Below are 113,428 nucleotides of genomic sequence, written 5' to 3'. Positions count from 1 at the left end.
GCGGACGGGACTGCCGGACCGGTTGGTTTTGCGGTGTTTTTCCACAATTTCTCGACGTGGACGGGGAAGCGCGGGGTGTATCTGGAGGATCTGTACGTGACGCCCGAGGCGCGCGGGCAGGGGGTCGGCGGTGCGCTGCTCGCGCATCTGGCGGGGATCGCGATCGACCGCGGGTGCGCGCGGTTCGAATGGTCGGTGCTCGACTGGAATGCGGATGCGATCGCGGTCTATCGCAAGCTGGGTGCGGTGGGGATGGAGGACTGGACGATCCAGCGGTTGACGGGGGATGCGCTGGTGAAGCTGGCGGGGCGGTAGGGGGCCCTCGGTGGGGTCGTCATCCTGACGAAAGTCAGGACCCAGAGTTACTTGGCGCTGTCCTGTTTGGCTCTGGGTCCTGACTTTCGTCAGGATGACGGGAGAAGGGGATGACGGGCTAGTTGCGGGCGACCGTCGTGCGCCAGATGACGGGCCAGGTGATCGCGCCGCGGCAGTCGCCCATCTTGCGCATCTCGGCGAGGCGGAAGCGGGTGCCGTCCCAGACATAGTCCTGGCCGACGCCGCAGTCGCCGATGCCGCGGCCCTTGGCGTAGGAGCTGAGCAGCCCGGTCTTCGGGTCGTAGCCGGCGTTGACGAGTGCGGGTTTGGCGCCGGGTTCGCCGAATTGCGGGGGCAGGTCGAACGGCGCTTCGCTGGCCTTGCCGTCGCGGACGATCAGCGCGCGGGTGATGACATTATACGCGCCCGATCCGCAGGATAGCAGGACGAGATCGGTCGTCGCGTCGAGTGCATGCGTCTCGTTGGTGACGGGGCCGAACTCGTCCGCGGCGCAGCCGGTGCGCTGGCGCATCTGCGCGACGAGCGGCGCGGCGGGGGGCTGCGCGCGGCGGTCGGTGAGCGGGGCTGCAAGGATCGTCGGGAGTGCGGGCGGAGTGGTTGCGGGCGGCGTGTCGCCGGTCGCGACGAGTGCGCCGGGGGTGCCCGCGCGGCCCTGCTGCGCGTCGGCATAGCGCAGCGCGGCGGCGGCGCCGGTGATGACGACGGGGATCGTCCGGCCGTCGAGTCGCGCGGTCATCGCGGTGCCGGTCGCGAGGCGGCGGGCGAGCGTCATCGCGACCGGGCCGGTGACGGTGAAGCGCTGGTCGTCGCCCGGATTGCCGCTGGCGAGCGGGGTGCCGTCGATCGCGACCACGACGCGTTTCACAGGCGCGCCGGGGCTGCCGATCGTCACCGTGACGGGCGCGTCGGCGGCGGGGCCGCGCTCGACCACGATCGACAGCTCGGCGATGCTCGAATCATCGGGCGCCATCGAGACCGCGGTGCAATAGCCGCCGTTGTCGCACGCGACTCCCCAGGCACCGAAGCTTCGCGTGTCGGTCGGGCGGGGGCGTGCCTTCGAATCGACGGCGGGCTCCGCGGGGCCCTGCGGGGCGGCGCCGCGCGCGATCGGGCGCGGTTTGGGGCGGGCGGGGGTTTCGAGCGGGACGGTGGCGTCGTTGGGCGCGCTGGTGTCGCCGCTGGGGCTGCAGGCCGTCGTAGCGAGCAGAAGCGAAACGAGAACTGGATAGCGCATGCGACCTCCTGACCGGTCTGGCGGCGACGGTCCCGCTTCGATAGGGGCGACGTCATAGTCGAACAACCATCAATGGTAAGGGGCGGCAATCACGATGGAGAGTGCGATGCAGACGATCGGCGTAATCGGCGCGGGACAGATGGGCGCGGGGATCGCGCAGGTCGCCGCGCAGGCGGGCTACCGCGTGCTGCTGGCCGATATGGGCCTGCCCCAGGCCGAGGCGGGCAAGGCGGGGATCGGCAAGGCGATGGCGCGGCTGGTCGAGAAGGAGAAGATCACCGCCGACTTCCGCGAGACGACTTTGGCCAATATCGAGCCGGTCGCGAGCGTCGCCGAGATGGGCGACTGTTTCATCGTCGTCGAGGCCGCGACCGAGCGCGAGGCGATCAAGCGGACGATCTTCGCCGAAGTCGGCAAGGTGCTGAAAGCCGACGCGATCCTGGCGTCGAACACCTCGTCGATCCCGATCACGCGGCTCGCGCAGGCGGCGCCCGACGCCGCGCGGTTCATGGGGGTGCATTTCTTCAATCCCGTCCCCGTGATGCGGCCGATCGAGCTGATCCGCGGGCTCGCCACGTCGGACGAGACGGTCGCCGCGGTCGAGGCGTTCGCCGAAAAGCTCGGCAAGCAGGTCGTGCACGCGAACGACGCGCCGGGCTTCATCGTCAACCGCGTGCTGATGCCGATGATCAACGAGGCGTGCTTTGCGCTGGGCGAAGGCGTGGCGGGGGTGCGCGACATCGACCTGGCGTGCCAGCTGGGGCTCAATCACCCGATGGGGCCTTTGACCCTGGCCGATTTCATCGGGCTCGACACGTGCCTGGAGATCACGCGCGTGCTGTTCGAGGGGACCGGCGATCCGAAGTTCCGGCCTGCGCCGCTGCTGGTGAAATATGTCGAGGCGGGGTGGTTCGGGCGCAAGACCAAGCGCGGCTTCTATGACTATTCGGGTGCGGAGCCGGTACCGACGCGCTAACCATATCGGTTATTCACCCTTGACATCGTCACGCTGTTCTGGCACATAACAGGAACGATGACGAATTGCGAGTCGGGCCGGACGCGGTCGGGGTGATCCCCCGGCGGCGGACCGGCCCGATCCATTTGGGGGATGGCGCATGGGAGCGGGGGCGGGCGGGAAAGCTGGGGGCCGGTTGCAGGTGCGCAAGGCCGCCAGGGGCGGCTGGACGCCCGCCAAGCGCGCGGCGTTCCTCGAGCATCTGGCAGGGACGTGCAACATCGCGGCTTCGGCGCGCGCGGTCGGGATGGCGCCGCGCGGGGCGCATGCGCTCAAGGCGCGCGATGCGGTGTTCGCGGCGGACTGGGCGGCGGCGATCGAGGCGGCGTACGAGACGCTCGAGGCGCGGTTGCTCGCCTATGCGCTGGGGGAGGCCGAGGGGGAGGCTGAGGCGGAAGCTGCCAGGGTCGCTGACAGGGTCGCTGACGGGGATGCGGCGGCGGAGTCGCGCGGGGCGCATTTCGATCCGCGGGTGGCGGTGCAGGCGCTGGGGTTCCGGCGGCGCGATGCGGCGGCGGGCGGGCGCGGGCCGTCGTGCAAGCGCGCGACGATCGCCGAGGTCGAGGCGGCGCTGGTCGCCAGGCTCGACGCGATCGCGCGGCGCGGGCAGGCGGGTGCGGCGGAGGACGGGTCGTGAGCGCGGGGGGGATGGCGCCGGTCCTGTTCGACCGGGGGCTGCTCGTGCGGCTGGCGCGGCTGTCGGCGGCGGATCGGCTGGCGGTGCTGCGCGCGCTGCCCGAGCCCGAGCTGCGCGCGTTTCACGAGAGCTGGGCGATCTGGGCGATGCCGGGGCAGCGCGAGCCCGAGGCGGACTGGCATGTCTGGCTGATCCGCGCGGGGCGCGGGTTCGGCAAGACGCGCGCAGGCGCCGAATGGGTGAGCGCGGTCGCGCGCGCGACGCCGGGCGCGCGGATCGCGATGGTCGGCGGGACCGCGGACGACGTGCGCAAGGTGATGGTCGAGGGCGAAAGCGGGCTGATCGCGGTGGCGCAGGCGGGCGAGACCTATCGCTGGCGACGCGACGCGGGCGAGTTCGTGTTCGACAGCGGCGCGCGCGCGTTCGTCTATTCGGCCGAAGCCCCCGAGAAACTGCGCGGGCCCGAGCATCATGCGGCGTGGTGCGACGAGCTGGCCAAGTGGCGGTACGGCGACGCGACCTGGGACAATCTGATGATGGGCTTGCGGATCGGCGAGCGGCCGCGCGTGCTGGTGACGACGACGCCGCGGCCGGTGCCGCTGATGCGGCGGCTGCTGGCGTTGCCGGGGCTGTATGAATCGCGCGGGGGGACGGGGGAGAATCCGTACCTGCCCGCGTCGTTCGTGGCGGCGATGACCCAGACCTATGCGGGAACGCGGCTGGGCCGGCAGGAGCTGGACGGCGAGCTGATCGACGATGTCGAGGGGGCGCTGTGGACGCGCGACTTGCTCGAGCGGCAGCGGTGCGGGGCGGATTTCGGGCTGCCCGCTTTGGTGCGTGTCGTCGTGGGGGTCGATCCGCCTGCGGGGACCAGCGGCGATGCGTGCGGGATCGTGTGCGTCGCGCTGGGGGCGGACGATCTTGCCTATGTGCTCGAGGATGCGAGCGTTTCGGGGTTGTCGCCCGAAGGCTGGGCGCGCGCGGTGGCGGACTGTGCGGCGCGGCATGGCGCGGACCGCGTGGTCGCCGAGTGCAACCAGGGCGGGGAGATGGTGCGCAGCGTGCTGATGGCGGCGGACTGCGGGCTGCCGGTGCGGCTGGTCCATGCGAGCCGCGGCAAGGTCGCGCGGGCGGAGCCGGTGGCGACCTTGTACGAGGGGCGGCGGGTCTTTCATGTCGGGGCGTTTCCGGCGCTCGAGGACGAGCTCTGCGGGCTGGTGAGCGGGGGGTATGTGGGGCCCGGGCGCTCGCCGGATCGGGCGGATGCGCTGGTGTGGGCGCTGACGGAATTGTGCTTGCGGCGGCGGGTTGAGGTGGGGGTTCGGGTGGTTTGAGGTCCCCCTTCCGTCATCCTGACGAAGGTCAGGATCCAGGGTTGCGGGGGGTGGGGCTGCTTGGCTCTGGGTCCTGACTTTCGTCAGGATGACGGGTGGGGTGGGGGTTCGAGCCTCACGTGCCCTCACCCTCCCACGCTTCGCGCGGGCCCCTCCCTCTCCCCCGAGGGGAGAGGGAGTTCGTGGTTCCCCTTCCGTCATCCTGACGAAAGTCAGGATCCAGGGTTGCGGGGGGTGGCGCTGCTTGGCTCTGGGTCCTGACTTTCGTCAGGATGACGGGTGGGGGTGGGGGTTCGAGCCTCACGTGCCCTCACCCTCCCACGCTTTGCGTGGGCCCCTCCCTCTCCCCCGGGGGGAGAGGGGTTTTGGTTATGGTTTTTCGGGAGGGTATTATGGGGTTGTTCGGGTGGAAGTCCGGGCGGGAGGGCGCGCGGCCGGCTTTGTCGGGGGCGGGGAGTCTTGGCTGGGCGGGGGCGGGCGGTGTCGCGGGGGCGCGGGGGTATGAGGCGCAGGTGCGCGAGGCGTATCTGGGGAATGCGGTGGCGCAGCGCGCGGTGAAGCTGGTCGTCGAAGGGGTCGGGTCGGCGCCGCTCGACGGGTCGGATCCGGCGCTGGTCGCGCTCGTCACCGCGCGGTCGGGGGGGCAGATGCTGATCGAGACGGTGGCGGCGCAGCTGCTGCTCCACGGCAATGCCTATGTCCAGGTGCTGCGCGATGCCGACGGGGGCGCGGCCGAGCTCTATGCGCTGCGGCCCGAGCGGGTGAGCGTCGAGGCGGATGCGGGCGGGTGGCCGGCGGCGTATCGCTATGCGGTCGGCGCGCGGGTGACGCGGCTGTCGGCGGATCCGGTGCGGCCGCAGGTGATCCACCTGAAGGCGTTTCATCCGGTCGACGATCATTACGGGCTGGGGTGCCTGGGCGCGGCGGCGGCGGCGGTCGGGATCCATAATGCGGCGGCGCGGTGGAACACGGCGTTGCTCGACAATGCGGCGCGCCCCTCGGGGGCCTTGGTCTATGATCCCGGCGACGGGTCGGCGCTGTCGGCGGACCAGTTCGCGCGGCTGAAGAGCGAGCTCGAGGCGTCGTTTGCGGGGAGCGGGAATGCGGGGCGGCCGATGCTGCTCGAGGGCGGGCTGAAATGGCAGGCGCTGAGCCTGACGCCCGCGGACATGGATTTTGCGGGGACGCGGAGCGCGGCGGCGCGCGAGATCGCGCTGGCGTTCGGGGTGCCGCCGATGCTGCTCGGGCTGCCGGGGGACAATAGCTATGCCAATTACCGCGAGGCGAACCGGGCGCTGTGGCGGCTGGCGATCCTGCCGCTGGCGACGAGCGTGCTGACGGGGATAGCGCAGGGACTGTCGGGCTGGTTCGAGGGGGCGGCGCTGCGGGTCGATCTCGACCGGGTGCCGGCGCTGGTCGAGGACCGCGAGCGGCTGTGGGGCATGGTCAGCGCGGCGACGTTCCTGAGCGATGCGGAGAAGCGCGCGATGCTCGATGTGAAGGAGGGGGTCTGATGGATGGCCAAGTCTTGGCGCAGCTGATGGCGCAGGGGGCGGAGCGGGGGGCGGACCTGGTGACGCTGCGCGCGATCGCGGAGGAGGCGGGCGAGCTGGGCGCGACGCGCGCGCTGGCGCGGCTGGGGCTGAGCGACGAGCGGGCGCGGGGTGACGTGGCGGAGCTGCGCGAGCTGCTGGCGGCGTGGCGCGATGCGAAACGGTCGGTGTGGAAGGCGGTCGCGGGGTGGATCGCGCGGCTGTTCGTGGCGCTGATGCTCGCGGGGCTGGCGGTGAAGCTGGGGTTTGCGGCGTGGCTGAAGTGATCCCTCGATACGCCACTCGGGACGAACGGGGCGGGGTGGCGTTTGCGGGGTATGCGGCGGTGTTCGACGTGGTCGACCGGGCGGGGGACGTGATGCGGCGGGGGGCGTTTGCCGGGGCCGGGGTGGTGCCGCTTCTGTGGCAGCATCGTGGGGGTGCGGTGGGGGTGCTTGCGTCGGTTGCGGAGGATGCGCGGGGGTTGCGCGTCGAGGGGGTGGTCGAGGATCCCGAGCTTGCGGGGCTGGTGCGGTCGGGGGCGGTGGCTGGGTTGTCGGTCGGGTATCGGGCGGTGCGGGTTCGGCAGGGGGCTCGGCGGGAGGTGCTGGGGGTGGCGCTGGTCGAGGTGAGTCTGGTGGCGGTGCCTATGCAGGGGTTGGCTCGGGTGGAGGTGGTGGGGCGCCGTGCTGACGCGCTTCGGTCATCCTGACTCATTCCCGTCATCCTGACCTATTCCCGTCATCCTGACGAAAGTCAGGATCCAGAGCCGTAGGGGACGGCGCTCGGGGCTCTGGGTCCTGACTTTCGTCAGGATGACGCGGGGGGTGGGGACGGCGCTTGGGGCTCTGGATCCTGACTTTCGTCAGGATGACGCGTGGGGGTGGGGGTGAGGCTTCGAGCCTCACGTGCCCTCACCCTCCCACGCTTTGCGTGGGCCCCTCCCTCTCCCCCGGGGGGAGAGGGGTTTTGAGTTTCGGGCGTCCTTCGGGGCGCCTTTTTTTGTTTCTGGCAGGGAGATGGACATGAGCGTGATGGATCGGCCGATGCTGGAGGGGGCGGCGCCTTCGGGCGCGTTTGCGGGGTTCGTGCGGAGCGGTGCGACGATCGAGATGAAGGCGTTTACCGGGGTCTCGGGCGATGCGGGCGGCTATGCGGTGCCGCGCGAGGTGGATGCGCAGATCGATGCGGTGCTGAAGGGGATCTCGCCGATCCGCTCAATCGCCAATGTCGTGAAGGTGGGCTCGGCGGGGTATCGCAAGCTGGTCACGACGGGCGGCACGCCGTCCGGCTGGGCGGCGGAGAATGCGGCGCGGCCCGAGACGGCGACGCCGGTGTTCGTCGAGATCGTGCCGCCGACCGGCGAGCTCTATGCCAATCCGGCGGCGAGCCAGGCGATGCTCGACGATGCGGCGTTCGACGTCGAGGCGTGGCTGGCGGGCGAGATCGCGATGGAATTCGCCAAGGCCGAGGGTGCGGCGTTCGTCGGCGGATCGGGCAGCGGGCGGCCCAAGGGGTTCCTGACGCAGCCGACCGCGGCGACCGCGGACGGGACGCGGGCGTTCGGGACGCTGCAATATCTGGCCTCCGGGACCGCGGGGGATTTCTCGGCGAGCCCGCAGGAGCGGCTGATCGACCTCGTCCAGGCGCTGCGCGCGCCGTATCGGCAGGGGGCGAGCTTTGTCATGAATGCGAGCACGCTGGCGCGGATCAGGAAGTTCAAGACGAGCGACGGGGCGTTCGTGTGGGCGCCTTCGCTGGCGGCGGGGCAGCCGGCGACGTTGCTCGGCTATCCGGTGATCGAGGCGGAGGACATGCCGGACATCGCGGCAAACGCGCTGGGAATCGCGTTCGGGAACTTCAAAGCGGGGTATCTGATCGCGGAGCGCGCGGAGACGGTGATCCTGCGGGATCCGTACTCGAACAAGCCGTTCGTCAATTTCTACGCGACCAAGCGCGTCGGCGGGTGCGTGACGAATTCGGAGGCGATCAAGCTGATGAAGTTTTCGGTGAGCTGATGGGGTGTGAGGGGGTGGGGGTTTCGAGCCTCGCTTGCCCTCACCCTCCCACGCGCAAGGGCGCGTGGGCCCCTCCCTCTCCCCTGCGGGGGAGAGGGGTTTTTTGGGAGATTCCTATGGGTGAGCAGGGGGTGCCGGTGGCCGTTGTCGCGGACGCGGTGGTGGCCGTGCGGGCGGTGTTGCGGCTGGAGGGGAGTGCGGAGGACGCGTTGCTCGGGCGGGTCTGTGCGACGGCGATCCTGCTTTGCGAGGCGTTCGTCGGCGGGGCGATCGTCGCGCGGGTGGCGGGGGACGGCGCGGCGGAGACCTGGGACGCGGTGCCGGCGCCGGTGGCGCAGGGCGTGGCGATGCTGGCGGCGCATCTGTTCGATCACCGCGAGAGCGATGCGTTGCCGCCGGCGGCGGTGGCGGCGTTGTGGCGGCCGTATCGGCGGATGCGGCTCAGTCCCGAGGTGACGGCGTGAGTGCGGGGGCGGTGTTGCAGGCGGGGGTGGTCGCTCAGTTGCAGGCGGCGCTCGACTGCGCGGTGTTCGATGCGCCGCCGGTGCGTGCGGCAATCCCCCATGCGGTCGTCGAGGATCCGGTGCTGGGCGACTGGAGCAGTGCGACGTGGCGCGGGCGCGAGGGGCGGCTGGTGGTGACCTTGCACGATGGCGGCGAGCGGCCGGTGCGGCTGCGCGCGGCGCTGGGCGCGGCGGAGGCGGCGGTCGAGGGGCTCGATCCGCTGCTGTCCGACGGGTGGCGGCTGGTGCGCGCGCAGCTGGTGCGGTCGCGCGTGCTGCGCGTCGGCGAGCGGTGGCGGGGGACGAGCGAATATCTGGTGCGGATGTACCGCGAGGATTGAAGAGGGAGACGGACATGGCGGTGGAGAAGGGGAGCGCGTTCCTGTTGAAGGTCGGGAACGGCGCGGCGACGCCCGTCTATGCGACGGTGGCGGGGCTGCGGACGACGCAGATGTCGGTGAACGGCGAGGCGATCGTGGTGACGACGAAGGATTCGGGCGGCTGGCGGCAGCTGCTGTCGGGGGCGGGGGTGCGCAGCGTCTCGGTGTCGGGGGCGGGGGTGTTCACGGGGTCGGCGGCGGAGCTGCGGATCAAGGCGAGCGCGCTGACCGGGGTGCTCGACGATTACCGGCTGGCGTTCGAGGGGGGCGATACGATGACCGGCCGGTTCCTCGTGTCGCGGCTGGATTATGCCGGGGATTTCAATGGGGAGCGATCCTACACGCTGAGTCTCGAGAGTTCGGGGGCGGTGGTGGCGGGGTGAGGGTTGCGGGTCGGGGGATCCGTTGATCTTCGGCCACCTCCGGTCCTGTCATCCTGACCCCCCTCCGTCATCCTGACCCATTTCCGTCATCCTGACGAAAGTCAGGATCCAGGGTCACGAGCGTTGTCCTTTGCAGCTCTGGATCCTGACTTTCGTCAGGATGACGGGGGGGGGGCGGCGCGGTGTGTGGGGCTCTGGGTCCTGACTTTCGTCAGGATGACGGGCGCGCGGGGGGGCGGTGTTCTTGGCCTCACTTGCCCTCACCCTCCCACGCTTTGCGTGGGCCCCTCCCTCTCCCCCTGGGGGAGAGGGGTTTTGGAGATATTTTATGAGCGAAGTGGCGAATTCTTTGCGGGGGGAGGGGGCGCTTCGGGTCTCCGGGGAGACGCTCGTGGTGCGGCCGAGTTTTGCGGCGCTGGTGGCGGCGGAGGACGAGCTGGGGCCGTTGTTTGCGCTCGTCGAGCGTGCGGCGGCGGGGAAGCTCGGGATTGGCGAGATGGTGGCGCTGTTCTGGCATTGCCTGCGTGATTGCCCTGAGGGGCTGACGCGCGAGCGGCTGGGGGAGGCGGTGGTCGAGGCGGGGCTGGCCGTCGCGACGCCGGTGTTGCGCGGGTTGCTGCGGCAGATCCTGGCGGGGCGGTGATGACGCGCTTTGCAGCGAGCGCCGCGCGGCTGGCGGGGTTTGCGGGCGCGGTGCTGGGTTGGGCGCCGGATGTGTTCTGGCGCGCGACGCCCGCCGAGCAGGGGGCGGTGGTCGCCGCGATGATGGGAGACACGCCGACGCCGCCCGATGCGGCGGCGATCGCGCGGTTGCAGGAGGCTTTTCCCGATGGATGACGATCTGGAGCCCGCGCTGGTGCGGGTGCGCGTCGATAATGCGGCGTTCGCGCGCGACGTCGCGGCGATGCGCGGCGAGCTGGACGGCGTGCTGGGCGCGGGGGCGGAGCGCGCGGCGGTGCGGCTCGAGGCCGCGTTGCTGCGCGCGACGCGGACCGGGGCGCTCGGGTTCGAGGAGCTGAAGGGGGTGGCGGTCTCGGCGCTCGATGCGATTGCCGGGGCGGCGGTGAAGACGGGGGTGGAGTCGGTGCTTGGCGGGGGCGTGAGCGGGGGTCTTGCGGGGGCGCTGGCGGGACTGCTCGGCGGGCTGCCGGGGCGCGCGACCGGGGGGCCGGTGTCGCCGGGGCGTGCCTATGTCGTCGGCGAGCGCGGGCCGGAGATGTTCGTGCCGGCGAGCAGCGGACGGATCGAGGCTGGTGCCGGTGGCGGTGCCGGTGCGGTGCGCGAGGTGCGGGTGGCGATTACCGTCAATGCGGCCGCGGGGGCGGCGCCGGGGGTGCTGGCGCAGTCGGGGCGGCAGGTGGCGCGGGCGGTTCGGGCGGCTTTGGCGGTGGAGTAGTTGGGGAGTCTCACTTGCCCTCACCCTCCCACGCGCGAGCGCGCGCGGGCCCCTCCCTCTCCCCCGGGGGGAGAGGGGTTTTTCGGCTGGCTTGCCCTTGTCGTTCTTCTTGGAATCTGGAGATCATCATGGGGCATTGGCTGTGTTCGGGGCGGACGGGGCAAATGGGGGGCTTGGTGTCGCGGTTCGATGCGCGGTTCTGGACGGTGGATTTTCCGCGGCCGATGATGGCGTCGGTGGTGACCACGGGGCCGGAGTCGCTGCGGGTCGATGCGGTGTTCTACAAGCAGGACGATCTCGCCGGGCTGATCTGGGAGGCGGAGGACCGGTTCGATCATCCGTTGCTGGCGTATGAGACCGCGCGCGACTTTCGCGACTGTCGGCTGTCCTTTCGGTGGCGGTCGGGGGGTGTGATCGCGCTCGACGCGATCCATGGCCCGACGCTGACGATCGAGGGGCGCGACGCCGCGGGGCGAGCGCGCGCCTGGTATGTGCGGCTGTGGAATTATCCGGTCGGGACGCCCGAGGACGCGGTGGTGACGCTCGATTTCGCGGCGCTGGTCGGCGGGTATGACCTGCCCGCGGACAGCGATCCCGTCTGGGCGGGGGATATCGACCGGATGTTCGTGTCGCTGGTGCCGCCGGGTTATGGCGCGGGGAGCGGGCTGCTGGCGGCGATGCACGAGGGCTGGGTCGAGTGGAGCGCGATCGCGTGCGACGGGCCGGGCGCGGTGCTGGCGATCGGCGAGGCGGTGGTGCCCGAACACGCGCTTCGGATCGCGGGCGGCTATGACGACAGCTACAACCTGACGCCGGCGCGGTTGCTGCGCAATGCGCTGCACTTGGGGTACCGCGGGAGCATCGTCCATTATGTCGGGATGAGCCATTATTTCCGGCTCGAGGCGCTGGGCGGCGGGTTTTACGTGTCGCTGGCGGGGGGCGTGCTCAACGCGGCGTGCGCTGCGTGGCACCGCGATTTTGCGCGGCGGGCGGGGGCGCTTGGCTATGACGTGATCTGGTCGCTGAGCTACGAGCTGTTCGACGCGCATTGCTGGAACGACTGGAAACAGCGCGCGGCGGATGGCGCGCCGGCGCTGACGGGGTGGGCGCCGCCCTCGACGCTGTTGTCGCCGGCGCATGGCGGGGCGATGGCGTATCTGCAGGCGGTGGCGCGCGCGTTCGTGGCGATCGGGGTCGCGGCGGGGCTGCGCGCGCGGTTCCAGGTCGGCGAGCCGTGGTGGTGGGTGATGCCCGACGGGCGGCCGTGCCTCTATGATGCGAGCGCGGTCGCGGCGTTCGCGCCGGTGGCGATGGCGAGCATCCGGGGGGCGAGGAGCGCGGACGAGATCGCGACGCTGGACGCGGCGGGGGCGTGTCTGGCGGCGTCGACCGCGGCTTTGGTGGCGGCGGCGCGGCAGGAGGCGGGGGCGGGCGGGTGCGTGGCGCATCTGCTCACCTATCTGCCGACGGTGCTCGACGCCGCGGCGCCCGAGGCGAAGCGGGCGAACATGCCGCTGGGCTGGGCGTGGCCGGCGTTCGATGTGCTGCAGCTCGAGGACTATGACTGGGTGACCGCGGGGGACAGCGCGTCGTCGGCGGACGCGGTGGCGCTGGTCGGCGCGCGGCTGGGCTATCCGGTCGAACGGCAGCATTATCTGTCGGGGTTCGTGCTGACGCCCGGGCGCGGGGCACAGCAGGTCGCCGAATGGGGGCGGATCGCGGCGGCGGCGCGCGTGGCGCGGGGGCGCGGCGTGGCGGAGATTTTCGTCTGGGCGCTGCCGCAGGTGATGCGCGACGGGTTCGTGCAGTTCGAGACCGATGGGGAGGATGATGTGGACGCGTTCGACGACGTGCTGTTCCCGCTCGAGCTGGGGCGCGAGGCGGAGGTGGCGCCGGGATTCTCCACCGCGATCCTGACGAGTGCGGGGGGTGCGGAGACGCGCAACGCCGCCTGGGCGGAGGCGCGGACGAGTTATGACGTCGGACCGGGGTTGCGGAGCGAGGCGGATATCGCGGTGCTGCTGGCGTTCTTTCGCGCGCGGATGGGGCCGGCGCGCGGGTTCCGGCTGCGCGATCCGTTCGATGCGGACGCGGTCGGGCAGCGGATCGGCGTCGGCGACGGCGACGGGGTGCAGCGGCGGTTCGCGCTGGTCAAATATTATGGTGCGGCGTCGCGGCGGATCACGCGGCCGGTGGCGGGCAGCGTGTCGGTCGCGGTCGGCGGGGTCGCGACTGCGGGCTTTTCGGTCGAGGCCGGGGGGTGGGTGGTGCTCGATACCGCGCCCGCGGTCGGGGTGGTGGTGACCGCCGGGTTCGCGTTCGACGTGCCGGTGCGGTTTGCCGAGGACCGGCTGAGCGTGGCGCGCGCGACGTTTCTGGCGGGGGTCGCGGGGTCTGTGCCTTTGGTCGAGGTGCGCGAGGGATAGGTCGGTTTCTTGCGGCCGGCGTGCGGGATCCGGTGCTTCCTCGTCGTCATCCTGACGAAAGTCAGGATCCAGAGCCAAGAGCGTCGTCCTGTGCGGCTCTGGGTCCTGACTTTCGTCAGGATGACGGGGGTAGGCGGGTGCGCGGGTGTGGGGGTGACGGTGGCGGGGTGGGGGGCTGCGGCTCCTTTGCCGTCGGCCCCGTACGTGTCTGGGTCCTCCTTTCGGAGAAATCACATGGTTCTCGATGGTGAGCTGGCGACGATCGCGGTGTGCTGGCGGGTGGAGCGGCGCGACGGGGTGGCGGTGGGGTTGACCGCGCACGACCGCGACCTGGTGGTGGACGGGCTCGTCCACCGCGCGGCGCCGGGGATGACGCCGTCGGCGATCCAGCGGGGGAGTGCGCTCGAGGCGGACACGATGGACGTTACGGGCGCGCTGAGTGCGGCGGCGATCGGCGCGCGCGATCTGCTCGCGGGGCGGTGGGACGGCGCGCGGGTGACGGTGTTCGCGGTCGACTGGACCGATCCGGGCGGCGCGGCACTCGCGCTGGGCGGGGGAGAGATCGGCGCGGTCGAGCTGACGGAGGGCGGCTTTACCGCCGAATTGCGCGGGGCGGGTGCCGCGCTCGACCGCGCGGTGGTCGAGGAGACGTCGCCCGAATGTCGCGCCGAGCTGGGCGATGCGCGGTGCCGCGTGGCGATGGCGGCGCGGCGGCGGTTCGCCAGGGTGGTCGCGGTCGCGGGACGCGACGTGACGCTCGACACCGCGGAGCCGATCGCGGGGGGCTGGGGTGGCGGTGTGCTGCGCTGGTTCGGCGGCGCGAACGGCGGGCTGGAGAGCGCGGTCGTCGCGTCGGCGGGTGCCAGCGTGACGCTGCAGCGCGCGCCCGCGTTCGCGGTCGCGGCGGGGACGCTCGTCGAGCTGGTCGAGGGGTGCGACAAGAGCCTTGCGACGTGCGCGACCCGGTTTGCGAACGCGGTGAATTTTCGCGGTGAGCCGTATCTGCCGGGGATCGACCTGCTGACGCGGTATCCCGGCGCATGAGCGCGGAGACGGGCGTCGCCGTCGAGCGCGCCGCGCTCGCCGCGGTCGGGAGCCGGTTCCGGTTGCACGGCCGCGCGGCGGCGACGGGGCTCGACTGTGTCGGGCTGGTCGCGCTGGCGCTGCGTGCGGGCGGGTGCGTCGTCGCGGTGCCGACGGGCTATGCGCTGCGGGGCGGCGATCCGGTCGCGGTGGCGGCGTGGCTCGATCGGGTGCTGGCGCGGCGGGCGGGTGGGGATGCGGGCGCGGCGGGCGACGTGCTGATGCTGCGGACGGGGCCGGCGCAGCTGCACTTCGCGGTGCGCAGCGCGCGCGGGATCGTCCACGCGGATGCGGTGCTGAAACGCGTGGTCGAGCGGCCGGGACCGGTCGCGGAGCCGGTGCTGGGATGCTGGCGTCCGGCCGTGCAATCGGGGGAGGCATGACATGGCGACACTGGTGTTGACCGCGGTCGGGAGCGCGGTGGGCGGGCCGATCGGCGGTGCGATCGGCGCGCTGATCGGGCGGTCGGTCGACGGGCTGGTGCTGCGACCGGGACGGCGCGAGGGGCCACGGCTGACCGAACTGGCGGTGCAGACCTCGTCCTATGGCAGCCAGATCCCCGCGCTGTTCGGGACGATGCGCGTCGCGGGGACGGTGATCTGGGCGAGCGACCTGATCGAGACGCGGTCGCGCAGCGGCGGCGGCAAGGGGCAGCCGAGCGTGTCGACGTACAGCTATGCCGCGTCGTTCGCGGTGCTGCTGTCGGCGCGGCGCGTGCTGCGCGTCGGGCGGATCTGGGCGGAGGGCAAGCTGCTGCGCGGCGCGGGCGGCGACTTCAAGACCGCGACCGGGTTCCGGCTGCATCCGGGCGGCGAGACGCAGGCGGTCGACCCGCTGATCGCGGCGGCGGAGGGCGCGGGGGTTTCGCCCGCCTATCGCGGCTGCGCCTATGTGGTGTTCGAGCAGATGGCGCTGGCGGCGTACGGCAACCGGATCCCGTCGCTGACCTTCGAGGTGATCGCCGACGCGGGCGCGGTGGGGGTGGCGACGATCGCGCGGGCGGTCGCGGCGGAGGTCACGGAAGGAACGGGGGAGCATGCGGGCGAGGCGGCGATGACGCTCGACGGGTTTGCGGTGGCGGGCGGCAGCGTCGGCGCGGTGCTTACGACGCTGGCGCAGGCGGCGGGCGGCTGGTTCGCGCCGGGATCCGACGGAACCGCGCTGACGCTGTGCGATCCCACGAGCGCGGCGGGCGACCTGCCGGTGATCGTCGATGCCGGCGTGAGGGCGGGCGTGAGCGCGGATGGGCGGGGTACGGATATGAAGGTGCGCGCGGTCGCGGCGAGCGACAGCGTGCCGCGGACGATGACGATCGGCTATTATGACGCCGCGCGCGACTATCAGACGGGGTTGCAGCGCGTGCGGCGGGCTGGCGCGGGGCCGGGCGGGCGCGACGAGCGGATCGCACTGGCCGCGGTGCTGTCGGCGGGCGCGGCCAAGACGATCGCGGCGGCGGTGCTGGCGCGCGCCGAGGCGGAGCGCGTGCGGCGGACGGTGCGGCTGGGGCCGGGTGGGCTGGCGCGGACGCCGGGGTCGGTGGTGCGGATCGCCGATGCGGCGGGCGTGCCCGAGCCGGGGATCTGGCGGATCGTCGAGTCGATGGTCGAGGCGATGGTCACGACGCTGGTGCTGACGCCGGTCGAGATCGCGCCGGTCGCGGTCGCGGGCAGCAGCGGGCGCGTCGCGGCGGCGGTCGATGCGGTGATCGGCGCGAGCCGGCTGGCGGCGTTCGAGACGCCCGGGCTCGAGGACGCACCGCTCGTGGCGCCGCGGCTGACGGTGGCGGCGGCCGGCAGCGGTGCCGGCTGGCGGCAGGCGGCTTTGCTCTATTCGATCGACGACGGCGCGAGCTGGATCGCGGCGGGTGCGACCGCGGCGCCCGCGACGATGGGGCGGATCGCGGTGGTCGCGGCGGCGCGCGGGGCGCTGCTGTGCGACGCCGCGGGGGTGTTCGAGGTGGTGCTCGCGCGGCCCGACATGCTGCTCGCGGATGCCGACGATGCGGGGCTCGACGCGGGGCGCAACCTCGCGCTGGCGGGGGACGAGCTGATCCAGTTCGGGCGTGCGGACCCGGTCGGCGCGGGGCGGTGGCGGCTGACGCGGCTGTGGCGCGGGCGCCGCGGGACCGAGGCGGCGATCGGCACGCAGGCGCCGGGCGACGCGTTCGTGCTGATCGAGGCGGATGCGATGCGGACGATCGACCTGCCCGTCGCGGCGATCGGGCAGACGGTGCGCGTGCTCGCGTCGGGGGTCGGCGATACCGAGCCGGTCGAGGCACGCTGCGTGCTGGCCGGCCGGTCGGTGCTGCCGCCGTCGCCCGTCGGGCTCCGCGTCGCGCTTGCCGGCAATGGCGACGCCGCGGTCCGCTGGATCCGGCGCAGTCGTGCGGGGTGGCGGTGGATCGATGGCGGCGACGTGCCGCTGGGCGAGGACGCCGAAGTGTATGTCGTGCGGATCGTGTCCGCGACGGGCGCGGTGCGGACGGTCGAGACGAGCGTATCCAGCGTGACCGTCACCGGCGCGGAGCGCAGCGCGGGGCCGGTCGCGGTCGAGGTGCGGCAGCGCGGGCTTTTCGGATTGTCCGCACCGGCGCGGATCATGGTGGCAGCAGCGGGAGAGGCGACATGACGATCGACACGGGATTGACGGGGGATCGCAGCGCGCGGCTGGGGCTGCCGCTGCTGCAACCCGGACAGGCGCAGAAGGAGATGGTGCACAACGAGGCGCTGACGCTGCTCGACCTCGTGCTCAACGCGAGCGTCGTCGCGGCGGGGGTGAGCGTGCCGCCCGTCGATCCGGTGCCGGGGGCGTGCTGGATCGTCGGTGCGGCGCCGGGCGGCGACTGGACCGGGCAGGCGCAGGCGATCGCGGGCTGGACCGCGGGCGGCTGGCGGTTCGCGGTGCCGCGCGCCGGGATGACCGCGTGGTGCGAGGATCGGGCGATGCTGCTGCGCTTCGACGGCACCGCCTGGGCGGGGGCGGACATCGCGGGTGCGCGAATCGTGATCGGCGGCGTTCCGGTGGTGCAGGCCCGCGGCGCGGCGATCGCGGACGTCGTCGGCGGCAGCGTCGTCGACGACTCCGCGAGGGTCACGATCGACGCCATTTTGGCCGCGTTGCGGAACCATGGGCTGATTGCCGCGTAAACACCCCGGAAACTGTGTCGTTCCAGCAACACCCCCGGTTTTTGTTCGCTTGCGTGGAAACAAGGCGGAGGATAGGGAGTTTGCGATGTCCGTGTGACACTCATGAAAGGGGATTTATATGCGGAAGCTTGCCGTCGTTCTGGCACTCGCCTCCACCGCACTCGCCACTCCTGCCCTCGCCCGCGACAAGTCGTGGTACGTTGGCATCGAAGGCGGTGCGATGATCGTTGAAGACATCGATTACGACATCGGTGCACTCAACAACGCCGCTTCGGTCGACCATGACTATGGTTATGACGTCGATGCAGTCATGGGCTACGATTTCGGTGGCTTCCGCCTCGAAACCGAAGTCGGCTACCGCAAGGCAACCGTGGACGGCTTCACGTCGACCACGACCACGCCAGCGTTCAACCGTGCAGGCGCACTCGTAAACGCTCCGACGGGTAACTACGATTACGCTGGCGGTTCGTCGTCGGCGCTCAGCTTCATGCTGAACGGCCTGCTGGACTTCGGTCCGGACGATGGCATCCAGGGTTTTGTCGGCGGTGGTGTCGGTGTTGCTCGCGTCAAGGCGAACTACGCTCTCAACAACCGTGGCGACTTCCTGAACGACTCGGACACCGTGTTCGCCTATCAGGGCCTCGCCGGTATCCGTGCACCGCTGACCGACCATGTCGACGCGACGCTGAAGTATCGCTTCTTCAACGCCGAGAACGTCAAGCTGGTCGACGTGTCGAACCGCGTGTTCGACGGTCGTTACCGTTCGCACAGCATCCTGGGCGGCCTGACCTACAACTTCGGCGCGCCTGCAGAGCCAGTCGCACCGCCGCCGCCGCCGGCACCAGAGCCCATGGCTCCGCCGCCGCCGCCAGCACCGGTCGAAGTCGTCTGCTCGCCAGGTCCGTTCATCGTGTTCTTCGAGTGGGACAAGTCGGACATCACGCCTGAGGCTGCGTCGATCCTCGACAACGCCGTCACGCAGTACCAGTCGTGCGGCAACGCACAGGTCATGCTGGCAGGCCACGCCGATAAGTCGGGTTCGGCATCGTACAACGTCGGTCTCTCGCAGCGTCGTGCAGACGGCGTCCGCGCCTATCTGTCGTCGCATGCGATCCCGGATGGCGTGATCTCGACCGAAGCGTTCGGTGAGAGCCGTCCGCGCGTCGACACCGCCGATGGCGTGCGCGAAGTGCAGAACCGTCGCGTGGAAGTCACCTACGGTCCGGGTTCGGGCCAGTAAGACTTCTGCCTTCCGATCCTTTCGGGTCGGATGCGGGAAAAGATCGGGGAGGTCGGCGCGAGCCGGCCTCCCTTTTCTTTTGTCTGGTGGTCTTGAGGGGGAAGAAGTTTGGTTCGCGCGGAGGCGCGGAGGCGCGGAGTTGTTTGGGGTGGGCGGCGTGGGCAATGCCGCAGTGTGGTGCTGCGCTACGCGCGGGGGTGTCATTCTCCGCACGTCAGGACCTTTAGCCCGGCGCTATGTCCCTCTCGTCATCCTGACGAAAGTCAGGACCCAGAGCCCAGCAGCGACGGCGTTCGTGACCCTGGATCCTGACTTTCGTCAGGATGACGGGGTTGGGGCTGGGGTCGTGTGCCTAGACTGGGAGGCGTGCCGTGGTGGATAGCGGGATTGCCCGCGCGGGGCGCACGTCAGGACTTGGAACCCGGCAGCGATAACCCCCCTCCCGTCATCCTGACGAAAGTCAGGATCCAGAGCCAAGCAGCGACGGCGTTTGTAACCCTGGATCCTGACTTTCGTCAGGATGACGGGGTTGGGGTTGAGGTCGTTTGCCTGGGCTGGGAGGCGTGCCTTGGTGGGCAGCGGCGTTGCCCGCGCGGGGCGCATGTCAGGGTCTTAAGCCTCGCAGCGATACCTCCCTTCCCGTCATCCTGACGAAAGTCAGGATCCAGAGCCCAGCAGCGGCGGCGTTTGTGACCCTGGGTCCTGACTTTCGTCAGGATGACGGGAGTGGCGCTTCAGCCGGTAGAGTCTGCCTCGAGCGCAGGCGCGAGCCAGTCCGGAACGCGCGCGTCGCCCAGCGCTTCGGTGCGGCGGTGGTCGACCATCAGCGCGAGGTCGGGATAGGTGACGCGCGTGCGGCTGCTCGGTTCGGTGAAGGGCGCGACGACGAGGCGGCGGTTGACCTTCGAACGGTGGTGCATCCGCGCGGTGTTCTCCTGGCCGACATAGCAGCCCTTGGTGAAGCTGACGCCGTTCAGCTCGCGCGCGTTGCATTCGAGCCAGAGCGTCTCGCCGCTGCCGAGCTCGGCGATGCCTTCGGTCACGCCGAGCGACAGGCGGTGCGCGTGCCAGGCGGGCGACGCATCGCCTGCCGCTGCATCCGCGGGGCCGAGCCAGCGGTGGCCGAGCGCGGGAAGCCGCGGATCGGGGCGGCCCTGCGTCCCCGTCGGCGACCAGTGGACATGGAGCGGATCGGGGGCGATCGTGATCGCGCGGCGCAGGCGGTAGAGCGTCAGGCGTTTGGCGAGCGCCTCGGCCTGCGACGCCTCGACATCGACCAGCACGTCGGCACCGTCCGCCCAGAGGAGGAAGTCGAACAGCACCTTGCCCTGCGGCGACAGCAAAGCGGCCCAGGCGGGCGCGCCGGGCGCGAGCAACGCGGTGTCGGCGGTCACCAGCCCCTGCAGGAAGCCGCGGACGTCCTCGCCCGCGATGCGCAGCACCGCGCGGTCGGCGAGGCAGGTGGCCGTCTCGGGCCGGGTTGCGCTGTCGGGCTCGGTCATCTCCTTCACCTAGTGCGCGCCCGGCGATTTCCAAGGCGCGCAACCGTCTGGCGTCGTCTGCCGCGCGTCGGTAGGAGGGCGCATGACCGACAGCATCACGATCCGCCGCCCCGACGACTGGCATCTCCACCTGCGCGACGGCGCGATGCTGGACGCGGTCGCGCCGCACAGCGCGCGGCAGTTCGCGCGCGCGATCATCATGCCCAACCTCACCCCGCCGGTGACGACGATCGCCGCCGCGCGCGCCTATCGCGAGCGGGTCCTCGCGGCGGTCGGCGGTGCCGATTTCACGCCGCTGATGACCTGCTACCTGACCGACGGCACCGATCCCGCCGAGATCGAGCGCGGCCATGCCGAGGGCGTGTTCACCGCGTGCAAGCTCTACCCCGCGCATGCGACGACCAATTCGGCGCATGGCGTCACCGATATCCGCGCGCTGACGGGCGTGCTCGAGACGCTGCAGCGGATCGGCATGCCGCTGCTGATCCACGGCGAGGTGACGGACAAGAGCATCGACATCTTCGACCGCGAGGCGGTGTTCGTCGAGCGTATCCTGACGCCGCTGACGCGCGACTATCCGGGGCTGAAGATCGTGCTCGAGCACATCACCACCGCCGAGGCCGCGGCGTTCGTCAGCGAGGCGGACCATCCGATCGCCGCGACGATCACGCCGCAGCATCTGCTGATCAACCGCAACGCGTTGTTCGACGGGGGGCTCAGGCCGCACGCCTATTGCCTGCCCGTGCTCAAGCGCGAGACTCACCGGCTCGCGGTGCGGAAGGCCGCGGTGTCGGGTAGCCCGCGCTTCTTCCTCGGCACCGACAGCGCGCCGCATGTCGTGGGGGCGAAGGAATCGGGCTGCGGCTGTGCGGGGATCTTCAACGCGCCGTTCGCGCTCGAGGCGTATCTCGGCGTGTTCGACGCGGAGGGCGCGATCGACCGGTTTGAGGGGTTCGCGTCGGAGCATGGCGCGCGGTTCTACGGGTTGCCGCTGAACGAGGGCACGGTGACGCTGGTGCGTGAGAGCGTGATCGTGCCCGAGCGGGTCGGGGAGGGGGATACGTCGGTCGTGCCGTTCCTTGCGGGGACCGATGCGGGGTGGCGGTTCGTCTCTACCCCGTCATCCTGACGAACGTCAGGATCCAGAGCCAAGCAGCGCGGCGGTCGTGACCCTGGGTCCTGACTTTCGTCAGGATGACGGTAGGGGGTCAGTCCGCCGGATCCTCCTGTGCGAGCCGCGCCAGCCACAGCCGTGCCGCCTTCTGCTCGCCGGGCGCACTTGCGCTGACCGGCCCGCGCGCGGCGAAGAAGTCGCGGTGGAGCGCGAACGGGTCGAGCATCAGCCGGTCGCGCATCGCGTCGATCTCGGTGCCCATTTCACGCAGCGCGGCGATCGTCGGCGCGATCGCGGTGCGGACGCGGCGGTCGCTGCTGCGGTCGAACAGCCCGAGCGACCCGCCCGCGGTCCTCTCCAGCGCGGCGATCAGTGTCGCGCGGTAGTCGGTTTCGAGATCCTCGCGCTGGGCGTCGAGACGGGCGAGGCGGTCGGGTTTGGCCATTCGCGTGGCGTTAGGCGATTGTGGGGGTGGGCGCTACCGGGCGCTGTTGCAGGAGGGGCCCGGAGGCCCGCCGCACGCGCTGTTCTCGCGCGAAGGCGGGAGCCCAGGGTTGTAGGGGATGAGGGGTGTTGGCGGGGGCGGCGCCGCGTCGCGGGCAAAGCCCGCGTCGTCGGACGGCGCTACGCGCCGCCGGCCGGGCTTGGTGGAGTCAGCCGGGCGTGGCCGGCTGCCCACCTGCGCCTTAAAACGGCAGCCACCTGCTTTTGTGGGTGATGTTCATGTACCCGACATTCACGCCCGCGCGCCAGCCGACGCCGAGCCGGATCGGGATCAGCACGACGTTGCCGCGCCGCAGATAGGTCGCGGCGAATCCGCCGACGAGGTAGAGCCGGCCCTCGACCGCGGGGAAGCGCTTGTAGAGTTCCTCGGTGTCGTAGAGGTTGTAGACGAGCACGAAGACCTTGTTCGCGTCGCCGCCGACGTCGAACCCGACCGACGGCCCGGTCCAGTAGACGGGCTTCTCGCCCTCGACCTTGTGGTTCATCAGCCCCGAGCCGTAACGGACGCCGAGGATGAACGCGCCCGACGCCTCGCGCCCCGCGATATAGGCGTTGGGCTGGCCCTGGTCCTTGAGGATCTTCTCGAGGATGCCGCCGAGCCCCGCCGCGCCCTTGCCGAACACGCCTTCGCCCGCCGCGAGCAGATCGTCGCGCTCATAGGTGTCGGCGGCGCTCATCGTCGCCTCCGCGCGCGTCTGGGCACCGGTCGCGGGTGCGACCTGCGACGGGGCGGGCGATTCGACGGGCTCGACCGGGGCGGGCTGCTCGGGATAGCGCGGCGACGGCTGCGTGCGCGTATCCGCCTGCGCGCGTTGCTGCGGGGCGAGATCGCCGTCGATCGCCTGATTGGGGTCGATCGTGCGAACCTGCGCGGGCGCGCTGCTCGCGATCGACGCGGCGAGGGCGCCGAGCCCGAGCCAGAAACTGCGCATGATGATCTTCCCCGATACGTGAATGCCCAGCTAACCAATCCGGGCCTGACCCCGCAATGAATGAAACGGCGGAAAGAGTCGATTTCACGCTCGAACACCGTGCAACACCAGTTGCCCCCCGCGCAGACCCCCGCTATAGCCCCGCACCTGCTGCAGCCGGAGACGTGGGTGAGTGGCTGAAACCAGCGGTTTGCTAAACCGCCGTACCGGGTTTACTGGTACCGAGGGTTCGAATCCCTCCGTCTCCGCCATTTTGCACTGAAATCTTCAGCCTTTTGAAGCCCCTCCGCGGCGTCTGCTTCGCGTGCCGGGATCGCCGGGTGGCGCGGTTCGGCTTGCGCTGGCCTGTACGCGTGCATTGTCGGCAGTCGCCGCTTGGGGAAGGCACTTAATCGTCGGTCGCCCGTTGCCTTCATCTACGCCGGGAGATGGATTTTGACGAAAGACCGTATCGTGGCTGTTGGTCTCCTGACCCAACGCGATCTCGACGTCCTGGGGTCGGGGTTTCATCGCCTGTTCTCGGTCGCCGCGGACGAAGACGCGGATGACGGGTTTGCGGATCTGATCGCGGAACTCGACAAGATCGAGGCGATCACGCCCGATCCCCGGTATCGCCGCCGCTGACGTCCGCTCGCGACGGCGCCCGGTTGCGCCGGGAGTCGTCAGAACCCGCGGGCTGGGCTATGGTCGGCGCGGGGGACCAGCTTATGTTCGACGAACTGGCCGCGGATGCCGCGCGCTTTGGCGACGATGACGAGATACGCCGCATCCTCGAGGAGGTGGCGGCGCTCACGGGGATGGGATTCGTCGCGGTCGCACGCGTGACCGAGGCGCGCTGGATCGCGTGCCAGGTGCTCGACCAGATCGACTTCGGCATGTCGCCGGGGGACGAGCTGCGCATCTCGACGACGATCTGCAACGACATCCGCGAGTCCGGCAATGCGGTCGTGATCGACGACGTCTCCGCCGATCCGCGGTGGAACAGCCACCCGGCGCCCGCGCTCTACGGCTTCAAGAGCTATGTCTCGCTGCCGATCGTCCTGTCGGACAACTCGTTCTACGGGACGCTGTGTGCGATCGATCCGCATCCGCGCAAGCTGGCGCGCGCGGACATCGTGCCGACGCTCAAGCAATTTGCCGACCGCGTCGCGCAGATCGTGTCGCAGCGGCGCCCTGCCGCCGCGCCGGCGACCGACGCGTAATTTGCCTGACGTCGCAAAACCGGCTTAGGTCGGCGCATGGAAAACACCACATCCCCGCTCGACCTGTTCACGCTTCTCGAAATCGCGCTGGAGCAGCGCAGCGAGGCGGCCGACGCGTTCGACATCTTCAAGGAGAATGCGGTGATGGCGCATGCGCCCGCGCCCGGTGATACGCCCGGTGATGCCGCCGGCGTGACCAGCGAGGACGCGGCCGACGCGGCGGCGGCCGAAGCCGACGCGTACAGCGCGCGCGTCGAGGCGCTGCTGAGCGCCGCGTCGGACACCGAGCTGGCGAGTGCGTATCAGCAGACCGGCGGCGACATCGGGCATCCCGTCGCCGAGGCGCTGCTCGGCGAGATCAAGCGCCGCAGCCCCGGCAACTGATCGATGTGCAACCGCGCGCGGTTCAGCGGCGAGCCGGATACGATCTTCGAACGGTTCGGCGGCGAATGGCTGACCGACAAGCCGATGGACAACCGGTTCGATCCGAAAGAGCTTCGCCCGTTCGGCCGCGCCTATGTCGTGCGCGACGAGGGCGCGCGGCGCGGTGTCGACGTAATGGAGTGGGACGTCCTTGCGGGGCAGGCCAAGCAGGCGGGGCGCAAGGTCGCGCAGACCAACGTCCGCACGCTCCATTTGCCGCAATGGCGTTCGCTGGTGAGCGATCCGGCCAACCGGTGCCTGATCCCGCTGACCGAATTCTGCGAATGGGCGCGCGAGCCGACCGACCTCGGCGACGGCAAGAAGCCGATCAAGGGCGAGATGTGGTTCTCGGTCACCGATCAGCCGGTGTTCGCGATCGCCGGGTTCTGGCGGCAGGTCGGCGAGCAGCGCTATTTCGCGATGGTGACGTGCGACGCGAACGAACTGGTCGCGCCGATCCATCCCAAGGCGATGATCACGATCCTGCGGCCCGACGATCACGATCGCTGGCTGACCGGCAGCTATGACGACGTGCTGGCGCTGCAGCGGCCCTATCGTGCGGATCGGATGCAGGTGCGCGGCCCGGTGTTTCCGACGCGGACGCTGGCGGCGTGACGCGCGCCGTGTCGCGGTCGGTCGGTGCGGTGACCCGCTACGCGACCTAGCGCGCGATGACCCTGAGCGCGCGTCGCGTTTCCCATCCCGCCGTTTCGAGTTCGGGTGTCACGCCGTCGGTTTCGGGATAGCCGATGCAGAGATAGCCGACGAGCTGCCACGCGGAGGGCACGTCGAGGATGTGCGTCATGCGTGCGGGGTCGAGGATCGATACCCAGCCGAGCCCGATGCCCTCGGCGCGCGCCGCCAGCCAGATCGTGTGGATCGCAATGACCGCGGAGAAGGCGACGGCTTTGGGCATCGTCGCGCGGCCGAGGCCGTGGCCCTGTTCCGGATCGGGTTCGACGAACACCGCGACATGGCAGGGCGCCTGATCGAGGCCTGCGAGCTTGAGGCGGGCATAGCGTGCGCTGCGTGCGTCGTCCTGCGCGGACAAGGCGGCGGTGTTGCACGCGACGAAATCCGCGCGCACCGCCGCGCGGCGGTCGGGGGACTCCACCGTGACGAAGCGCCAGGGCTGGCTGAGCCCGACCGACGGCGCGGTTGCGGCTGCGCCCAGAACGCGATCGAGCGCGCCGGGCGGCAGGGGCACGCGACGGAAGCGGCGCACATCCCGCCGCCACGCGAACAATGTGTCGAGCTGATGGCGGAAGCCGGCATCGAACTCGGGGGCGGCGAGAGGGGCGGTTGGCGGGGCGGGAGGCGGGGCGGGGGGCATGGCGTGCCGGTCTAGCGGCATGGCGCGACGCATCCAATCCGCCGCCGCGCCGGTCGCGCGCGGACCGGTCGCGGTCAGACCGGCGGGGTGAGCTGCCAATAGGTCGCGTAGCGTTCGTGCGCGATGCGGTGATAGGGGATCAGGCGGACCGGCTGGTTGTCGGAGGATCGCGTCGTGAATTCGAGCGGGCGTCTGCCGGGCGTGAGCGTGCCGGGGGTGTCGTTCGGCATGGCGGGAAGCGTCGGCGCGGTGAACGGGGTGTCGTTGTACGCGCCGTACTTGCGTTCGTTGACGATGATGTCTGCGCCTGGGGCCAGCCCCTCGCGACCGAGCGCGCCCGCAAGGACCAGCGGGCCATAGGTGAACGCGACGATGTCGGGGGCGACCGGGTTGCGCTGGACCGCGACGTCCATCGCCATCCGGAGCTCGACCGTGTCGCCGCTGCGCCAGGTGCGCGCGACGTCGACATAGCTGCCGGGCCGGGTCGAGCGCGCCGCCTCGGTGCCGTTGACGAGGACGATCGCGGTGCGGCTCCATTGCGGGTGGCGCAGCTTGATCGTCGCGACGGTCGGGCGGGCGGATGTCCAGCGCAAGCTCGTCGTCGGAACGTCGGGAAACAGCGTCGTCTGCGTGACGCGCGCCGCCTTGTCCTTCCACGTCACCGCGGAGGGGATGAACAGGTTGACGTAGAGCGCGTCGTCGTCGTGGAAATAGATCGAGTCGCGGTATTTGACGTGGTTTTCCATGCCCGTGCCGGTGCAGCACCAGAACGAGTCTTCGGGGCTGTGGTAGAGCTTCATATAGCCCGGCCGCGCGCCCTGGAAATAGGTGGTCATGCCGCTGTCGGGGTCCTGCGACGCGAGGATCCCGTTGTAGAGCGTGCGTTCGTAATAATCGGCATAGGCGACCTGCGGATCGTGGAGGAACAGCGCGCGCGTGAGCTTGAGCATGTTGTGCTGGCAGCAGGTCTCCGATCCCTTCGCCGAGAAGACATGCGACGCGAAGTCGGCGACCGGGAAGAAATGCTCGTTGTCGCCGTGCCCGCCCGTCGCGAACGACCGGGTGAGCGCGACCGTCCGCCAGAAGAATCGCGACGCGTCGTGGTAGTCGGATTTCCCGGTGACCTCCCACAGCCGCTGATAGCCGATGATCTTGGGCAGTTGCGTGTTGGCGTGCAGCCCGTCGAGCGTGTCGCGACCCTTGGCGAGCGGCGCCAGCACCGCCTTCTGCGCGAAGCGTTCCGCGGTCCGGCGATAGTCGGCATTGCCCGTCATGACGTAGAGGTCGGCGAAGATCTCGCTCATCCCGCCATGTTCGGTCTCGAGCATGGTCTCGAACTGCGCGTCGTCGAGCGACCGCGTCGCGACCACCGCCCAGTCGGCGAACCGCAACAGCACCGCGCGCGACGGTGCGCTGTCCGCGAGCAAGGCGCCGTCGCGCAGGCCCGCAAAGACCTTGTGCAGCGTGTACCAGGGCACGCCGGTGATCGGATCGCCGCGCAGATGCGTCGCGAGCAAGGCGGCGCCGTCGGGGAACGCGCAGACGAGCCCCGACCCCGCGGCCTGCTGACATTCGGCGAGTTCGCGCGCGATATGATCGATCCGGCGCTTGTATTCGCGCTTGCCGGTCGAGCGATAGGCGAGCGCGCACCCCGACAGATAATGCCCCAGCGTGTGGCCGTGGCAGTTGATGTCCGCCCAGAGCGGATCGGATTCCCACCCGCCATAGACGGGCGCCTTCGGCGTCAGCCCGGCGTTGACGCGAAAATTGTGCAGCAGCCGGTCGGGGTGCAGCGCGAGCAGATACGCCTCGGTTTTGTGCTGCGCATGCAGGAACGGGCTGTCTGACAAGGTAACGTCGGCGAGGTCGAAGGCGCGCAGCCTGGCCGCCGGGATGGCCGCCGTACCGCCCGCGGCAAATGCCGGCGTGGCGCGCGCGGTCGACAGCATCGTCCCCGCCATCAGCGCGTGCGCGCCTGCGCTGACGAGGAAGGCGCGACGCGATCGGCCTGCGGGTCGCCCCGCAATTCGCCCTGCTTTTCGGGTGTCGATCATCTGCATCCTCCAACGCTTTTGTCGGAGTGATAGCAGGATGCGGGCGAGAGGGAAGGCCGCCGATCCACCGAGGTCGTTCGGCGCGTCGACGCGGCCGGGTCCGGTCCGGACACGATCGGCGGATGGTAGCGACGCAGAAAACGGTAGCGCGCACATTGGCGAGTACCCTCACAGGTCGGGCCGAATTGGCCTAGCCAAAGCATATTGACTTGCTGACAACTATCGCCGAGGTAGCGCTATCAACGATCTGTGTGAAGCAGGCATGACGAGGGATGGATGACTTGGGTGCTACGCAATTCTTCTAGTCGCAACGCGGGAGCGCATCGCTCCTGCCGGTTGCCTGCGTGTCGTGACGATGCCCCCGGGGCCCCCGGGCGACCGCGTCATGACCGTCGGCGCGCGGCCTGATCGGTTCGTGCAGCCCCCCGGCCGTCCACCCCGCTTACCCTGAACTTTACGTCCAGCCGCCGACGATTTTGCCTCCTGTCCAACGCACGGCAGCGAGGTTCCAGAGAGGATCCCGATCATGACGTCCAAGTCGAAGCCCGCCCGCAAGACATTGCCGCATCTGTCCCGCGGCGCGCTGTTGTGCGCGACGACGCTGGCCGCGCTGTGCGTGTCGGCCGCGAGCGCGCAGACCGTCCCGCCGCCGCAGGAGCAGGTGCCCGAAAATGGTCAGGACAACGGCCCCGCGACGCCGCCCGCGCCGCAGACCGACACGACGCAGGGGACGCCGGCCGAGGACATCGTGGTCACGGGCTATCGCTCGAGCCTGGCCAAGTCGACCGACGCGAAGCGCGCGTCGACCGGGTTCACCGATTCGATCTTCGCCGAGGATATCGGCAAGTTCCCCGACACGAACATCGCCGAATCGTTCAACCGCATCCCTGGCATCACGATCACGCGCGACGTGACGGGCGAGGGCACCAACGTCGCGATCCGCGGGCTGGGGTCGAACTTCACCAACGTGACGCTGAACGGCGCGACGATCGCGGTCGCATCGTCGGGCGCGACGGATGCGCAAGGCACCGACCGCTCGGTCGACCTCAGCTTTTTCCCGACCGAATTGTTCACCAAGCTGACGGTCAACAAGAGCTATACCGCGGATCTTCTCGAAGGCGGCGCGGCGGGTAACATCGACCTGCGGTCGGCGCGGCCGTTCGACCGCGCGACGGGGTTCCTGAACTATAACGTCCAGGGCACGCGCCAGTCGCCCGAGGACCGGATCGGCGCGCGCGGCGCGCTGATCGGCAGCTGGCGCACCGAGCGCTTCGGCATCCTCGCGGGCGTGTCGGCCCAGCGGCTGTTCACCGACACGCGCGGGTTCGAGACGATCGGCTATACCAACCCCGCGCTGACCGCGGCGCAGTGCGGCGCCGCGAGCGGGTGCAACACGACGGGCGGCGGCAACTGGACGATCCCGGCGGTGGTGCCGGCGGGCGCCGGCGGCGGGCTGGTCGCGGGGACGCCGATCGACCGCGCGTTCCTGCTCGCGAACAATCCCGGCGCGACGATCCAGCAGATCGACAACGCGCTGCTGCCGCGTCTCGGGCGCACCACCAGCATCCGCGGCCCGCGCGACCGCATCAACGCGATCGTCAGCACCGAATGGCAGCCGACCGACACGCTGCATTTCTACATCGACGGTCTGTACGGCTACAAGAAGAACGAGTTGATCCGCGAGAACATGGCGTGGATCGTGCGCAACGGCGCGGTGATCCCGACCAACCTGACGTTCGACAAGGCCGATTGCACGGTCGGCTGCGTGGTGACCGGCGGCACGTTCGCCAACGCGCAGTTCTTCAACGAATTCCGCCCCTATACCGAGACGACCAAGCTGTTCAGCGTCAATCCGGGCGGCGAATGGGAAATCTCGCCGACGCTCAAGGCCACGCTGCAGGGCAATTATGCGCGATCGACCTTCCACCGCGAGAGCCCGACGGTCGGCATGACGACGCCGCTGGGCGTGGGCAATACGGTGACCTATTCGAACACGGGCGGGATGCCGACGATCACGAGCGGTCTCGACCTCAACGATCCGGCGAATTTCGGGTGGAATCCCGGGAGCCGCGTCAACATCTCCGACGAGCGCCGGCTCAACAAGAGCAAGGGCGCGCGCGGCGACCTGACGTGGGGCGACAAGGCGCTCAACATCAAGGTCGGCGGCGCGTTCGACGACGTGTCGCGGCGGATCCGCGGGTTCGACAACAGCCAGGCGTGGCAGAATGCGGTCTGCGGCAACAATCCGAGCGTGTTCGTCCCGTCGCCCAATACGCAGCCACCCTGCGAAGGGCTGAACGCGCCGGGCGTCGTGCCCGCAGGGTATCCGACCTATCCGGGTCTGGGGACGGGGGCGACCACGGGCGTCGCGGGTCCGCTGTCCTATGGCGGGTCGCTCGTGCCCAATGCCGCAGCGCCGGGCTATCTGACGCCGGGGCCTGCGGGGTTCGTCACGGTCGACTGGCCGGCGTTCGCAGCGGCGACCAACTATCAGTCGTTCCACGACAGCGCGCCTGACAGCGGCGGCGCCAACACGGGTGCGAGCGGCGGCCTGATCCGCGAGATCGTCAAGTCGGCGTTCGCCACGGTCAACGGCGCGCAGGAGCTGGGCGGCAACATGCTGCGCTTCAACCTCGGGCTGCGCTACGTCAACACGATCCAGCAGATCACCGGGCGCGTCTCGCTCCCCGATCCGCGCAACACGCCCGCGGCCGGCGGCAGCCTGCCCGATGGCAGCCGCTATCCGAACATCGTCAGCATGGTGTCGACGCGCAACGCCTATTCCGAATGGCTGCCCGCGGCGACCTTCGCCTATGACCTGAGCGAGCAGGCGGTCGTTCGCGTCGCCGGGTCGCGGACGCTGACGCGCCCCGATCCGTCGGCACAGCTGCCCGGCGTCAATTTCGGCGCACCCTCGGCGGATCAGGCGAGCATCGGCAACCCCGCGCTCGAACCCTATCTGTCGACCAACCTCGACCTCGGTTTCGAATATTATACCGGCCGCGAGGGCGTGATCAGCTTCAACGCGTTCCGCAAGTCGATCGAGGGCTTCACCAACACCGCGATCAACACGGTCGCGTTCGCCGAACTCGCGCAATACGGCATCACCTACGACACGCTGAACCCGACGCAGCAGATCGCGCTGAACTCGCGTGGCGGCCCGACCGTCGCGCAGGTGCAGGTGACGTCGCAGGTCAACGTCCCCAACAAGCTGACGATCAACGGGCTGGAATTCCAGTGGGTCCAGCCGCTCGATTTCCTGACGCGGATGATCGGCGTCACGGGCTTCGGCTTCAACGCCAACGCGACGATCGTCGACCAGCGCAGCGACGGCCCCGCCACCGCGTTCGGCGTGTCGCCGTTCACGTACAACATCACCGGCTTCTACGAGAAGAACGGCGTGATGCTGCGCGTCGCAACGACCTCGCGGCAGGGTGCGCAGAACAGCGGCGCGGCGCAGAACGGCATCCCGTCGGCGGCGTTGTTCGGGACGGACTATACGACCTACGACTTCTCGTCGTCGTTCGACCTCGACAAGATCTTCGGGATTGCGGGCGCGCCGCAGCTGACGATCAACGTGGCGAACTTCACCGATGCGACGCTGCGCTCGTATTTCCAGTTCGAGAACGCGACGTTCACGCAGTACAAGCCGGGACGCCAGTTCCTGATCGGCCTGCGCGGGACCTTCTAGGCGAAGGCGATTTCGTCGGGCGGCCGGTGGCGGCCCGACGACCGGTCCGACAAGCGTGCGGCGGGGATCGGCGGGGGGAAGGGGCCCGCCGACGTGAAGTCAATCAAGATAACAAATTGGCCAGTCAGAAAATTGACAAGTGTCATGCCAAATCAGCCTGCTATGCTATAAGACGCGCATGGCGACAGGCGCGCATCGACAGCAGGAAGACGATCAATGAGAATGACCCAGACCATGCGGTGGTTCGGCCCGAACGACCCGGTCGGGCTCGGCGCGATACGGCAGGCGGGTGCGACCGGCGTCGTCACCGCGCTGCACGAGGTGCCGAACGGCGCGGTCTGGAGCGAGGCGGCGATCGCCGAGCGGCGCCGGATCATCGAAGCGGCGGGGCTCGACTGGAAGGTCGTCGAAAGCCTGCCGGTCGACGAAGGGCTCAAGACGCGTGGTCGCGACTGGGATCGGCTGATCGAGGCCTATGTCGCGAGCCTGCGCAACCTGGCGGCGCACGGGATCGACGTCGTCACGTATAATTTCATGCCGCTGCTCGACTGGACGCGGACCGATCTGGCGTGGCCGCTGCCCGACGGCGCGCGTGCGTTGCGGTTCGAGCTCGAGGCGCTGGCGGCGTACGACATCCACATGCTGCGGCGTCCCGGTGCGGCGACCGACTATGACGCGGCCGTCGTCGCGAGGGCGGAGCAGCGCTTCGCCGCAATGGACGCGGCCGCGCGCGTCACGCTCGAGCGGACGATCATCGCCGGGCTGCCGGGCAGCGAGGAGAGTTTCAGCTCGCCCGAACTGCTCGACTGCATCGCGACCTATGCGGATATCGACAGCGAGCGGCTGCGCGCGAGCCATGTCGCGTTTCTCGAGGCGGTGTGCCCGGTCGCGGAGGCGGAGGGAATCCGGCTGGTCGTCCATCCCGACGATCCGCCCTTTCCGCTGTTCGGATTGCCGCGCGTCGTCAGCACCGAGGCGGACGTCGCCGCGCTGTTCGACGCGGTGCCGTCGCCCGCGAACGGGCTGTGCTTCTGCAGCGGATCGTTCGGCGTGCGCGCGGACAACGACCTGCCCGGGATGGTCCGGCGGCTTGGCGACCGGATCGGCTTCCTCCACCTCCGCTCGGTCCAGCGCGAGCCCGATGGCGCGTTCCACGAGGCGCCGCATCTCGAGGGCGATGCCGACATGCCCGCGATCATGGCCGAGATCGTCGCGTTGCAGGCGCGGACCGGGCAGTCGCTGCCGATGCGCCCCGATCACGGCCACCAGATGGTCGACGACCTGACCAAGACGACCAACCCGGGCTATTCGCTGATCGGCCGGTTGCGCGGGCTGGCCGAGCTGCGCGGGCTCGAACGCGGGATGACCTACCGCTAGGGTCGTCGCAGCCTCAGGGGCGCACGCTCACGGGCCGATATCGATCGCCTTGGCCTCGGCCCGATTGGCGGCGGCGCGCGCGAAGCCGAGACGTTCGGCGACCGGGTCGTTCCAGCCGTAAGGATCCGTGCGGAACGCGACGCGGCCGTCGTCGCCGACATAGACGTTGTGATAGAGCAGCCGCACGGGGATGCGCGTCGGCAGCGGGACGAACGTCATCTCGCCCGACATCTGCGCGGTCTGCCATGCGTCGGCGACGCCCGCATCGTCCGCGAGCATCTGCGCGAATCCCGACGCATCCTCGACGCGGACGCAGCCGTGGCTGAGGTGCCGCTGGCTGCGATCGAACAGCCCGGGCGCCGACGTGTCATGGAGATAGATCGCCTGGTCGTTCGCCATGTCGAACTTGACGAGCCCCAGCGCGTTGCTCGGCCCCGGCTGCTGGACGATCCAGCCGTCGCGGAGCACCATGTTGTGCTCGGCCAGATAGTCGGGACCGACATTGGCCATCTCGCCGTTCTGGATCGACTTGGGCACGGTCCAGGTCGGGTTGGCGACGAGGCGATAGATCGGGGACGAGAGACCGGGGGTCTCGCGGCCCGGTTCGCCGACGATGACCTTGCGCTGATCGACGAGCACGCCGTCGCGGTAGTAGCGAAGCTGCGCCGAGGCGGTGTTGACGTCGATCCGCGTCGCGGGCGCGGTGCGTGCGAGCCAGCGCCGCCGCTCGAGCCCGACCGCGAGCGAACGCGCGCGGTCGCCCGCGCCGAGGTTGAGGACCTTGAGCGTGTCGGGACCGACGACGCCGTCCGCGGCGATCCCGTAATCGGTCTGCAACCCCTTCACCGCATCGGCGAGCGCCTGCGTATAGAGCGTCGGGGCGGCGGTCTGGCCGGGCGGCGGGGGCGCGGCGATATCGGGCGCGGCGATCGTGTAGCCGCTCTCGACCAGCTGCTCGACGATCGTCGCGACGCGCGGATCGCGCATGCCGACGCGGATCACGCCCGACGGGATCGCGATGGTGGGGGAGGCGACCGCGGCCTTCGCGCTGAACGCGATATAGGCGGCGGACAGTGCGGCATAGTCGGCATCCTGCGGCGCGAGGCCGTCGAACCAGGCGGGCAGCGCGTTCGCCGCCAGTGCGCGCGCGAGGCCCGCGACGAGATCGACCTTGGGGCGCGGCAGCGTGTAGACGTCGTGAAGCGTCGCCGGATCGACGCGCCCCTGTGCGAGCGCCGCGGCATAGTCGAGCGCGGCGCGCGTCCGTGCGATATCCTCGTCCGCCGCCGCGCTGCCGCCGGAAACGCCCGACTCCTGCTCGGGCAGGAACGCGACGCGGTCGAGCCCGTGACGCGCGCGGTCGGCGAGGATCCGGTCGAGCGCCGCGGCGTTGCCCGCCGACCAGAGCGCGTGCCAGCCCGTCTTCGCATAAAGCGCGCGCGCGGGTGCGTCGGTGACCGCCTGCTTGTCGATGACCGCGGTGCCGCCCTCGATCGCGGGGAGGCCTGGCGCGCTGCTCTTGGGAGCGGCCGGTTTGGCGCGCGCGGGCGCCTTTTTCTGGGGAATGGGCGCGGCGATGGCTGCCGGGGCGGGGGCCGTCGGGACGAGCAGCAGCACCGCGGCGGCACCAAGCGCATGCCGGGCAAGCGAGGGCCGGGCGCGTAAGGGTCGTGATGTCATGCCTATTGAACGTGCGACATCGCGCATCGGGTCAGATCCACGCCCAGATTTCCCCGTCGCGCCCCGTGTCGCGCCCCGCGTTGCGGCGTGCGCATGGTACGCGCGGGCGTCCGAGCAAAGCTCTGTACGGTATCAGGGACTTGCGACGCGCGGACACTATCGGTAGCAATCGGATCGATTTGGAACAGAGTGAGAACCGTTCGCCGCTGCGGCAGGCCGATGGCGCGATGGTGCATGCGTGCGCCGTTGCCGCGTTCGAGCAGTCGCTCGACCGGACCGATCCGTTCGTCGCGGGGTTCGAGGATTCGAACCTGGCGATGGCGATCAGCGACCCTGCGCTCGACGACAATCCGATCATCTACGTCAACGCGGCGTTCGAGCGGCTGACCGGCTATCGCCGCGACGAGGTGGTCGGGCGCAATTGCCGGTTCCTGCAGGGCCCGCTCACCGATCCGCGCGATGTCGGCGCGTTGCGCGACGCGGTGGCGTGCGAGACGCGGATCGAGATCGACCTGCTCAACCATCGCAAGGACGGCAGCGCGTTCTGGAACCGGCTGCTCGTCGCGCCGGTGTTCGATGCCGCGGGCACGGCGCGGTATTTCATCGCGTCGCAGCACGACGTGACGCTCGAACGCGACCGGCTCGTCCAGCTGATCGCCGAGCACAAGGCGCTCGAGGCGGATGCCGCGGACGCACAGGCGCGGCTGGCGGACAGCGCGGCGCAACTCGCGTTCGCGCTCCGTGCGGGGCGGCTGGGCGCATGGACGTTCGAGCCGCGCGCGCAACTGCTCAACGCGTCGGCGGGATGCAAGGCGGTGTTCGGTCGCGATGCCGATGCGGTGTTCGGCTATGACGAATTCCAGGCGGCGATCCATCCCGAGGATCTGGCGCGCGTGCTGGATGCGATCGCGGCGACGCTGCGCGACGGCAGCGACTATGACATCGAATACCGGATCGTGACCCCCGGCGGCGAGGTGCGCTGGGTCGCGATCCGCGGCGAGCTGCTGCAGCGGGCGGACGGGACGCCGTTGTCGATGACGGGCTTCTCGACCGACATCACCGAGCGCAAGCGCGTCGAGGAACACCGCGCGCTGCTCGCGGGGGAGCTGACACACCGCGTCAAGAACACGCTCGCGACGGTCAGCGCGATCGTCAACCAGACGCTGCGCGATGCCGGATCGATGGACGAGGCACGCGACACGATCGGCGCACGGATCGGGTCGCTTGCGGTCGCGCACGACCTGTTGCTGCGCGACGAGGTGGCGGGCGCGACGATGGGCGACATCGTCGCGGGGGTGATGGCGCCGTTCGACGATGGCCGGGGGCGGCTGTTCACGATCGCGGGGCCGGTGGTGTCGCTCGAGCCGCGCGTGACGCTCGCGCTGTCGATGGCGCTTCACGAGCTCGCGACCAATGCGAGCAAATATGGCGCACTGTCGGTCGCGAGCGGGCATGTGACGATCGCATGGCGGATCGTCGTCGGCGACCAGGGCCGGCGGCTGGCCTTCCGGTGGGAGGAGGAGAACGGCCCCGTCGTGACGCCGCCGACGCGGACCGGGTTCGGATCGCGGATGATCGAACGCGTGCTGGCGCAGCACCTGCGCGGCGCGGCGAAGATCGACTATGCGCCTGCGGGCGTCGTCTTCACGATCGACGCGCCGCTCTGAATGGCGAAGCCCGCGCCGCTCTCGACACCCGACGGACGCTATATCGTCGTTCGTGGCCGGCTGTGGCGCACGGCGAACCCGGATCTGTCCGAGGCGGCGCGCAGCGGGTTCGTCGCGGCGCTGATGGACGCGCGCCGCGACGTGGCGCGCACGCGCAAGGCCGGCGATGCGGAGGGCGAGCGCGCCGCGCATGCCGCGGTCGATGCGGCCAAGCGCCAGCTTGGCGAGCGGGGGCCCGTCTGGTGGCACGACGGCGCGCCCGACCTGAACCGGCATCTCGCGCGCACGACGCCCTATGCCGACTGGTTCGCCTCGATCGCCCCCGACGCGGAGGGCGCGGCGCGCTGAGCCGAGGGGCGTGACGCCCGAATGAACTTATTTACAGGACCGGTCCGCTTTTATCGGGCCCGTTGCGAGCGGCGCTTCGTTGGAAGCCTCTGTAATGCCGGGAAACACCAATGTGCCATGCGCTCGTAATCGAAGATGACTGGCTGATCGCCGATCATATCATCTGCCTGATCGAGCAGGCTGGTGCGACCTCGATCGCGCAGGCGGATACGCAGGATGCGGCAATCGAGCAGGCGCGGCACCGCCGTCCGGACATCATCGTGTCCGACGTCAAGCTGCTCGAGGGCACCGGTCCTGCCGCCGTCCAGCGCATCCTGTCGCAGTATGGCGACCTGCCCGTGATCTTCGTGACGGGGACGCCCGAGGACTGCATTCCGTTTGCGCCGCCGATGGTCATCCTCAACAAGCCGGTGAACGACGCGGTGGTGGTCGACACGTTCCGGCGGCTCGCGCCGCGTTAATCCGCTCCCGCGTCACGCGCGCGGCTCGGCGTGAAATGATCGAGAAAATTGGTCAGTTCGAGACGGCGGCTGGCCTCGTGCGCGAACTCGCGGTCGACCCCGAGCGCCCATAGCAGCGACCGGCGGTCGGACGAGTCATGCAGCGCGTCGAGTTCTGCGGCACGGCGTTCGACATCGTCCTGCGTTTCGGCCAGTCCCGCTTCGATGAGATCGTCGGCCTGCCGCCGCAACGCGATCGCGATCTCGCGCGGGGCGAGCTCGGGGTGATATTGGACACCCCAGAAGACGCCGCCGTCATGGCGGATCTCCGCCGCCTGGATGCGGGTCACCGCATTGCTCGCGAGCAAGGTCGCGTCGTCGGGAAGCTGCTCGACCTCGTCGCCGTGGATCGCGGGCGCATCCCAGCTCGGCGCCCGACCCGCGAGCAGCGGATGCGCGCGGCCATCGGCGGTGGCGGTGATCCGGCGCGCAACGCCCGCCTCGATCCGCTCGGGCATCTTGCGCACGCTGCCACCCGCCGCGGCGACCGCGAGCTGCAGCCCCGCGCAGGATCCGAACGACGGCGTGCCCGAAGCGAACACCGCGCGCATGAACGCGAGCTGGCGGCGGACCGGGGGGCTGTCGTCATAGACATGGAGCGGCGATCCGGTGACGAACACCGCATCGAACGCGCGCAACGCTGCGGCGTCGAGCTGGTCGGCATCATCGTCGGCGGGCGCGACGATCGTGATCCGCGCATCGGGACGCAGCTGTTCGAGCGTCGCGGCGTAGGTTTCGCCCGAGCTCTTGCCCGCGTGACGGCGACGCGCGTCGCGTTGATCCGCGGTCTCGCTTTCGGCGACGAGGAAATGGGGCAATCGGGATCCTTTTCGCGAGCGCGGTCGACGGCGGCGTCAGCCGAACATTTCCATCTGGCGCGGCTTCGGCGCGACGATCGGGCGAAGCTCGGCGCGGTCCGACAGCGCGACCGGGCGCCAATCCTCGGCGATGATGAACGGGCGCAGCTTGGCGACCGACACCGTCAGCCGCGCGACGTCGGCGAGATGGAGCCGGCGCCAGCGGCGGCTGGTGAGGATGCCGTTGACCGCCTTCACGCCGAGCCCGGGGACGCGGAGCAGCATCTCGCGCGGCGCGCGGTTGACGTCGACGGGGAACGCGCCGCGAAACTTGAGCGCCCAGGCGAGCTTGGGGTCGATGTCGAGCGGGAGCATGCCCGTCGCATCGTCGGCGGCGGCGACCACCTCGTGCGGCTGGAACTCGTAGAAGCGCATCAGCCAGTCGGACTGGTAGAGCCTATGCTCGCGCATCAGCGGCGGGCGTTGCAGCGGGAGCACCGCGCTCGCGTCGGGGATCGGGCTGAATGCCGAATAATAGACGCGGCGCAGACCGAACCGGTCGTAGAGCGTCGAGGCCTTGCGGACGATGTCGCCATCGGTCGCGGCGTCCGCGCCGACAATCATCTGCGTCGACTGGCCCGCGGGGGCATAGCGTGGCGCGGACTTGTACTTGGCCTTGGCGTCCTTGCCGTCGACGATCGAGGCCTTGACCTCGCGCATCGCGGTCTCGATCCGCACGCCGTCCTTTTCGGGAGCGAGCCGCTTGAGGCCGCCGGCGGTCGGCAGCTCGACGTTGATCGACAGGCGATCGGCGTAGAGCCCCGCCTGGTGGACGAGCTCGGGGTCGGCGTCGGGGATCGTCTTGAGGTGGATATAGCCGCGGAAATGATGATCCTCGCGCAAGGAGCGCGCGACCTCGACCATCTGCTCCATCGTGTAGTTGGACGAGGCGATGATCCCCGAGGAGAGGAACAGCCCCTCGATATAATTGCGCTTGTAGAAGGCGATCGTCAGGTCGACGACTTCCTTGGCGGTGAAGCGCGCGCGGCGGACGTTCGAGCTCTTGCGGTTAATGCAGTAATGGCAGTCGAAGATGCAGCTGTTGGTCAGCAGGATCTTGAGCAGCGATATACAGCGGCCGTCGGGCGCGTAGGCGTGGCAGATCCCCATGCCCTCGGTCGAGCCGAGCCCCTTGCCGTCCTTCGAATTGCGCTTGGCGGTGCCCGACGAGGCGCAGGACGCATCGTATTTCGCCGCATCGGCGAGGATCTCGAGTTTCTCGCGGGTGTCGAGCTGCGCCATCCGTTCGCATTACGTTCCGGAAGGCACGCTGTCGATTGATCGGGATCAACCTATTGTGATTAGTCGAATAACCCGATCACATAGCGGATCGCATCGACGAAACTGCCAAGGCTGATCGGCAGGAGCAGCAGCGCGAGCGCATAGCCGAGCAGCAGGCGGCTGAGCGCGCGTTCATGGCGAAAGACCGGCTTGCGCGGCGGCAGGTCGTCCTTGCGCGGCCAGATCGTCGAGTCGTCGAGGAACATCGCGCGAGCATATCGCAGGTCGGCGGGGTTTGGGAAGAATCCGGGTGCGGCCGCGATCAGGCCGTCGCGATCACGCCACCGCGACGAGATCGGTCGCGGCCTGGAGGTCGACCGAGACGAGACGGCTGACGCCGGGCTCGATCATCGTGACGCCGAACAGCCGGTGCATGCGGCTCATCGTGACGGCGTTGTGCGTGACGACGAGATACCGCGTCGCGGTGTCGCGCGCCATCCGGTCGAGCAGCGCGCAGAACCGGTCGATATTGGCATCGTCGAGCGGTGCGTCGACCTCGTCGAGCACGCAGATCGGTGCGGGGTTGGTGAGGAACAGCGCGAAGATCAGCGCGACCGCGGTGAGCGCCTGTTCGCCCCCCGACAGCAATGTCAGCGATTGCAGCCGCTTGCCCGGCGGCTGCGCGAGGATCTCGAGCCCCGCCTCGAGCGGATCGTCCGAATCGACGAGGTCGAGATGCGCCGCGCCGCCGTCGAACAACGTCCCGAACAGCCGCTGGAAATGATCGTTGACCGCGGCGAAGGCGGTCAGCAGCCGCTGGCGACCTTCACGGTTGAGCGTGCCGATCGACCCGCGCAACCGCTGGACCGCCTCGCCCAGCTCGGCGCGTTCGGCGGCGTTGCCGCCCGATGCGGATTCGAGCTCTGCCAGTTCGCGATCGGCCATGAGGTTGACCGCGCCGATCCGCTCGCGATCGGTCGTGAGCCGCTCGAACCCGCGCGTCTCGTCCTCGGGCGATCGGACATCGGCGGCGGCGAAGCCGAGACGCTCGGGGAGCAGCGGGGCGGGGCATTCGAACCGTTGACCCGAGACGCGTCCCGCCTCGATCCGGCGCTGCTCGTGATTGTCCGCGCGCGTGGCCGCGGCGGCGCGGTTCTCGCGCGCGGTGGCGAGCGTCTCGGCGGCGAGACGCTGGCCGTCCTCGGCGGCGCGCAGCGCGGCGTCTGCGGCCTGCTCGGCGGCATGAAGCGTATCGGCGGTCGCGCGCGCGGCGGCAGTGTCCGCATCGAGCGCGGCGAGCTGGCGATCGAGCGCGGCGGGGCGATCCGCGATCCGGTCGGCATCGCGCGCGAGGTCGACCTCGCGCAGGTCCATCGCGCCGATCCGCTTGGCCGCCTCGCCGGCGCGCGCGCGCCAGCTGCGGATGTCGGCGTGCGCCGCGGCGAGGCGTTCGCGGTCGGTCGCGCGGCTGCGGTCGAGCGCGCCGCGTGCGCCGCGCGCCTGCGCGACCGCGGTGCGGCACGCCTCGGCGGTGCGGTGGAGCCCGGCGACCGCGTCGGCGCTGGCGCGGGCATCGGGCAGCGCGGCGACCGCGGCGTCGGCCGCGCGCTGTTCGGCGCGCGCGGCGTCCTGTTCGGTATCGATGCGGTGCGCGCGCAGGTCAAGATCGGCGCGCTGGCCGACGAGCCGTTCGAGCAAGGCGGCGGCGCGGTCCTCGGTGCGTTGCGCATCGCGGACGCGCGTCTCCGCCGCGGCCAGACGCGTCCGCGCGTCCTGCGCCGCGCGGCGGGCGGCGGCGATGTCCTGGTCGATCGCGCTGCGTTCGGCGTCGCGCGTCGCGACCGCGTCGGCCGCCGCGGGGCGCGCGGCCTGCAGGGCGTGCAGCCGGTTGAGCCGTTCGAGCCGCTCCGCCGCGGCGGCGCCGCTGCCCGTCGCGACGAACCCGTCCCAGCGCCGCAGCGTGCCGTCGCGCGTGACGAGCCGCTGGCCGACCGCGAGCGGGCTGCCCTCGTCGACCTCGGTGACGAAGACCTGCGCGAGCCGTCGCGCGAGTACTGCGGGCGCGTCGACCTGCGCGGCGAGCGGGGTCGCACCCGGGGGCGCGGTCGGGTCGTCGGCGCGCGGCGTGGCGCCCGTCCACGCGGCGTGCGGCGTGTCGAGATCGTCGCCGAGCGCAGCGGCGAGCGCGCGTTCGTGGCCGGGGGTGGCGGTGACGTGGTCGAGCAGGCGGTCGCGACCGCTGCGCTGCGTCGCACGGGTGAGCGCGGCCGCCTCGCTGTCGATCGCGGTGAGGTCCGCGCGGGCGGTCGCGCGCGCGGACTCGGCGGCATCGCGCGCGGCGATCGCGTCGCGCTCGTCGGTTTCCGCCTGCCCGAGCGCGTGACGCGCCGCGGCGGCCTCCTCGATTGCCGCCAGACGCGCAGCGGCGGCGGCGTCGCGCTCGGCCTCGATCGGGGCGGCATCGCCGAGCGCGGCGCGCGCTGCGCCGAGTTGCGCCGCGTCGCGTGCCGCACGATCGGCGCGCGCGCCGGCGGCGGCGAGCGCGGCGGCGGCGACGCGCGTCTCGGCGACGTCGCCCGCATGACGCGTCATCGCCTGCGCGAGCGCGACCTCGGCATCGCGCGCGCGCCGTTCGGCCTCGACCTGCGCGGCGTCGAGCGCGGGCACCGCAGCGGTTGCCTGCGTGATCGCGGCATCGAGCGCGGTCGTCTCGTCCGCGAGCCGCGCGAGCGCATCGGCGGCATCGCGCGCGAGACTGCCCTCGCGCGCGCGGTCCTCCGCGATCCGGCGGCGTGCGTCGGCAAGCCCGGTCAGCTGCCGGTCGATCGCGGCGCGTTCGGTGCGCAGGCTCGCGAGCGCGTGCCCCGTCTCGGTGGCGGTGTCGCGCGCGGCGAGTGCTGCGCTGCGCGCGGTGGCGACCGCCGCGGCCGCGTCGAGCCGGTTCGCGGCGGTGGTCCGCTCGATCGCGGCGGCGTCGGACACGCGTGCATCGGCGACCGCCGCGGCGAGACGCGCGGCATCCGCGGCGGTCGCGGCCTCCTGCCAGCGCGCGAAGACCAGCCTGGCTTCGGCGACGCGGATCTGCGTGGAAAGCTGTCGATAGCGGTCGGCGGCGCGCGCCTGGCGCCTGAGCGCGGCGACGCGCGCGTCCTGGTCGGCGATCACTTCGTCGAGCCTGGCGAGATTGGCCTCGGTCGCGCGCAGCCTGGCCTCGGCGTCCTTGCGGCGCACGTGCAGCCCTGCGATCCCCGCCGCATCCTCGAGCATCGCACGGCGATCGGCGGGTTTGGCGGCGATCACCGCGCCGATCCGGCCCTGGCTGACCAGCGCGGGGCTGTGCGCGCCTGTCGCGGCATCGGCGAAGAGCAGGCCGACATCCTTTGCGCGGACGTCGCGGCCGTCGATCCGGTAGGCGGAGCCCGCGCCGCGTTCGATCCGGCGGACCACCTCGCATTCGTCGACCCCGGTCGGCCCGGCGATCTCCGCGAGGATCGAGACCTCGGCGAAATCGCGCGGCGGGCGCGTCGCGGTGCCCGCGAAGATGACGTCCTCCATCCCCGACCCGCGCAGCGACTTGGCGCTGGCCTCGCCCATCGTCCAGCGGAGCGCCTCAAGCAGGTTCGACTTGCCGCAGCCGTTCGGCCCGACGACGCCGGTCAGCCCGGGTTCGATCCGGAGGTCGGCGGGTTCGACGAAGCTCTTGAACCCGGTGATGCGGAGGCGTTTGATCTGCACGGCGCGCGCTCTCCCCTGGGGTGGCGACGGTAGCTCAGCCGGCGGGTCGTGCCGAGGGGATATCTGCGGTCGGGGTTTCGCGTCCTGGCGATCGTTCCCCGCCGGGGGGGCGAGAATGACGAAGGGGAGGGAAGGAAAACCCTTGTTCCGCGTCCGCCCCCTCCGTCAGGCTGCACCTGCCACCTCCCCCTGGCGGGGGAGGAGCGTCAGCGCAGTATCCGGGTCAGGCGCCGGCGGCCTTCAGCGCCTTTTCCATCTCGCTCCACGACAGCACGTTCTCGAGCTTCTTGCCGTTGAGCAGGAAGGTCGGCGTGCCGGTGACCGTGCCCGACTGCATCGCATCCTCGGTCGGCTTGGCCATGACCTCGAGCTGCTTCTGGTCGGCGAGGCAGGCGCGCGCCTTGGCCTCGGGGATGCCGCGCTGCTTGACGAAGTCGATCGCGCCCATGTGCTCGGCGAGCTTGGTGGCGACCGCGGTCGGGGGCAGGTTGGCGAGGCTCTGCTGCAGCGCGGCGGGCATCGTCTGGAGCTTGTCGAGGAACGCGTTCTGGTTCTGGTACATCTGCTCGAGGATCGGGAAGAACGGCGCGGTGCCGCCGCACTGGCCGAGCAATGTCAGCGCGACGTCGGGCGCGCCGTGGACGAGGAAGTCGCGGAATTCGAAGCTGACCTTGCCGGTCGAGACATAGGTCTCGGTCAGCGGCTTGTACGCCTCGCGGCCGAACGCGCCGCAGGTCGGGCACGAGCGCGCGCCATATTCGACGAGCTTGATCGGGGCATTGGGGTTGCCCATCAGATAGCCTTCGGGCGTCTTGACGACGGTCTCGGCCCAGTTCTGGCCGGCGGGGGCGGTCGCCGCGGCGACGGGGGCTGCGGCCTGCGTGGTGTTCGACGTGTCGCCACCCGAACATGCGGCGAGCGCGAGCGGCAGGACGGCGAGGGCGGATACGAGCTTCATGCGGTGATACTCCAACGAAATTAACGGGCGCCGGCGGTGCGCAGCGCGGGTTCGAGCTGGGCCCAGCCGCCATGCGGCACGATCTTGCCATTGATGAAGAAGGACGGCGTCGAATCGACTTCGGCGGGCGCGGCGGCGGTGATTGCGAGGATCCGGTCGACCTCTGCACCGTCCGCGAAGCACGCGTCGATCGCGGCGGACGACAGCCCGCGCGCCTTGACCAGATCGGTCAGCCCCGCGCCATCGGCATAGGCCCTGAGCTGCGCGGGACGCGGGTAGAGGCCGACGCGCGCGGCGTTCACCTCCTGGAACTCGATCCCGCGCTTGAGCCAGACGGGCTGCGCGGCAAAGATCGCGGCGGAGGTCGGGAAGAAGCCGCGCGGGCCGGTGCAGCGCGCGAGCACCGCCGCGGCGAGATCGAGCCGGTCGCGGATCATGTGGCGGAATTCGAGGCTGGTCGAACCCGAGGCGATCATCCGGCCCTTGAGCACCGCCTGCGACTGCGTCGAGAAATCGGCGCAGTGCGAACAGGTGTAGCTCGCATATTCGACGAGCTTCACGCGCGCGGTCGGGCTGCCGAGCACATAGGTGCCGCTCGCGGTCCTGGCGACGGGGGGCGCCTTCTGCGCTGGCGTGGCGGCGGTGAGGAGAACGAAACCGAGAAACGCAAAGAGAAGGCGCATTCAGCTGATCCTGGGAAGGCCGTTCGTCGAGGCGACGCCGGCGGCTAGTGATTCGAGGACCGCGCGCAGCTCGGGATCGGCGATCCCCTTCAGGCTCTGGCCGAGGTCGGCGGGCACGGTCCTGATCGCGGGCGGCGCGGCCTTGACGCGGGGGCGGGCGACCTCCCCCTGGCGGATCGTGATGCGCGCGACCGCGGCATAGCCGAAGAAGCGGTTCACGCGCTCGGTGATCTCGGGGATGACGTGCTGCATCATCGGTGCATGCGCACCGCGGACGGTCAGCGTGAGGACGCCGTCCTGTTTCTGCCCCATCGGGAAGCGGATCGATTCGGGCGTGCTGACGCCGGCGAATCGTTCGCCGACGATCTCGGGCCAGCGGCTGACGACCGAGGACTGGACGAAGCCGAAGCGGCGGAATGCGGCGCCGCCGATCGCGGGCAGCAGCTCGGCGACCGCGCGCGAGCGGTTGGCGCGGGGGGCATCGGCGTCGATCTTGGGCTTGCGCGGCGCGGCCTTGCGCTTGGGCGCGGCGCGCGCGCCGGTCGCCGCCGGGCCGTTTTCGTCGATGCTGGTGCCGGACGGGTTGCTCATCGCAATCCCCATGCCATAGGCGGCGCGTGAACGCCAAGCGCTCTTCCGTCGCCGACGCCCTGCTCTCCTGGTACGACCGGCATCGCCGCGAGCTGCCGTGGCGCGCGAGGCCGGGCGACCCGGTCGATCCATACCGCGTGTGGCTGTCCGAGGTGATGCTCCAGCAGACCACGGTCGCCGCGGTCACGCCGCGGTTCCTCGCCTGGACCGCGCGCTGGCCCGATTTCGCGAGCCTCGCCGCGGCGGAGGACGCCGACGTGATGGCCGCGTGGGCGGGGCTTGGCTATTATGCACGCGCGCGCAACCTGGTCGCCGCGGCAAAGGTGGTGGTCGCCGAGCATGGCGGCGTGTTTCCGCGGACCGAGGCCGAATTGCGCACGCTGCCCGGGCTCGGCGCCTATACCGCGGCGGCGGTGGCGGCGATCGCGTTCGGCGAGCGTGCGGTGGTTGTCGACGCCAATGTCGAGCGCGTCGTCGCGCGGCTGTTCGCGATCGAGACGCCGCTGCCCGCGGCACGGCCCGCGATCCGCGCGGCCGCGGACACGATCACGCCCGATGCGCGCGCGGGCGACTTCGCGCAGGCGATGATGGACCTCGGCTCGTCGATCTGCACGACGCGCAGCCCGAAATGCCTGTTGTGCCCGCTGCGCGCCGATTGCGACGGCTATGCGCAGGGCGCGCCCGAGCGGCTGCCGGTCAAGGCGAAGAAGGCGGCCAAGCCGCAGCGTCATGGGACGATCTTCTGGCTCGAGCGCGCGGGGCAGGTGCTGCTCGTGCGGCGGCCCGATACGGGGTTGCTCGGCGGGATGCGCGCGCTGCCGACGGGGCCCTGGGCGGATGCGCCGCCGGGGTTTGAGGAGGCGCCGGCGCAGGCGGACTGGCAGATGCTCGAGCAGCGTGTCGTGCACGGCTTCACGCATTTCGACCTCGAACTCGCGCTTGCGGTGGCGCAGGTCGAGGCGCATCAACCCGGCGAATGGTGGAGCATCGACGCGCTGGACACAGCGGGGTTGCCGACCGTTTTCTTGAAGGCCGCCAAGGCGGTACGGACACGATAGGGAGGGCGGCAATGAAGCTTTCGCACTGGATCCCGGCGAGCGGACTCGCCGTGCTGGCAACGACCGCACTGTATGCGGGGCAGGCCCGGATGGCGGGCCAGACGCAGGCCGTGCGCACCGCCAGCCGCAGCGACGTCGCCGTGACCGGACGCGCCGGCGAATCGGCGCGCGCGGTGCTGCCCAGGGTCGAGCGGCTGTTCGACGGCTATGTCCGCGACGGCAAGATGCCCGGGATCGTCGGTGCGTTCGGGATCGGCGACCGGCCGACGCTGTTCCCCGCGAGCGGCGCGATCGCGGACGGGACGGGGCAGCCGGTTGCCGACGCCGATTCGCTGTGGCGCGTCTATTCGATGACCAAGCCGATCACGGGCATGGCCGCGATGATGCTCGTCGAGGACGGCAAGCTCGGGCTCGACGACCCGTTGAGCAAATATATCCCTGCGTTCAAAACGATGACCGTCGCGACGAACCCCGACACGTCGCTGGCGACACGGCCGGCAACGACGCCGATCACGATCCGGATGCTGCTGACGCATACCGCCGGGCTTGGCTACAGCATCAACGTGAAGGGGCCGCTGCTCAAGGAATATGAGCGGCGCGGGGTCCTGCCGATGTCGGTCAATGCGGCGATGGAGACGCAGATGGCGCAGGTCCGGCCGACCTCGCTCGAGGAGTTCGCCAACCGCGCGGCGACGCTGCCGCTGGTCGCCGAACCGGGAACCCGGTGGAGCTATTCGATCGGGCTCGACGTGATGGGCCGGGTGATCGAGGTGGCGAGCGGGATGCCGTTCGAGCGGTTCCTCCAGACCCGGATGTTCACGCCGCTGAAGATGACCTCGACCTTCTTCAGGGTCCCGCAGGGGCAGGTGAAGCGGCTCGCCACCAACTATGCGTTCGTCGGCGACACGCGCACGCCGCTCGATCCCGCCGCGACGTCGGTGTTCCTCCAGGCGCCGAGCTTTCCCTATGGCGGTGCGGGGCTGGTGATGTCGGCGCGCGATTACGACCGGTTCCTGCACATGCTCGACGCCCGCGGCACGCTCGACGGCGTCCGCGTGATGAAGCCCGAGACGGTCGCGCTCGGCATGTCGAACCTGTTGCCCAAGGGCGTGCGCTTCGGGGGGATCGGCACCGGCAACGGCGCAACCGCGGCGGGCAATGCGATGGGCTTCGGCGCGGGCGGCTCGGTCTATCTTGCGGACGTGCCGGGCGGCGCGTCGAAGGGCACCTATGGCTGGGGCGGCGCGGCGGGTACGATCGGCTGGGTCGATCCGGTGCGGCACGTCCGCGGCACCGTGATGGTCAATTATTTTCCCGGCGAGCGATGGCCGCTGCGCAACGAGGTCGTCGCAGCATTGTTCAGCGATGTCGCGGTACGCGCCGCGGCCGCTGACGGGGCGGCAGGACCAAGGTCTGCGATGGGGGCTGGAATGAGGGCAGGAACGCAACGATGAGTCTGGCGCGTGACGTGATACCGGGTTTCACCGGCGGGACCCTCGATCGCGCGGATGCGCTGCGTCACGATGCCGATGCGCTCGCGGCGGCGCGCGGCGACTGGCGGGCGCGGCTGCTGGTGCTCGACGGGTTGATGCCCGCGGTGACCGACGATGGCCGGCTCGAATGGACGTCGCTCGCGTATCTGCCCGACGATGCCGAGCCGATCCTGCTCGGGCTCGACGAGAGCGGGCGGCCCCATTTCACCGCGCTGCTTGCCGGGATGCGCGTCGATACCGCACCGGCGATGCGGTCGCCCGCGCTGATGGCGGTGCTGGGCAGCCTCGCGCCGGGCGAGGCCGCGACCTATGCCGCGGCGCGCAGCGTGATCGACTGGCATGTCCGGCATGGCTTCTGCGCGAAATGCGGCAGCGCGACCGCGGTCTTTCGCGGCGGCTGGGCGCGCAAATGCCCGGCGTGCGGCGCCGAGCATTTCCCGCGCGTCGATCCGGTCGTGATCATGATCGCCGAGCATGACGGGCGTGCGCTGCTCGGGCGCGGCAAGGGCTGGCCGCCGGGACGCTATTCGGCGCTGGCGGGGTTTCTCGAACCCGGCGAATCGATCGAGGAGGCGGTCGCGCGCGAGATCGCCGAGGAAGCGGGCGTGCGCGTCGGCCGTGTCCGCTATATTGCCAGCCAGCCCTGGCCGTTCCCGTCGTCGCTGATGATCGCGTGCGTCGCGGAGGCCGAGGACGATGCGATCACGCTCGACGTGAACGAGCTCGAGGATGCGATGTGGGTCCCGCGCGAGATGGTGCGCGCGGTGCTGCGCGGCGAGGAGGGGCCGTTCCTGCCGCCGCCGCCCTATGCGATCGCGCACACGTTGCTCAGCGTCTGGGCGCAGGGGTAAGCGGCGCTGCTAAAATCCTCCCCCTGGCGGGGGAGGATGAAAGCCTAACCTCTCGCGCGGGCCTGTCGGTAGGTGCCGAGGACGCGGAGCCATTTCGAATGGAAGCCGAGCTCCTCGAGCGCGTGGTCGAGATTGGCGTCGCCGGGCTTGCCGACCACATCGGCGTAGAATTCGGTCGCGGCGAAGCTGCCGTTGCGCTGATAGCTTTCGAGCTTGGTCATGTTGACGCCGTTGGTCGCGAACCCGCCCATCGCCTTGTAGAGCGCGGCGGGGACGTTGCGGACCTCGAAGATCAGCGTGGTCATCCAGTCGCCGTCGCCGACGTCCTGCGCCGCCGGGGGCTTGCCACCGCGTGCGAGCGTGACGAAGCGCGTCGTGTTGTGATCGGCGTCGGCGATGTCGGTCGCGAGCAGGTCGAGCCCGTAGAGCGCGGCGGCGGCGGGCGGCGCGAGCGCCGCGATTGCCGGATCGGCGAGCTCGGCGACCTTCGCCGCAGCGCCCGCGGTGTCGGGATAGCTGACCGGCTCGATCGCGTGCGCCTTGAGCCAGTGGCGGCACTGGCCGAGCGCCTGCGGATGGCTCATCGCCTGGCGGATGCCGTCGCGCGGGCCGATCCCCATCAACGCGTGGCGGATCGGCAGGAAATGCTCGCCGGTGATCACCAGCCCCGATTCGGGGAGCAGGAAATGGATGTCGGCGACGCGGCCGTGGAGCGAATTCTCGATCGGGATGATCGCGCAGTCGGCGCGGCCGTCCTTCACCGCGTCGATCGCATCGGCAAAGTCGAAACACGGCAGCGGCAGGCCGTCGGGGAACGCCTCGACCGCGGCGACATGGCTGTTGGCGCCGGGCGCGCCCTGGAACGCGACCGCGCGCGCGGGCTCTGCGGCGGCGGCGGCGGTCATCCGCGCGACGATCGGACGGGCGGGGACGGCGAAGTTTTCCATGGGTGCGCCGCGTAGCCAGCGCGGCGCGTGCGGGCAAGCGCGTCGAAAGCCCTGGGGCAGCGTTTGCTTGCGATCAGGGCCAGGCTTTTCTATGGCAGTGCCAAACCTAACAGGGGCGGATGCGCATTATGGACGACAGGACCAATACGATCGCCGGTTGGGTGCTCGCAGGTTGTGGTGCGGCGCTCGGGCTGTCGATCGTAGGGGGCATGCTGTTCCACGGCGAGCGGCCCGAGAAGATGGGCTATGCGATCGAGGGCGTCGTCGAGGAGGGCGCGGGTGGTGGAGCCCCCGACGTGGCGATCGCGTCGCTGCTGCCGACCGCCGATGCCGCCAAGGGCGCCGAGGTCTTCAAGAAGTGCGCCGCATGCCACACGATCAACCAGGGGGGCGCGAACGGGATCGGCCCGAACCTGTACGGGACGATGGGCGAGGGGATCGGCCAGGGCAAGGGCGGCTTTGCCTTTACCGACGCGCTGAAGGGCGTCGGCGGCACCTGGGACTTCGACAAGATGAACGCGTGGCTGACCAGCCCGCGCAAGTTCGCAGCGGGCACCAAGATGACCTTTGCGGGTCTCGGCAACGCGCAGGACCGCGCGAACGTGATCCTGTATCTCAACCAGCAGGGATCGAACCTGCCACTGCCCGCGGCGCCTGCCGCCGGGGCGCCCGCGGCCGAGGGGGCCGATCAGCCCGCCACCGCGAATGCCGCGGAGGCTGCGGCCGAGAACGGTGCGGATACCGCGGATATCGCGAATACGGGGACGGCGGCGTCGGGTGCGCCCTCGGTCGATCCGGAAGCTGCGCGCAAGGGTGCGCGGACGGAACAGTAATCCTCTCTGCTCCCTCTCCCCTGTGGGGAGAGGGTTGGGGTGAGGGGCTTTTCCGAGGCGCTGCGCTGTTTGGCGGCCCCTCACCCCGGCCCTCTCCCCCGAGGGGAGAGGGGGCAGAGTGTCAGGCTTCTGCTGCCTCGTTTGCGGCACGTTCGCGGTAGAAGGACTGGACGGCGTCCCACGCCTCGTCGGCGGTCTCGACATAGCGGAAGATCGACAGGTCCTTCTCGCTGACCACGCCTTCCTCGACCAATGCGTCGAAATTCACCACGCGCTCCCAGAACTGGCGACCGAACAGCAGCACGGGGATCGGCTGGATCTTGCCCGTCTGGATCAGCGTCAGCAGCTCGAACAGCTCGTCGAACGTGCCGAATCCGCCCGGGAACGCCGCGAGCGCGCGCGCGTGGAGCAGGAAGTGCATCTTGCGCAGCGCAAAATAGTGGAACTGCACCGACAGCGACGGGGTGACATAGGGGTTGGGCGCCTGCTCGTGCGGCAGGACGATGTTGAGCCCGATCGATTCGGCGCCGACATCGGTCGCGCCGCGGTTCGCCGCCTCCATGATCGACGGACCACCGCCCGAGCACACGACGAACTGCCGCCAGCCACGCTCGTCGCGGGGCAGGACGCTGACCTTGGCGGCGAGCTCGCGCGCGACGTCGTAATATTTCGACTTCTCGACCAGCCGCTCGGCGATCTTCTTCGACTTTTCGTCGGTCGCGAGTTCGAGCAGCGCCTGCGCCTTGGCAGGCTCGGGGATGCGGGCGGAGCCGTAGAAGACGAAGGTCGAGGCGATCTTCGCTTCCTCGAGCACCAGTTCGGTCTTGAGCAGCTCGAGCTGGAACCGCACCGGACGGAGGTCCTCGCGGAGCAGGAAGTCCATGTCCTGGAAGGCGAGGCGGTAATGCGGATGCTGCGTCTGCGGCGTGGACGTGATGTCGCGGGCGGTTTCAGCGTCCTGGCTGGCGTTCGCGAAAACGCGTGAGGGAATGCGGGTATCTGTCATTTCGGCGGATTTAGTCGAAAGCCGCGCGCAGGGCTAGACCGGTGTACTAGCGGCAGAAATTCGCGCGATCGTCCTCCAGATGAAGGTGATTGCGATGCGCGGCGTTATAGTCGGGGCTGAGTACGGTGCCGAACCGCTTGCACGCCGAGGCGCGGATCGTCTGGAGGAACTGCCGAACCTGCGGATCGGGCGAACTCCAGTCGTTGAGGACGCTGATCCGCCGCCCGTCCTTCAGCACGAACCCGCCGATATCGACCGCGTTGGCGATCGCGTGGCCCGAACGGCGGCTCAGGTTGCGCGCCGAGCCGACGACGTTGCGGCACGCATAGCTGCCCATGCTGTCGATCCGCGCGAGTTCGCTGCCGAGCATCTGATAGGCGGCGGGCGCGACCGCGTTGCGCGTCCAGCCGATCAGCGCGCGCGCCGCGCCGCAGCGCACCGCGGTGAGATTGGCGACGGGGACGCCGATATCGACGAGCTTGACGGTGCCCGCCAGGCCGCAACCGGGGCCGGTCTCGCGATCAGGCAGCAGCTGGAACGAGACGCGGAGCTGGCGCAGGTCGGCGAGGCATTGCGCGGTCTCGCGGTTGCTCGGGACCGAGAGGTTGGGGCGGGTCTGTTGCGGCGCGGCGGGGCGATCGGCGCGCCCGCAGGCGGCGAGCATGATCGTGAGCAGGAGAGGGTAAAGGACGCGGTACATGGGCCATCATCCCCGCGCCGCGCCGGCTTGTCACGCGGCGCGGGGCGGCGTTGCGGCGAGTCGAGGCGTGCGCGTGGGCGGCGCTGCGCTTCGACGTCGCTCGGGGCGAACGGAGGAGCGTGGGGACGGGGCACGTATGCGCGGACATGGTTGACTCGCACCGCCACGTCGTTAGGGCCGGCAACGGGCCACGCGGTCCCAACGCCGCGCGTGCTCTCTGTGAGGAGAGATACATGACTGATACGACCTACGCCACCGCCACAGGTGCGCCTGCGCTGCCTGCGACCAAGCCGGCACGCCCCTTTTTCTCCAGCGGTCCCTGCGCGAAGCCTCCGGGCTGGTCCGCGGACAAGCTCGCCACTGATTCGCTCGGTCGCTCGCATCGCTCGAAGATCGGCAAGACCCGCCTCCAGTACAGCATCGACCTGATGCGCGAACTGCTGAAGCTTCCGAGCACGCACCGCATCGGCATCGTCCCCGGCTCCGACACCGGCGCGTACGAGATGGCGATGTGGACGATGCTGGGCGCGCGTCCGGTGACCGCGCTCGCCTGGGAAAGCTTCGGCGAGGGCTGGGTGACCGACGCGGTCAAGCAGCTCAAGATTGACCCCAATGTGATCCGCGCCGATTACGGCCAGATCCCCGATCTGGACTCGGTCGACTGGTCGAACGACGTGCTGTTCACCTGGAACGGTACCACCAGTGGCGTGCGCGTGCCCAACGCGGACTGGATCCCCGACGACCGTGAGGGCCTGTCGTTCGCCGATGCGACGTCGGGCGTGTTCGCGTACGACATCGACTGGACCAAGATCGATGTCGCGACCTTCTCGTGGCAGAAGGTCCTCGGCGGCGAGGGCGCGCACGGCGTGCTGATCCTCGGCCCGCGCGCGGTCGAGCGGCTCGAGAGCTACACCCCCGCCTGGCCGCTGCCCAAGGTGTTCCGCCTCGTTTCGAAGGGCAAGCTGTCCGAGGGCGTGTTCAAGGGCGAGACGATCAACACGCCGTCGATGCTGGCCGTCGAGGACGCGATCTTCAGCCTCGAATGGGCGAAGTCGCTCGGCGAGGACGGGCTGATCGCGCGGTCTGACGCGAATGCGGCGGCGCTGGACACGATCGTGGCGGAGCGTGACTGGCTCGGCCATCTCGCGGCCGATCCGGCGACGCGCTCGAAGACGAGCGTCTGCCTGACGGTCGAGGGTGCGGACGAGGCGATGATCAAGGCGATGGCCGCCGCGCTCGAGAAGGCGGGCGCTGCGTATGACGTCGCCGGCTATCGTGATGCACCGCCGGGCCTGCGGATCTGGTGCGGCGCGACCGTCGACACCGCCGATATCATGGCGCTCGGCCCCTGGCTCGACTGGGCCTACGCGACCGCCAGGGCGGGTTGATCTAGCCTAGCCGGCTCTCTCACCCCCCTCTCCGTCATCCCGGCGAACGCCGGGACCCATGGACACGGAGCATCCGCTCATGACGCGGACCGAAACCATGGGCCCCGGCGTCCGCCGGGGTGACGGAAATGGGAGAGGTGAGGGGAAGGTATTTCCCATTCCCCGAATTCCCAGGAGCAATCCCATGCCAAAAGTCCTCATTTCCGACAAAATGGATCCCCGCGCCGCGCAGATCTTCCGCGAGCGCGGCGTCGAGGTCGACGAGATCACCGGCAAGACTCCGCAAGAGCTGATGGCGATGATCGGCGACTATGACGGCCTCGCGATCCGCAGCTCGACCAAGGTCACCAAGGAGATCCTCGAGCACGCGACCAATTTGAAGGTCGTCGGCCGCGCGGGCATCGGCGTCGATAACGTCGACATCCCCGCCGCCTCGGCCAAGGGCGTCGTCGTGATGAACACGCCGTTCGGCAATTCGATCACCACCGCCGAGCACGCGATCGCGCTGATGTTCGCGCTCGCGCGCCAGCTGCCCGAGGCCGACGCCTCGACGCAGGCGGGCAAGTGGGAAAAGAACCGCTTCATGGGCGTCGAGCTGACGTCGAAGACGCTCGGCCTGATCGGCGCGGGCAATATCGGCTCGATCGTCGCCGACCGCGCGCGCGGGCTCAAGATGAAGGTCGTCGCGTTCGATCCGTTCCTGACGCCCGAGCGCGCGATCGAGATGGGTGTCGAGAAGGTCACGCTCGACGAGCTGCTCGCACGTGCCGACTTCATCACGCTGCACACGCCGTTGACCGACCAGACGCGCAACATCCTCTCGGCCGACGCGCTCGCCAAGACCAAGAAAGGCGTGCGGATCATCAACTGCGCGCGCGGCGGGCTGATCGACGAGGTCGCGCTCAAGGCCGCGCTCGATTCGGGGCAGGTCGGCGGCGCTGCGCTCGACGTGTTCGTCGAGGAGCCCGCCAAGGCCTCGCCCTTGTTCAACACGCCCAACTTCATCAGCACGCCGCATCTCGGCGCGTCGACGACCGAGGCGCAGGTCAATGTCGCGATCCAGGTCGCCGAGCAGATGGCCGATTTCCTGATGTCGGGCGGCGTCACCAACGCGCTCAACATGCCGTCGCTGTCCGCCGAGGAAGCGCCCAAGCTCAAGCCGTACATGGCGCTGGCGGAGAAGCTCGGCTCGCTCGTCGGCCAGCTGACGCACGGCGCGGTGTCGCGGATCTCGGTGCATACCGAGGGCGCGGCGGCGGATCTGAACGCCAAGCCGATCGTCAGCGCGGTGCTGGCGGGGTATCTCCAGACGCAGACGGCGACCGTCAACATGGTCAACGCACCCGTGCTGGCGCGCGAGCGCGGGCTCGAGGTGCGCGAGGTGCGGACCGAGCGCGAGGCGGATTACCACACGCTGCTGCGCGTGTCGGTCAAGACCGAGGATGGTGAGCGGTCGGTCGCGGGCACGCTGTTCGGCGATTCGGCGCCGCGTCTGGTCGAGCTGCTCGGGATCAAGATCGAGGCGGATCTGGCGGGGCCGATGCTCTATGTCGTCAACGAGGATGCGCCGGGGTTCATCGGGCGTCTCGGGACGGCGCTCGGCGAGGCGGGGGTCAATATCGGCACGTTCCATCTCGGCCGCCGCCAGGCGGGCGGCGAGGCGGTGCTGTTGCTGTCGGTCGACGAGGCGGTGACGCCGGAACTGCTGACGAAGGTCCGCGCGCTGCCGGGGGTGAAGACCGCGATGGGTCTGAACTTCTGATAAGACTCCCTCTCCCCCTGGGGAGAGGGTAGGGGAGAGGGGTAGTACCGCGAGATGGCTTTTGGGGCGGCCCCTCTCCCCGGCCCTCTCCCCAAAGGGGAGAGGGAGCAGTGCCGAAAACCGACGACATCATGCTGGGCCGGGCAAAGGCGATGCGGTCAGAACAGACCGGACCGGAAATGCGGTTCTGGCATCAGGTTCGCGCCAAACGCTTCCAGAACGTGAAGTTCGCCCGCCAAGTCGTGATTGGACCGTTTATCGCGGACTTCGTCGCGCGTTCGCACATGCTGGTCGTCGAGCTTGACGGCGATACGCACACCGATCAAGCACGCGACGCCCGCAGGACGGCGTGGCTGGAAGAGCAGGGATATCGGGTGATCCGTTTCGCCAATACCGATGTGATGACAAATCTCGAAGGCGTTTTGCAGGTGCTCGGCGATGCACTTGTGACACGCGTGGACTTGATACAATGACTGCTTTGCTCCCCGAGGGATTTAGAGATCGCCTGCCGCCCTTCGCCGATTCGGCGGCGGCACTGGAAGCCCATGTGCTCGAGGCTGCACGCCTCCACGGCTACGAGCGTGTCGATCCGCCGCTCGCCGAATTCGCCGATGGGCTCGAGATGCGGCTGAAGGCGGGCGGGCTGCATGACGCGGTGCGGTTCGTTGATCCGGTGTCGCAGCGCACGCTCGCGATCCGCCCCGACATCACCGCGCAGGTCGCGCGGATCGCCGCCACCCGCATGGGGCATCACCCGCGGCCGGTGCGGCTGAGCTATGCCGGATCGGTGCTCAAACTGCGCGCGTCGCAGCTCGCGCCCGCGCGCGAGACGCGGCAGATCGGCTGCGAGCTGATCGGGCTCGATTCGGTCGCCGCGGCGCAGGAACTTGTCGCGGTCGCGGTCGACATGATCACCGCCGCCGACGTCACCGGCGCGTCGATCGACTTCACGCTGCCCGACCTGGTGCCGACGCTCGCCGCCGGCCCGCTGCCCGTTACGCCCGAGCAGGTCGCGACGCTGCGCGACCGGCTCGATGCGAAGGATGCCGGTTCGGTCGCCGCGCTCGCGCCTGCCTACCTTCCGCTGATCGAGGCCGCCGGGCCGTTCGCGCTGGCGATGGAGCGGTTGCGCGCGTTCGACACGAGCGGTGCGCTCGCCTCGCGGCTCGATGCCCTGTCGCGAATCGCCGAGGCGATCGACGGGCGCGTCGCGCTGACGCTCGATCCGACCGAGCGGCACGGGTTCGAATATCAGAGCTGGCTCGGCTTCTCGCTGTTCGCCGATGGCAGCACGCGCGAAGTCGGGCGGGGCGGGACGTACACGATCGTCCACGAGACGGGCGCGGAGGAAGCCGCGACCGGCTTCTCGCTCTATGCCGATGCGCTGGTCGGGCGCACCGCGAGCGTCGATCGCCGCCGGCTGTTCCTGCCGTTCGGCACGCCCGCCAGCGAAGGCGCGGCGATGCGCGCGCAGGGCTGGGTCACCGTCGCCGCGCTCGAGGCGGGCGACACCCCCGAAGCACAGGTCTGCACGCATCTATGGGTAGCGGGCGGCCCCCGCGCGCTGTAGGCGCTGCGGGTAATCCTCAGGAGATAGAGTTTGGCCAACGTAGCAGTCATCGGCGCGCAATGGGGCGACGAAGGCAAGGGCAAGATCGTCGACTGGCTCGCCGAGCGCGCCGACATGGTCGTGCGGTTCCAGGGCGGCCATAACGCCGGCCACACCTTGGTCGTCGGCGAGAACGTGTACAAGCTGTCGCTGCTGCCGTCGGGCATCGTCCGCGGCACGCCGTCGTTCATCGGCAACGGCGTGGTGCTCGATCCCTGGGCGCTCAAGGACGAGATCGCCCGGCTCGGCGCGCAGGGTGTCGTCGCGACGCCGGAGACGCTGCGCATCGCCGATACCTGCGCGCTGATCCTGCCGTTCCACCGCGATCTCGACGGTCTGCGCGAGGATGCGAGCGGCGCGGGCAAGATCGGCACGACGCGGCGCGGCATCGGCCCGGCCTATGAGGACAAGGTCGGTCGCCGCGCGATCCGCGTGTGCGATCTGGCGCATCTCGACGATCTGGGGCCGCAGCTCGACCGTCTGACCGCGCATCACGACGCGCTGCGTGCAGGCTTCGGCGAGCCGCCGATCGACCGTGCGGCGCTGATCGCCGAGCTGCGCGAGATCGCCGGTTTCGTGCTGCCGTTCGCCAAGCCCGTGTGGCGCGATCTCAACGCCGCGCGGTCGGCGGGCAAGCGGATCCTGTTCGAGGGCGCGCAGGGCGTGCTGCTCGACGTCGATCACGGCACCTATCCGTTCGTGACCTCGTCGAACACGATCGCGGGCGCTGCGGCGGGCGGTTCGGGCCTGGGCCCGAGCGCGGTCGGCTTCGTGCTCGGGATCGCCAAGGCGTACACGACGCGCGTCGGATCGGGCCCGTTCCCGACCGAGCTCGAGAACGAGACCGGCGAGCGGCTCGGCGTGCGCGGGCATGAGTTCGGGACGGTCACCGGGCGCAAGCGTCGCTGCGGCTGGTTCGATGCGGTGCTGGTGCGGCAGTCGGCGGCGGTCGGCGGCATCACCGGGATCGCGCTGACCAAGATCGACGTGCTCGACGGGTTCGAGACGGTGTCGATCTGCACCGGCTATCGCCTGCGTGGCGAGACGCTCGATTACTTCCCGGCGCATGCGGCCGACCAGGCGCTGGTCGAACCGGTGTACGAGACGATGGAAGGCTGGCAGGAAACGACGGCGGGTGCGCGCAGCTGGGCCGATCTGCCCGCGCAGGCGATCAAGTATATCCGCCGGATCGAGGAGCTGATCCGCTGCCCGGTCGCGCTGGTCTCGACCAGCCCGGAGCGCGCGGACACGATCCTCGTCCGCGATCCGTTCTCGGACTGATCCGTCGCTGACGGCCTGCCGACGACGGCGGGCACAAAAAAACGGGCGGGGAAATCCCCGCCCGTTTTTTATTTACCTGACGACGAACCGATCAGTTCGGGGTCGGCGTCATTCCGGGTGCCGGCGCCATGCCGCCTGCGGCGGGCGACGAGGGCGCATTCGGCATCGTCGGGCCGGTCGTGCTCGAACCGGGCATCGTCGACTGTGCTCCGCCGCGACGCGCCTTCTTCTTGCGATCATTCGGGTTGGCCGGCGCGGTCGTCGACGGATCCATCGAGTCAGTCTGGACCGTCGAATCGCCCGGCATCGACTGACCCGGCATGGGCTGGCCTGGCATCGGCTGACCGGGCATTGCCTGGCCGCCCATCGCGCCCGACTGGCCGCCCATGCTACCCGACTGGCCGGGCGCGGTCGTCTGTGCGGTCGCCGCGCCGGTGATCAGCAGGGCAGCGGCGGTTGCCGTCATCAGAATACGCATCGTGTCTCTCCTAGATCTTGTACCTTTATAACGGGTGACGAGAGCAACACGTTCCGTCGTCTAGCCGCACTGACCCCGGTGGAGCAACGCCTGGTCCGCTATTACAAGCGCGACCATCGCCTCGACGACCGGCACCCCGCGGATACCAACGCAGGGGTCGTGGCGGCCCTTGGTGGCGATCGTGGCGGCCTCGCCGGTCGGGCTGATCGTCTCGACGGGGGTGAGGATCGAGCTGGTCGGCTTGAACGCGACGCGCAACCGGATCGGCTGGCCGGTGGCGATCCCGCCCGCGATCCCGCCGGCATGGTTGGCGAGGAATTCGGGGCCGTCGACGCCGGGGCGCATCGGATCGGCATTGGCCTCGCCCGACAGCGCGGCGGCGGCGAACCCGTCGCCGATCTCGATCCCCTTGACCGCGTTGATGCTCATGCAGGCCGCGGCGAGTTCGGAATCGAGCTTGGCATAAAGCGGCGCGCCCCAGCCGGCGGGAACGCCGGTCGCCTCGCACGCGATCACCGCGCCGAGCGACGAGCCGGATTTGCGCGCGGCGTCGACCAGCGCCTCCCAACGCAGCGCGGCCGCGGCATCGGGGCAGAAGAACGGGTTCTGGTCGATCTGCGCGTCGTCGAAGTTGGCGGGGTGAATCGCATCGCCGCCGATCGCCTCGACCCAGGCGCGGATGCGGACCTGCGGCACGACGAGCCGCGCGACCGCGCCGGCGGCGACGCGCGCCGCGGTCTCGCGCGCCGACGAGCGGCCGCCGCCGCGATAATCGCGAAACCCGTATTTGGCGTCATAGGCATAGTCGGCATGGCCGGGGCGATAGGCCTTGGCGACGTCCGAATAGTCCTTCGAGCGCTGGTCGACATTCTCGATCATCAGGCTGATCGGCGTGCCCGTGGTGCGCCCGTCGAACACGCCCGACAGGATCCGGACGGTATCGGGCTCGCGCCGCTGCGTGGTGAAGCGCGAGGTGCCGGGGCGGCGCTTGTCGAGCCAGGGCTGGATGTCGGCCTCGGTGAGGGGGATACCGGGGGGGCACCCGTCGACCACCGCGCCGAGTGCCGGGCCGTGCGACTCGCCCCAGGTGGTGAAGCGGAACATCCGCCCGAAGGTGTTGACGCTCACTGGTCCCTCTCCCCGGCGGGGAGAGGGAGGGGCCCGTGCGAAGCATGGGAGGGTGAGGGCACGCTGCTAAGTGCGGACAGGATCGCGGCAAGCACGTCGTCCATCCGCTGCATCACGTCGTTGTTCCAGACACGGATCACACGGTATCCCTTGTTCGCGAGGTAGGCGGTTCTGTCGGCGTCATAGGCCGCGTCGCCGATATGCTGGCTGCCGTCTACCTCGACGACGAGCATGGCGTCCATGCACAGGAAGTCGGCGATGAACGGGCCGATCCAGACCTGGCGGCGGAACTTGAAGTCGGCGAGGCGGCGGCTGCGGAGGTTCTGCCATAGCCGGGTTTCCGCCTCGGTGGCGTCGCGGCGCATCTGGCGTGCGCGGGTGAGGGCTTCGGTGCCGTCCTTCTGCCTCACCTTGCCCTCACCCTCCCATGCTGCGCATGGGCCCCTCCCTCTCCCCGGAGGGGGAGAGGGGTTTATGCCAGTGCGATATCGGGGGCGTCTTCGGCCTTCATGCCGATCACGTTGTAGCCGGCGTCGACATGGTGCGTTTCGCCCGTGACGCCCGATGCCAGGTCGCTGAGCAGGTACAGCCCCGCGCCGCCGACATCGTCGATCGTCACGTTGCGCTTCAGCGGCGAATTCAGCTCGTTCCACTTCAGGATCAGGCGGAAGTCGCCGATCCCGCTCGCGGCGAGCGTCTTGATCGGGCCGGCGGAGATCGCGTTGACGCGGATATTGTCGCGGCCGAGGTCGACTGCGAGATACTGCACGCTCGTCTCGAGCGCGGCCTTGGCGACGCCCATGACGTTGTAATGCGGGATGACCTTTTCGGCGCCATAATAGCTGAGCGTCAGCATCGACCCGCCGGGGTTCATCATCTTGGCCGCACGCTGCGCGACCGCGACGAACGAATAGACGCTGATGTTCATCGTCATCAGGAAATTGTCGAGGCTGGTGTCGACGAACCGCCCGCGCAGCTCGTTCTTGTCCGAAAAGCCGATCGCGTGGACGACGAAATCGATCGTCGGCCATTCCTCGGCCAGCTTGGCGAAGGTGGCATCGAGCGCGCCCATGTCGGACACGTCGCAGTCGAACAGCCGCGCGACGCCGAGTTGCTCGGCAAGCGGGCGGACGCGCTTCTCCATCGTCTCGCCCTGATAGCTGAACGCGAGTTCGGCGCCCGCTTCGGACAGCTTCTTGGCGATCCCCCAGGCCAGCGACTTGTCGTTCGCCAAGCCCATGATCAATCCGCGCTTGCCCGCCATCAAACCGTTCACGCCGTCGTCGCCTCCACCTGCACCGTCTTAGCCGGCTGCTCTAGCGTGGTTTCGGGTGGTTCCGCCAGTGCTGCGTTCAAATGCGCGCCGAACACCAGCCCCAGCCCGATCACGTAGAAGAACAGCAGCATGATGACGACGCCCGCGAGGCTGCCATAGGTCAGGTCGTAGCCGCCCAGACTCGACAGCACGATCGGCAGCAACGCGGTCGCGCTGATCCACCACGCCGCGGTAAACGCCGCGCCGGGCCATTTGCGGCATTTGGAGTAACGGTAGCGCGACGGCGTGACCGAATAGAACAGTAGATACAGCGCGCCGAACATCAGCAGCGCGGGGATCAGCCGCGACAGCCCGACCCAGCCCGCGGCGTCCTGCGCAAAGGGGACGAGGCGGTAGATGAACTGTTCGGCGGCGGTGAGGATGCCCTGCACGAGGAACGAGAGCAGCGCCATGATGACCGATCCGACGATCACCGCGGACGAGCCGAGCCGCGATTTCCAGAACGGCGCGGTCGCCTTGATCCCGTAGGCGCGGTGGAAGATGTCGCGGATCGTCTCGACGAAGCTGCCGACGGTCCACAGCCCGACCAGCGCGCCGAGCCAGAGCAGCGATCCGGTGCGCGCCGCGAGCACGTCGGCGATCGGCTTGCGCAACAGATCGGATACGTTGGGCGGCAGGACGTTGAGGAAGGATTCGACCGCACGGATCGTCTCGACGCTCTGCCCGAACAGCGACAGGATCGCGGCGGCGACGATGAAGAACGGAAACACCGTCATCAGCGCGAGATAGGCGAGGTTGCCGGCATGGATGAAGCCGTCGTTGAAGACGCCCACCGCGGCGCGCTTGACGACTTCGAACGCCGTGCTGCCCGGACGGACCTTCGCTATGCCGCGCGTGAGCCTGGTGCGCGCACCCCGATGATCGTGGGCGCGCGCTTCGGGCGTAAGATTGCTATCATTCACAAGGCGTTCAGACGCCCATGGCCCCCCGTGGGTTCCCCGCGCCGTGATCCTTCCATTCTTCGACGAACGTCGCGAGCGCCGCATCGTTCGCCGGAATGTCGATCATCAGCGTGACGAGCTGATCGCCGCGCCCGCCGCCCTTCTTGTGAAAGCCCTTGCCCTTGAGGCGCAACGTCTTGCCCGACGTGGTCCCCTTGGGGATCGTCAGCATGACGGGCTTGTCGACGGTCGGCGCCTTGATCGATCCGCCGAGTACCGCCTCGGCGAGGCTGATCGGCAGGTCGATGCGGACATCGTCGCCGTCGCGCGTGAAGAACCGGTGCGGCTGGACGTCGATCGTCACGATCGCGTCGCCTGCGCCACCCGGACCGGGTTCACCCTTGCCGCCAAGCTTCATCTGCGTGCCGGTCTCGACGCCGGCGGGAAGCTTGAGATCGAGCGTCTTGCCGTCGGCGAGCGTCACGCGCTGCGGCTCCAGCGTCGCTGCCTCGACGAACGGGACCTGCAGGCGATAGGCGACGTTCTCGCCCTTGGGCTGTGCCCGCCGGCCGAAGCCGCTCGAAAAGCCGCCGCCGCCCCGCTGCGCGCCGCCGAACAGCCCCTCGAAGATATCGCTCATGTCGGGGCCGCCGGTTTCATACCCCTCGCTGCGGAAGCCGCCGCCGGGCTGCGCACGACCACCGCCGCCGCCGCCAAAGCCGAACGGCGCGGCGGGGTTGCCGTCGCCGTCGATCTCGCCGCGATCGAAGCGCGCGCGCTTGTCCTTGTCGTTCAGCAGGTCATAGGCGTTGGTGACCTGGCTGAACCGTTCGGACGCCTTGGGATTGTCCTTGTTGCGGTCGGGATGCAGTTCCTTGGCAAGCTTGCGATACGCCTTCTTGATGTCGGCTTCGGTTGCATCGCGGGCAACGCCCAAGGTCTTGTACGGATCGGCCACTTACGTCCCCAGTCTTACTTGCGCATCTATGTGGGGCGATGCGGCCTCCAGCGCAATTCCCGCCCGCCGGTTTGGCAGCAAAGACCGCGTCAGGGCCGCGCCGGCTCGTCGAGCGGGGCGACGTCGACACTGACGTCCATGTTCTGCGCGCCCGATCCGAGTACGACGCCGTCGACGGGCGCGATCTCGGCATAGTCGCGGCCGACCGCCATGACGATGTGATCGCTCGCCATCCAGATGCCGTTGGTGGGATCGAGGCCGACCCAGCCATGCCGCGGTCCGCACCAGAGCAGGACCCAGGCATGAGTCGCATCGGCCCCGACCAGACGCGGCTGGCCCGCGGGGGGAATCGTGCGGATATAGCCCGACGCATAGGCCGCGGGCAGCCCGGCGGCGCGCAGACCGGTGATCATGATCTGCGCGAAATCCTGGCAGACGCCCTTGCGGTGGCGGAACGCCTCGTGCGGGGGCGTGTCGACCAGCGTCGCGTCGGCATCGAAGACGAATTCGCGCTGGATCCGCCGCGCGAGCGCGATCCCTGCATCCAGCGCGCCGCGCGCGGGGTCGAGATCGGCGGCGCAATAGTCGGCGATCGACTGGTCGAGCGGGATGAGCGGCGAGGGGTAGATATAATTGGCCGGGCTGGCGGCGGACAGATCTGTGCTCGCGCGCGCCATCGCGGCGATCTCGGCGAGCGTCGGATCGTCCGCGCGGGGCACGGGTACGAGCCGGTCGACGGTCATGCGCGACCGGCTTTCGATCGTGAGATGCCGGACGGGGCTGTCCACGACGAGCCGCGTGACGTTGGCGAGCCCCGCCTCGGCACGCGCCGCACTGGTGCGGCCGCCGGGATGCACCGACAGCGTATAGGTCTCGAGCGTCTGGCCGGGCCAGTCGATCGGCTTGAGACGCAGGTTGCAGCGCGCGAACTTGACGCTTGCGCCATAGTCGAACGTCGTGACGTGACGGATATCGTAGATCATCGGGTGCCAGGTCCGGGGGAGCGGGGCGGCCCGCCGCGCCGGCTCATGCCAGCGTCAGCCCGCTGGTGCGCAACGGCTCGGCGCCCTGCAGGAAATAGCGGCGGGCGAGTGCGTCCGACACGCCGCCCAGACGGCGTTCGATGTCGCCCAGCGTGTCCGCATCGAGATCGGCCGCGGCCGCGGTGACGACGATCGCCTGGAGCGCGATCGCCTGCGCCTGTTGCGGCTCGGCCATCTCGTCGTCGCTCAGCACCGGCAGCTCGGCAAGGCGCGCGGCGATGCGTTCGGCGGAGAAGGCGAGGCTGCGCGGATTGCCCGGATCGAGCGCGACGAGGTCGATGACGGGGACGCGGGCGATGCCGGTCAGGTAACGCTGACGATAGGTGATCTGGCTGTCGGCGAGGTCGAGCAGCACGGACAGGTCGTCGGGCGAGGCGCCGGGCATCCCGAACAGCCGGATCGCGCGCGCCATCGCCATCGCGCGCTCGATGCGGCGGCCGAGATCATGGAACCGCCACGCCGCGGTGCGACCCATATGCTCGGCCGACAGCCCGGCGATCGCGGCGTAGCGGCGCTGGAGCGACCCGGCGCGGTCGAGCATGCCGCGATGCGACGGGAAGGGCGCCTCGAGCAGGCGGACCATGTCCGCGGACAGCCGGTCGCGCGACCCCTCGCCGATGTCGCGCGCATGGCGGTTGATCGTCGCGATCGACTGCCACGCGTCGTCCTCCATCGCGGTCCGCGCGAACTGCGTCAGGTCGGCGCGGCGCAGCGACGGGGGATGCGGCGCGGCACCGCTGCCGACGACGAGCCCGACAAGCTTGCCGACGGTCTGCGGCGAGAGCACCGCGCCGCCATCGACGTCGATCGAGTTGCCCAGCATCACGCGGATCGCGCCGAGCAGCGCCTCGCCGCGCTCGAGATAGCGACCCAGCCAGTAGAAATTGTCCGCGACGCGGCTTGGCAACGTCCCCGGATTGCGGCGGACGTGGAGCGAGTCGGGTGCGGTCAGCAGCGAGTCGGGGGCGACCGGATCGGCGCCATAGACGCAGACGTCGGCGGACCAGATTCCTTCGCCCATCACGGCGGCGCGGGCGTCGGGATGCTCGCCGATCCGCGCGAACCCGCCGGGCAGGACGGTCCACTCGCCATCGCCGCCGCGGGCCGCAAAGACGCGGAGCGTGAACGGGCGCGGGACGAGCGCATCGCCGACGACGACGGGCATCGTCGACAGCCGGACGAGCTCCTGCCCGACATAATCCTGCGGCCGGCGCGCGATGTCCGCGAGCAGCGCGGTGCGCGCGTTGCCGGTGATGTCGGCGCCCGCGGTCGGGCCATCGGGCAGGCCGAGCGGGGCCGCGTGGAAGGCGGGGCCGATCAGCAGCGCGTCGAGATCCGCCTCGACCCGGTTGCGTGCACCGTCCTGCCCGCACCACCAGGTCGCGATGTTGGGGAGCAGCAGGTCTTCGCCGAGCAGCGACCGCGCGAGCTGCGGCAGGAACGCGGCGAAGGCCGGCGCCTCGAGCACCGCGGACCCGGGGGCGTTCGACAGCACGACATTGCCCGCGGCATAGGCGTCGATCAGCCCGGGGACGCCGATCTGCGAATGCGTGTCGAACGCGAGCGGATCGAGCAGCCGCGGATCGAGCCGCCGCCACAGCGCGTCGATCCGCTTGAGGCCGCCGATCGTGCGGACATAGACCTTGTCCTCGAGCGCGGCGAGATCGGCGCCCTCGACGAGCAGCAGCCCGAGATAGCGCGCGAGATGCGCCTGTTCGGGATAGCTCGGGTTGAAGCGGCCCGGCGTGAGCAGCCCGATCCGCGGGTCGGTGCGCTTGCACATCGCCGCGAGGCCGGCACGGAACGCAGTGAAGAACGGCGCATGACGCTGCACGTTCAGACGCGCCTGCAACCCGCCGAGCGTCCGGCTGACCGCGAGGCGGTTCTCCAGCGCATAGCCCGCCCCCGCAGGTGCGCGCAGGTGGTCGGCGAGCACGCGCCATTCGCCCGTCGGGCCGCGACCGAGATCGATCGCGATGAAATCGAGATGCCGTCCGCCGGGCGGCGGCAGCCCGACCATCGGACGCAGGAAGAACGGGCTGCCGGTGACGAGCGCGGCGGGGATATGGCCGTCGGCGACGATCCGGCCTTCGCCGTAGAGGTCGGCGATGACGTGTTCCATCAGCGTCGCACGCTGGACGACGCCGCGCGCAATGCCCGCCCATTCCCCTGCCTCGATCAGCAGCGGGACGGGCGACACCGGCCAGGGGCGCTCGTCGGGTTCGTCGGCGATCCGAAACCCCGTGCCGATGTCGGCGGCATGCCGCTGGACGCGTTCGCGGACATGGCCGAGATCATCCGACGCGACCGCGGCGAGCTCCGCGAACATCGCCGGCCAGGCGGGGTCGATGCTGCCATCGGCGTCGGGACACAGCACGTCGGCGCTGGTGCTGCGCGCGCAATAGTCGGTGATCCAGCGGTCGGCATGGACCATCGCGTCGAACAGGGGCGCGGATTGCGTCGCTATTTCCAATGCCTCAAGTCCCCGATCAGTGGCGGCGGTGTTTCACCTTTCGACGCGGCGGTGCAACATAAAATGTCCCGTCCGCCCCGCGTCGTACCGAAACCGCGAGCGCCGGCGGCCCACGCATCGCACCGCCAGCGTCCCGGCCGGGGAGATAGCCGCACGCTCAAGGGAGGGGGGTGGTTTCACAGATCGGGCAGCACCTGGTCGGCCACGCCCCATCCCTTGAGCGCGCGCGAATTGACCCGTGCGATGAGCTCGTCGACGTCGCGTACGCCCCAGCGCGCGGCGGTGTCGATGTCGCGCAGTTCGGTCCACGACACGGGCGCCGCGACGGGTGCGCCGGCCCTTGCCCGTGCGGAATAGGGCATCACCGCGGTGGCGCCGCGCTGGTTGCGCAGCCAGTCGATGAAGATCCGCCCCTTGCGCCTGGCCTTGGCCATCGTCGCGACGAAGCGGTCGGGCTCGGCGCCGGCGAGCGCGCGCGCGAACCGGTCGGCGAAGTCCTTGACCGCGGGCCATTCGGCGTCGGGCGTGAGCGGCACGACGACATGGATCCCCTTGCCACCCGACAGCAGCGGAAAGCTGACGAGGCCGAGCTCGGCAAGCTGCGTCTTCAGATGCTCCGCCGCCGCTTTCGTATCCGAAAACGCGAGCCCCTCGTCGGGGTCGAGGTCGAAGACCAGCCGGTCGGGCTTTTCCAGCGCCGCGACCGAGGATCCCCAGCCATGAAACTCGATCGTCCCCATCTGGACGCACGCGACAAGTCCGTCGGCGTCGTCGACGTACAGATAGTCTTCGGTCGATCCGTCCTTCTCGCGGATCGGCACCTGGTGGACCGCATCGCCGAAGCTGCCTGCGTCGTGCTTCTGGAAGAAGCAGGCGCGCGACCGGCCTTGCGGGCAGCGGACGAGGCTGATCGGGCGGCTGCCCGCGAAGGGCAGCATGATGCCCGATACCGCGGCATAATAATCGGCGAGATCGCCCTTGGTGACGTCCGACTCGTCGAACAGGACGCGGTCGCGGCTGGTGACGGTGATGCGCGTCGCGGGGACCGCGTCGGCGGCATCCGGGACCGGCGCAGGCGTCTCGGCGACGACGTCCTTCGCCGCCTTGTCCTCGCGCAGGCCGATGAAGCTCGAATGGCGCAGCACGCCGTCGGGCGTGGTCTCGGCGAACGCGATCTCGGCGACGAGTTTGGGCGTGACCCATTTCGCACCGCGGACCGCAGCCTTCGGAGCGTCGACGGTCGGCGTCTTGCGGTCGAGCGCCTCGAGTTTGTCGCGCAGCTCGGTCATCAGCGCCTGGTCGAAGCCCGTGCCGACCTTGCCCGCATAGCGATAGCCCTTGCCGTCGCGCACGCCGAGCAGCAGCGACTTGAACCCGCGTTTCTTGTCGGAGGGGAGCCAGCCGACGATCACGAATTCCTGCCGGTGCGTGCACTTGACCTTGAGCCACGCCTTGGTCCGCTTGCCCGCATAGGGCGCGTCGGCGCGTTTCGAGACGATGCCCTCGAGCCCCTCGCGGCACATGGTTTCGAACAACTGCTCGCCCGCGCCGACGACATGGTCCGAATAGCGCAGCCGGTTGTCGTCGCCCGGGATCAGCGGTTCGAGCCGGGCCTTGCGGTCGAGATTGGACAGCCCGGTCAGGTCCTCGCCGTCGAGCTCGAGCAGGTCGAACGCGAACAATGTCATGTCGCCGCCGTTCGAGATCGCGTCCTTCAGCGTCGAGAAGTCGGGATGGCCGTCCTTGTACGCGACGATCTCGCCGTCGATCAGCGCGGACCGGACGGGCAGCGTCGCGGCGGCGGCGGCGATTCCAGCGAACTTGTCGGTCCAGTCGAGCCCGGTGCGCGTGAACACCCTGGCCGTGCCGTTCGCGACCGCGACGAGCGCGCGGTAGCCGTCATATTTGACCTCGTGCAGCCAGGCCGAGCCGGTCGGGACGGCATCGACGAGCGTGCAGAGCTGGGGGTCGCGGAAATCGGGGAGCGCGGCGTCATCCTGCCAAAGGCCAGGATCCAGCGTATCGGCCGCGGCGCTTTTGGCTCTGGATCCCGGCTTTCGCCGGGATGACGGGGGAGGGGCGGGTTTGGTTGCGCGTGCCGGCTTCTTCCCCTCGGCGATCTCCGCCATCGTGCGGCCGGTGGACACGCTGGTGAGCGCCTCGTCGACAAGCGTGTCGGTGCCGCCTGCGGCAGCGTCGTCGATCTTGCGCAACAGCCAGTTCTCGCGCTTTTCCTTCGCGCGGGGCTTGAGGCGGATGAGCAGCCATTCGCCCTTCATCCGTTCGCCGTCGAGGACGAAGTGGAGATGGCCCTTGTCGAGATCGCTCGCGGACTTGCCCTTGATCGGCGACCAGCTGCCGCGGTCCCACAGCATCACCGTGCCGCCGCCATATTCGCCCGCGGGGATCGTGCCCTCGAACGTCGCGTAGCTCAGCGGATGATCCTCGGTGCGCACCGCGAGGCGCTTTTCGCCCGGGTCGAGGCTGGGGCCGCGGGTGACCGCCCAGCTCTTGAGCACGCCGTCGATCTCGAGGCGCAGGTCCCAGTGGAGCCGGGTGGCGTCGTGCTTCTGCACCATGAAGCTGTTGCCGTTGCCGGGGGTCAGCGTGCCCGCGGGTTCGGCGGTCTTCGCGAAGTCGCGCTTGGCGTTGTAGCGCGCGAGTGGGTCGGGGGTGTCAGCCACGACGTGCCGCCGATACCGTCATCCCAGCGAACGCTGGGATCTCGTGCGGCAGGGGGGTGGGCGGCAACGGGGAGATCCCAGCGTTCGCTGGGATGACGATGCTGTGTTCAGGCACGTTTTTTCGCCGGGGCGCGCTTGGCGGGCGTTTTCTTGGCCGGGGCCTTCTTCTCTTCAGCCTTCGCCGGTTCCTTCGCAGCCATCGATTTCTTCAGCGCGGCCATCAGGTCGACGACGTTCGAGCCCTTGCGCTCGCCGGTATCCTTGTCCTCGATGATCGTCTTGCCGTTCGCCTTGCGCTTGCGTTCGATCAGGTCCTTCAGCGCGTCGACATAGCGGTCGTGGAATTCCTGCGGGTGGAAGTCGCCGCTGCGCTTGACGATCAGCGCCTCGGCGAGTTCAAGCAGCTCCTCGGAGGGCTTGTCGTCGGGGATGTCGCGGAAATAGCCCTGCGCCTTGTGGACCTCGTCGGCGTAGCGCAGCGTCTCGAGCACCAGGCCGCGCCCGCACGGCTTGAGGCTGACGACATATTCGCGCCCGCGCATCGCGAGCTGGCCGAGCCCGATCTTCTTCGTCCGGCGCAGCGCCTCGCGCAGGACGATGAAGGCCTCCTCGGCGAGGTCGTCGGCGGGGACGACGAAATAGGGCTTCTCGTAATAGAGCACGTCGATCTCGCTCGCGTCGACGAACTGCGTGAGTTCGAGCGTCTTCTTCGACTCGAGCTTCACCGCGTCGATCTCGTCCTGCTCGAGCAGGACATATTCCCCCTTCGAGACCTCATAGCCCTTCATGATCTCGTCGGCATCGACCGGGCCGACGCCGGTGACCACCTTGTCGTAATGGATCGGCTGCCCCGACGGCTCATGGATCTGCTTGAACGAGACCGCCGCGCCCGACTTGGTGGCGGAGTAGATCTCGACGGGGATCGAGACCAGCGCGAGCCGGATCTGTCCCTGCCAGTATGCGCGCGCTGCCACGGTGTCTGTTCCTTCGTTCCGGAACCGATTCAAACATCGACGCGCGCGAGTCGTTCCAAAGTTTCGCTGGCCGTCAAACCCCGCTATGGCGCGGGCATGTCTGACGATCCCTTCACGCTGTTCGACACCTGGTATGCACAGGCCAAGGAGTCGGAACCGAACGACCCCAATGCCGTCGCGCTCGCGACCGCGGATTCCGACGGGCGACCGTCGGTGCGGATGGTGCTTCTGAAAGGGCACGGACCCGACGGATTCGTGATCTATTCGAACCGCGAAAGCCGCAAGGCGGGCGATCTTACCGCCAATCCGCAGGCCGCGCTGCTGTTCCACTGGAAGTCGCTGCGCCGTCAGGTGCGGATCGAGGGGGCGGTGACGCTGGCGAGCGATGCCGAGTCGGATGCCTATTTCGCGTCGCGCGGGCGCGATTCGCAGCTGGGTGCCTGGGCCTCGGACCAGTCGCGCCCGCTCGACAGCCGCGAGACGTTCGAGGCGCGCTTTGCCGACGTGGCGGCGCGGTTCGAGGGCGGCGACGTGCCGCGCCCGCCGCATTGGGGCGGATACCGCGTCGTGCCGAGCCGGATCGAATTCTGGCAGGATCGCGCGCACCGCCTGCACGAGCGCCGGCTTTTCGTGCGCGACAAGGATAGCTGGAACGAAGGACTGTTGTTCCCATGACTCAGGACGAACGTCGCCGGGTGATACCGCTCGCGACACGCGCCGCGCTCGCCAGCGTGGCGATGGCGTGTTCCCTGCTGCTGCTAAAGGCGTTTGCCGCCTGGACCACGGGGTCGGTGGCGATGCTCGGCTCGCTTGCCGATACCGCGCTCGACCTGCTCGCGTCGCTGGTGACGCTGTACGGCGTGCGGCTCGCGGCGACGCCGGCGGATCACGACCACCGCTTTGGCCACGGCAAGGCGGAGGCGCTCGCGGCGCTGTTCCAGGTCATGCTGATCACCGCGTCGGCCGCCGGCATCGCGTGGCGCGCGATCCTGGCGTTCAGCGATCCGCAGCCGACCACGGGCGCCGATTTCGGGATCGGCGTCTCGGTCATCGCGATCGTCGCGACGGTGTTCCTGCTCGCCTATCAGCGCAAGATCATCCGCCAGACGGGCTCGGTGGCGATCCTCGCGGACAACGTCCATTACCAGTCGGACGTGCTGCTCAACGGATCGGTGATCGTCGCGCTGGTGCTCGACCAATATGTCGGGTGGAGCGGCGCGGATCCGATCTTCGGGATTGTCATCGCGTTATGGCTCGCCTGGGGTGCGTTCCAGGCATCGTCGAACGCGATCGACCAGCTGATGGACAAGGAATGGCCCGAGGATCTGCGCGCGCAGTTCCTCGACGTCGCCGCGCGCCAGCCCGGCATCCGCGGGATCCACGATTTCCGCACGCGGCGGTCGGGCAGCCACGACTTCGCGCAGTTCCACATGGAGGTCGCGCGCGACCTGACGGTGGCGCACGCGCACGACATCGTCGAGGCGGTCGAGCGCAATCTGCGCACCGCCTTCCCCAAGGTCGAGGTGCTGATCCATCTCGATCCCGAGGGGCATGTCGATACCGACAATCCGCTGGTCGAGGCGGATGTCACGCCGCACTGGTTCGGCAAGCGCGTCTGAACGCCACCCGCACGAGGATCCCGTCATGAGAATACCCTTTGCGCAGATCGATGCGTTCACCGACACGCCGTTCGGCGGCAACCCGGCGGGGGTGATGCCGTTGTCGGCGTGGTTGCCCGACGACGTGCTGCTCAAGATCGCGCAGGAGAACAATTTGAGCGAGACCGCGTTCATCGTCGCGTCGGACGATGGCGAGGTCGATTTCGACCTGCGCTGGTTCACGCCGGCGGCCGAGGTCGCGCTGTGCGGCCATGCGACGCTGGCGAGCGGGCATTTCGTGTTGTCGTCGGATACCGCGCGCGACCGCGTGCGGTTCCGGACGCGGCAGGCCGGGGTGCTCGAGGTCGCGTGCGCGGATCGCGGCTATACGCTCGAACTGCCCGCGTGGAAGCCGACCCCGAAGGACATGCCCGAGATCGTCGCGGCGCTGCGCATCACGGACCCGGTCGAGACGCTCTGGCATGAGAAGGGCTATGCGCTGGTCGTCGTCGGGGACGAGGATATCGTCCGCGACCTCACCCCCGACTTCGTCGCGCTGTCGGCATTCCCGATCGTCGCGATCGTCGCGGCACGCGGTCGTGCGACCGACATCGTCAGCCGCGTCTTCACGCCCTATTACGCGATCGACGAGGACCCGGTGACCGGATCCGCGCATGCGGTCATGGTGCCCTATTGGGCGGAGACGCTCGGCGACCGGTTCTCGGCCTTCCAGGCGAGCGCGCGCGGCGGGAAGCTGTCGTGCCGGCTTGTCGACGAGCGGGTGGTGCTCGGCGGCGCGTGCGTGACGGTGATCGAGGGCACGTTCCTGCTGCCGTGATTGCCCACCAAAACACCCCGTCATCCTGACGGAAGAAACAGGGCGGGATTAAGACTACCGCTTGCGCCCCTTGGTCATCGGATCGGGCTTTTTCGGCTTCACCCAGCCGGGGGGCGGGGTCATGCGCTGCTGGCTGGTGCCGAGTCCCATCGCACCGGGCTGCTGGCGCGTCAGGCCCGTCGTGTCGGCCACCGCGCCGCCGCCGCGCAACATGCTGATCTGGTCGCGCAGGCGCCCGGCGGTCTCGAAGTCCATCGCGGCGGCGGCGGCTTCCATCTGGCGGCGAAGGGCTTCGATATCCATGCCGCCTCCAACGCGTCAGGCGGCCGCGAGTGCCGCCTCGGTCTGCGCGATCCAGCCGCCGCCGAGCACGCGCTCGCCCGCATAGAGCACCGCCGCCTGGCCCGGCGCGACGCCGTATTCGGGGGCGTCGAACACGATCCGGTCGTCGACGAGCCGCGCGGGCACCGGCTTGGCCATCGATCGGACCTTGGCGGTCAGCGGCCCGGTGAAATCGCCGCCGAGCCAGTTGATGTCGGTCAGCCGTGCCGCCTCGACCGCGAGCGCGCGGCGCGGGCCGACGATCACGCGCCGGGTCTCGGGTTCGACGCGCACGACGTAGAGCGGTTCGGGGCTGCCGCCGATCTCGAGCCCGCGACGCTGGCCGACGGTGAAGTGGATCAGCCCGCGATGCTCGCCAAGCTTGGCGCCGCGCAGGTCGACGATGTCGCCCGCGGTATCCGCCTCGGGGCGCAGCTTCTTCACCAGACTCGCGTAATCGCCATCGGGGACGAAGCAGATATCCTGGCTGTCGGGCTTTGCCGCGACGCCGAGACCGAGCTCCGCGGCGATCTCGCGGACGCGGGCCTTGGGCAGGCCGCCAAGCGGGAAGCGCAGATAGTCGAGCTGCGCCTGCGTCGTCGCGAACAGGAAATAGCTCTGGTCGCGCGCCGGATCCGCGCCGCGGTGAAGTTCGGCGCCATCCGCACCCTCGACCCGGCGGACATAATGGCCGGTGGCGAGGCAATCCGCGCCGAGATCGCGCGCGAGCTTCAGCAGGTCGGTGAATTTCGGCCCCATGTTGCACTGGACGCACGGGATCGGCGTGCGGCCCGCGAGATATTCGTCCGCGAACCGGTCGACGACCTGTTCGCGGAAGCTCGTCTCATGGTCGAAGACATAATGCGCGATGCCCAGCCGGTCGCAGACCGCGCGCGCGTCGCGAATGTCGCGGCCCGCGCAGCACGAGCCCGCGCGGCCGATCGCCTCGCCGTGATCATAGAGCTGGAGCGTGACGCCGATGGTCTCGGCGCCCGTCTCGTGCGCGAGTGCCGCGACCACCGAGCTGTCGACGCCGCCCGACATCGCGACGACGATCCGACGCCCGCGCAGCGACCCGGGCGCGGTGCCACCCAATTGAAAATCCGACTGTTCCATCGGCCGATCATAGGCTTTGCGGCGAGCCGTTGCAAAAAATACGACGGACGACCGAACCGCCGCGCGAGCTTTACTTAGATTTCACCCCTCTGCGCTAAACCTCAGTCTCTACCTGATGGTTATGCGAGTTTTGCGTTGGATTTGAGCTTCCCCCGTTTTGATCGAGAGACAGAGGTCACCGTATTACCGGGCGATCTCGCGCTCCTGATCGTGGGGGTTGCCGCGCGGCAGGCGGCGAGCCCGACGGCGGTGGTGCAGGCCGGCTTTGCCCGCGTCGCGGTCGATCCCAAGCTGTTCGCGCCCGTCCACGGTGCGTTCAACGGGCCGATGGCAAACGCGCTCGCCAACTGGAAACGTGAATGAAGGGGTCGTTTACCGTGGCGCTTCAATCGTTCTTCAAGTCCTGCGCTTACATGCCGTCTACGAATGTTGAGAAGGGGCGCGACGCCCCGATCAGAGGTTGCAAATGATCGAGAACCAGAAGATCCGTCCTGCCAAGGTCATCGGGCCGCTCGGCGAGCAGTTGACGATCGACTCGCTGCCGCCGCCCAGCACGACGCGGTGGGTCGTGCGTCGCAAGGCCGAGGTCGTCGCCGCGGTGAACGGCGGCCTGTTGTCGGTCGACGAGGTCTGCGACCGCTATGGCCTGACGGTCGAGGAATTTGCGGGCTGGCAGCGTGCGATCGACCGGTCGGGGATGCCGGGGCTGCGCGTCACGCGGATCCAGCACTACAAAACGCTCTACGAGCGCCAGCAGAAATACTGAGACCTAAACTCAAAACGCGAGCGGAACAAATATCGGTCTTCGCACGTCTTTCCGCCATCGCCCGGCTACGGGATCAACGGAGGAAGTTAAAATGGGTCTTATTCTTTGGCTGATCATCGGCGGCGTCATCGGCTGGATCGCCAGCATGATCATGCGCACTGACGCGCAGCAGGGTATTTTCCTGAACATCGTCGTTGGCATCGTGGGTGCCTTTATCGGCGGGCTGATCCTCTCGGGTGGTTCGATCAACAACGCACCGCTCACGCTGACCTCGTTCATCGTGTCGCTGCTGGGTGCCATCGTCCTGCTCGCGATCGTGAACCTCGTTCGCCGCGGCAGCGTTCGCTAAAACACCTTCGCATTCGTCACGCGAAAAGAAAGGGCCGTCCGGGAAACCGGGCGGCCCTTTTGCATGGGACGTCGATCGCGGCGTCCGCGGGACGACTCAGTTGAGCAGGAAGCGGACCGAGATGCTGACGGTGACGTCCTTCTCGCCCGCGACGATCTGCGTGCTGTCCTTGGCCATCGACGCGCGTGCCATCAGCATCGGCGGGTTGGGCGACCCGGCATTCTCGCCATTCTCGGTGATCGAGACGATCCGCGTCACGCGCATGCCGGCGGCGCGTGCGTAGAGCTCGGCACGCGCACGCGCGCGCTTGACCGCGTCGGCACGCGCCTCGTCGAGCGCGGTATCGGGCTGATCGATCGAGAGATTGGGGCCGTCGATCTGGTTCGCGCCCTCGCCGACCAGCGCGTCGAGGATGACGCCCGACTTCGCCACGTCGCGGAAGCGGACCGATACGCTGTTGGTCGCCTGATAGCCGGTGATCACGGGCGGCTGGTTCTCGGCATAGCGATATTGCGGCGACAGGCCGACGCTCGCGGTGGCGATGTCGCGCGGGGCGACGCCGGCCTTCTTGAGCGCCGCGAGCACGCGGTTCATGCGCTGCGCATTGTCCGACAGCGCGGCGGCGGCGGTGGCCGCCTGCGACACGACGCCGGCGCGAATCGTCGCGACGTCGGGAACGCGAGTCGTTCGCCCCTCGGCACTGACATCGAGCACCGTACCCGCCGCCGGAATCATCGGCTCGACGGTCACCGGCGTCTGCGCGTTGGCCGCCGTCGCGCCGGCAGCAGTCGCTGCGAGCGAGGCCGCCGCGAGCATGGCAATCTTGATCATTCGGTATCTCCCTGAAGCAACACGCATTGCCCGCATGGGGCCGGATCGGTCAACGCAGGCTGAACGCCGCGTGCAGCTTGCGGACAGGTTGGTTTCTGGGCATGCCTGCGTCCGAATCGCGGCATGCTTGGCGGGGGTTGAGCGTGGTGACCTATTCAGATAATACAGCGGATGTTCGGTCCTAACGGATCGGGTCGGGACGGGGATTGTGCGCGCATGAATTACGAGACCAAGGTGATCGGTGACGACCCGCAACCGATGTTGCCGGACTATACGACGCCGTCGCACACGCGTCGCAACGTCATCATCGCGCTGATCGTCATCCTCGCGGCGATCGCCGGCGCCTGGTTCGCGTTCGGACCGGGCAAGAAGGGGGCCGCGACCGCTGCAGCGGCGCCGCAGCTGCCCTCGGTGACGGTCGTCGTGCCGGGCCGCAAGACCGTCGACCGCGTGATCTCGGCAACGGGGACGCTCGCGGCGCGGCGCGAGATGCCGGTCGGCGTCGCGGGCGAGGGCGGGATGATCACGCGCGTGCTGGTCGAGCCCGGCCAGTGGGTCGCCGCGGGGCAGGTGCTCGCGACGGTCGATCGCTCGGTCCAGATCGAGGCCGCGGCCTCGCTCGCCGCGTCGGTATCGGTCGCGCGCTCCGACGAGACGATCGCGCAGGCGGAACTCGATCGGGCGCGGCAGCTCGTCGATCGCGGCTTCATCTCGAAGGCCGACCTGCAGCGCAAGGCGGCGACGCGCGATGCCGCGGCGGCGCGCGTCAAGGTCGCGCAGGCCTCGCTCGGCGAGGCGCGTGCGCGCAACGGGCGGCTCGACATCCGCGCGCCCGCGGCGGGGCTGGTGCTGACCCGCGGCGTCGAGCCCGGGCAGATCGTCGGGCCGTCGGCAGGCGTGCTGTTCCGGATGGCGATGGGGGGGCAGATGGAGATGCGCGCGCAGCTGAGCGAAGCGGATCTCGCCGGGCTTCACGTCGGCGCACGCGCCACGGTGGTCCCGGTCGGCACGACGCAGCGCTATCCCGGCGAGGTGTGGCAGGTGGCGCCGGTGATCGATTCGCAGACGCGTCAGGGGATCGCGCGGATCGCGGTCAAATATGACCCGGGCCTGCGCCCCGGCGGGTTCGCCGCGGCGACGATCGTCGGCGGCGCGACCCAGGCGCCGCTGCTTCCCGACTCCGCGCTGCAAAGCGACGAGAAGGGCAATTACGTCTATATCGCCGATGCGCAGAACAAGGTGGTCCGGCGCGACGTCAAGATCGGGCAGGTGTCCGATGCGGGCGTGACGATCATCGGCGGACTCGACGGCACCGAACGCGTGGTACAGTCTGCGGGCGGGTTCCTGACGCCCGGACAAACGGTGAAGCCGATCACGAAGAAGGCGAGCTGACAGCCATGAACTTCCGCAACATCTCGGCCTGGTCGATCCGCAATCCGGTTCCGCCGATCGTGCTCTTCTTGGCCCTGATGCTTGCAGGCGTCGTCAGCTTCATGCGGATGGACGTCAACCGCGATCCCGACATCGACTTCCCGATCGCGATCGTCGTCGTCAACCAGCCGGGTGCGGCACCGACCGAGATGGAGACGCAGGTCACGCAGCGCGTCGAGGCGGCGGTGCGATCGCTCCAGGGTATCGACGAGATCAATTCGACCGTCACCGAGGGCAATTCCCAGACGATCATCCAGCTGACGATCGGTACGCCGATCGATCGCGCGGTGAACGACGTGCGCGACGCGATCGCGCAGATCCGCAGCGACCTGCCCGACGGCATCCTCGAGCCGCAGGTCTACCGCGCGAACACCAGCGGCAACGACATTGCGAGCTTTGCCGCGATCACCACGAGCATGACGGTCGAACAGCTGTCCTGGTACATCGACGACACGGTGACCAAGGAGCTGCTGTCGATCCCCGGGATGGCGACGATCAGCCGGAACGGCGGCGTCAGCCGCGAGATCCGCGTGATCCTCGACCCGCTCAAGCTGCAGAGCCAGGGGCTGACCGCGAGCCAGGTCAACGCACAGTTGCGGCTGGTGAACCTGAACGCCGCGGGCGGCCGCGCGGAAATTGCGGGGTCCGAGCAATCGATCCGCGTGCTGGGCAACGCACGCAACGCGGCCGATCTCGGACAGACGCAGATCAGCGTCGGCAATGGCCGCACCGTGCGGCTCGCCGACATCGCGCAGGTCCGCGACCTGTATGCCGAGCAGCGCAGCCGGGCGACGGTCGACGGCCGCCAGGCGATCACCTTCGACTTCCAGCGCGCCAAGGGGGCGTCGGACGTCACGATCTATCATGCGGCTGTCGAAAAGCTGCGCGCGCTCGAAAAGCGCAATCCGTCGGTCAAGTTCGTCCAGCGCTATACCAGCACCGACTATACCGAGTCGCAATATGAGAGCGCGATCCATGCGATGATCGAGGGCGCGGTGCTCGCGGTCATCGTCGTGTTCCTGTTCCTGCGCGACTGGCGCGCGACCGCGATCTCCGCGCTCGCGATCCCGCTGTCGGCGATCCCCGCCTTCTGGTTCATGGACCTGCTCGGGTTCGACCTCAACGGAATGACGCTGCTCGCGCTCAGCCTGGTGGCGGGTGTGCTGGTCGATGACGCGATCGTCGAGATCGAGAACATCGTCCGGCACATGCGAATGGGCAAATCCGCCTATCAGGCGTCGATCGATGCCGCCGACGAGATCGGCCTTGCCGTGCTGGCGACGACGATGGCGATCGTCGCGGTGTTCCTGCCGGTCGCGCTGATGCCGGGTATCGCGGGGCAGTTCTTCAAGAATTTCGGCCTGACCGTCGTCGCCGCGGTGCTGATGAGCCTCGCGGTCGCGCGGCTCGTCACGCCGATGATCGCGGCGTATTTCCTTAAGTCCTTCGGTCATGCGACGCATGGCGAGGGCCGCGTGATGGACTGGTATGTCCGCACGCTGCACTGGACGCTCGACAGCCGCAAGGCCGCTGCATGGCGGGCCCGCGGCGGGCTGCGCAAGGTCTTCAACCGCGTGCTCGATCACCGGATGTGGGCGATCGGGGCGGGGGCCGTGTCGTTCGCGCTGACGCTGTTCATGTTCACCGTCCTGCCGTCGCAGTTCCAGCCGACGCGCGACGAGGATGATGCGAACGCGCAGATCGAGATGGTGCCCGGCACCACGCTCGCGCAGACCGACGCGGTCGTCGCGCGCGTCAGCGAGATCCTGCGCCAGCAGCCCGAGGTGACGACTGTCTATGCGCGGACGCGCGTCGGCAGCGGCAACGTGACCGCGAACCTGAGCAAGGATCGCAAGGAGAAGTCGGTCGATTTCGAGCGCCGCCTCGCGCCGCAGCTGACCGCGATTCCCGACGCGCGCGTGTCGTTCCGGTCGCAGTCGGGCTGGGGGTCGAGCGGTCGCGACGTAACCGTCGTGCTCGGCGGCAGCGACCCTGCCAAATTGCAGAAGGCGGCGGACCAGATCGTCGCGGAAATGGGGTCGCTCAAGTCGCTCACCGCACCGCGCGTGTCGGGGGGGATGCAGCGGCCCGAAATCGTCATCCGCCCGCGCTTCGACCTCGCGGCGAGCCTCGGCGTGACGACGCAGGCCTTGTCATCGGCGATCCGGATCGCGACGCTGGGCGATATCGACCAGAATTCGGCGCGATTCTCGCTGACCGACCGGCAGATCCCGATCCGCGTCGCGCTCGACCAGTCCGCGCGCTCGAACCTCTCGACGATCCAGAACCTGCCTGTCGCGACCGCATCGGGCGGCTCGGTGCCGCTCAACGTGGTGGCCGATATCGGGCTGGGCTCGGGCCCGACCAAGATCGACCGCGTCAACCAGCAGCGGCAGATCACGCTGGGCGCGGATCTCGCTCCCGGCGTCGTCATTTCCGATGCGATGAAGCAGGTCCATGCGCTGCCGACGATGAAGATGCTCCCGGTCGGCGTCAGCGAACTCGCGCTCGGCCAGACCAAGTGGCAGGCGGAGATGATCACCAACTTCATCATGGCGGTCGTCTCGGGAACGTTCCTCGTCTTTGCGGTGCTCGTGCTGCTGTATCGGCGCGTGCTGCCGCCGTTCGTCAACATGGGGTCGCTGCTGCTGGCACCGCTCGGCGGGCTGCTCGCCTTGTGGGTCACGGGGCAACCGATCTCGATGCCGGTCTATATCGGGCTGCTGATGCTGCTCGGGATCGTCGCCAAAAACTCGATCCTGCTGATCGACTTCGCGCTCGACGAGATGAGCAAGGGCGTCGACACCTTCACCGCGATCATTGATGCGGGACACAAGCGGGCGCAGCCGATCGTGATGACGACGGTCGCGATGGTCGCCGGCATGGTCCCCACCGCGATGTCGATCAGCGGCGATGCGTCGTCGCGTGCGCCGATGGGCACGGTCGTGATCGGCGGGCTGGCGCTGTCGACGCTGCTGACGCTGCTGATCATTCCCGCGGCGTTCAGTCTCGCGGTCGGGATCGAGCGCGCGGTCGGACCGCGGCTGGGCCGGCGTCTGCTGACCTATCGGCCAGGCGACAATGGCGAGGGTCCGCTAGGCATCCCCGGTCCCGACCGGCCGATGCTCGGGCCGGCGTCGCCCAAGATCGGTTATGCCGACGGGGAGGGCGGTACCCAGCCCGCCGAGTGACGCGCCACGTGATTCGCCGTGTGATCCGCCGCTTGAAGCGTTGCCGGTTGCGGCGAATGATTTGCGCGGGTGCGGTCGCGCCTTGAACTATCCCGGCGCTCGGGGATTGTTTCGGCTATGATACCGATCACCCGTGCGCGTCCGGCTCAGGAAGCCGTCAATCCTGCGCTGGTGCGGATGCGGATCGTCGCGACCGGGCTGCTGGTCGCGATGGCGATCGTCTTCCTCGTGAGCCGGGCGATCGGCCCGGTGCATCCGGCGGTCGGGTTCGTCCGCGCGTTCGCGGAAGCGGCGATGGTCGGCGGGCTGGCGGACTGGTTCGCGGTGACCGCGTTGTTCCGCCATCCGCTTGGCGTGCCGATCCCGCACACCGCGATCATCCCGCGCAACAAGGATCGGATCGGCGACACGCTCGCGGTCTTCCTGCGCGACAATTTCCTCCTGCCCGCGGTGATCTCGCGGCGGATGCGGCGTCTCGACGTCGCGGGGGCGATCGCGCGCTGGTTGACCGATCCGCCCGAGGGTGCGGGCGGGCGGTTCCGGTCGGGTGCGTCGAAGCTCGTCGCGCAGGTGCTCGAGGGGCTCGACCCGGCGCGGCTGGGCGGCATGGTCAAGGCCGGGATCGGCGCACGGCTGCGCGAGACGGAGATGTCGCCGATCCTCGGCCAGCTGCTGAAGGCGTCGATCGCGGAGGGGCGCCACGCACCGCTGCTCGATGCGGGGATCCGCTGGGCGGCGCAGGCGCTCGCGGCGAACGATCATCTCATCCGCGCGATGGTGCACGACCGCGCCGGCTCGCTGCTGCGCTGGACCGGGCTCGACGGGGCGGTCGCGAACAAGCTGATCGACGGGCTCGACAAGCTGCTCGGCGAGGTTGCCGAGGACCCGCACCATCCGTTGCGCATCCGCGCCGAAGAAGGGCTCGCGCGGTTTGCCGAGGACCTCCAGCATGACCCGGCAATGCGCGCGCGGATCGAGACGCTGAAGAACGAACTGCTCGGCAACCCGGCGATGCAGCGCTGGCTCGATGGCCTGTGGGAACAGGCACGCGCCGCGCTGCTCGGGATCGCGCGCGACCCCGAACGCGCGATGGCGGGCAAGCTGGGCGATATCCTGCGCCAGCTCGGCGAGACGTTGCAGCGCGACCCGCGGCTGTCGCACACGATCAACCGCTTCGTCCGGCGCGCGGTCGTCGGGATCGCCGCGGACTATGGCGACGGGATCGTCCGGCTGGTGTCCGAGACGGTGCGCGGATGGGATGCCGACACGATCACGCGGCGGCTCGAGAATGCGGTTGGCCGCGACCTGCAATATATCCGCGTCAACGGGACGATCGTCGGCGGGCTGGTCGGGCTCGCGATCCACACGATCGACCTGCTGCTCTAGGCGGCGACGTCAGACGGGGGCTATCGCTCCCAGTCGGGCATCGGCCAGCCCTTCGCCCTGGCGAGCAGGCGGAGCGGGCCATGCGCATTCACCGCGAACGGCTCGTCCGCCCAGGCAAAGGTGGGCGCGTCCGAGACGTGATCGGAATAGAAGCGGACATGCGCATCGGCGCGCGCGATGCCCTCGCGCGCCATCCACGCCTCGATCATCGCGAGCTTGGCGGGGCCGTAGCAATTCTCGCCGTCGATCCCCGCAAGCAGGTGGCCGTTCGCATCGCGCAGGCTCTCGGTGCCGATGACCGCGTCGAAGCCCAGCCGTTCGGCGATCGCCTCGACGTAGAAACGGTAGGAGGCGGTCGCCATGACGAGCCGGTAGCCCGCGGCGCGGTCGGCCTCGATCTGGCGCAGCGCCGCGGCGAAGACGCCGTCCTTCGTCACCCGGTCGGCAAACGCGGTCGCGGCGCGGCGTTCCTGCTCGGGCGACATCGACTTGCCGAGCATCATCCGCTGCATCACCTGCTTCAGGCGGCCGCGACTCATCAGCCTGGCGACATAGCCCATCGCGGCGAACGCGGCGACGGGAACGAGCGCGAGCCGCCACGGCGCGCCGCTGCGGGCGGAATGGATCAGGAACGGCGTCCAGGTCGGCGCGTGCGTGATCGTCTTGTCCATGTCGTAGATGGCGAGAAGCTGAGTCATTATCCGCGCTTACACAGCATTCGTCTTGCCGATCCAGTCCGTTTGCCGCAAAGGTGCCGCGATGAGTGCGATGGCAGATTTCCAGCAGGACGGTGCCGAGACCGGTACGCTTCGCTTTACCGGCGATCTGTCTCTTGCCAGGCTTGGGACATTGCCCGAACGGCTGGAGGCGGTCGACGCGGCCAAGATCGCGCATGTCGACCTGAGCGGGGTCGAGCGGATCGACACGATCGGCGCGTGGGTCGTCCACCGGTTTGCGGCGCGCAACGACGCGACGATCGACGGGCTGGATGCCGACGACCAGAAGCTGTTCGATCAGGTCGTGGCATCCGACCAGCCGCAGACCGAGCGTCCGAAGCCCGTCGGTGCGGTCAGCCGCGTGCTCGGCGAGATCGGCGACGCGGTCGTGCTGACCGGCAAGACGATGATGGGGCTGCTCGCGTTTCTCGGCGCTACGACGATCGCGTTCGGCAGCGTCATTCGCCACCCGCACCGGTTCCGGTTCAACGCGGTGGTCCAGCGGTTCGAGGTGGTCGGCATCGCCGCGCTCGGCATCGTCGGACTGATGAGCTTCCTGATCGGCGTGGTCATCGCCCAGCAGGGCGCGGTGCAGCTGCGCCAGTTCGGCGCCGAGGTGTTCACGATCAATCTCGTCGGGCGGCTGACGCTGCGCGAACTCGGTGTGCTGATGACCGCGATCATGGTCGCGGGGCGATCGGGTTCGGCGTTCGCGGCGCAGCTCGGCACGATGAAGCTGACCGAAGAAATCGACGCGATGCGGACGATCGGCGTGTCGCCGATGGAGGCGCTCGTGCTGCCGCGTGTGCTGGCGGCGATCGTGATGATGCCGTTGCTCGCCTTCTATGCGTCGCTGATCGCGATCATCGGCGGCGGGTTGCTGTGCTGGATCCAGCTCGGCATTCCGCCCGTCACGTTCATCGCGCGCATCCGCGAGGTCGTGCCGATCACCGACCTGTACATCGCGCTGATCAAGGCGCCCGTCTTCGGCGCGATCATCGCGGTGGCGGGGTGCTTCCAGGGCATGCAGGTCGAGGCCGATGCCGAACAGGTCGGCCTGCGCACGACGTCGGCGGTGGTGCAGGGCATCTTCCTGGTCATCGTCCTCGACGCGTTCTTCGCGGTATTCTTTACCTGGATCGGTTGGGACTGATGGCGCGCGACAAGGACGAGATCATCATCTCCGTAAAGGGGCTGAAGAACGCTTTCGGCGAATCGGTCATCCATGAAGGGCTCGACCTCGACGTCAGGCGCGGCGAGATCCTCGGCGTGGTCGGCGGATCGGGTACCGGCAAGTCGGTGCTGATGCGCTCGATCATCGGACTGCAGACGCCGTCCGAGGGTCAGATCACCGTCTTCGGCGAGCCCAATATCGGCCGCGAGGAGACCGAGGCGACCGAGATCCGCAAGCGCTGGGGCGTGTTGTTCCAGGGCGGGGCACTGTTTTCGACGCTCACGGTCGCGGAGAATGTCGAGGTGCCGCTGCGCGAATTCTATCCCGACCTGCCGCCCGCGCTGCTCGCCGAGATCGCCGGGTACAAGGTCGTGATGACGGGGTTGCCCGCGGATGCCGCGAACAAGTTTCCGGCCGAACTGTCGGGCGGGATGAAGAAGCGCGCAGGGCTTGCCCGCGCGCTCGCGCTCGATCCCGAATTGCTGTTCCTCGACGAGCCGACCGCAGGCCTCGATCCGATCGGCGCGGCGGCGTTCGACGAGCTGACGCAGTCGCTGCAGAAGACGCTCGGTCTCACCGTGTTCCTGATCACGCACGACCTCGATACGCTGTACGCGATCTGTGACCGCGTCGCGGTGCTCGCCGACAAGAAGGTGATCGCGGTCGGGACGATCGACGAACTGCTCGCGCTCGATCATCCGTGGATCGAGGAATATTTCAAGGGTCCGCGGGGCCGTGCGGCGGTCGCGACGCAGGAGGCGCACGCGCGTGCCGACGCGGTTGCCGAGGCCCACCCGACCGAAGTCCAGTCCAAGCAGTCCGCGGCCGATGATGCCGACGCGACATATGCCGAGAAAGAAGCAAGGGCGCGCTGATGGAAACCCGTTCTAACCACGTCCTTGTCGGCGCCGTCGTGCTGATCCTGCTGGCGATGCTCGCGCTGTTCACCGTGTGGATCGCGCGTCTCGGCGGTACGGAAGAGAAGGAATATGACATCTTCTTCCGCCAGTCGGTCGACGGGCTCGCGCGCGGCTCGGCCGTCACGTTTTCGGGCGTGCCGTCGGGTCAGGTCAAGGGGATCACGCTGTGGAAGAACGACCCGTCGTTCGTCCGCGTCCGCATCAGCGTGAACGACGACGTGCCGGTGCTGCAGGGCACGACCGCGTCGATCTCGGGCGTCGGGTTCACCGGCGTCAGCCAGGTGTCGCTCGATGGCGCGCGCAAGGGTGCACCCGCGATCGGATGCCCCGATTCGAACGGGCAGCCCTGTCCGTACGGCGTACCGGTCATCCCGACCAAGCAGGGCGGGCTCGGCGCGATCCTGAACTCCGCGCCGCAGCTGCTCGAGCGGCTGTCGACGCTGACCGAGCGGCTGACCGGGCTGCTCACCGATCGTAACCAGGCATCGATCGCGGGGATCCTCGAGAACACCAACCGCCTGACCGATGCGCTGGCGGATCGCGGGCCCGAGATCGCGGCGACGCTGGCGCAGACGCGCGTGGCGATCCAGCAGGCGGGTGATGCCGCACAGCAGTTCGGCGTTCTCGCGCAGACGACCAATGGGGTCCTCGCCGAGGACGTGAAGCCCGCAATGGCCAATCTCAACAAGGCGATCCAGTCCGCGCAGACGAGTGCGGAGACGCTGAACGCGGCGATCGGCGATGCGCGGCCGGGGTTGCAGGCGTTCTCGAAGACGACGATCCCCGAGGCCAACCGCCTCGTCCACGACCTGCGTACCACGGCCGCCGCGCTGTCGTCGGTTGCCGAACGTGTCGACCAGCAGGGGGCAGGCTCGCTCGTCGGGCAGCAGAAGCTTCCGGATTACAAGGGTAAGTGATGACCGCCATGAAGACACCGCTGCTCATCCTCCTCGCGGCATTGCCGCTCAGCGCCTGCATCAGCTTTGGCGCGGCACCACCGCCGACGCTGCTGACGCTGACCTCGGCATCGTCGGTTCCTGTCGGGCAGGACCAGAATTCGGGGACCGCCCGGTCGATCACGCTGCAGGTGCCAACGGTGCCGCAGGCGCTCGCGACGGCGCGCGTTCCGGTCCAGTCGACCGCGACGTCGATCGCCTATGTGAAGGACGCACAATGGGCGGAGCCGCCCGCGCGGCTGTTCGCGCGGCTGATGTCGGATACGGTGGCGGCGCGCACGGGGATGGTCGTGCTGTCGTCGGTCCAGGCCGTCGGCGATCCGAGCGCGCAGCTTGGTGGTGAGCTGCGCAATTTCGGGCTCGATGCGACGACGCGCGAGGCCGTCGTGACGTTCGACGCGGCGCTGACGCGGGCGGGCATGCAGACGGTCGAAAAGCATCGCTTCGAGGCGCGTGTGCCCGTCGCGGCGATCGATGCACCGTCGGCGGCCGCCGGGATCAACACCGCGGCGAACACCGTCGCGACGCAGGTCGCGGACTGGATCGGCCGCCCGCGCGGCTGATCGTCTCGCCGCGCGGCTAGGCGCGGCGGGCGGGGGCTATCCGGCCAGCGCGAGGATCGCCCTGGCTTCCTCGAGGTGAAGCCGTTCGACCATCGCGCCATCGAGGCGGATCGCGCCAAGTGCGGCGTTGGCGTCGTCGGCGAACGCATCGACCACACGGTGCGCCCAGGCGACCTGCTCCGGCGCAGGGCCGAACGCGCTGTTGGCGGCAGCGATCTGCGACGGGTGGATCAGCGTCTTGCCGTCGAACCCGAGCGTCGCCCCCTGCAACGCCTCGCGCGCGAGCCGGTCGGGATCGTCGAGCGCGTTGCAGACGCCATCGAGCGCGAGCAGACCCGCGGCGCGCGCGGCGGTGACGGTTGCCGCGAGCGCGTGGATCAGCGGCATGCGATCGGTGCCCGGACGGCAGCGCATCTCCTTGGCAAGATCGTTGGTCCCCGCGACCAGCGCGGTCAGCGTCGCGGACGACGCGGCGGCGACGATTCCCGGCAGCGCGAGAATACCCGCACAGGTCTCGATCATCGCCCACAAGGCGGGGCCTTCGGGGCCGATCGCCGCGCGTGCCGCGACGAGATCGCGGTCGGACGCGATCTTGGGGACGAGTACCGCATCGAGCGCGAGCCCCGCGACCGCCTCGGCATCCGCGGCGCCCCAGGGCGTGTCGAGCCCGTTGATCCGGACGACGAGCGCGCGATCGCCGAACCCGCCGGCGCGGCATTCGGCCGCCATCGTCGCGCGCGCTGCCGCCTTCTCGCCGGGTGCCACCGCATCCTCGAGATCGAGGATGACGACGTCGCACGGCAGGCTGCGCGCCTTGGCGATCGCACGGGGGTTGGACGCGGGCATGTAGAGCGCGCTGCGGCGGCGCAAGGGGGCTGTGGTCATGCCGCCGATCCTACGCAGAACCGACGTCCATGTCGAAGGGCAGGGGCGCGCTCAGGGAATACGCCGGACCTTGATGCTCCGCAGCCCGGGGCTGCGCAGGATGTAGCTGCCGAGCGCGGCGCGGTGGAGCGATACCGCCATTCCCGGCCGCGGATCGCGATCGCCGTCCCACGCGGCGATCGTCTGCCACCGGCCGCCCTCGGCGAGCGTCAGCGTCCAGCGCGCGCCGGCGACGGGCGCGACCGCGGTGACCACCGTGTCGAGCGCCTCGATCCGCTCGGCGGGTGCCGCCGGCGTCGCGAGCAGCGCGCCCGCATCGACGGGCAGGCCGAACAGCGAGCGCTGCGTCCGGGTGATCTGGCGGCGGTCGAGGATCACCACGTCGCGGCGCTTGACGGCGTCGACGAGCGTCCGCACCGCGGCATCGCTGCAGGCGAGCCGCTCGCGGTCGTCGGCGATCTCGAGGCAGCGCGAAAAATCCGCCACGAGCCTGTCGGACCGGGGCGCGAGCTCGGTCTGCGCGGCCATCTGCGTCGCCATCACTGCGGTGAGCGCGGCCATGCCAAAAACGTCCGTCATGATCCCCCTCGAACCGATCGACGGTCAGCATAACGCAGGTCCGATCCGGACATTGTATCGAAAATGTCACATCCGAAACAAATCGGAAAAGTTGGTCATAACGCTGATTGTCGGATGCTGCACTGCGATGCACACTCTTGGCAAGGCCGGAACGGTCCTAAACGGGAGGCGTGCCTACGGGGGTAGGCGCGCACAGGGGAGATAAATTACATGAATGCAGGTTTGCGGTGCAGGTTACTTGCGTCCACGCTCTTTGTCAGTGCTTTCATTGGGGCCACACCGGCACTGTCGCAGGTTGCCGAACCGGTCGAGGTTGCCCCTGAGGCGCAGGCGACGAGCGATGCTCCCGCGACCGATATCGTCGTGACCGGGTCGCGGATCGGCCGTCCCGACCTCGAGACCGCAAGCCCCGTCAACGTGATCGGCCAGCAGGAACTGCTGCTCCGCCAGCCCGGTACCGCCGAGGAACTGCTCCGGACGCTGCCATCGGTACGTCCATCGCTCGGACCCGGCGTCAACAACGGCAGCGACGGGTCGGCGACGATCAACCTTCGCGGCATCGGCGACAACCGCACGCTGGTGCTGCTCGACGGCCGTCGCATCGTGCCGTTCGGTCTCGACAACCTGACGGACACCAACGTGATCCCGGTCGGCCTGATCGACCGGGTCGACATCGTCACGGGCGGCGCGTCGTCGGTCTATGGCGCCGATGCGGTCGCGGGCGTCGTCAACTTCGTCACGAAGCGCGATTTCCAGGGCGTCGAGGCGACGTCGAACTACCGGATCTCCGAGCGCGGCGACACCGCACGTTATCGCGGCGACATCCTGTTCGGCGCCAACCTTGCCGACGGCAAGGGCAACGTCGTCCTCGGCATCGGCTATACCCAGTCGGACCCGCTGCTCCACACGCAGCGCGACATCAGCGCGTTCCCGATCAGCTCGGCGAACGGCCAGTTCTCCGGCGCGACCGCGGCGCAGGTGACGATCTTCGCGTCGCCGAGCAACGCGTCGCTGGGGCTCCCGACGAGCAGCTTTGGCGCGGTGGTCAATCCGACGACCGGGCTGCTGCAGGCGGCAACCGCGGCGGACACGTACAACACGAACAACGGCACCTATTTCCAGACGCCGCTCAACAAGATCAACATCTACTCGGCCGCGCATTACGAGGTCGCCGACGAGATCGAGCTCTATTCGTCCGCGATGTACAGCCGCAGCGAAGTCCGCCTGCAGCTCGCGCCGTCGGCGACGTTCGGCAACACCTATCAGCTCGCGCTCAACAACCCGTATCTGCCCGCCGGCCTGCGCAACCAGATCTGCAACTCGGACACGAACCTGACGCTCGCCGGAATCCAGCCGCGCGTGTCGGCTGCGGCCTGCGCCGCCGCGGCGGCGGTCCAGGGTGGCCCGGGGACCGCGGGCTATCTCGAAGTCCCGGTCGTCGCACAGCGTCGCTTCACCGAATATGGCCCGCGCGGCAATCCGATCACCTCGCAGATGTTCCAGGTTCAGGGCGGCGTCCGCGGCAAGATCACCGACGGGATCAAGTTCGACCTGTCAGCACAATATGGCGAGACGTCGCAGAACCAGGTTCGCGAGAACTGGGGGTCGTACAGCAAGGTCCAGCAGGCGCTGCGCGCCTATCGGACGCCCGACGGCACGCTGCGCTGCGCCGACACGAGCAATGGCTGCGTCCCGCTCAACCTGTTCGGCCCCAACGGCAGCATCACCGCCGACCAGCTCGCGTTCATCGATCTCGATGCGATCATCACCCGCAAGACCGAGCTGACGGTCGTCACCGGCAGCATCGCGGGTGACCTGTTCGGGCTCAGCTCGCCGTTCGCCACCAACGCGGTCGGTTTCGCGATCGGCGGCGAATACCGCAAGGTCAGCGCGCGCAGCACGCCCGATGGCCCGTCGCAGATCCAGGGCGAAGTGCTCGGCACCGGCGCACGCACGCCCGCCGATTTCGGGCAGATCACGACCAAGGAAGCGTTTGCCGAGCTGATCGTCCCGCTCGTCGAGGACGTGCCCTTCATCTACAAGCTGACCGCGGAAGGCGGCGTCCGCTATTCCGATTATTCGACGACGGGCGGCAGCACGACGTGGAAGGCGGGCGGCGGCTATGAGCCGATCAAGGGCTTCAAGTTCCGCGGCATGTACCAGCGCGCGGTCCGTTCGCCCAACATCGCCGAGCTCTTCGCCTCGCCGGTGCAGGGGCTTGGCAACCTCAATCCCGATCCGTGCCAGGGGGCGATCTCGGGCGGTCTGGCGGCGCTGTGCGTCGCGACCGGCGCGCCGTCGAACACGATCGGCTCGATCCCCCAGCCGACCTCGGGGCAGATCAACGTCACGACCGCGGGCAACCGCGATCTCGATGTCGAGCGTGCGCGGACCTACACGCTGGGCGGCGTCCTGACGCCGACGTTCCTGCCGGGCTTCTCGCTGACGGTCGATTACTTCAACATCGTCGTGAAGGACGCGATCACGCAGCCGGGGCAGGGCGACATCCTCAACGGCTGCTATTCGGCAGCGCTCAACCCGAGCTTCGCCAATAACAGCTTCTGCCAGCTGATTCAGCGCAACCCGTTGACGGGCAGCCTGAACGGGGCGGGCGAGACGCCGGGCGTCATCCTGAGCTATTCGAACCTCGGCGTCATCGAGACGGCAGGTATCGATTTCGGCGTCACGCAGCGCGCGCGGCTGCAGGATGCCGGGATCAATGTCCCCGGCACGCTGTCGCTGGGCTTCAACGCGACGTGGCTCGACTATTACCACTTCCAGGCGACGCCGAATGCGATCAACCGCGACTGCACGGGCTATTACAGCACGAACTGCACCAACCCGCGGCCCGAGTGGAAGTGGAATGGTCGCGTGACCTACAGCCAGGAGATGTTCGACATCTCGCTGCTGTGGAACCACGTCAACTCGGTCGCGATCGAGCCTTTCCGCGCAACGGCGACGCAGCCGCTGACGACCGCGCAGCCGGGCGGGCCGAACCCGGCGACACTGCTCGACGCGTATGAGCGGATCGACGCCTATGATTATTTCGACCTGGCGCTCCGCTTCCTGCCGACCGACCAGTTCGAGATGACGCTGACCGTCGACAATCTGTTCGACAAGAAGCCGCCTCTGGTGGGGTCGACCGTCGGTGGTACGGCGTTCAACAGCGGCAACACCTTCCCGACGACGTACGACGCGATCGGTCGCGCCTACACGATCGGGGCCCGCCTGAAGTTCTGATACCGGGTGTCTCTGCGGGGGCGGGAGTCGAAAGGCTCCCGCCCTTTTTTTATGTCGTGCGAACGTGTCGTGTACGGCGCGATCAGTCGGTCATCAGCGCGCGCGTGACCCCGTTGGTCCAGCCAAACCCGTCCTGATTGGGATATTCACCACCGCCGCCCGGCTTGCGCTCGACGACGTCGTATTTCTCGAGAAGCTTGCCGCTCGCTGCGTATTCGCGCGACACGCTGGCGAGCCATGCCTTGGCGATCTGGTCCGCCATCGTGGTCTCGCCATAATGACGCAGGCCCTGGATCGCGACCCATTGCAGCGGTGCCCAGCCGTTGGGATCGTCCCATTGCTGACCGCTGCCGATCGCGGTGGTGCGCAGACCGCCCTCACCGACAAACGGGCGGAGCGCGGCGGCGGTTGCGCTCGCCTGATCGCGCGTCGCGATCCGCGCGAACAATGGGAACGCCATCGCCGCGCTCGCAAAGTCGTTCGCATGGTCGGTGTCGAGGTCGTAATCGGCAAAGAACCGGCCGTTCCACAGATGCTTGCGGATTGCCGCCGCGCGAGCGGACGCACGCGCCGTGAACGCCGCCGCGCACGCCGGATCGCCCAGCGCGCTGCAGTTTGCGGCGATCGCCTGTTCCATGCCGAACATCAGGCTGTTGAGATCGACCGCGGCGAACCGCGTGGTGCGGATCGTCGCGAGCGAGCGCCCGTCGCCGAGCCAGCGCGACGAGAAGTCCCAGCCGCTTTCCGCCGCCGCGCGCAGATCGCGGAACAACTGGCGTCGATCGCGCGACGGGGTCTGGTCGGCAAGCGCGGCGTCCTCGCGGTAGCTTTCGTCGCGCGGATCGTCGCGATCGTCCCAATAGCGGTTGAGCAAGGTGCCGTCGGGCAGGCGGGCCGCGCGGCGCGATTGCTCGCCGGGCCTGAGCGTCTCGGCGCCCGCCATCCAGAATGCGTGTTCGGCGCGAAGCTGCCGGTTGCGCGTCGCGAGCGTCTTCGGATCCCGCGAGAGCGCGGCGATGAGATAGAAGACGGGTGGCTGCGAACGGCTGAGATAATAGGTGCGCGTGCCGTTGGGGACATGGCCGTAGCGATCGATCAGGCTGCCGAAATCGACCACCATGTCCTCGACCAGATCCTGGCGCCCCGATCGCTGGACGCCGAGCAGCGTGAAATAGCTGTCCCAGTAATACATCTCGCGGAAGCGGCCGCCCGGGACGACATAGCGCCTCGGCAGCGACAGCGCGGACGAGCCGGCCGGAACGGTCGTCTGGGTCCGCGTGAGCTGTGGCCAGAGCGCGTCGATATGCGCCTTCAGCGTCAGCTTCTGGATCGTCGGCGGCGGCGCGGGGGTGGCGGGGATCGCGAAGTTCGCCTCGACGAACCGGCGGAGCGCCGGCGCGGTGTCGCAGCGGCAGCGCGAATAGGCGGCCAGGATCGCCTCTGCCGAACGATGGGGGATCGCGTCGGCAAAGGTCTTCGAATCGGGAAACAGCCCGCGCATCTGGACCGCCGTGTAGAGCGGGCCGAACAGTTGCGCCGGGGAGCGCGGCGGCGTCTCGGGTGCCGGTGCCGCGGCGGCGAGCAGCGCGGACGCCGCAAGCAGCACGGCGCGGCGGATCACGTCACGACGTCCGGCGCGGTGCGCGCGGTGTGCCGTTCGATGCCTGCGATCGCCTCTGCTGCCGCGACGATCCCGGACAGCATGTCGCCGGTATCACGGTCGAGATCGCCGCCGACGCCTTCGTAGCGCTCGAGATAGACGCGCAGCGTCGCGCCGCTGGTGCCGGTGCCCGACAGGCGGAAGACGACGCGGCTGCCGCCTTCGAACAGGATCCGGACACCCTGGTTGCGGCTGATCGATCCGTCGGTGGGATCGGTATAGGCGAACTCGTCCGCGGTCTCGACGGTCAGGTCGCCATGGCGCTGGCCGGGCAACGTGGCGAGACTGGCGCGCAACGCGGCCATCAACGCGTCCGCACGCGGCGTCTCGATCCCCTCGTAATCATGACGCGCGTAATAGTTGCGACCGAACATCGCCCAGTGATCGCGGGCGATCGCATCGACGCTCTCGCCGCGGACTGCCAAGATGTTGAGCCACAGGAGTACCGCCCACAGCCCGTCCTTCTCGCGGACGTGATCCGAGCCGGTGCCCGCGCTCTCCTCGCCGCAGATCGTCGCCATGCCCGCATCAAGCAGATTGCCGAAGAACTTCCAGCCGGTCGGCGTCTCGTACGCGGGGATGCCGAGCGCTGCCGCGACGCGGTCCGCCGCCGCGCTGGTCGGCATCGAGCGGGCGATGCCCTTGAGCCCGCCGGCATAGCCGGGGGCGAGGTGCGCGTTCGCCGCCAGCATCGCGAGGCTGTCCGAGGGAGTGACGAACCGGTGCCGGCCGATGATCAGGTTACGGTCACCGTCGCCGTCCGACGCCGCGCCGAAATCGGGCGCGTCGGGGGCCATCATCGTCTCGTAGAGCGCGTGCGCGTGGACGAGGTTGGGGTCGGGGTGATGCCCGCCGAAATCGGGAAGCGGCGTGCCGTTGCGCACCGTGCCCGCGGCAAACCCAAGCCGGCGTTCGAGGATCTCGGTTGCATAGGGCCCGGTGACCGCGCTCATCGCGTCGAACGCCATCGTCAGCTTCGCGGCGCGGATCGCGTCGAAATCGAACAGCGTCTCCATCAGCGCGGCATAGTCCTCGACCGGATCGACGACCTCGACGGGCATGTCGCCGACCATGACCTCGCCGTCCTGGTCGAGATCGATGTCGTCCGCGTCGACGGTCAGCCAGCGGTCGATTTCGAGCGTGCGCGCGTTGATCGCGTCGGTGATCGATTCAGGCGCGGGGCCGCCATTGGCGATGTTGTACTTGATCCCGAAATCCTCGTCGGGACCGCCGGGGTTGTGGCTCGCGGACAGGACCAGCCCGCCGATCGCGCCGCGCTTGCGGATCATGTGGCTCGCGGCGGGCGTCGACAGGATGCCGCCGCGGCCGACGATCACGCGGCCAAAGCCGTTCGCCGCCGCCATCCGGATCGCGACCTTGATCACCTCGCGGTTGAGAAAACGGCCATCGCCGCCGATCACGAGCGTCGCACCCGCCTTGTCGTCGACGACGTCGAACACCGACTGGACGAAATTCTCGGCATAATTGGCCTGCTGGAAGACCTTCACCTTCTTGCGCAGACCCGAGGTGCCGGGCTTCTGATCGGTAAAGGGCGTGGTCGAAACGGTGCGGATCATGCTGGCTCCAGAAGGCTCGAATACAGGTCTGCGTAGCGGCGGCCGCTCTCGTCCCACGAGAAGTCCGCGCGCATCGCGTTGCGCTGCAACATGGCCCAGCGATCGGGGCGTGCATAGAGCGCGAGCGTTCGGCGCAACGCGTGGCGGAGTGCATCGGGCGTGACTCCGTCGTGCTGGACGCCGGTGGCGACGCCCGCCGCGATCGCGGCCTCGTTGGCGTCGATCACGGTGTCGGCAAGACCGCCGGTGCGCGCGACGACGGGGATGCAGCCATAAGCGAGCCCATAAAGCTGCGTCAGGCCGCAGGGTTCGAACCGCGACGGGATCAAGATCGCGTCGGCGCCGCCCTGGAGCAGATGCGAGACGGGTTCGTCATAGCCGATGCGCACGCCGATCTGGCCGGGATGGCGCTCCGCCGCGGCTAGGAACGCGTGTTCGAGCGTGGTGTCGCCCGACCCGAGCAGCGCCAATCGGCCGCCAAGCGCGACGAGTTCGTCGAGCACGTCGACGAGGACGTCCATGCCCTTTTGCCAGGTCAGCCGGCTGATGACGGTGAAGATCGGCCCGTCGCCGCTGTCGAGGCCGTAGAGCGTCTCGACCGCGCGCTTGTTCGCACGACGGCGACCCAGCGTCCGGTGCGTGTATCGCGCGGGCAGCGCGGCGTCGGATTCGGGATTCCAGACCGCGGGGTCGATACCGTTGACGATCCCCGAGACACGCCCTGCGCGATCGTTGATCAGGCCTTCGAGCCCCATGCCGAACTCGCCGCGGCGGATCTCCGCAGCATAGGTGGGGCTGACCGTGGTGATCGCGTCGGCGGCCTCGAGCCCCGCCTTCAGGAAGCCGACACCGCCATAATATTCGATACCGTCGAGCGCGAAGGCGGCGTCGGGCAGCGCGAGCGCGGTGAAGATGTCGTGACCATAGCGGCCCTGGAACGCGATATTGTGGATCGTGACGATCGTCTTCGCAGGGGTGCCGGGGCCGGGGGCGTAGCGCAGATAGGCGGGCGCCATCGCCGCCTGCCAGTCATGCGCGTGGAGGATGTCGAATGCATGGCCCTCGACGACACCCGAGGCGAGATCGGCGGCGGCGCGGCCGAACGCGGCAAAGCGACGCCAGTTGTCGACCCAGTCCATCCCGCTCGCGTCGCCATATGGGCCGCCGCCGCGTGCGAACAGGCTGGGCGCGTCGAGCACGAGGAGCGGGTGATCGCCGATCCGTGCCTTGAGGATGCGTGCCTCGACGCCGAGCAGATCGGTGTAGCGATGGACGACCTTCGCCCGCTTCGTCACGGCGGCGAGCGCAGGATAGCCCGGGAGGAAGGTCGTGAGCGCGGCGCCGTGCGGTGCAAGCGCGGCGGGCAGCGCACCGACCACGTCGGCGAGTCCCCCCGTCTTGATCAGCGGATAGGCTTCCGACGCGACCGACAGAACGCGTGTCGCAAATGCATCGATCGGGGGTTGGGCTGCCCGCTGCGCCATCACGTGATCAGCCGGTCGATCATCGACTTGGTGACGAGGACGACGCCGTTGTCGGTGCGACGGAAGCGCTGTGCGTCGAGTTCGGCATCCTCGCCGACGACGAGGCCGTCGGGGATCACGACGCCGCGGTCGACGACGACCTTCGACAGACGCGCGCCGCGGCCGATCTCGCAGTGCGGCAGGATCACCGCCTGGTCGAGCATCGAATAGCTGTGCGCGCGCGTGCCCGTGAAGATCAGGCTGCGGTGGATCGACGAGCCCGAGATGATGCAGTCGCCCGACACGAGGCTCGACACCGCCTCGCCGCGGCGGCCGTCGTCCGCATGGACGAACTTGGCGGGCGGGGTGACCTCCGAATAGGTCCAGAGCGGCCAGCTGCGGTCGTAGAGATCGAGCTTGGGGACCACATCGGTGAGGTCGATATTCGCCTCCCAATAGGCGTCGACCGTGCCGACGTCGCGCCAATAGGCCTCGACCTCGCCCTCCGATCGCACGCAGCTGTCGGAGAAGCGGTGCGCGACCGCCTTGCCGTGCTTGACGAGGTACGGGATGATGTCCTTGCCGAAATCGCGCGACGATCCCGGCGTCTCGGCATCGCGGCGCAGCTCGTCGAACAGCAGGCGGGTGTGGAAGACGTAGATCCCCATCGATGCCAGCGCGATGTCCGGATTGCCCGGAATCGCGGGCGGATCGGCGGGCTTCTCGACGAACGCAGTAACGTTGTCATGCTCGTCGACCGCCATCACGCCGAAGCCGACCGCCTCCATCCGCGGCACTTCGAGACATGCGATCGTGACGTCCGCGCCGGTCTCGCAATGCTGCTGCAGGATCAGCTCGTAATCCATCTTGTAGATGTGATCGCCCGCGAGGATGACCATGTATTCGGGCGCGTGGCTCTCGATGATGTCGATGTTCTGGTACACGGCATCCGCGGTGCCCTCGTACCACTGGAACTCGCTGATCCGCTGCGACGCGGGCAGGATGTCGAAGCTCTCGTTGCGTTCGGAGCGCAAGAAATTCCAGCCGCTCTGCAGGTGGCGGATCAGCGAATGCGCCTTGTACTGAGTCGCGACGCCGATCCGGCGGATGCCCGAATTGATCGCGTTCGACAGCGCGAAATCGATGATCCGTGCCTTGCCGCCGAAATACACCGCGGGTTTCGCGCGGGTGTCGGTCAGCTCCATCAGCCGACTGCCGCGGCCACCGGCCAGCACATACGCCATCGCGTCGCGCGCCAGTGGCTGTCCCCGCCGTTCAACCATCTTCGTCTCTCCCTAATCGTCCGCGGTATAACGCCTCGTCACCCGCGGCTTGTTCCGTTTCAGCCTTCATACTCGAGCATGATCGTGGCCAGAGGCGGCAGCGTGACCCATGCCGCGCCGTCTTCGGCGACCACGCCGCCGAGGTTGCCGAGCCCGCTGCCCCAATATTCATGCGCGTCGCTGTTGATGATCTCGCACCAGCGGCCGTCGAGCGGGAGCGGGATGCGATAGGGCGCGCGCGCGATCGGCGTCATGTTGGCGATGATCGCGACCGGCTTCGCGCCCGGCGCCTTGCGCAGCCACGCGAAGACCGAATTGGCGGCATCGTCGGCGATCAGCCATTCGAAGCCCTCGGCCTCGCAGTCGCGCGCGTGGAGCGCGGGCTTGTCGCGGTAGACCGTGTTCAGGTCGCGGACGAGGTTGCGGATGCCCTCATGGCTGCGGCTGTTGCGCAGGCACCAGTCGAGCGCGCGGCCTTCGGACCATTCGCGACGCTGCGCGAATTCCTGCCCCATGAAGAGCAGCTTCTTGCCCGGATAGCCCCACATGAACGCGTAATAGGCGCGCAGATTGGCGAATTGCTGCCAGTCGTCGCCGGGCATCTTGGTGAGCAGCGAGCCCTTGCCGTGGACCACTTCGTCGTGGCTCAGCGGCAGGACGAAATTCTCGCTGAACGCATAGACCAGGCCGAAATTGATCTCGCCGTGATGATGCTTCCGATGCAGCGGATCGCGCGCCATGTACTGGAGCGTGTCGTGCATGAAGCCCATGTTCCACTTGAACCCGAAGCCCAGCCCACCGCTCTTGCCGTCGTCGCCGACGGGGGACGAGACGCCCGGCCAGGATGTGGATTCCTCGGCGATCGTGAAGATGCCGGGATGCTGGCCGTACACGGCGCGGTTCATGTCGCGCAGAAAGGCGACCGCCTCCCAGTTCTCGCGCCCGCCGGCGTCGTTGGGGATCCATTCGCCCGCCTCACGCGAATAATCGCGATAGAGCATCGACGCGACCGCATCCACGCGAAGCCCGTCGATATGATAGCGCTCGGCCCAGAACAGCGCGTTGTTGACGAGGAACGACGCCACCTCGCGCCGCCCGAAATTGTAGATTGCGGTGTTCCAGTCGGGGTGGAAACCAAGCCGCGGGTCTTCATGTTCGTACAGCGCGGTGCCGTCGAAATGCGCGAGCCCGAACGCGTCGGTCGGGAAATGCGCCGGCACCCAATCGAGCAGCACGCCGATCCCGGCCAGATGCGCGCCGTCGACGAACCGCGCAAATCCCTCGACATCGCCGAACCGTGCGGACGGCGCGTAGAGCCCGGTGGTCTGATAGCCCCAGCTCGGATCATAGGGGTGTTCGCTGATCGGCATGAACTCGATGTGCGTGAAGCCCATCTCGACCACATAGGGGATCAGCCGGTCGGCGAGCGCGTCCCAGGTCAGGAACCAGTCATTCTCGTCACGGTCCCACGATCCGGCATGCACCTCGTAGATGCTGATCGGCACGCGGCGCGGATCGACCGACGCCCAGTGCGCGCGGTGGCTCGTATCCGCCCATTCGTGCGCGAGCGTGCGCGTGACCGAGGCGGTCGCGGGGCGGAGTTCGCTGGCAAAGGCGAACGGATCGGCTTTCAGCGGCTGGAGCCGGCCATCGGGGCCGACGATCTCGTATTTATACGCGCGATATTCGGCGATGTCGGGGATGAAGATCTCCCACACGCCCACATCGCCGCGCTTGCGCATCGTATGGCGGCGACCGTCCCAGTCGTTGAAGTCGCCAACCACCGAGACGCGCTGCGCATTGGGTGCCCAGAGCGCGAAATGGACGCCGTGTGCGCCTTCATGCTCGATCAGGTGCGCGCCCATCTTGTCGTGGAGGCGGTGGTGGTTGCCCTCGGCCATCAGCACATCGTCGACGGGGCCGAGCACGGGGCCGAAGCTGTACGGGTCGGTGACCCACCAGTCCGCGCCGCCGCCCTCGGCATGATATTTCACCGGCTGCGGGTCGCCGTCGATCGGTCCTTCGAACAGCCCGCGATCGTCGATCCGGGGCAGCGTGCCGAGCGTCGTGCCGTCGAGCGCATGCGCCTCCGCGGTCGCCGCACCCGGCAGCCAGGCGCGCGCGAACGTGCCCCCGGGGCCGGCATGCACGCCGAGCAACGAGAAGGGATCGTCGTGACGCCCCTCGATCAGGGCAACGATGGCGCCTTCGGGTGGCTTCACATCACCGTCCAGATATCGCGCGCATATTCGCGGATCGTGCGGTCGGACGAGAACCAGCCCACGCGCGCGACGTTGCGCACGGTCGAGGCGACCCAGGCATCGCGATCGTTCCAGCGTGTGTCGACGCTGCGCTGCGCGGTGGCATAGCTGTCGAAATCGGCGGCGAGCATGAACCAGTCGCCCTCGTACAGCCCGCCCATCAGCCCGGCATAACGCTGGCGATCATCGGGCGAGAATACACCCGAGGCGATCGCCGAGACCGCCTGGCGCAGCTCGGCCGACCCGTCGATCACACTGCGCGGGTCATAGCCCGCGGCGCGCTTTGCCTCGACCTCGTCCGCGGTCATGCCGAAGATGAAGATGTTGTCGTCGCCGACGCGGTCCTTGATCTCGATGTTCGCGCCGTCGAGCGTGCCGATCGTCAGCGCGCCGTTCATCGCGAACTTCATGTTGCCGGTGCCCGACGCCTCGAGCCCCGCGGTCGAGATCTGTTCGCTGAGATCGGCGGCGGGGATGATCTTCTCCGCGAGCGACACATTGTAGTTGGGCAGGAACGCGACCTTGAGCAGCCCGCCGACCGACGGGTCCGCATTGATCCGGCGCGCGACGTCGTTCGCCAGCTTTATGACGAGTTTCGCATTGTGATAGCTCGACGCTGCCTTGCCCGCGAACAGCTTCACGCGCGGCGTCCAGTCGCGCTCCGGATGGCTGCGGATCTGATCGTAGAGCGCGACCGTCTCGATGATGTTGAGCAGCTGACGCTTATACTCGTGGATGCGCTTGATCTGCACGTCGAACAGCGCGTCGGGGTCGATGCGCAGCCCCATGCTGTCCTTGATATGATTTGCCAATGCCACCTTGTTCGAACGCTTCACCGCCCAAAACCGCTCCCTGAACGCGGAATCGTCGGCAAAAACATCGAGATCGATCAGCCGTTCGGCATCGTCGAGAAAGCCGTCGCCGATCGCGTCGCGGATCAGCGTGGTGAGGCCGGGGTTGCACTGCTGAAGCCAGCGGCGCGGGGTTATCCCGTTGGTCTTGTTGTTGATTCGCGTCGGATAGAGGCGGTGGAGATCGGCGAAAACCGTCTTCTTCATCAGCTGCGTGTGGAGGGCTGCGACACCATTGACGCTGTGTGATCCGGCAAAGGCGAGGTTCGCCATTCGCACGCGCCGCTCGCCACCCTCGTCGATCAGGCTGATCGCGGCGATCGCGCGGTCGTCAATGCCGTCCACGCCGCGTGCCTCGCGCAGCAGCCTTGCGTTGATCGCGTAGACGATCTGCATGTGGCGCGGCAGCAGCCGCTCGAACAGCGGCAGCGGCCAGCTCTCCAGCGCCTCGGGCAGCAAGGTGTGGTTGGTGTAGCCGAAGGTGGCGCGCGTGATTTTCCACGCCTCGTCGAACGCGAATTCGTGATGATCGATCAGCAGCCGCATCAGCTCGGCGACCGACACCGCGGGGTGCGTGTCGTTGAGCTGGATCGCAGCCTTGTCGGGCAGCGTGCGGATGTCGCCGAAATACTGGATGTGGCGGCGGACGATGTCCTGGATCGAGGCGGACGAGAAGAAATATTCCTGCCGCAGCCGCAGTTCCTGCCCCGCGGCGGTGGAGTCATTGGGATAGAGCACGCGCGTGAGCGTCTCGGCGCGGAGCTGGTCGGCGAGCGCACCGGTGAAGTCGCCCGCGTTGAACCGGTCGAGCTTGATCGGATCGAACGCGCGCGCGGTCCACAGCCGCAGCGTGTTGACGTGCTCGCCGCGCCAGCCGACGACGGGGGTGTCGACCGCGATCGCCTCGACCGCCTCGGCGGGGCTCCAATGGACCTGGCCGCTGTCGGTCGCGATGACCTCGCCGCCGAAGCCGATGAAATACGCGCTCTCGCGGCGTTCGAACTCCCAGGGATTGCCGTGCGCGAGCCAGCTTTCGGGCATCTCGACCTGCCAGCCATCGTCGATCCGCTGGCGGAACATGCCGTTCACATAGCGGATGCCATAGCCGTAAGCGGGGAGCGCGAGGCTCGCCATGCTCTCCATGAAGCACGCCGCCAGCCGCCCGAGCCCGCCATTGCCGAGCGCCGCGTCGGGCTCGATCTCCTCGAGCGTGGCCAGATCGACGCCGTGGAGCGCGAGCGCACGCGATACCTCGCCGCTGCGCTGCAGGTTGGTCACCGCATCGCGCAGCAGCCGGCCGATCAGGAATTCGAGGCTGAGATAATAGACGCGTTTGGCGCCCGCCGCATGCGCCGCCTTGGTCGACGCCATCCAGCGTTCGACGATGTCGTTGCGCACCGTCAGGATCGTCGCCGCGAGCCAGTCGTGCGGAAGCGCGGCCTGCGCATCCTTGCCGATCCGGTGGACGAGCGTGTCGAGGATCGAATCGGCCAGCGTCTGGACGGAGTGCTGCATGGCAGGGTTTGCGGTCACGCGAATTCCGTATCTCGTTGTCGTCGCCGGTGATCCTAGCCGCGCGGCCACCTTTGTCACGCGGACTTGCGCGGTCGCGGGACGCGATCGACGAGATGGGCGCGCGTTGCCTAACCCATGTCAATTTATTCTAGAGCATGCCGATCAGCAGCGTCGCGTTGAGGCCGATGATGACCGCGGCGATCACCCAGGCGAGCGCTTTCAGCCAGACCGGGCTGACCAGCGAACCCATGATTCGCGCGTCGCCGGTGAACTTGACGAGCGGCACGACCGCGAAGGGAAGCTGCAGGCTCAGCACGACCTGGCTCAGCACCAGCAGCCGCGTTGCACCCGCATCGCCCGCGGCGCCGACCACGAACACCGCGGGGATGATCGCGAGCAGCCGCGTGACGAGACGCCGCGCCCAGACGGGCATGCGCAGGTTGAGGAAACCCTCCATCACGATCTGGCCGGCGAGCGTGCCCGTGACGGTCGAATTCTGCCCCGAAGCGAGCAGCGCGACCGCGAACACCACGCTCGCGGCCCCCATGCCGAGCATCGGTGCGAGCAGTGCGTGCGCCTCGTCGATATCGGCGACGTCGGTGCGCCCGGCGACGTGGAAGGTGGCGGCGGCGAGGATCAGGATCGCGGCGTTGATGAAGAAGGCGAGGCCGAGCGCGATCGTGCCGTCGATCGTCGCCATCGTTACCGCGTCGCGCTTGCCCGCCTCGGTCGGTGCGAACGCGCGCGTCTGGACGATCGACGAGTGGAGATAGAGGTTGTGCGGCATGACGGTCGCCCCGAGGATGCCGATCGCGATATAGAGCATCGCCGGATTGGTGACGATCTCGGTCGTCGGCACGAGTCCGCCGAGCACGCCCGCCATGTCGGGCCGCGCGAGGAACAGCTCGAAGATGAAGCAGCCGGCGATGATCACGAGCAGCGCGACGATGAACGCCTCGAGCTTGCGGAAGCCGAAGCGTTGCAGCGCGAGGATCAGGAACACGTCGAGCGCGGTCAGCACGACGCCCCAGACGAGCGGCAGCCCGAACAGCAGTTTGAGCGCGATCGCGGTGCCGAGCACTTCGGCCAGATCGCACGCGATGATCGCGATCTCGCACAGGAACCAGAGCACGACCGACACGCGCTTCGAATAATGCGCGCGGCAGGCCTGGGCGAGGTCGAGCCCGGCGACGATCCCGAGCCGTGCGGACAAGGCCTGGAGCACCATCGCCATCAGGTTGGACAGCAAAACGACCGACAGGAGCGTGTAGCCGAACGCCGAGCCACCGGCGATGTCGGTCGCCCAGTTGCCCGGATCCATATAGCCGACCGCGACGAGATAGCCCGGTCCGACGAACGCGAACAGCCGCCGCCAGAAGGGAGCGCCTTCGGGGATGGCAACGGTGCGATAGCTGTCGGACAGCGAGTGGGCGAGGGCGGAACTGGGCGGCGGCATCGCGCGTGCTTTGCCGGATGGGAGCGGGGGGGACAAGCGCTTCGCTCGCCGCGCGGGTATTGGGGGTGCGGGGGCGCGGTTGTTCGTTGGTCCGGTTATGCTGATGGACGTCAGCCCTGGGGGTACGGGCGGTGCGCTGCTTGGCTCTGGATCCTGACTTTCGTCAGGATGACGGAAGGGGGCGGTGGTGGTGCGGCTGAGGGCGGGCCGTGGTGTTTGCGGGTGGAGGGGGGCCGGCAGGGGGTGGTGCGCCGGCCTGTTCCCGTCATCCTGACGAAAGTGAGGATCCAGGGTTACGGACGCTAAGCTGTTTGGCTCTGGGTCCTGACTTTCGTCAGGATGACGGGAGGGGTGCGGGCTGCCCTGGTGAGGCGGCGGGGCGCTGGCCTGCACTCGTCATCCTGACGAAAGTCAGGATCCAGGGCCCCGAACGCCGCGCCGCTTGGCGCCGGGGCAGGACTTTGGTCGGGACGACGGCGCGCGGGCGTTCAAGCGCCGCGCTCAGATCACCTTCATTTCCGCCTGATAGTGATGCCACGCGAAGATCGCCGCTGCGCCGCGGTGCGGGCGCCAGGCCTCGGCGAGTTCGCGGGTCAGTTTTTCGCTGGGGCGCGTGTCGTGGCCGAGGATCCGGCCGACCTCGATCTGGATGGCGAGATCGCCCGCGGGCCAGATGTCGGTGCGGCCCTCGGCGAACAACAGGTAGATCTCGGCGGACCACCGGCCGATGCCCTTGACGCGGACCAGCGCCGCGATCGCCTCCTCATCGTCCTCGGGCAGGTTGGCGAGGTCGAGCCGGCCGCTCGTGACCTCGTCGGCGAGGCTGCGCGCATAACCGAGCTTCTGCCGCGACAGGCCGGCGCTGCGCAGCGTCTCGTCGCTGGCGGCGGCGATCCGCGCGGGATCGTCGGCGCCCCCGACCACGGTGTCGAGCTTGGTCCAGACCGCCTGCGCCGAGGCGACGCTGACCTGTTGTCCGACGATCGTCCGCAACAAGGTGGCAAAGCCGCGTTCGCTGATGCGCGGCGCAGGGTGGCCCTTGTTGGCGACCGCGACGGCGAACGCGGGCTCGATCGCGCACAAGGCCGCCATCGCGTGCGCCAGCTGGTCGGCGTTCAGCCCCATGATGCTTGATCGCGTTGCGCACTGTCGGCATGGGATTGCGAGGATTTTTCGGAGACTGACATGCCCAAGCTTATCGTCGTTACGCGCGAGGGGGAAGAACGTGAGATCATGGGCGATGCGGGGCTTTCGGTGATGGAGGTCATCCGCGACGCCGGGATCGACGAGATCCTCGCCTTGTGCGGCGGCTGCTGCTCGTGCGCCACCTGCCACGTCCATGTCGACCCGGACTTTGCGGCCAAACTCAAGCCGATGAGCGAGGACGAGAACGACCTGCTCGATTCGACCAGCGACCGCGACGAATTCTCGCGGCTGTCGTGCCAGATCGACATGACCGACGCGCTCGACGGGCTGAAGGTGCGGATCGCCGCCGAGGATTGATCCGCCGGTGCCTAGGGACGGGCGGTTGGGGTGTGGGTTTCTAGCCCCATTCCCCTCACCCTTCCCACCGCTGCGCGGCGGGCCCCTTCCCTCTCCCCCGGGGGGAGAGGGAGCTATTCAGCGTGTTGTCACCGCGTAGAGCGCGATCGCGGCGGCGTTCGAGACGTTGAGGCTCTCGACCTTTTCCGAGATGGGGAGCTTGGCGAGTTCGTCGCAATGCTCCTCGGTGTTCTTGCGCATGCCTTCGCCCTCGGCGCCGAGCACGATCGCGATGCGCTGCGTCCCCATCGCCTCGGACAGCGTCTGAGTCGCATGGCCGGTGAGGCCGATCCGCCAGAACCCGGCTTCGGCGATCTCCTCGAGCGCGCGGGCGAGGTTCACGACGCGAATCCACGGCACCGTCTCGAGCGCGCCCGACGCGGCGCGCGCGATCGTTCCCGATTCGGGCGGGGCGTTGCGGTCGGGGGTAACGATGCCGAGCGCATCGAACGCCGCTGCCGAGCGCATGATCGCGCCGACATTGTGCGGATCTGTCACGCCGTCGAGGATGACGAGCGGACGATTGTCGTCACGGCCATGCTCGAGCAGGTCGGCGAGCCACATGTCCTCGAGCGGCTCGACCTCGATCACCACGCCCTGGTGCGGCGCGTCGCCGGGGACGAGCCGCGCGAGGTCGGCGGCCTCGGCAAAGGTCACGGGGACGTTGGCGGGCAGGTCGAAGCCTGCCAGCGCCTCACGCGTGCCGAGGATCTTGCGGACCGTGCGCTCGGGGTTGGCGAGCGCCGCGCCCACCGCGTGCTTGCCCCAGAAGCGCGGACGTCCCGCGGGGGCCTTGCTCGGCCGATGGCCCTTGCGTGCTGCCATCAGAGCGCTCCTGTCATGCTATCAGTCATCGTCATCGCTATATCCATAAGGGTCGGTCACCACCGGTTTGGTCGGCAGTGGCGTGCGTGGCAGCGCCTTGTCCGCATTCGCCGCGCTGAGCAACACCGATGCGAGCACGATCGACCCCTGGCGCATGTCGTCCGCCTTCAGATGATCGAAGGTGTCGGCGGACGTGTGGTGGATCCGGCTGTCATAGTCGAGCGGATCCTGGATGAACTGGAAGCCCGGTACGCCGACCTGCTGCATGAAGACGTGATCGGTCCCGCCGGTGGGGCGGACGACGACGGTCGACGCGCCCATCGATGCGAACGGACTGAGCCAGTCGCGGAAGATCGGCACTACCGCGGGATTGGTCTCCGCATAGAGCCCGCGCAACTTGCCCGAGCCGTTGTCGATGTTGAAATAGGCCGCGAGGTCGGCATAGCCCGGCAGCGGCGTGATCGGCCATTTCTGCGAGAAGCCGTAATAGCTCTGCATTCCCGTCTGCGGCGGATCGTTCGGGCCGCCCCGCGTCGCGAGATGCTGCGTGACATAGGCCATCGAGCCGAGAATGCCCTGTTCCTCGCCCGCCCACAGCGCGAACCGGATCGTGCGCTTCGGCCGGACGCCCGTCGCCGCCAGGATCCGCGCGGCTTCCATGATCATCGCCGAGCCCGCCGCGTTGTCGGCGGCGCCGTCGGCGGCGACCCAGCTGTCGAGATGCGCGCCTGCCATCACATAACCCGCTTTCGGGTCGGTCCCGGGGATCTCGGCGATGACGTTGTAGGCCTGCGGGTCGCTGTCGTCGAAGCGGACGTCGCTGACGATCTCGAGCGTCGGGGCAGGGCCCGACTTGGCGAGACGCGCAAGCCGACGGTAATCCTCCGCGGCGATCTGCACGCCTGGCAGCGCGGGCGTGTCGCCGACACCGAACAGATAGCCCTCACCGCTGACCAGCTTGCCGTCGCGATAGGCCATCGTGGCGGTCGCCACCGCGCCTTCGCTCTTCAGGAACGCATCGAGCTTCTTCGCGAAATCGAGGCGTTTCAGCCGGCGGTCGGCGGCCTCCGGATCGTAGCGGGGCTGCTGGAAGCGATCGAGCTTGCCGAGGTCTTCGCCGCTCAGCCGCTTGAAGGCGGGCTCGCCCGGCTCGTCGCCGGTGCCGGGCAGCGTGAGCAGGACGATCTTGCCGCCGAGCTTGCCGCGCCATTTGGCGAAATCGCGTTCGCGCGTCATCGGCGCGACGATCACCGGCGCGGTCAGCGCGGCGCCCGTCGTCCCGGGCGTCCACGCGACCGGGATCGCCGTCAGCTGGACGACGCGCGGCGTGATCATGCGGACGCTCGACCGCTCGATCGACCAGCCGCGGCCGAACGCAAACCCTTCCTTGTGGACGTTCTTGAGGCCCCAGTCGGTGAACTGGCGCTGCGTCCATGCCTCCGCGGTGCGCATCGCGGGCGAATTGGTCAGCCGCGGGCCGATCACGTCGGTCAGATGCTGGACGGTCACCATGACCTGGCTGTGATTCGTCCCCTCGTCGATGATCCGGTTGACCGGCACCATGTCCTTGCCCGGCGCCGCGTCCTTCCCCGCGGCAAGGCCGGGCAGCACGATCGACAGAGACGTGGCCGTGACGGTGGCAGCGGCAAGCCGGAATAGGTGCGATCGACGCATGAATGTCCCCCTGATGCGTTTTTTTGTCGTGGAAAGGCTATGCGGGCGCGGAAGTTGGCGCAACCCGCGTTGACAGCGCCGACAAGCTTCGCCATTGAGCCGCCTCGCTCGAAAGAGTGGCCCCTTTGGACAGGTGGCCGAGTGGTTAAAGGCAGCAGACTGTAAATCTGCCCGGGTTTCCCGTACGCTGGTTCGAATCCAGCCCTGTCCACCAAGGCTTCGCGGCCAGACGCCGCAAGCCGCAATTCCCCAGCTCGAATTTGAACAGCGCCGACGCTACCGCATCGTCGGGTCTGCGCACGCTCGCTATGCCTGCCGGGGAGCGCCAGCCTGGGCGGGCGGGGTCAGTCCTGGCAGCGGTCGATAGGGGAGGCGTGCGGGGAGCGTGCGAAGCGCCGATCCCGCGCGGTTGCGCAGTGCCAGCGCCGCGCCGGTGAGCAGCCCGAAATCGAGGCCCGGGTCGGGCGACGAGGCGGCGATGCCGAGCGGGATGACGCACAGGATGGCGGCCCAGGCGGCGGCGACACCGACCGACGAATCCTCGTCGGCGACGGGTGTGTAGGTCGACGAGGCGAGCGGTCGGAGCACGCGGTAGAGATGCGTCAGGAACAGGCTCAGCCCGATCACGCCCGACGACCCCAGGATCGCGGTGAAGAGCCCCGACGAGCGCAGGCTGCCCGGTCCGACGCCCAGCCCTCCCGACACCTCGAACGCCTCGACGCTTTTCCGTGCCCAGAAGGCGCGCTGCAGCCCCGATGTCGAAGTCGATTTGCCGACCGTCATATGTTCGAGCATGTCGCCAAACCCTTCGGCGAAATGCGGCACCGCGACCATCGCGCCGATCGAGCCGATGAGCCCCGCCAGCCCGGCGGCGGCGAGCACGCCCATCTTCGACGACGAGATCAGCGTCGGCGACAGGATCAGCCGTATGACGAGGACGACCGAGAAGGCGGTCAGGCCGATATAGGCCGACGACGAGGTGCTGATCAGCAGGACCACGAACATCGTCAGCGCGAGCGGGCCCGTCCGGCGGGGCTGGACGTCGCGCAGCCAGCATTCGAAGATGAAGCAGAACCATGTGAAGGTGTAAGCGGCATAGGCCGATGCCTCGGGAAACAGCCCGGTGACCCGGACATAGCCTTTGAATTCATGGTTGAGCTGCGCATAGGCGCCGTTGCGAAACAGTTCGAACACCGGGCGCAGGAACGTCGGTGCGTCGCTCGGCCCCGCCAGCACGCTCAATATGCCGATGCCGAGATTGATCCAGCCGATGACGATCGCCCCTTTGACAAGGAGCCGTGCGTTTCCCGGGCGGGAGAACAGCACATGCGCGACCATCGCGGCGACCATCGTGCCGATCAGATAGATCGACGTGGTTATGTTCTGCATCGAGGGGGCGAGCTGTACCGTGTCGTAGAGCCCGCGCAGCTTGATCCCGCGCAGGCTCGGAAGGTCGGCCGCATGATAGAAGATTCGCGGCCCCAGCGCGGCCATGACCACGCCGTAGAACGTGAACGCGACCAGCGACCAGTTATGCAGCAATGCCGGTATGTTATCGCGCTGAAATGCCGGTGGTGACATCAGCAGACGTATCGTGGTGAGCGCCAAGACGAAGTGAACCGGGGTGATCGACGACGACGAGAGATACATGGCCGCCGAGCCGTTCATCGGGCCGCACAGCAGCATGAGGATGAACATTGCCTCGAGGCCGCCACCAAGGATGATCGGAATGCTGACCAGTATGATGAACATGCCGATGAAGGTCAGTTCCATGCGCCTAGTCTTTCCCGCAGAGGAATGAGCGTGACTTCATTCCGGACCTATCTTGATCAGATGTCGATGTAGACGGCGGAAAGCGAGAATAGGCAAGCCGTAGTGCCGGGTGAACTTGTGTTTTTTGTACATTCGGGTCTGTGAAAACAGAGGCATTGGCGCTGCCACCACGCGCGCCGCGAGCGCGGTAATGCGCCGTCTGGCGGGGATTTCCGGCAGCGCGCGCGGTGAACGATCGCGCATTTCAGCGGTGCGGCCGCCGCGCGCAGCATCGCGCGCGCCATCAAACAGGTGTGCAGGTCGCGGTTTATGCCTAACATGGCGGCATGCCGACGCGTCGCATCGATCACCTCACCGAAGCGCAGAAAACCTGCCTCCGACTCGTTCTCAAGCATCATAGCTCCAAAGAGATTGCGGTGATCCTCGGGGTGTCGCCGTCGGCGATCGACAAGCGGATCGAGCGTGCGATCCAGATCCTGCGCGTCGGATCGCGATTCGAGGCCGCGCGCGCCTTGCAGCAGCACGAGGAGAGCGCGGGCATCGCGGCTGCACCGCCGCCGATTGCATCCGCTTTGGACGGGGATCCGCGCGATGGCGATGAGCCCGCGGCGTCGCGCGAGGCGACCGGATCGACTGCTCCCACGCCTGGCGCGGAGCTTTCGGTACAAGACGTGCCGATCCAGCCGCGTCCGACGTACGAACGGCTGCCATCCGAGCCATTCGACCTTCCCCGAACCGACGCAAATCGATCAGGAATGGATCAGATCGAGCCATGGGGGCTCGTTCGCCGCTTCATGGGAACGATGCCCATGAGCGGTCCGGGAGGAACGGCGCGTAACCGTCTGTCCAAGGGGGACAGGCTGATCCGCCTGATCGGGATCATGGCGTTGCTGGCGGTCACCACGGTGGCGCTGCTCACCATGACGACGACGGTGACCAGCCTGTTCCGTCAGTTCCGCGGTGATGCCGGGTCTCGCAAACTGGTCGAGCGATCGGCCTTTTGGGGTGGGGAAGCAGGAATGTTGAAGCAACGCCGGCAGGCGACCGATACCGTCACACGGGACTTCTTGCGCGCAGAGGCGGCCGTCGACGAGGCCGCGCTTCTTGCCAGCACGTGCGTGGCGACGCTGCTGCAGCAACGCGTCGCCGCCAATCTTCCGGTCGCGACGGGAAGCGCCGCGCTGCAACTCGTGTCCGACGCGGCGTCGGATATCATCAAGGCCCGCCAGCGCTTCGTCGACGCGCATCGGGCGCTGGTCGGGGTTCGCACCGAAATCGGATTGGCCGCCTATTACGGCTATGGCGACGAGGGAGAATGTCCGCCGAACAACGGGGCGCTCCGACCCGGTGTCGAGGCGTTCCCGCCCGTACGCATCGTCGCCGCGGCCTGATGCCCGCGGTGATCCCGCAAGCGGCGGTGGTCGGTTGAACCGATAGGTGGAACGCGTCTGGATCTTCAACGCCCTCCAGGTGGCGGTCACGGTCTATGCGGTCTGGCGCGGTGGCGCGCCGGAACGGCTGGTCGGCGTCGCGCTGCTGGTGGCGGCGATGGCGACGCGCATGTTCCACCTCATGGGTGCGACGATGTACGTCGATGTCGAGATCGGCATCATGACCGTCGACCTCGTGCTGCTGGGCGTGATGATCGCGATCACGCTCACCGCCGATCGGTTCTGGCCGGCCTGGGTCACCGCGCTCCACGCGTTGGGGACGGGAGCCCATCTCGCCAAGGCCATCAATCCAGACGTGATCCGGCTGGCCTACGCCGTGATGTCGGTCGTCTGGAGCTATCCCATTTTGATTTTTCTCATCGTCGGCACGCTTCGTCATTCCAGGCGGATCCGGTCGCAAGGCCGGGATCTGGACTGGAGTCGCCAGGACCCGACGATGCGCTGACAAGGCAGTCGAGACATACGATGTCCTACGCAATTCCCTTCGTCCGGCCGGTGAACGGCCTTCGCCCGGTTCCCGTGGCCAGACCCTCCGACACACCCGAAGGCGTCGTCGCGGTGGCCACGCGGCTGTACGCGCTGCGGCGGCAGCGCGATCAGACGCTGGGCGTGTCGCTGTTTTCCGAGCCCGCCTGGGATATCCTGCTCGACCTGTTCATCTCGCATCATGCGGGGCGGCAGCTGAGCGTGTCGGCGGTGTGCATCGGTGCCTGCGCGCCACCCGCGACGGCGCTCCGGTATCTCGCGATCCTGCAGGAGGTGGGTCTGGTGATCCGCACGCGCGACGAAAGCGATGGGCGACGCTCGCATATCCATCTGTCCGCGACGGGGCGTCTGCGCATGACCGAATTGCTGATGGACCTGCCGTCGCGCTGACGATCGCGGCGCATGATAACGGGTCGCGCGCGCGGCCAAGACCGCGCCGATGCGGTCAGGATAAGCAGGGCTTTTCATGCCTTTCCGGGGCCGCCATCTTGTCGGCGGACGCCCGGGGTGCCATGTAGGGGCTGGAAACGGTGCGCGCTGAACCGCGCATGATGGCCCAATAAACGAAGCAGACTCTGGTGAGGACTTCGAGCAGCGCGAGCGCTCGGGTGATCGCCCTGTGCGTCTTCCGGCATCCGTTGCACACCCAAACGACAGGCCGGTTTCCGGGTTTCCTGCCAGGTTTTTGCCCATCGGCGAAACCGGCGTGGCCGGGCGGCAACGAAGAGGTTTTTCTGTGCGACTTGGATCGAACGACGACGGCAATTCCCCGCAGCCGGGTAACGATACTTCCGGCGACGCGGCCAATCCCGCCGGGGGCGTGACGCGCCGCAATCTGCTCGGCTCGGCGATCGTCGCGGGTACGGCGTCAGTGCTGCCCGCGGTGCAGGCCGAGGCCGCCACCGCGACGCGCAACGTCGACGTGCTGCTGATCGGAGGCGGGATCATGAGCGCGACGCTCGCGGTGCTGCTGCGCGAACTCGAGCCGAGCTGGACGATCGAACTCGTCGAACGGCTCGACAAGGTGGCAGAGGAGAGCTCGGGCGGCTGGAACAACGCGGGCACCGGGCATTCCGCGCTGTGCGAGCTCAACTACACGCCGGTCAACGCCGCCGACGGCAAGGTCGAGATCGCCAAGGCGGTCGAGATCAACGAACAGTTCCAGGTCACGCGCCAGTTCCTGAGCCACCAGGTCGAGGCCGGGATGCTTGGCAACCCGCGATCGTTCATCAACTCGACGCCGCACATGAACCTGGTGTGGGGCGATGCGAACGTCGCGTTCCTGCGCAAGCGCTGGGAAGCGCTCGGCGCCAGCCCGCTGTTCTCGGGGATGGAATTCTCGACCGATCGCGCCGAGATCGCGCGCTGGGTGCCGCTGATGATGCAGGGGCGCGACCCGTCGGTGAAGCTCGCGGCGACGCGATCGCCGCTGGGGACCGATTGCGACTGGGGCGCGGTCACCCGCCAGTATATCGCCGCGCTCGACAAGCAGGATAAATTCACGCTGACGACGGGGCATGAAGTCCGCTCGCTCGAGCGCAATCCCAAGGGCGGCTGGCAGGTCACCGCGCGCAACATGAAGAGCGACGACAAGCAGATCATCAACGCGCGCTTCGTCTTCGGCGGCGCGGGTGGCGGTGCGCTGCCGATCCTGCAGAAGTCGGGGATCCCCGAAGCGGACGATTATGCGGGCTTCCCGGTCGGCGGCTCGTTCCTCGTCGCGGACAATCCCGCGATCGCGCATCGGCATCTCGCCAAGGTGTACGGCAAGGCCGCGGTCGGGTCGCCGCCGATGTCGGTGCCGCACCTCGACACGCGCTATCTCGACGGCAAGCAGGCGCTGCTGTTCGGGCCGTTCGCGACCTTCTCGACCAAGTTCCTCAAGCAGGGATCCTATTTCGACCTTCCCGCATCGGTGACGATCGACAATTTCCGCCCGATGGTCGCGGTCGGCTGGGACGATTTCGCGCTCGTCGAATATCTGGCGGGGCAGCTGATCATGTCGGATTCGGACCGGATGGACGCGCTGCGCGAGTATTTCCCCGGTGCCAAGGATGGCGACTGGCGGCTTTGGCAGGCGGGCCAGCGCGTGCAGATCATCAAGCGCGACCCCGAAAAGGGCGGCGTCCTCAAGCTCGGCACCGAGATCGTCGCGTCGAAGGACGGCTCGATCGCGGCGTTGCTGGGGGCATCGCCGGGGGCATCGACCGCGCCGTCGATCATGCTCGACCTGTTGAAGAAGGTGTTCCCGAACCGGCTGTCGAGCGCGGGCTGGCAGGCCAAGATCCGGGAGATCGTGCCGAGCTACGGCATCAAGCTGAACGAGCATCCCGAACTGCTCGCGGACCATTGGGACCGTACCGCGGCGACGTTGCAGCTCGCGGTCAAGTCACCCGCGGTCCACATCGCGACGACGCCCCGCCCCGCCGCGGCACGCGTCAAGGTCGACCGCAGCCCCGACCTCGCGCTCTGACCGGTCGGCACGCCCTCCAAAGGGGGGGGCGTGCCGGGAATTGCGAGTGGACGCCGCAGATGTGCGGAGCGGCCATGGTCGGCGCCACGCACATCGCGGCGAGCGCCATGCCGCTGGCCGATATGCGGTATCGCGATCGTCGTGATCAAAGGGAAAGCGTTGGAGCGGGTAACGGGAATTGTTCGTTAACGGACGGTCAAAAACGCCCAATTGCGGACATTTCGATGCGGAAACGCCTGCGCCTCCAGCATATCCTCAGTGGCTCTGTCGTGATCGCGGTCCAAGGAAAAGATCGTAAACGACCGGAAACATGCCAGCCATAACAGCAGCACGACGGATGGACGCATGGGGAGATGTATT

General features: G+C 68.8%; 103 protein-coding genes, 2 tRNA genes and 1 pseudogene (2 of these 106 only partly in view). 61 read left to right on the top strand and 45 right to left on the bottom strand.

All coding sequences use genetic code 11. From position 1 onward, the window contains the following. Positions 1-315: the 3' portion of a GNAT family N-acetyltransferase gene (locus ASE72_RS05150; protein WP_056017482.1), read on the top strand. 162 nt of this gene lie to the left of the window's left edge; only the last 315 of its 477 coding nucleotides appear in the window; the start codon falls outside the window, past its left edge; it ends in the stop codon at positions 313-315. 118 nt (positions 316-433) lie between these two features. Here ASE72_RS05150 and ASE72_RS05145 read toward each other — a convergent pair whose 3' ends face one another. Next, the gene (locus ASE72_RS05145) at positions 434-1,570 is read right to left on the bottom strand and encodes a DUF1176 domain-containing protein (protein ID WP_056017479.1); all 1,137 of its coding nucleotides are present in this window, start codon (positions 1,568-1,570) and stop codon (positions 434-436) included. 106 nt (positions 1,571-1,676) lie between these two features. Here ASE72_RS05145 and ASE72_RS05140 point away from each other — a divergent pair, with 106 nt between their 5' ends. From ASE72_RS05140 to ASE72_RS05050, 19 genes are all read left to right on the top strand, one after another. Then, positions 1,677-2,546, top strand: a complete 870-nt coding sequence (locus ASE72_RS05140; protein WP_056019011.1) for a 3-hydroxyacyl-CoA dehydrogenase NAD-binding domain-containing protein — start codon at positions 1,677-1,679, stop codon at positions 2,544-2,546. A 139-nt stretch (positions 2,547-2,685) separates the two neighbouring features. Then, positions 2,686-3,222: a hypothetical protein gene (locus tag ASE72_RS05135; RefSeq protein ID WP_156350129.1), complete on the top strand. Its 537-nt coding sequence runs from the start codon at positions 2,686-2,688 to the stop codon at positions 3,220-3,222. Between the two features lie 11 nt (positions 3,223-3,233). Continuing rightward, entirely contained in the window at positions 3,234-4,556 is a 1,323-nt protein-coding gene (locus ASE72_RS05130) for a DNA-packaging protein (protein WP_056017474.1), read from the top strand. Positions 4,557-4,948: 392 nt separating this feature from the next. After that, positions 4,949-6,070 (top strand): phage portal protein, encoded by a 1,122-nt coding sequence (locus ASE72_RS05125; RefSeq protein WP_056017471.1) that lies wholly within the window; start codon positions 4,949-4,951, stop codon positions 6,068-6,070. After that, positions 6,070-6,375: a DUF6127 family protein gene (locus tag ASE72_RS05120; RefSeq protein WP_166746767.1), complete on the top strand. Its 306-nt coding sequence runs from the start codon at positions 6,070-6,072 to the stop codon at positions 6,373-6,375. Before ASE72_RS05125 ends, ASE72_RS05120 begins: the two co-directional genes overlap by 1 nt. Further along, positions 6,363-6,800, top strand: a complete 438-nt coding sequence (locus ASE72_RS05115) for an HK97 family phage prohead protease (protein WP_235532239.1) — start codon at positions 6,363-6,365, stop codon at positions 6,798-6,800. Before ASE72_RS05120 ends, ASE72_RS05115 begins: the two co-directional genes overlap by 13 nt. 313 nt (positions 6,801-7,113) lie before the next feature. Continuing rightward, on the top strand, positions 7,114-8,106 hold the full coding sequence (locus ASE72_RS05110; RefSeq protein ID WP_056019002.1) for a phage major capsid protein: 993 nt from the start codon (positions 7,114-7,116) through the stop codon (positions 8,104-8,106). A gap of 116 nt (positions 8,107-8,222) precedes the next feature. Further along, positions 8,223-8,570 (top strand): head-tail connector protein, encoded by a 348-nt coding sequence (locus ASE72_RS05105; RefSeq protein ID WP_056017468.1) that lies wholly within the window; start codon positions 8,223-8,225, stop codon positions 8,568-8,570. Continuing rightward, complete coding sequence (gp17, locus tag ASE72_RS05100; protein WP_056017465.1) at positions 8,567-8,950, top strand: tail completion protein gp17; 384 nt, start codon at positions 8,567-8,569, stop codon at positions 8,948-8,950. Before ASE72_RS05105 ends, gp17 begins: the two co-directional genes overlap by 4 nt. 14 nt (positions 8,951-8,964) lie before the next feature. Next, entirely contained in the window at positions 8,965-9,372 is a 408-nt protein-coding gene (locus ASE72_RS05095) for a phage major tail protein, TP901-1 family (RefSeq protein WP_056017462.1), read from the top strand. A gap of 328 nt (positions 9,373-9,700) precedes the next feature. After that, positions 9,701-10,015 carry a gene transfer agent family protein gene (locus ASE72_RS05090; RefSeq protein ID WP_056017459.1) on the top strand — a complete coding sequence of 105 codons (315 nt, stop codon included), beginning with the start codon at positions 9,701-9,703 and terminating at the stop codon, positions 10,013-10,015. Further along, the gene (locus ASE72_RS05085; protein ID WP_056017456.1) at positions 10,015-10,209 is read left to right on the top strand and encodes a phage tail assembly chaperone; all 195 of its coding nucleotides are present in this window, start codon (positions 10,015-10,017) and stop codon (positions 10,207-10,209) included. Before ASE72_RS05090 ends, ASE72_RS05085 begins: the two co-directional genes overlap by 1 nt. Then, on the top strand, positions 10,202-10,768 hold the full coding sequence (locus ASE72_RS05080) for a hypothetical protein (RefSeq protein WP_056017453.1): 567 nt from the start codon (positions 10,202-10,204) through the stop codon (positions 10,766-10,768). Before ASE72_RS05085 ends, ASE72_RS05080 begins: the two co-directional genes overlap by 8 nt. 128 nt (positions 10,769-10,896) lie before the next feature. Further along, positions 10,897-13,194: a DUF2460 domain-containing protein gene (locus ASE72_RS05075; RefSeq protein WP_056017450.1), complete on the top strand. Its 2,298-nt coding sequence runs from the start codon at positions 10,897-10,899 to the stop codon at positions 13,192-13,194. 234 nt (positions 13,195-13,428) lie between these two features. Continuing rightward, positions 13,429-14,238 (top strand): DUF2163 domain-containing protein, encoded by an 810-nt coding sequence (locus ASE72_RS05070; RefSeq protein WP_056017447.1) that lies wholly within the window; start codon positions 13,429-13,431, stop codon positions 14,236-14,238. Beyond that, positions 14,235-14,660: a hypothetical protein gene (locus ASE72_RS05065; RefSeq protein WP_056017444.1), complete on the top strand. Its 426-nt coding sequence runs from the start codon at positions 14,235-14,237 to the stop codon at positions 14,658-14,660. The genes ASE72_RS05070 and ASE72_RS05065 overlap by 4 nt, the downstream gene beginning before the upstream one ends. A gap of 1 nt (position 14,661) precedes the next feature. Next, positions 14,662-16,905 (top strand): GTA baseplate fiber-binding domain-containing protein, encoded by a 2,244-nt coding sequence (locus tag ASE72_RS05060; RefSeq protein WP_056017441.1) that lies wholly within the window; start codon positions 14,662-14,664, stop codon positions 16,903-16,905. After that, positions 16,902-17,423: a DUF2793 domain-containing protein gene (locus ASE72_RS05055; RefSeq protein ID WP_056017438.1), complete on the top strand. Its 522-nt coding sequence runs from the start codon at positions 16,902-16,904 to the stop codon at positions 17,421-17,423. Before ASE72_RS05060 ends, ASE72_RS05055 begins: the two co-directional genes overlap by 4 nt. Before the next feature lie 118 nt (positions 17,424-17,541). Beyond that, positions 17,542-18,663: an OmpA family protein gene (locus tag ASE72_RS05050; RefSeq protein WP_056017435.1), complete on the top strand. Its 1,122-nt coding sequence runs from the start codon at positions 17,542-17,544 to the stop codon at positions 18,661-18,663. 734 nt (positions 18,664-19,397) lie between these two features. On the opposite strand, the gene ygfZ is transcribed toward ASE72_RS05050, so the two are convergent. Further along, the gene (gene ygfZ, locus ASE72_RS05045; protein WP_056017432.1) at positions 19,398-20,165 is read right to left on the bottom strand and encodes a CAF17-like 4Fe-4S cluster assembly/insertion protein YgfZ; all 768 of its coding nucleotides are present in this window, start codon (positions 20,163-20,165) and stop codon (positions 19,398-19,400) included. 82 nt (positions 20,166-20,247) lie between these two features. Between ygfZ and pyrC the strand changes: the two genes are divergently transcribed. Further along, a complete protein-coding gene (gene pyrC, locus ASE72_RS05040) occupies positions 20,248-21,294 on the top strand; it encodes a dihydroorotase (RefSeq protein ID WP_056017429.1) in 1,047 nt (348 codons plus the stop codon). A gap of 79 nt (positions 21,295-21,373) precedes the next feature. Here the strand turns inward: pyrC and ASE72_RS05035 are convergent, their stop codons facing one another. Both ASE72_RS05035 and ASE72_RS05030 read right to left on the bottom strand, forming a co-directional pair. Beyond that, positions 21,374-21,724, bottom strand: coding sequence for a hypothetical protein (locus ASE72_RS05035; RefSeq protein WP_056017427.1), 351 nt, complete (start codon positions 21,722-21,724; stop codon positions 21,374-21,376). A 241-nt stretch (positions 21,725-21,965) separates the two neighbouring features. Next, entirely contained in the window at positions 21,966-22,715 is a 750-nt protein-coding gene (locus ASE72_RS05030) for a DUF1134 domain-containing protein (RefSeq protein WP_056017424.1), read from the bottom strand. Positions 22,716-22,873: 158 nt separating this feature from the next. Here ASE72_RS05030 and ASE72_RS05025 point away from each other — a divergent pair. The 5 genes from ASE72_RS05025 to ASE72_RS05005 all read left to right on the top strand — a co-directional run bounded on the left by ASE72_RS05025 (position 22,874) and on the right by ASE72_RS05005 (position 24,955). After that, positions 22,874-22,966 (top strand) — tRNA-Ser (locus ASE72_RS05025). Positions 22,967-23,168: 202 nt separating this feature from the next. Further along, complete coding sequence (locus tag ASE72_RS20615) at positions 23,169-23,339, top strand: hypothetical protein (RefSeq protein WP_200916162.1); 171 nt, start codon at positions 23,169-23,171, stop codon at positions 23,337-23,339. An 83-nt stretch (positions 23,340-23,422) separates the two neighbouring features. Then, on the top strand, positions 23,423-23,917 hold the full coding sequence (locus tag ASE72_RS05015) for a GAF domain-containing protein (RefSeq protein WP_056018999.1): 495 nt from the start codon (positions 23,423-23,425) through the stop codon (positions 23,915-23,917). A gap of 36 nt (positions 23,918-23,953) precedes the next feature. After that, complete coding sequence (locus ASE72_RS05010) at positions 23,954-24,301, top strand: hypothetical protein (protein ID WP_056017418.1); 348 nt, start codon at positions 23,954-23,956, stop codon at positions 24,299-24,301. 3 nt (positions 24,302-24,304) lie between these two features. Further along, a complete protein-coding gene (locus ASE72_RS05005) occupies positions 24,305-24,955 on the top strand; it encodes an SOS response-associated peptidase family protein (RefSeq protein ID WP_056017415.1) in 651 nt (216 codons plus the stop codon). Between the two features lie 46 nt (positions 24,956-25,001). Here the strand turns inward: ASE72_RS05005 and bluB are convergent, their stop codons facing one another. Together bluB and ASE72_RS04995 are read right to left on the bottom strand one after the other, a co-directional pair. Continuing rightward, positions 25,002-25,772, bottom strand: a complete 771-nt coding sequence (gene bluB / locus ASE72_RS05000; RefSeq protein WP_235532238.1) for a 5,6-dimethylbenzimidazole synthase — start codon at positions 25,770-25,772, stop codon at positions 25,002-25,004. Beyond that, positions 25,748-27,727, bottom strand: coding sequence for a beta-L-arabinofuranosidase domain-containing protein (locus ASE72_RS04995; protein ID WP_056018993.1), 1,980 nt, complete (start codon positions 27,725-27,727; stop codon positions 25,748-25,750). Before ASE72_RS04995 ends, bluB begins: the two co-directional genes overlap by 25 nt. A 526-nt stretch (positions 27,728-28,253) precedes the next feature. Here ASE72_RS04995 and ASE72_RS04990 point away from each other — a divergent pair. Together ASE72_RS04990 and uxuA are read left to right on the top strand one after the other, a co-directional pair. Beyond that, complete coding sequence (locus tag ASE72_RS04990) at positions 28,254-31,418, top strand: TonB-dependent receptor (RefSeq protein WP_056017412.1); 3,165 nt, start codon at positions 28,254-28,256, stop codon at positions 31,416-31,418. Positions 31,419-31,640: 222 nt separating this feature from the next. Next, complete coding sequence (gene uxuA / locus ASE72_RS04985; protein WP_235532237.1) at positions 31,641-32,795, top strand: mannonate dehydratase; 1,155 nt, start codon at positions 31,641-31,643, stop codon at positions 32,793-32,795. 27 nt (positions 32,796-32,822) lie between these two features. On the opposite strand, the gene ASE72_RS04980 is transcribed toward uxuA, so the two are convergent. Further along, positions 32,823-34,475 carry a L,D-transpeptidase family protein gene (locus tag ASE72_RS04980; RefSeq protein ID WP_082445789.1) on the bottom strand — a complete coding sequence of 551 codons (1,653 nt, stop codon included), beginning with the start codon at positions 34,473-34,475 and terminating at the stop codon, positions 32,823-32,825. Between the two features lie 179 nt (positions 34,476-34,654). Here ASE72_RS04980 and ASE72_RS04975 point away from each other — a divergent pair, with 179 nt between their 5' ends. From ASE72_RS04975 to ASE72_RS04965, 3 genes are all read left to right on the top strand, one after another. Beyond that, positions 34,655-36,142 (top strand): PAS domain S-box protein, encoded by a 1,488-nt coding sequence (locus ASE72_RS04975; RefSeq protein ID WP_235532236.1) that lies wholly within the window; start codon positions 34,655-34,657, stop codon positions 36,140-36,142. Then, positions 36,143-36,490 (top strand): hypothetical protein, encoded by a 348-nt coding sequence (locus ASE72_RS04970; RefSeq protein WP_056017407.1) that lies wholly within the window; start codon positions 36,143-36,145, stop codon positions 36,488-36,490. Positions 36,491-36,600: 110 nt separating this feature from the next. Next, complete coding sequence (locus tag ASE72_RS04965; RefSeq protein WP_056017403.1) at positions 36,601-36,951, top strand: response regulator; 351 nt, start codon at positions 36,601-36,603, stop codon at positions 36,949-36,951. On the opposite strand, the gene ASE72_RS04960 is transcribed toward ASE72_RS04965, so the two are convergent. From ASE72_RS04960 to ASE72_RS04930, 7 genes are all read right to left on the bottom strand, one after another. After that, on the bottom strand, positions 36,948-37,808 hold the full coding sequence (locus ASE72_RS04960) for a type 1 glutamine amidotransferase (protein ID WP_056017400.1): 861 nt from the start codon (positions 37,806-37,808) through the stop codon (positions 36,948-36,950). The genes ASE72_RS04965 and ASE72_RS04960 overlap by 4 nt on opposite strands. Before the next feature lie 36 nt (positions 37,809-37,844). Further along, complete coding sequence (locus tag ASE72_RS04955; RefSeq protein WP_056017397.1) at positions 37,845-39,089, bottom strand: putative DNA modification/repair radical SAM protein; 1,245 nt, start codon at positions 39,087-39,089, stop codon at positions 37,845-37,847. A gap of 59 nt (positions 39,090-39,148) precedes the next feature. Then, entirely contained in the window at positions 39,149-39,334 is a 186-nt protein-coding gene (locus ASE72_RS04950) for a hypothetical protein (RefSeq protein WP_056017394.1), read from the bottom strand. Positions 39,335-39,404: 70 nt separating this feature from the next. Beyond that, on the bottom strand, positions 39,405-42,803 hold the full coding sequence (locus ASE72_RS04945) for a chromosome segregation SMC family protein (RefSeq protein WP_056017391.1): 3,399 nt from the start codon (positions 42,801-42,803) through the stop codon (positions 39,405-39,407). Between the two features lie 223 nt (positions 42,804-43,026). Next, positions 43,027-43,761, bottom strand: coding sequence for a thioredoxin domain-containing protein (locus ASE72_RS04940; protein WP_056017388.1), 735 nt, complete (start codon positions 43,759-43,761; stop codon positions 43,027-43,029). 20 nt (positions 43,762-43,781) lie between these two features. Further along, positions 43,782-44,444 carry a DsbA family protein gene (locus ASE72_RS04935; RefSeq protein ID WP_056017386.1) on the bottom strand — a complete coding sequence of 221 codons (663 nt, stop codon included), beginning with the start codon at positions 44,442-44,444 and terminating at the stop codon, positions 43,782-43,784. After that, positions 44,445-45,035, bottom strand: a complete 591-nt coding sequence (locus tag ASE72_RS04930; protein WP_056018983.1) for a DUF721 domain-containing protein — start codon at positions 45,033-45,035, stop codon at positions 44,445-44,447. Between the two features lie 26 nt (positions 45,036-45,061). Here ASE72_RS04930 and ASE72_RS04925 point away from each other — a divergent pair, with 26 nt between their 5' ends. From ASE72_RS04925 to nudC, 3 genes are read left to right on the top strand one after another with little or no spacing between them, the layout of a single operon-like run. Beyond that, a complete protein-coding gene (locus ASE72_RS04925; RefSeq protein WP_056017382.1) occupies positions 45,062-46,093 on the top strand; it encodes an A/G-specific adenine glycosylase in 1,032 nt (343 codons plus the stop codon). Between the two features lie 11 nt (positions 46,094-46,104). Continuing rightward, positions 46,105-47,547 (top strand): serine hydrolase domain-containing protein, encoded by a 1,443-nt coding sequence (locus ASE72_RS04920; protein ID WP_082445787.1) that lies wholly within the window; start codon positions 46,105-46,107, stop codon positions 47,545-47,547. Then, a complete protein-coding gene (gene nudC, locus ASE72_RS04915) occupies positions 47,544-48,437 on the top strand; it encodes an NAD(+) diphosphatase (protein ID WP_056017379.1) in 894 nt (297 codons plus the stop codon). The genes ASE72_RS04920 and nudC overlap by 4 nt, the downstream gene beginning before the upstream one ends. Before the next feature lie 44 nt (positions 48,438-48,481). Here the strand turns inward: nudC and ASE72_RS04910 are convergent, their stop codons facing one another. Then, entirely contained in the window at positions 48,482-49,384 is a 903-nt protein-coding gene (locus ASE72_RS04910; protein ID WP_056017377.1) for a prephenate dehydratase, read from the bottom strand. 128 nt (positions 49,385-49,512) lie between these two features. On the opposite strand from ASE72_RS04910, the gene ASE72_RS04905 reads away from it, so the two are divergent. Further along, positions 49,513-50,217, top strand: coding sequence for a c-type cytochrome (locus ASE72_RS04905; protein WP_056017376.1), 705 nt, complete (start codon positions 49,513-49,515; stop codon positions 50,215-50,217). A 121-nt stretch (positions 50,218-50,338) separates the two neighbouring features. Here ASE72_RS04905 and ASE72_RS04900 read toward each other — a convergent pair whose 3' ends face one another. Then, complete coding sequence (locus ASE72_RS04900) at positions 50,339-51,223, bottom strand: TIGR00730 family Rossman fold protein (RefSeq protein ID WP_056017374.1); 885 nt, start codon at positions 51,221-51,223, stop codon at positions 50,339-50,341. A 46-nt stretch (positions 51,224-51,269) separates the two neighbouring features. Beyond that, entirely contained in the window at positions 51,270-51,923 is a 654-nt protein-coding gene (locus ASE72_RS04895) for an extensin family protein (protein ID WP_056017371.1), read from the bottom strand. 233 nt (positions 51,924-52,156) lie between these two features. On the opposite strand from ASE72_RS04895, the gene ASE72_RS04890 reads away from it, so the two are divergent. The 5 genes from ASE72_RS04890 (at position 52,157) to ASE72_RS04870 (ending at position 57,963) form a co-directional block, all read left to right on the top strand. Then, a complete protein-coding gene (locus ASE72_RS04890) occupies positions 52,157-53,311 on the top strand; it encodes a phosphoserine transaminase (RefSeq protein ID WP_056017369.1) in 1,155 nt (384 codons plus the stop codon). Positions 53,312-53,495: 184 nt separating this feature from the next. Next, on the top strand, positions 53,496-55,073 hold the full coding sequence (serA, locus tag ASE72_RS04885; RefSeq protein WP_056017366.1) for a phosphoglycerate dehydrogenase: 1,578 nt from the start codon (positions 53,496-53,498) through the stop codon (positions 55,071-55,073). Between the two features lie 110 nt (positions 55,074-55,183). Further along, positions 55,184-55,546: an endonuclease domain-containing protein gene (locus tag ASE72_RS04880; RefSeq protein ID WP_443024718.1), complete on the top strand. Its 363-nt coding sequence runs from the start codon at positions 55,184-55,186 to the stop codon at positions 55,544-55,546. Beyond that, positions 55,543-56,643, top strand: coding sequence for an ATP phosphoribosyltransferase regulatory subunit (locus ASE72_RS04875; protein WP_056017361.1), 1,101 nt, complete (start codon positions 55,543-55,545; stop codon positions 56,641-56,643). Before ASE72_RS04880 ends, ASE72_RS04875 begins: the two co-directional genes overlap by 4 nt. 30 nt (positions 56,644-56,673) lie before the next feature. Continuing rightward, a complete protein-coding gene (locus ASE72_RS04870) occupies positions 56,674-57,963 on the top strand; it encodes an adenylosuccinate synthase (protein WP_056017358.1) in 1,290 nt (429 codons plus the stop codon). 91 nt (positions 57,964-58,054) lie between these two features. Here ASE72_RS04870 and ASE72_RS04865 read toward each other — a convergent pair whose 3' ends face one another. The 10 genes from ASE72_RS04865 to ku all read right to left on the bottom strand — a co-directional run bounded on the left by ASE72_RS04865 (position 58,055) and on the right by ku (position 69,918). Then, positions 58,055-58,441: a hypothetical protein gene (locus tag ASE72_RS04865; RefSeq protein ID WP_156350127.1), complete on the bottom strand. Its 387-nt coding sequence runs from the start codon at positions 58,439-58,441 to the stop codon at positions 58,055-58,057. 60 nt (positions 58,442-58,501) lie between these two features. Beyond that, complete coding sequence (gene aroC, locus ASE72_RS04860; protein WP_056017352.1) at positions 58,502-59,569, bottom strand: chorismate synthase; 1,068 nt, start codon at positions 59,567-59,569, stop codon at positions 58,502-58,504. Further along, a complete protein-coding gene (locus ASE72_RS04855) occupies positions 59,566-59,979 on the bottom strand; it encodes an endonuclease domain-containing protein (RefSeq protein WP_082445786.1) in 414 nt (137 codons plus the stop codon). Before ASE72_RS04855 ends, aroC begins: the two co-directional genes overlap by 4 nt. Positions 59,980-60,041: 62 nt before the next feature. Beyond that, a complete protein-coding gene (gene fabI, locus ASE72_RS04850; RefSeq protein ID WP_082445785.1) occupies positions 60,042-60,845 on the bottom strand; it encodes an enoyl-ACP reductase FabI in 804 nt (267 codons plus the stop codon). Further along, entirely contained in the window at positions 60,842-61,807 is a 966-nt protein-coding gene (locus ASE72_RS04845; protein WP_235532235.1) for a YihY/virulence factor BrkB family protein, read from the bottom strand. Before ASE72_RS04845 ends, fabI begins: the two co-directional genes overlap by 4 nt. Positions 61,808-61,814: 7 nt before the next feature. Beyond that, a complete protein-coding gene (locus ASE72_RS04840) occupies positions 61,815-62,744 on the bottom strand; it encodes a DnaJ C-terminal domain-containing protein (protein ID WP_082445783.1) in 930 nt (309 codons plus the stop codon). Positions 62,745-62,833: 89 nt separating this feature from the next. Next, on the bottom strand, positions 62,834-63,727 hold the full coding sequence (locus tag ASE72_RS04835) for a transglutaminase family protein (protein ID WP_056017346.1): 894 nt from the start codon (positions 63,725-63,727) through the stop codon (positions 62,834-62,836). A 43-nt stretch (positions 63,728-63,770) separates the two neighbouring features. Further along, positions 63,771-66,254, bottom strand: a complete 2,484-nt coding sequence (locus ASE72_RS04830) for a circularly permuted type 2 ATP-grasp protein (RefSeq protein ID WP_056018968.1) — start codon at positions 66,252-66,254, stop codon at positions 63,771-63,773. A 182-nt stretch (positions 66,255-66,436) separates the two neighbouring features. Continuing rightward, positions 66,437-68,944 carry a DNA ligase D gene (ligD, locus tag ASE72_RS04825; RefSeq protein ID WP_056017343.1) on the bottom strand — a complete coding sequence of 836 codons (2,508 nt, stop codon included), beginning with the start codon at positions 68,942-68,944 and terminating at the stop codon, positions 66,437-66,439. Between the two features lie 107 nt (positions 68,945-69,051). After that, the gene (ku, locus tag ASE72_RS04820; protein WP_056017340.1) at positions 69,052-69,918 is read right to left on the bottom strand and encodes a non-homologous end joining protein Ku; all 867 of its coding nucleotides are present in this window, start codon (positions 69,916-69,918) and stop codon (positions 69,052-69,054) included. Positions 69,919-70,014: 96 nt separating this feature from the next. On the opposite strand from ku, the gene pdxH reads away from it, so the two are divergent. Genes pdxH through ASE72_RS04805 form a run of 3 tightly spaced genes read left to right on the top strand, consistent with a single transcriptional unit; the run spans position 70,015 to position 72,354 of the window. Then, positions 70,015-70,593, top strand: a complete 579-nt coding sequence (gene pdxH, locus ASE72_RS04815; protein ID WP_056017337.1) for a pyridoxamine 5'-phosphate oxidase — start codon at positions 70,015-70,017, stop codon at positions 70,591-70,593. Then, positions 70,590-71,537, top strand: a complete 948-nt coding sequence (locus tag ASE72_RS04810; RefSeq protein ID WP_056017334.1) for a cation diffusion facilitator family transporter — start codon at positions 70,590-70,592, stop codon at positions 71,535-71,537. Before pdxH ends, ASE72_RS04810 begins: the two co-directional genes overlap by 4 nt. Before the next feature lie 25 nt (positions 71,538-71,562). Continuing rightward, on the top strand, positions 71,563-72,354 hold the full coding sequence (locus ASE72_RS04805) for a PhzF family phenazine biosynthesis protein (protein ID WP_056017331.1): 792 nt from the start codon (positions 71,563-71,565) through the stop codon (positions 72,352-72,354). 54 nt (positions 72,355-72,408) lie between these two features. Here the strand turns inward: ASE72_RS04805 and ASE72_RS04800 are convergent, their stop codons facing one another. Both ASE72_RS04800 and mnmA read right to left on the bottom strand, forming a co-directional pair. Beyond that, on the bottom strand, positions 72,409-72,657 hold the full coding sequence (locus tag ASE72_RS04800) for a UvrB/UvrC motif-containing protein (RefSeq protein WP_056017328.1): 249 nt from the start codon (positions 72,655-72,657) through the stop codon (positions 72,409-72,411). 15 nt (positions 72,658-72,672) lie between these two features. Further along, complete coding sequence (mnmA, locus tag ASE72_RS04795; protein ID WP_056017325.1) at positions 72,673-73,791, bottom strand: tRNA 2-thiouridine(34) synthase MnmA; 1,119 nt, start codon at positions 73,789-73,791, stop codon at positions 72,673-72,675. A 135-nt stretch (positions 73,792-73,926) separates the two neighbouring features. Between mnmA and ASE72_RS04790 the strand changes: the two genes are divergently transcribed. From ASE72_RS04790 to ASE72_RS04780, 3 genes are all read left to right on the top strand, one after another. Further along, positions 73,927-74,154, top strand: coding sequence for a hypothetical protein (locus tag ASE72_RS04790; RefSeq protein ID WP_056017322.1), 228 nt, complete (start codon positions 73,927-73,929; stop codon positions 74,152-74,154). A gap of 103 nt (positions 74,155-74,257) precedes the next feature. Beyond that, a complete protein-coding gene (sciP, locus tag ASE72_RS04785) occupies positions 74,258-74,557 on the top strand; it encodes a CtrA inhibitor SciP (RefSeq protein ID WP_056017319.1) in 300 nt (99 codons plus the stop codon). A 91-nt stretch (positions 74,558-74,648) separates the two neighbouring features. Next, positions 74,649-74,906 (top strand): GlsB/YeaQ/YmgE family stress response membrane protein, encoded by a 258-nt coding sequence (locus tag ASE72_RS04780; RefSeq protein ID WP_056017316.1) that lies wholly within the window; start codon positions 74,649-74,651, stop codon positions 74,904-74,906. 96 nt (positions 74,907-75,002) lie between these two features. Here ASE72_RS04780 and ASE72_RS04775 read toward each other — a convergent pair whose 3' ends face one another. Next, on the bottom strand, positions 75,003-75,737 hold the full coding sequence (locus ASE72_RS04775; RefSeq protein WP_235532234.1) for an SIMPL domain-containing protein: 735 nt from the start codon (positions 75,735-75,737) through the stop codon (positions 75,003-75,005). Positions 75,738-75,953: 216 nt separating this feature from the next. On the opposite strand from ASE72_RS04775, the gene ASE72_RS04770 reads away from it, so the two are divergent. The 3 genes from ASE72_RS04770 to ASE72_RS04760 all read left to right on the top strand — a co-directional run bounded on the left by ASE72_RS04770 (position 75,954) and on the right by ASE72_RS04760 (position 81,745). Next, entirely contained in the window at positions 75,954-77,129 is a 1,176-nt protein-coding gene (locus ASE72_RS04770; protein WP_056017313.1) for an efflux RND transporter periplasmic adaptor subunit, read from the top strand. A 5-nt stretch (positions 77,130-77,134) separates the two neighbouring features. Continuing rightward, on the top strand, positions 77,135-80,359 hold the full coding sequence (locus ASE72_RS04765; RefSeq protein WP_056017310.1) for an efflux RND transporter permease subunit: 3,225 nt from the start codon (positions 77,135-77,137) through the stop codon (positions 80,357-80,359). 117 nt (positions 80,360-80,476) lie between these two features. Then, on the top strand, positions 80,477-81,745 hold the full coding sequence (locus ASE72_RS04760; protein ID WP_056017308.1) for a DUF445 domain-containing protein: 1,269 nt from the start codon (positions 80,477-80,479) through the stop codon (positions 81,743-81,745). Between the two features lie 20 nt (positions 81,746-81,765). Here the strand turns inward: ASE72_RS04760 and ASE72_RS04755 are convergent, their stop codons facing one another. Continuing rightward, a complete protein-coding gene (locus ASE72_RS04755) occupies positions 81,766-82,443 on the bottom strand; it encodes an HAD family hydrolase (protein WP_056017305.1) in 678 nt (225 codons plus the stop codon). A gap of 61 nt (positions 82,444-82,504) precedes the next feature. Here ASE72_RS04755 and ASE72_RS04750 point away from each other — a divergent pair, with 61 nt between their 5' ends. The 4 genes from ASE72_RS04750 to ASE72_RS04735 are packed head-to-tail and all read left to right on the top strand — an operon-like array spanning position 82,505 to position 86,074. Then, positions 82,505-83,614 (top strand): ABC transporter permease, encoded by a 1,110-nt coding sequence (locus tag ASE72_RS04750; protein WP_056017301.1) that lies wholly within the window; start codon positions 82,505-82,507, stop codon positions 83,612-83,614. After that, positions 83,614-84,510 carry an ABC transporter ATP-binding protein gene (locus ASE72_RS04745; RefSeq protein ID WP_056017298.1) on the top strand — a complete coding sequence of 299 codons (897 nt, stop codon included), beginning with the start codon at positions 83,614-83,616 and terminating at the stop codon, positions 84,508-84,510. Before ASE72_RS04750 ends, ASE72_RS04745 begins: the two co-directional genes overlap by 1 nt. Continuing rightward, on the top strand, positions 84,510-85,472 hold the full coding sequence (locus ASE72_RS04740; RefSeq protein WP_056017294.1) for an MlaD family protein: 963 nt from the start codon (positions 84,510-84,512) through the stop codon (positions 85,470-85,472). Before ASE72_RS04745 ends, ASE72_RS04740 begins: the two co-directional genes overlap by 1 nt. Before the next feature lie 8 nt (positions 85,473-85,480). Beyond that, on the top strand, positions 85,481-86,074 hold the full coding sequence (locus ASE72_RS04735) for an ABC-type transport auxiliary lipoprotein family protein (protein ID WP_082445869.1): 594 nt from the start codon (positions 85,481-85,483) through the stop codon (positions 86,072-86,074). 36 nt (positions 86,075-86,110) lie between these two features. Here the strand turns inward: ASE72_RS04735 and ASE72_RS04730 are convergent, their stop codons facing one another. After that, positions 86,111-86,959 carry an HpcH/HpaI aldolase/citrate lyase family protein gene (locus ASE72_RS04730; RefSeq protein WP_056017288.1) on the bottom strand — a complete coding sequence of 283 codons (849 nt, stop codon included), beginning with the start codon at positions 86,957-86,959 and terminating at the stop codon, positions 86,111-86,113. A 51-nt stretch (positions 86,960-87,010) separates the two neighbouring features. After that, positions 87,011-87,538 (bottom strand): hypothetical protein, encoded by a 528-nt coding sequence (locus ASE72_RS04725; RefSeq protein ID WP_156350125.1) that lies wholly within the window; start codon positions 87,536-87,538, stop codon positions 87,011-87,013. A gap of 210 nt (positions 87,539-87,748) precedes the next feature. Here ASE72_RS04725 and ASE72_RS04720 point away from each other — a divergent pair, with 210 nt between their 5' ends. Then, complete coding sequence (locus ASE72_RS04720) at positions 87,749-90,778, top strand: TonB-dependent receptor plug domain-containing protein (RefSeq protein ID WP_056017282.1); 3,030 nt, start codon at positions 87,749-87,751, stop codon at positions 90,776-90,778. A gap of 82 nt (positions 90,779-90,860) precedes the next feature. Here the strand turns inward: ASE72_RS04720 and treA are convergent, their stop codons facing one another. From treA to ASE72_RS04680, 8 genes are all read right to left on the bottom strand, one after another. Then, positions 90,861-92,399, bottom strand: a complete 1,539-nt coding sequence (gene treA / locus ASE72_RS04715) for an alpha,alpha-trehalase TreA (protein WP_056017279.1) — start codon at positions 92,397-92,399, stop codon at positions 90,861-90,863. Continuing rightward, a complete protein-coding gene (locus ASE72_RS04710) occupies positions 92,396-94,015 on the bottom strand; it encodes an alpha-D-glucose phosphate-specific phosphoglucomutase (RefSeq protein ID WP_056017276.1) in 1,620 nt (539 codons plus the stop codon). The genes treA and ASE72_RS04710 overlap by 4 nt, the downstream gene beginning before the upstream one ends. After that, positions 94,012-95,499 (bottom strand): glycogen synthase GlgA, encoded by a 1,488-nt coding sequence (gene glgA, locus ASE72_RS04705; protein ID WP_056017273.1) that lies wholly within the window; start codon positions 95,497-95,499, stop codon positions 94,012-94,014. The genes ASE72_RS04710 and glgA overlap by 4 nt, the downstream gene beginning before the upstream one ends. Next, the gene (gene glgC / locus ASE72_RS04700; protein ID WP_082445782.1) at positions 95,499-96,761 is read right to left on the bottom strand and encodes a glucose-1-phosphate adenylyltransferase; all 1,263 of its coding nucleotides are present in this window, start codon (positions 96,759-96,761) and stop codon (positions 95,499-95,501) included. The genes glgA and glgC overlap by 1 nt, the downstream gene beginning before the upstream one ends. 59 nt (positions 96,762-96,820) lie before the next feature. Next, positions 96,821-98,983 (bottom strand): 1,4-alpha-glucan branching protein GlgB, encoded by a 2,163-nt coding sequence (glgB, locus tag ASE72_RS04695; protein ID WP_056017266.1) that lies wholly within the window; start codon positions 98,981-98,983, stop codon positions 96,821-96,823. Continuing rightward, positions 98,980-101,388, bottom strand: coding sequence for a glycogen/starch/alpha-glucan phosphorylase (locus tag ASE72_RS04690; RefSeq protein ID WP_056018962.1), 2,409 nt, complete (start codon positions 101,386-101,388; stop codon positions 98,980-98,982). Before ASE72_RS04690 ends, glgB begins: the two co-directional genes overlap by 4 nt. A 148-nt stretch (positions 101,389-101,536) precedes the next feature. Further along, positions 101,537-102,844: an Nramp family divalent metal transporter gene (locus ASE72_RS04685; protein WP_056017263.1), complete on the bottom strand. Its 1,308-nt coding sequence runs from the start codon at positions 102,842-102,844 to the stop codon at positions 101,537-101,539. Positions 102,845-103,345: 501 nt separating this feature from the next. After that, on the bottom strand, positions 103,346-103,969 hold the full coding sequence (locus ASE72_RS04680) for a DNA-3-methyladenine glycosylase family protein (protein ID WP_056017261.1): 624 nt from the start codon (positions 103,967-103,969) through the stop codon (positions 103,346-103,348). Positions 103,970-104,029: 60 nt separating this feature from the next. Here ASE72_RS04680 and ASE72_RS04675 point away from each other — a divergent pair, with 60 nt between their 5' ends. Beyond that, the gene (locus tag ASE72_RS04675) at positions 104,030-104,347 is read left to right on the top strand and encodes a 2Fe-2S iron-sulfur cluster-binding protein (RefSeq protein ID WP_056017257.1); all 318 of its coding nucleotides are present in this window, start codon (positions 104,030-104,032) and stop codon (positions 104,345-104,347) included. Positions 104,348-104,464: 117 nt separating this feature from the next. Here ASE72_RS04675 and rlmB read toward each other — a convergent pair whose 3' ends face one another. Then, positions 104,465-105,211 (bottom strand): 23S rRNA (guanosine(2251)-2'-O)-methyltransferase RlmB, encoded by a 747-nt coding sequence (gene rlmB, locus ASE72_RS04670; protein ID WP_056017254.1) that lies wholly within the window; start codon positions 105,209-105,211, stop codon positions 104,465-104,467. A 21-nt stretch (positions 105,212-105,232) separates the two neighbouring features. Next, the gene (locus ASE72_RS04665; RefSeq protein ID WP_056017251.1) at positions 105,233-106,885 is read right to left on the bottom strand and encodes a M20/M25/M40 family metallo-hydrolase; all 1,653 of its coding nucleotides are present in this window, start codon (positions 106,883-106,885) and stop codon (positions 105,233-105,235) included. Between the two features lie 127 nt (positions 106,886-107,012). Here ASE72_RS04665 and ASE72_RS04660 point away from each other — a divergent pair. Then, positions 107,013-107,099: transfer RNA gene (locus tag ASE72_RS04660), tRNA-Tyr, on the top strand. Positions 107,100-107,191: 92 nt separating this feature from the next. Here ASE72_RS04660 and ASE72_RS04655 read toward each other — a convergent pair. Beyond that, entirely contained in the window at positions 107,192-108,658 is a 1,467-nt protein-coding gene (locus ASE72_RS04655; RefSeq protein WP_056017248.1) for a hypothetical protein, read from the bottom strand. A 326-nt stretch (positions 108,659-108,984) separates the two neighbouring features. On the opposite strand from ASE72_RS04655, the pseudogene ASE72_RS21160 reads away from it, so the two are divergent. From ASE72_RS21160 to mqo, 5 genes and pseudogenes are all read left to right on the top strand, one after another. Continuing rightward, positions 108,985-109,107 (top strand): annotated as a pseudogene (locus ASE72_RS21160) (sigma factor-like helix-turn-helix DNA-binding protein); the annotation flags it as partial. Between the two features lie 222 nt (positions 109,108-109,329). After that, positions 109,330-110,049 carry a hypothetical protein gene (locus tag ASE72_RS04650; RefSeq protein ID WP_235532232.1) on the top strand — a complete coding sequence of 240 codons (720 nt, stop codon included), beginning with the start codon at positions 109,330-109,332 and terminating at the stop codon, positions 110,047-110,049. Between the two features lie 79 nt (positions 110,050-110,128). Next, entirely contained in the window at positions 110,129-110,554 is a 426-nt protein-coding gene (locus ASE72_RS04645; protein ID WP_156350123.1) for a hypothetical protein, read from the top strand. A 20-nt stretch (positions 110,555-110,574) separates the two neighbouring features. Beyond that, on the top strand, positions 110,575-110,985 hold the full coding sequence (locus ASE72_RS04640) for a MarR family transcriptional regulator (RefSeq protein WP_156350117.1): 411 nt from the start codon (positions 110,575-110,577) through the stop codon (positions 110,983-110,985). Between the two features lie 346 nt (positions 110,986-111,331). Beyond that, the gene (gene mqo / locus ASE72_RS04635) at positions 111,332-113,068 is read left to right on the top strand and encodes a malate dehydrogenase (quinone) (protein ID WP_200916160.1); all 1,737 of its coding nucleotides are present in this window, start codon (positions 111,332-111,334) and stop codon (positions 113,066-113,068) included. Between the two features lie 255 nt (positions 113,069-113,323). Here the strand turns inward: mqo and ASE72_RS20120 are convergent, their stop codons facing one another. After that, on the bottom strand, positions 113,324-113,428 hold the 3' portion of the coding sequence (locus tag ASE72_RS20120) for a hypothetical protein (protein WP_156350113.1). It continues 393 nt past the right edge of the window; the window shows 105 of its 498 coding nt (coding positions 394-498); its start codon lies beyond the right edge, outside the window; its stop codon occupies positions 113,324-113,326.

It is taken from the genome of Sphingomonas sp. Leaf20, from assembly GCF_001421535.1.
In the GTDB taxonomy this organism is placed as follows: domain Bacteria; phylum Pseudomonadota; class Alphaproteobacteria; order Sphingomonadales; family Sphingomonadaceae; genus Sphingomonas.
This window is presented reverse-complemented; position numbering and strand designations above follow the sequence as displayed.

Excerpts from the sequence above, each read along its gene's own strand:
- ASE72_RS05145 (WP_056017479.1), bottom strand. The coding sequence starts at position 1,570 with ATGCGCTATCCAGTTCTCGTTTCGCTTCTGCTCGCTACGACGGCCTGC.
- ASE72_RS05140 (WP_056019011.1), top strand. The coding sequence starts at position 1,677 with ATGCAGACGATCGGCGTAATCGGCGCGGGACAGATGGGCGCGGGGATC.
- ASE72_RS05135 (WP_156350129.1), top strand. The coding sequence starts at position 2,686 with ATGGGAGCGGGGGCGGGCGGGAAAGCTGGGGGCCGGTTGCAGGTGCGC.
- ASE72_RS05130 (WP_056017474.1), top strand. The coding sequence starts at position 3,234 with ATGGCGCCGGTCCTGTTCGACCGGGGGCTGCTCGTGCGGCTGGCGCGG.
- ASE72_RS05125 (WP_056017471.1), top strand. The coding sequence starts at position 4,949 with ATGGGGTTGTTCGGGTGGAAGTCCGGGCGGGAGGGCGCGCGGCCGGCT.
- ASE72_RS05120 (WP_166746767.1), top strand. The coding sequence starts at position 6,070 with ATGGATGGCCAAGTCTTGGCGCAGCTGATGGCGCAGGGGGCGGAGCGG.
- ASE72_RS05110 (WP_056019002.1), top strand. The coding sequence starts at position 7,114 with ATGAGCGTGATGGATCGGCCGATGCTGGAGGGGGCGGCGCCTTCGGGC.
- ASE72_RS05105 (WP_056017468.1), top strand. The coding sequence starts at position 8,223 with ATGGGTGAGCAGGGGGTGCCGGTGGCCGTTGTCGCGGACGCGGTGGTG.
- ASE72_RS05095 (WP_056017462.1), top strand. The coding sequence starts at position 8,965 with ATGGCGGTGGAGAAGGGGAGCGCGTTCCTGTTGAAGGTCGGGAACGGC.
- ASE72_RS05090 (WP_056017459.1), top strand. The coding sequence starts at position 9,701 with ATGAGCGAAGTGGCGAATTCTTTGCGGGGGGAGGGGGCGCTTCGGGTC.
- ASE72_RS05085 (WP_056017456.1), top strand. The coding sequence starts at position 10,015 with ATGACGCGCTTTGCAGCGAGCGCCGCGCGGCTGGCGGGGTTTGCGGGC.
- ASE72_RS05080 (WP_056017453.1), top strand. The coding sequence starts at position 10,202 with ATGGATGACGATCTGGAGCCCGCGCTGGTGCGGGTGCGCGTCGATAAT.
- ASE72_RS05075 (WP_056017450.1), top strand. The coding sequence starts at position 10,897 with ATGGGGCATTGGCTGTGTTCGGGGCGGACGGGGCAAATGGGGGGCTTG.
- ASE72_RS05070 (WP_056017447.1), top strand. The coding sequence starts at position 13,429 with ATGGTTCTCGATGGTGAGCTGGCGACGATCGCGGTGTGCTGGCGGGTG.
- ASE72_RS05065 (WP_056017444.1), top strand. The coding sequence starts at position 14,235 with ATGAGCGCGGAGACGGGCGTCGCCGTCGAGCGCGCCGCGCTCGCCGCG.
- ASE72_RS05060 (WP_056017441.1), top strand. The coding sequence starts at position 14,662 with ATGGCGACACTGGTGTTGACCGCGGTCGGGAGCGCGGTGGGCGGGCCG.
- ASE72_RS05055 (WP_056017438.1), top strand. The coding sequence starts at position 16,902 with ATGACGATCGACACGGGATTGACGGGGGATCGCAGCGCGCGGCTGGGG.
- ASE72_RS05050 (WP_056017435.1), top strand. The coding sequence starts at position 17,542 with ATGCGGAAGCTTGCCGTCGTTCTGGCACTCGCCTCCACCGCACTCGCC.
- ygfZ (WP_056017432.1), bottom strand. The coding sequence starts at position 20,165 with ATGACCGAGCCCGACAGCGCAACCCGGCCCGAGACGGCCACCTGCCTC.
- pyrC (WP_056017429.1), top strand. The coding sequence starts at position 20,248 with ATGACCGACAGCATCACGATCCGCCGCCCCGACGACTGGCATCTCCAC.
- ASE72_RS05035 (WP_056017427.1), bottom strand. The coding sequence starts at position 21,724 with ATGGCCAAACCCGACCGCCTCGCCCGTCTCGACGCCCAGCGCGAGGAT.
- ASE72_RS05030 (WP_056017424.1), bottom strand. The coding sequence starts at position 22,715 with ATGCGCAGTTTCTGGCTCGGGCTCGGCGCCCTCGCCGCGTCGATCGCG.
- ASE72_RS05015 (WP_056018999.1), top strand. The coding sequence starts at position 23,423 with ATGTTCGACGAACTGGCCGCGGATGCCGCGCGCTTTGGCGACGATGAC.
- ASE72_RS05010 (WP_056017418.1), top strand. The coding sequence starts at position 23,954 with ATGGAAAACACCACATCCCCGCTCGACCTGTTCACGCTTCTCGAAATC.
- ASE72_RS05005 (WP_056017415.1), top strand. The coding sequence starts at position 24,305 with ATGTGCAACCGCGCGCGGTTCAGCGGCGAGCCGGATACGATCTTCGAA.
- ASE72_RS04995 (WP_056018993.1), bottom strand. The coding sequence starts at position 27,727 with ATGATCGACACCCGAAAAGCAGGGCGAATTGCGGGGCGACCCGCAGGC.
- ASE72_RS04990 (WP_056017412.1), top strand. The coding sequence starts at position 28,254 with ATGACGTCCAAGTCGAAGCCCGCCCGCAAGACATTGCCGCATCTGTCC.
- uxuA (WP_235532237.1), top strand. The coding sequence starts at position 31,641 with ATGACCCAGACCATGCGGTGGTTCGGCCCGAACGACCCGGTCGGGCTC.
- ASE72_RS04980 (WP_082445789.1), bottom strand. The coding sequence starts at position 34,475 with ATGACATCACGACCCTTACGCGCCCGGCCCTCGCTTGCCCGGCATGCG.
- ASE72_RS04970 (WP_056017407.1), top strand. The coding sequence starts at position 36,143 with ATGGCGAAGCCCGCGCCGCTCTCGACACCCGACGGACGCTATATCGTC.
- ASE72_RS04965 (WP_056017403.1), top strand. The coding sequence starts at position 36,601 with ATGTGCCATGCGCTCGTAATCGAAGATGACTGGCTGATCGCCGATCAT.
- ASE72_RS04955 (WP_056017397.1), bottom strand. The coding sequence starts at position 39,089 with ATGGCGCAGCTCGACACCCGCGAGAAACTCGAGATCCTCGCCGATGCG.
- ASE72_RS04950 (WP_056017394.1), bottom strand. The coding sequence starts at position 39,334 with ATGTTCCTCGACGACTCGACGATCTGGCCGCGCAAGGACGACCTGCCG.
- ASE72_RS04940 (WP_056017388.1), bottom strand. The coding sequence starts at position 43,761 with ATGAAGCTCGTATCCGCCCTCGCCGTCCTGCCGCTCGCGCTCGCCGCA.
- ASE72_RS04935 (WP_056017386.1), bottom strand. The coding sequence starts at position 44,444 with ATGCGCCTTCTCTTTGCGTTTCTCGGTTTCGTTCTCCTCACCGCCGCC.
- ASE72_RS04930 (WP_056018983.1), bottom strand. The coding sequence starts at position 45,035 with ATGAGCAACCCGTCCGGCACCAGCATCGACGAAAACGGCCCGGCGGCG.
- ASE72_RS04920 (WP_082445787.1), top strand. The coding sequence starts at position 46,105 with ATGAAGCTTTCGCACTGGATCCCGGCGAGCGGACTCGCCGTGCTGGCA.
- nudC (WP_056017379.1), top strand. The coding sequence starts at position 47,544 with ATGAGTCTGGCGCGTGACGTGATACCGGGTTTCACCGGCGGGACCCTC.
- ASE72_RS04910 (WP_056017377.1), bottom strand. The coding sequence starts at position 49,384 with ATGGAAAACTTCGCCGTCCCCGCCCGTCCGATCGTCGCGCGGATGACC.
- ASE72_RS04905 (WP_056017376.1), top strand. The coding sequence starts at position 49,513 with ATGGACGACAGGACCAATACGATCGCCGGTTGGGTGCTCGCAGGTTGT.
- ASE72_RS04900 (WP_056017374.1), bottom strand. The coding sequence starts at position 51,223 with ATGACAGATACCCGCATTCCCTCACGCGTTTTCGCGAACGCCAGCCAG.
- ASE72_RS04895 (WP_056017371.1), bottom strand. The coding sequence starts at position 51,923 with ATGTACCGCGTCCTTTACCCTCTCCTGCTCACGATCATGCTCGCCGCC.
- ASE72_RS04890 (WP_056017369.1), top strand. The coding sequence starts at position 52,157 with ATGACTGATACGACCTACGCCACCGCCACAGGTGCGCCTGCGCTGCCT.
- serA (WP_056017366.1), top strand. The coding sequence starts at position 53,496 with ATGCCAAAAGTCCTCATTTCCGACAAAATGGATCCCCGCGCCGCGCAG.
- ASE72_RS04875 (WP_056017361.1), top strand. The coding sequence starts at position 55,543 with ATGACTGCTTTGCTCCCCGAGGGATTTAGAGATCGCCTGCCGCCCTTC.
- ASE72_RS04865 (WP_156350127.1), bottom strand. The coding sequence starts at position 58,441 with ATGCGTATTCTGATGACGGCAACCGCCGCTGCCCTGCTGATCACCGGC.
- ASE72_RS04835 (WP_056017346.1), bottom strand. The coding sequence starts at position 63,727 with ATGATCTACGATATCCGTCACGTCACGACGTTCGACTATGGCGCAAGC.
- pdxH (WP_056017337.1), top strand. The coding sequence starts at position 70,015 with ATGTCTGACGATCCCTTCACGCTGTTCGACACCTGGTATGCACAGGCC.
- ASE72_RS04810 (WP_056017334.1), top strand. The coding sequence starts at position 70,590 with ATGACTCAGGACGAACGTCGCCGGGTGATACCGCTCGCGACACGCGCC.
- ASE72_RS04805 (WP_056017331.1), top strand. The coding sequence starts at position 71,563 with ATGAGAATACCCTTTGCGCAGATCGATGCGTTCACCGACACGCCGTTC.
- ASE72_RS04800 (WP_056017328.1), bottom strand. The coding sequence starts at position 72,657 with ATGGATATCGAAGCCCTTCGCCGCCAGATGGAAGCCGCCGCCGCCGCG.
- mnmA (WP_056017325.1), bottom strand. The coding sequence starts at position 73,791 with ATGGAACAGTCGGATTTTCAATTGGGTGGCACCGCGCCCGGGTCGCTG.
- sciP (WP_056017319.1), top strand. The coding sequence starts at position 74,258 with ATGATCGAGAACCAGAAGATCCGTCCTGCCAAGGTCATCGGGCCGCTC.
- ASE72_RS04780 (WP_056017316.1), top strand. The coding sequence starts at position 74,649 with ATGGGTCTTATTCTTTGGCTGATCATCGGCGGCGTCATCGGCTGGATC.
- ASE72_RS04775 (WP_235532234.1), bottom strand. The coding sequence starts at position 75,737 with ATGATCAAGATTGCCATGCTCGCGGCGGCCTCGCTCGCAGCGACTGCT.
- ASE72_RS04770 (WP_056017313.1), top strand. The coding sequence starts at position 75,954 with ATGAATTACGAGACCAAGGTGATCGGTGACGACCCGCAACCGATGTTG.
- ASE72_RS04765 (WP_056017310.1), top strand. The coding sequence starts at position 77,135 with ATGAACTTCCGCAACATCTCGGCCTGGTCGATCCGCAATCCGGTTCCG.
- ASE72_RS04760 (WP_056017308.1), top strand. The coding sequence starts at position 80,477 with ATGATACCGATCACCCGTGCGCGTCCGGCTCAGGAAGCCGTCAATCCT.
- ASE72_RS04755 (WP_056017305.1), bottom strand. The coding sequence starts at position 82,443 with ATGACTCAGCTTCTCGCCATCTACGACATGGACAAGACGATCACGCAC.
- ASE72_RS04750 (WP_056017301.1), top strand. The coding sequence starts at position 82,505 with ATGAGTGCGATGGCAGATTTCCAGCAGGACGGTGCCGAGACCGGTACG.
- ASE72_RS04745 (WP_056017298.1), top strand. The coding sequence starts at position 83,614 with ATGGCGCGCGACAAGGACGAGATCATCATCTCCGTAAAGGGGCTGAAG.
- ASE72_RS04740 (WP_056017294.1), top strand. The coding sequence starts at position 84,510 with ATGGAAACCCGTTCTAACCACGTCCTTGTCGGCGCCGTCGTGCTGATC.
- ASE72_RS04735 (WP_082445869.1), top strand. The coding sequence starts at position 85,481 with ATGAAGACACCGCTGCTCATCCTCCTCGCGGCATTGCCGCTCAGCGCC.
- ASE72_RS04730 (WP_056017288.1), bottom strand. The coding sequence starts at position 86,959 with ATGACCACAGCCCCCTTGCGCCGCCGCAGCGCGCTCTACATGCCCGCG.
- ASE72_RS04725 (WP_156350125.1), bottom strand. The coding sequence starts at position 87,538 with ATGACGGACGTTTTTGGCATGGCCGCGCTCACCGCAGTGATGGCGACG.
- ASE72_RS04720 (WP_056017282.1), top strand. The coding sequence starts at position 87,749 with ATGAATGCAGGTTTGCGGTGCAGGTTACTTGCGTCCACGCTCTTTGTC.
- ASE72_RS04710 (WP_056017276.1), bottom strand. The coding sequence starts at position 94,015 with ATGATCCGCACCGTTTCGACCACGCCCTTTACCGATCAGAAGCCCGGC.
- glgA (WP_056017273.1), bottom strand. The coding sequence starts at position 95,499 with ATGGCGCAGCGGGCAGCCCAACCCCCGATCGATGCATTTGCGACACGC.
- glgC (WP_082445782.1), bottom strand. The coding sequence starts at position 96,761 with ATGGTTGAACGGCGGGGACAGCCACTGGCGCGCGACGCGATGGCGTAT.
- ASE72_RS04690 (WP_056018962.1), bottom strand. The coding sequence starts at position 101,388 with ATGCAGCACTCCGTCCAGACGCTGGCCGATTCGATCCTCGACACGCTC.
- ASE72_RS04685 (WP_056017263.1), bottom strand. The coding sequence starts at position 102,844 with ATGCCGCCGCCCAGTTCCGCCCTCGCCCACTCGCTGTCCGACAGCTAT.
- ASE72_RS04680 (WP_056017261.1), bottom strand. The coding sequence starts at position 103,969 with ATGGGGCTGAACGCCGACCAGCTGGCGCACGCGATGGCGGCCTTGTGC.
- ASE72_RS04675 (WP_056017257.1), top strand. The coding sequence starts at position 104,030 with ATGCCCAAGCTTATCGTCGTTACGCGCGAGGGGGAAGAACGTGAGATC.
- rlmB (WP_056017254.1), bottom strand. The coding sequence starts at position 105,211 with ATGGCAGCACGCAAGGGCCATCGGCCGAGCAAGGCCCCCGCGGGACGT.
- ASE72_RS04665 (WP_056017251.1), bottom strand. The coding sequence starts at position 106,885 with ATGCGTCGATCGCACCTATTCCGGCTTGCCGCTGCCACCGTCACGGCC.
- ASE72_RS04655 (WP_056017248.1), bottom strand. The coding sequence starts at position 108,658 with ATGGAACTGACCTTCATCGGCATGTTCATCATACTGGTCAGCATTCCG.
- ASE72_RS04640 (WP_156350117.1), top strand. The coding sequence starts at position 110,575 with ATGTCCTACGCAATTCCCTTCGTCCGGCCGGTGAACGGCCTTCGCCCG.